The sequence below is a fragment of the Moorena sp. SIO3B2 genome (genome assembly GCF_010692525.1).
GTDB lineage: Bacteria > Cyanobacteriota > Cyanobacteriia > Cyanobacteriales > Coleofasciculaceae > Moorena > Moorena producens.
In genome coordinates this window covers 1-115,343 of sequence record NZ_JAAHHE010000002.1, presented here as the reverse complement: position 1 = coordinate 115,343, position 115,343 = coordinate 1, and the positions used below count along the sequence as shown (strand labels likewise).

Annotated in this window: 105 protein-coding genes and 2 tRNA genes (1 of these 107 running past the window's edge); 47 read left to right on the top strand and 60 right to left on the bottom strand. The window is 43.9% G+C overall.

Annotated elements, in window-relative coordinates; all coding sequences use genetic code 11:
* The 5 genes from F6K38_RS00740 to F6K38_RS00725 all read right to left on the bottom strand — a co-directional run.
* Nucleotides 1-20, bottom strand: the beginning of a protein-coding gene (locus F6K38_RS00740) for a hypothetical protein (protein WP_131826969.1). It extends 169 nt beyond the left edge of the window; the window shows 20 of its 189 coding nt (coding positions 1-20); its start codon is at nt 18-20; its stop codon lies off the left edge, out of view.
* 36 nt (nt 21-56) lie between these two features.
* A complete protein-coding gene (locus F6K38_RS00735) occupies nt 57-998 on the bottom strand; it encodes a polysaccharide pyruvyl transferase family protein (protein ID WP_008178472.1) in 942 nt (313 codons plus the stop codon).
* 52 nt (nt 999-1,050) lie between these two features.
* Nucleotides 1,051-1,443: a Uma2 family endonuclease gene (locus tag F6K38_RS43170; RefSeq protein WP_008178474.1), complete on the bottom strand. Its 393-nt coding sequence runs from the start codon at nt 1,441-1,443 to the stop codon at nt 1,051-1,053.
* Nucleotides 1,431-1,763, bottom strand: coding sequence for a Uma2 family endonuclease (locus tag F6K38_RS43165; RefSeq protein ID WP_008178476.1), 333 nt, complete (start codon nt 1,761-1,763; stop codon nt 1,431-1,433). Before F6K38_RS43165 ends, F6K38_RS43170 begins: the two co-directional genes overlap by 13 nt.
* Nucleotides 1,764-1,975: 212 nt before the next feature.
* Nucleotides 1,976-3,037, bottom strand: a complete 1,062-nt coding sequence (locus F6K38_RS00725; RefSeq protein WP_008178477.1) for a hypothetical protein — start codon at nt 3,035-3,037, stop codon at nt 1,976-1,978.
* Between the two features lie 476 nt (nt 3,038-3,513).
* Here F6K38_RS00725 and F6K38_RS00720 point away from each other — a divergent pair, with 476 nt between their 5' ends.
* The 3 genes from F6K38_RS00720 to F6K38_RS00710 all read left to right on the top strand — a co-directional run bounded on the left by F6K38_RS00720 (nt 3,514) and on the right by F6K38_RS00710 (nt 8,928).
* On the top strand, nt 3,514-5,028 hold the full coding sequence (locus F6K38_RS00720) for a hypothetical protein (RefSeq protein ID WP_202799137.1): 1,515 nt from the start codon (nt 3,514-3,516) through the stop codon (nt 5,026-5,028).
* Complete coding sequence (locus tag F6K38_RS00715; protein ID WP_008178479.1) at nt 5,021-6,355, top strand: DUF1822 family protein; 1,335 nt, start codon at nt 5,021-5,023, stop codon at nt 6,353-6,355. The genes F6K38_RS00720 and F6K38_RS00715 overlap by 8 nt, the downstream gene beginning before the upstream one ends.
* Before the next feature lie 95 nt (nt 6,356-6,450).
* Nucleotides 6,451-8,928, top strand: a complete 2,478-nt coding sequence (locus tag F6K38_RS00710; protein WP_008178480.1) for a CHASE2 domain-containing protein — start codon at nt 6,451-6,453, stop codon at nt 8,926-8,928.
* 401 nt (nt 8,929-9,329) lie between these two features.
* Here the strand turns inward: F6K38_RS00710 and F6K38_RS00705 are convergent, their stop codons facing one another.
* Nucleotides 9,330-9,461 (bottom strand): hypothetical protein, encoded by a 132-nt coding sequence (locus F6K38_RS00705; RefSeq protein ID WP_267871970.1) that lies wholly within the window; start codon nt 9,459-9,461, stop codon nt 9,330-9,332.
* 188 nt (nt 9,462-9,649) lie between these two features.
* Here F6K38_RS00705 and F6K38_RS00700 point away from each other — a divergent pair, with 188 nt between their 5' ends.
* Nucleotides 9,650-10,222, top strand: coding sequence for a helix-turn-helix transcriptional regulator (locus F6K38_RS00700; protein ID WP_008178483.1), 573 nt, complete (start codon nt 9,650-9,652; stop codon nt 10,220-10,222).
* Nucleotides 10,223-10,473: 251 nt separating this feature from the next.
* Here F6K38_RS00700 and hpsE read toward each other — a convergent pair whose 3' ends face one another.
* Both hpsE and F6K38_RS00690 read right to left on the bottom strand, forming a co-directional pair.
* The gene (gene hpsE / locus F6K38_RS00695; protein WP_008178484.1) at nt 10,474-11,421 is read right to left on the bottom strand and encodes a hormogonium polysaccharide biosynthesis glycosyltransferase HpsE; all 948 of its coding nucleotides are present in this window, start codon (nt 11,419-11,421) and stop codon (nt 10,474-10,476) included.
* A gap of 156 nt (nt 11,422-11,577) precedes the next feature.
* A complete protein-coding gene (locus tag F6K38_RS00690) occupies nt 11,578-14,892 on the bottom strand; it encodes a choice-of-anchor I family protein (protein WP_287355897.1) in 3,315 nt (1,104 codons plus the stop codon).
* A 1,898-nt stretch (nt 14,893-16,790) separates the two neighbouring features.
* Between F6K38_RS00690 and F6K38_RS00685 the strand changes: the two genes are divergently transcribed.
* Entirely contained in the window at nt 16,791-16,973 is a 183-nt protein-coding gene (locus F6K38_RS00685) for a hypothetical protein (protein ID WP_287355896.1), read from the top strand.
* Here the strand turns inward: F6K38_RS00685 and F6K38_RS00680 are convergent.
* Together F6K38_RS00680 and F6K38_RS00675 are read right to left on the bottom strand one after the other, a co-directional pair.
* Nucleotides 16,963-19,794, bottom strand: coding sequence for an esterase-like activity of phytase family protein (locus F6K38_RS00680; protein ID WP_287355895.1), 2,832 nt, complete (start codon nt 19,792-19,794; stop codon nt 16,963-16,965). The genes F6K38_RS00685 and F6K38_RS00680 overlap by 11 nt on opposite strands.
* 255 nt (nt 19,795-20,049) lie before the next feature.
* On the bottom strand, nt 20,050-22,974 hold the full coding sequence (locus F6K38_RS00675) for an esterase-like activity of phytase family protein (protein ID WP_287249301.1): 2,925 nt from the start codon (nt 22,972-22,974) through the stop codon (nt 20,050-20,052).
* Between the two features lie 843 nt (nt 22,975-23,817).
* Between F6K38_RS00675 and F6K38_RS00670 the strand changes: the two genes are divergently transcribed.
* Nucleotides 23,818-24,240, top strand: coding sequence for a helix-turn-helix domain-containing protein (locus tag F6K38_RS00670; protein WP_044492020.1), 423 nt, complete (start codon nt 23,818-23,820; stop codon nt 24,238-24,240).
* Nucleotides 24,241-24,364: 124 nt separating this feature from the next.
* Here the strand turns inward: F6K38_RS00670 and F6K38_RS00665 are convergent, their stop codons facing one another.
* Nucleotides 24,365-24,565, bottom strand: coding sequence for a hypothetical protein (locus F6K38_RS00665; RefSeq protein ID WP_287249303.1), 201 nt, complete (start codon nt 24,563-24,565; stop codon nt 24,365-24,367).
* Between the two features lie 167 nt (nt 24,566-24,732).
* Between F6K38_RS00665 and F6K38_RS00660 the strand changes: the two genes are divergently transcribed.
* Nucleotides 24,733-25,155: a hypothetical protein gene (locus F6K38_RS00660; protein ID WP_008178498.1), complete on the top strand. Its 423-nt coding sequence runs from the start codon at nt 24,733-24,735 to the stop codon at nt 25,153-25,155.
* 33 nt (nt 25,156-25,188) lie between these two features.
* Here F6K38_RS00660 and F6K38_RS00655 read toward each other — a convergent pair whose 3' ends face one another.
* From F6K38_RS00655 to F6K38_RS00600, 12 genes are all read right to left on the bottom strand, one after another.
* Nucleotides 25,189-25,536 carry a hypothetical protein gene (locus F6K38_RS00655; RefSeq protein WP_287355894.1) on the bottom strand — a complete coding sequence of 116 codons (348 nt, stop codon included), beginning with the start codon at nt 25,534-25,536 and terminating at the stop codon, nt 25,189-25,191.
* A 120-nt stretch (nt 25,537-25,656) separates the two neighbouring features.
* The gene (locus tag F6K38_RS00650) at nt 25,657-26,994 is read right to left on the bottom strand and encodes a calcium-binding protein (RefSeq protein WP_287294037.1); all 1,338 of its coding nucleotides are present in this window, start codon (nt 26,992-26,994) and stop codon (nt 25,657-25,659) included.
* A gap of 1,026 nt (nt 26,995-28,020) precedes the next feature.
* A complete protein-coding gene (locus F6K38_RS00645) occupies nt 28,021-29,172 on the bottom strand; it encodes an AZOBR_p60025 family cell surface glycopolymer formation protein (protein WP_287355893.1) in 1,152 nt (383 codons plus the stop codon).
* A 130-nt stretch (nt 29,173-29,302) separates the two neighbouring features.
* Nucleotides 29,303-30,253, bottom strand: coding sequence for a F0F1 ATP synthase subunit gamma (locus F6K38_RS00640; protein WP_008181110.1), 951 nt, complete (start codon nt 30,251-30,253; stop codon nt 29,303-29,305).
* Complete coding sequence (locus tag F6K38_RS00635; protein WP_131826958.1) at nt 30,241-30,498, bottom strand: hypothetical protein; 258 nt, start codon at nt 30,496-30,498, stop codon at nt 30,241-30,243. Before F6K38_RS00635 ends, F6K38_RS00640 begins: the two co-directional genes overlap by 13 nt.
* A 97-nt stretch (nt 30,499-30,595) precedes the next feature.
* Nucleotides 30,596-32,113, bottom strand: coding sequence for a F0F1 ATP synthase subunit alpha (atpA, locus tag F6K38_RS00630; protein ID WP_008181107.1), 1,518 nt, complete (start codon nt 32,111-32,113; stop codon nt 30,596-30,598).
* A gap of 170 nt (nt 32,114-32,283) precedes the next feature.
* The gene (atpH, locus tag F6K38_RS00625) at nt 32,284-32,838 is read right to left on the bottom strand and encodes an ATP synthase F1 subunit delta (protein ID WP_008181106.1); all 555 of its coding nucleotides are present in this window, start codon (nt 32,836-32,838) and stop codon (nt 32,284-32,286) included.
* On the bottom strand, nt 32,835-33,368 hold the full coding sequence (locus F6K38_RS00620; RefSeq protein ID WP_008181104.1) for a F0F1 ATP synthase subunit B: 534 nt from the start codon (nt 33,366-33,368) through the stop codon (nt 32,835-32,837). Before F6K38_RS00620 ends, atpH begins: the two co-directional genes overlap by 4 nt.
* Before the next feature lie 208 nt (nt 33,369-33,576).
* Nucleotides 33,577-34,008: a F0F1 ATP synthase subunit B' gene (locus F6K38_RS00615; protein WP_008181102.1), complete on the bottom strand. Its 432-nt coding sequence runs from the start codon at nt 34,006-34,008 to the stop codon at nt 33,577-33,579.
* Between the two features lie 101 nt (nt 34,009-34,109).
* Complete coding sequence (gene atpE, locus F6K38_RS00610) at nt 34,110-34,355, bottom strand: ATP synthase F0 subunit C (RefSeq protein ID WP_008181101.1); 246 nt, start codon at nt 34,353-34,355, stop codon at nt 34,110-34,112.
* Between the two features lie 132 nt (nt 34,356-34,487).
* On the bottom strand, nt 34,488-35,237 hold the full coding sequence (gene atpB / locus F6K38_RS00605; protein WP_008181099.1) for a F0F1 ATP synthase subunit A: 750 nt from the start codon (nt 35,235-35,237) through the stop codon (nt 34,488-34,490).
* 76 nt (nt 35,238-35,313) lie between these two features.
* The gene (locus F6K38_RS00600) at nt 35,314-35,718 is read right to left on the bottom strand and encodes an ATP synthase subunit I (protein ID WP_229414363.1); all 405 of its coding nucleotides are present in this window, start codon (nt 35,716-35,718) and stop codon (nt 35,314-35,316) included.
* An 892-nt stretch (nt 35,719-36,610) separates the two neighbouring features.
* On the opposite strand from F6K38_RS00600, the gene F6K38_RS00595 reads away from it, so the two are divergent.
* A complete protein-coding gene (locus F6K38_RS00595; RefSeq protein WP_287355892.1) occupies nt 36,611-37,963 on the top strand; it encodes an RNA-guided endonuclease InsQ/TnpB family protein in 1,353 nt (450 codons plus the stop codon).
* A gap of 22 nt (nt 37,964-37,985) precedes the next feature.
* Here the strand turns inward: F6K38_RS00595 and F6K38_RS00590 are convergent, their stop codons facing one another.
* The 3 genes from F6K38_RS00590 to F6K38_RS00580 all read right to left on the bottom strand — a co-directional run bounded on the left by F6K38_RS00590 (nt 37,986) and on the right by F6K38_RS00580 (nt 41,319).
* Complete coding sequence (locus F6K38_RS00590) at nt 37,986-38,669, bottom strand: hypothetical protein (RefSeq protein WP_048815185.1); 684 nt, start codon at nt 38,667-38,669, stop codon at nt 37,986-37,988.
* 60 nt (nt 38,670-38,729) lie between these two features.
* Nucleotides 38,730-38,933, bottom strand: coding sequence for a hypothetical protein (locus tag F6K38_RS00585; protein WP_008181088.1), 204 nt, complete (start codon nt 38,931-38,933; stop codon nt 38,730-38,732).
* Between the two features lie 265 nt (nt 38,934-39,198).
* Nucleotides 39,199-41,319: an NAD(P)/FAD-dependent oxidoreductase gene (locus F6K38_RS00580; RefSeq protein ID WP_008181086.1), complete on the bottom strand. Its 2,121-nt coding sequence runs from the start codon at nt 41,317-41,319 to the stop codon at nt 39,199-39,201.
* Nucleotides 41,320-41,478: 159 nt separating this feature from the next.
* Here F6K38_RS00580 and F6K38_RS00575 point away from each other — a divergent pair, with 159 nt between their 5' ends.
* Nucleotides 41,479-41,733 (top strand): hypothetical protein, encoded by a 255-nt coding sequence (locus tag F6K38_RS00575; RefSeq protein WP_008181083.1) that lies wholly within the window; start codon nt 41,479-41,481, stop codon nt 41,731-41,733.
* A 257-nt stretch (nt 41,734-41,990) separates the two neighbouring features.
* Here the strand turns inward: F6K38_RS00575 and F6K38_RS00570 are convergent, their stop codons facing one another.
* Nucleotides 41,991-43,691, bottom strand: a complete 1,701-nt coding sequence (locus F6K38_RS00570) for an MFS transporter (RefSeq protein ID WP_044492460.1) — start codon at nt 43,689-43,691, stop codon at nt 41,991-41,993.
* 219 nt (nt 43,692-43,910) lie between these two features.
* Between F6K38_RS00570 and F6K38_RS00565 the strand changes: the two genes are divergently transcribed.
* The 4 genes from F6K38_RS00565 (at nt 43,911) to F6K38_RS00550 (ending at nt 49,349) form a co-directional block, all read left to right on the top strand.
* Nucleotides 43,911-44,432 carry a phosphoribosyltransferase gene (locus tag F6K38_RS00565; RefSeq protein ID WP_008181079.1) on the top strand — a complete coding sequence of 174 codons (522 nt, stop codon included), beginning with the start codon at nt 43,911-43,913 and terminating at the stop codon, nt 44,430-44,432.
* Between the two features lie 490 nt (nt 44,433-44,922).
* Nucleotides 44,923-45,678: a hypothetical protein gene (locus tag F6K38_RS00560; protein WP_008181078.1), complete on the top strand. Its 756-nt coding sequence runs from the start codon at nt 44,923-44,925 to the stop codon at nt 45,676-45,678.
* A gap of 83 nt (nt 45,679-45,761) precedes the next feature.
* Nucleotides 45,762-47,567: a hypothetical protein gene (locus tag F6K38_RS00555; protein ID WP_008181077.1), complete on the top strand. Its 1,806-nt coding sequence runs from the start codon at nt 45,762-45,764 to the stop codon at nt 47,565-47,567.
* A gap of 258 nt (nt 47,568-47,825) precedes the next feature.
* A complete protein-coding gene (locus F6K38_RS00550) occupies nt 47,826-49,349 on the top strand; it encodes a DUF1802 family protein (protein ID WP_008181076.1) in 1,524 nt (507 codons plus the stop codon).
* A gap of 16 nt (nt 49,350-49,365) precedes the next feature.
* Here F6K38_RS00550 and F6K38_RS00545 read toward each other — a convergent pair whose 3' ends face one another.
* On the bottom strand, nt 49,366-49,641 hold the full coding sequence (locus F6K38_RS00545) for a hypothetical protein (protein ID WP_008181075.1): 276 nt from the start codon (nt 49,639-49,641) through the stop codon (nt 49,366-49,368).
* 158 nt (nt 49,642-49,799) lie between these two features.
* Between F6K38_RS00545 and F6K38_RS00540 the strand changes: the two genes are divergently transcribed.
* The 6 genes from F6K38_RS00540 (at nt 49,800) to F6K38_RS00515 (ending at nt 56,816) form a co-directional block, all read left to right on the top strand.
* On the top strand, nt 49,800-50,219 hold the full coding sequence (locus F6K38_RS00540) for an element excision factor XisH family protein (protein ID WP_008181074.1): 420 nt from the start codon (nt 49,800-49,802) through the stop codon (nt 50,217-50,219).
* Nucleotides 50,207-50,542 (top strand): XisI protein, encoded by a 336-nt coding sequence (locus F6K38_RS00535; RefSeq protein WP_008181072.1) that lies wholly within the window; start codon nt 50,207-50,209, stop codon nt 50,540-50,542. Before F6K38_RS00540 ends, F6K38_RS00535 begins: the two co-directional genes overlap by 13 nt.
* Before the next feature lie 924 nt (nt 50,543-51,466).
* Nucleotides 51,467-52,966, top strand: a complete 1,500-nt coding sequence (locus F6K38_RS00530) for an AAA family ATPase (RefSeq protein ID WP_008181064.1) — start codon at nt 51,467-51,469, stop codon at nt 52,964-52,966.
* A 281-nt stretch (nt 52,967-53,247) separates the two neighbouring features.
* The gene (gene psaC, locus F6K38_RS00525) at nt 53,248-53,493 is read left to right on the top strand and encodes a photosystem I iron-sulfur center protein PsaC (RefSeq protein ID WP_006616272.1); all 246 of its coding nucleotides are present in this window, start codon (nt 53,248-53,250) and stop codon (nt 53,491-53,493) included.
* A 140-nt stretch (nt 53,494-53,633) separates the two neighbouring features.
* Nucleotides 53,634-55,556 carry a glutamine--fructose-6-phosphate transaminase (isomerizing) gene (glmS, locus tag F6K38_RS00520; protein WP_008181061.1) on the top strand — a complete coding sequence of 641 codons (1,923 nt, stop codon included), beginning with the start codon at nt 53,634-53,636 and terminating at the stop codon, nt 55,554-55,556.
* A gap of 1,020 nt (nt 55,557-56,576) precedes the next feature.
* Nucleotides 56,577-56,816, top strand: coding sequence for a hypothetical protein (locus F6K38_RS00515; RefSeq protein ID WP_202799165.1), 240 nt, complete (start codon nt 56,577-56,579; stop codon nt 56,814-56,816).
* On the opposite strand, the gene F6K38_RS00510 is transcribed toward F6K38_RS00515, so the two are convergent.
* A complete protein-coding gene (locus F6K38_RS00510; RefSeq protein WP_008181057.1) occupies nt 56,787-57,422 on the bottom strand; it encodes a pentapeptide repeat-containing protein in 636 nt (211 codons plus the stop codon). The two genes, F6K38_RS00515 and F6K38_RS00510, sit on opposite strands and share 30 nt — an antisense overlap.
* Before the next feature lie 13 nt (nt 57,423-57,435).
* Between F6K38_RS00510 and F6K38_RS00505 the strand changes: the two genes are divergently transcribed.
* Nucleotides 57,436-57,783, top strand: a complete 348-nt coding sequence (locus tag F6K38_RS00505; RefSeq protein ID WP_287247955.1) for a hypothetical protein — start codon at nt 57,436-57,438, stop codon at nt 57,781-57,783.
* Here F6K38_RS00505 and F6K38_RS00500 read toward each other — a convergent pair.
* From F6K38_RS00500 to F6K38_RS00490, 3 genes are read right to left on the bottom strand one after another with little or no spacing between them, the layout of a single operon-like run.
* Complete coding sequence (locus tag F6K38_RS00500) at nt 57,711-59,063, bottom strand: DICT sensory domain-containing protein (RefSeq protein ID WP_008181053.1); 1,353 nt, start codon at nt 59,061-59,063, stop codon at nt 57,711-57,713. The genes F6K38_RS00505 and F6K38_RS00500 overlap by 73 nt on opposite strands.
* A gap of 57 nt (nt 59,064-59,120) precedes the next feature.
* Complete coding sequence (locus tag F6K38_RS00495) at nt 59,121-60,704, bottom strand: photosystem II high light acclimation radical SAM protein (protein WP_287355890.1); 1,584 nt, start codon at nt 60,702-60,704, stop codon at nt 59,121-59,123.
* Between the two features lie 32 nt (nt 60,705-60,736).
* Nucleotides 60,737-60,883 carry a hypothetical protein gene (locus F6K38_RS00490; RefSeq protein ID WP_154659707.1) on the bottom strand — a complete coding sequence of 49 codons (147 nt, stop codon included), beginning with the start codon at nt 60,881-60,883 and terminating at the stop codon, nt 60,737-60,739.
* A 459-nt stretch (nt 60,884-61,342) separates the two neighbouring features.
* Between F6K38_RS00490 and F6K38_RS00485 the strand changes: the two genes are divergently transcribed.
* On the top strand, nt 61,343-61,729 hold the full coding sequence (locus F6K38_RS00485; protein ID WP_044492458.1) for a DUF1830 domain-containing protein: 387 nt from the start codon (nt 61,343-61,345) through the stop codon (nt 61,727-61,729).
* Between the two features lie 339 nt (nt 61,730-62,068).
* Nucleotides 62,069-62,509, top strand: a complete 441-nt coding sequence (locus tag F6K38_RS00480; RefSeq protein ID WP_008181048.1) for a DUF4079 domain-containing protein — start codon at nt 62,069-62,071, stop codon at nt 62,507-62,509.
* A gap of 100 nt (nt 62,510-62,609) precedes the next feature.
* Here F6K38_RS00480 and gcvT read toward each other — a convergent pair whose 3' ends face one another.
* A complete protein-coding gene (gcvT, locus tag F6K38_RS00475; RefSeq protein ID WP_008181046.1) occupies nt 62,610-63,767 on the bottom strand; it encodes a glycine cleavage system aminomethyltransferase GcvT in 1,158 nt (385 codons plus the stop codon).
* A gap of 288 nt (nt 63,768-64,055) precedes the next feature.
* Here gcvT and F6K38_RS00470 point away from each other — a divergent pair, with 288 nt between their 5' ends.
* A complete protein-coding gene (locus F6K38_RS00470) occupies nt 64,056-64,286 on the top strand; it encodes a hypothetical protein (RefSeq protein WP_008181043.1) in 231 nt (76 codons plus the stop codon).
* A gap of 266 nt (nt 64,287-64,552) precedes the next feature.
* Here F6K38_RS00470 and F6K38_RS00465 read toward each other — a convergent pair whose 3' ends face one another.
* Together F6K38_RS00465 and F6K38_RS00460 are read right to left on the bottom strand one after the other, a co-directional pair.
* Nucleotides 64,553-65,320, bottom strand: coding sequence for an SDR family NAD(P)-dependent oxidoreductase (locus F6K38_RS00465; protein WP_008181041.1), 768 nt, complete (start codon nt 65,318-65,320; stop codon nt 64,553-64,555).
* 131 nt (nt 65,321-65,451) lie between these two features.
* A complete protein-coding gene (locus F6K38_RS00460) occupies nt 65,452-66,027 on the bottom strand; it encodes a Uma2 family endonuclease (RefSeq protein WP_008181039.1) in 576 nt (191 codons plus the stop codon).
* On the opposite strand from F6K38_RS00460, the gene F6K38_RS00455 reads away from it, so the two are divergent.
* Nucleotides 66,008-66,193 (top strand): hypothetical protein, encoded by a 186-nt coding sequence (locus F6K38_RS00455; protein WP_287355888.1) that lies wholly within the window; start codon nt 66,008-66,010, stop codon nt 66,191-66,193. The genes F6K38_RS00460 and F6K38_RS00455 overlap by 20 nt on opposite strands.
* 124 nt (nt 66,194-66,317) lie before the next feature.
* Here the strand turns inward: F6K38_RS00455 and F6K38_RS00450 are convergent, their stop codons facing one another.
* Entirely contained in the window at nt 66,318-66,932 is a 615-nt protein-coding gene (locus tag F6K38_RS00450) for a hypothetical protein (protein ID WP_008181038.1), read from the bottom strand.
* On the opposite strand from F6K38_RS00450, the gene F6K38_RS00445 reads away from it, so the two are divergent.
* Nucleotides 66,931-67,071, top strand: coding sequence for a hypothetical protein (locus F6K38_RS00445; RefSeq protein ID WP_154659706.1), 141 nt, complete (start codon nt 66,931-66,933; stop codon nt 67,069-67,071). The two genes, F6K38_RS00450 and F6K38_RS00445, sit on opposite strands and share 2 nt — an antisense overlap.
* 5 nt (nt 67,072-67,076) lie before the next feature.
* Here F6K38_RS00445 and F6K38_RS00440 read toward each other — a convergent pair whose 3' ends face one another.
* The 5 genes from F6K38_RS00440 to F6K38_RS00420 form a co-directional block, all read right to left on the bottom strand.
* A complete protein-coding gene (locus F6K38_RS00440; protein WP_008181036.1) occupies nt 67,077-67,835 on the bottom strand; it encodes a nucleotidyltransferase domain-containing protein in 759 nt (252 codons plus the stop codon).
* 6 nt (nt 67,836-67,841) lie between these two features.
* A complete protein-coding gene (locus F6K38_RS00435) occupies nt 67,842-68,759 on the bottom strand; it encodes a nucleotidyltransferase domain-containing protein (RefSeq protein WP_008181035.1) in 918 nt (305 codons plus the stop codon).
* A gap of 67 nt (nt 68,760-68,826) precedes the next feature.
* Nucleotides 68,827-69,294 carry a helix-turn-helix domain-containing protein gene (locus F6K38_RS00430; protein ID WP_008181033.1) on the bottom strand — a complete coding sequence of 156 codons (468 nt, stop codon included), beginning with the start codon at nt 69,292-69,294 and terminating at the stop codon, nt 68,827-68,829.
* Between the two features lie 91 nt (nt 69,295-69,385).
* Complete coding sequence (locus F6K38_RS00425; protein ID WP_287355887.1) at nt 69,386-69,535, bottom strand: hypothetical protein; 150 nt, start codon at nt 69,533-69,535, stop codon at nt 69,386-69,388.
* Between the two features lie 199 nt (nt 69,536-69,734).
* Nucleotides 69,735-70,268, bottom strand: coding sequence for a helix-turn-helix transcriptional regulator (locus tag F6K38_RS00420; RefSeq protein WP_008181031.1), 534 nt, complete (start codon nt 70,266-70,268; stop codon nt 69,735-69,737).
* 248 nt (nt 70,269-70,516) lie between these two features.
* Between F6K38_RS00420 and F6K38_RS00415 the strand changes: the two genes are divergently transcribed.
* On the top strand, nt 70,517-70,690 hold the full coding sequence (locus F6K38_RS00415) for a hypothetical protein (RefSeq protein ID WP_287251348.1): 174 nt from the start codon (nt 70,517-70,519) through the stop codon (nt 70,688-70,690).
* A gap of 551 nt (nt 70,691-71,241) precedes the next feature.
* On the top strand, nt 71,242-74,727 hold the full coding sequence (locus F6K38_RS00410; protein ID WP_502709560.1) for a WD40 domain-containing protein: 3,486 nt from the start codon (nt 71,242-71,244) through the stop codon (nt 74,725-74,727).
* Here the strand turns inward: F6K38_RS00410 and F6K38_RS00405 are convergent.
* The 3 genes from F6K38_RS00405 to F6K38_RS00395 form a co-directional block, all read right to left on the bottom strand.
* Nucleotides 74,693-74,854, bottom strand: a complete 162-nt coding sequence (locus F6K38_RS00405) for a hypothetical protein (protein ID WP_287311918.1) — start codon at nt 74,852-74,854, stop codon at nt 74,693-74,695. The genes F6K38_RS00410 and F6K38_RS00405 overlap by 35 nt on opposite strands.
* 240 nt (nt 74,855-75,094) lie before the next feature.
* Nucleotides 75,095-76,528, bottom strand: coding sequence for a hypothetical protein (locus tag F6K38_RS00400; protein WP_287355883.1), 1,434 nt, complete (start codon nt 76,526-76,528; stop codon nt 75,095-75,097).
* A gap of 251 nt (nt 76,529-76,779) precedes the next feature.
* The gene (locus F6K38_RS00395) at nt 76,780-77,235 is read right to left on the bottom strand and encodes a hypothetical protein (RefSeq protein WP_008181028.1); all 456 of its coding nucleotides are present in this window, start codon (nt 77,233-77,235) and stop codon (nt 76,780-76,782) included.
* A 115-nt stretch (nt 77,236-77,350) separates the two neighbouring features.
* Between F6K38_RS00395 and F6K38_RS00390 the strand changes: the two genes are divergently transcribed.
* On the top strand, nt 77,351-81,712 hold the full coding sequence (locus tag F6K38_RS00390) for an nSTAND1 domain-containing NTPase (protein ID WP_287355881.1): 4,362 nt from the start codon (nt 77,351-77,353) through the stop codon (nt 81,710-81,712).
* Here the strand turns inward: F6K38_RS00390 and F6K38_RS00385 are convergent.
* The 3 genes from F6K38_RS00385 to F6K38_RS00375 all read right to left on the bottom strand — a co-directional run bounded on the left by F6K38_RS00385 (nt 81,666) and on the right by F6K38_RS00375 (nt 82,443).
* Nucleotides 81,666-81,869, bottom strand: a complete 204-nt coding sequence (locus F6K38_RS00385; protein ID WP_154659704.1) for a hypothetical protein — start codon at nt 81,867-81,869, stop codon at nt 81,666-81,668. The two genes, F6K38_RS00390 and F6K38_RS00385, sit on opposite strands and share 47 nt — an antisense overlap.
* 74 nt (nt 81,870-81,943) lie before the next feature.
* Nucleotides 81,944-82,207, bottom strand: a complete 264-nt coding sequence (locus F6K38_RS00380; protein WP_008181023.1) for a hypothetical protein — start codon at nt 82,205-82,207, stop codon at nt 81,944-81,946.
* Nucleotides 82,204-82,443 (bottom strand): hypothetical protein, encoded by a 240-nt coding sequence (locus F6K38_RS00375; RefSeq protein WP_008181022.1) that lies wholly within the window; start codon nt 82,441-82,443, stop codon nt 82,204-82,206. Before F6K38_RS00375 ends, F6K38_RS00380 begins: the two co-directional genes overlap by 4 nt.
* 831 nt (nt 82,444-83,274) lie before the next feature.
* Between F6K38_RS00375 and F6K38_RS00370 the strand changes: the two genes are divergently transcribed.
* Together F6K38_RS00370 and F6K38_RS00365 are read left to right on the top strand one after the other, a co-directional pair.
* Nucleotides 83,275-83,583: a hypothetical protein gene (locus tag F6K38_RS00370; RefSeq protein WP_008181021.1), complete on the top strand. Its 309-nt coding sequence runs from the start codon at nt 83,275-83,277 to the stop codon at nt 83,581-83,583.
* Nucleotides 83,580-83,816: a hypothetical protein gene (locus F6K38_RS00365; RefSeq protein ID WP_131826953.1), complete on the top strand. Its 237-nt coding sequence runs from the start codon at nt 83,580-83,582 to the stop codon at nt 83,814-83,816. Before F6K38_RS00370 ends, F6K38_RS00365 begins: the two co-directional genes overlap by 4 nt.
* Before the next feature lie 40 nt (nt 83,817-83,856).
* On the opposite strand, the gene F6K38_RS00360 is transcribed toward F6K38_RS00365, so the two are convergent.
* The 3 genes from F6K38_RS00360 to ggt form a co-directional block, all read right to left on the bottom strand.
* Entirely contained in the window at nt 83,857-84,906 is a 1,050-nt protein-coding gene (locus F6K38_RS00360) for a pentapeptide repeat-containing protein (RefSeq protein ID WP_008181020.1), read from the bottom strand.
* On the bottom strand, nt 84,899-85,642 hold the full coding sequence (locus F6K38_RS00355; protein WP_131826952.1) for a hypothetical protein: 744 nt from the start codon (nt 85,640-85,642) through the stop codon (nt 84,899-84,901). Before F6K38_RS00355 ends, F6K38_RS00360 begins: the two co-directional genes overlap by 8 nt.
* A 211-nt stretch (nt 85,643-85,853) precedes the next feature.
* Entirely contained in the window at nt 85,854-87,596 is a 1,743-nt protein-coding gene (gene ggt / locus F6K38_RS00350) for a gamma-glutamyltransferase (RefSeq protein ID WP_008181017.1), read from the bottom strand.
* A gap of 32 nt (nt 87,597-87,628) precedes the next feature.
* Here ggt and F6K38_RS00345 point away from each other — a divergent pair, with 32 nt between their 5' ends.
* From F6K38_RS00345 to ctpB, 5 genes are all read left to right on the top strand, one after another.
* On the top strand, nt 87,629-87,811 hold the full coding sequence (locus tag F6K38_RS00345; RefSeq protein WP_131826951.1) for a hypothetical protein: 183 nt from the start codon (nt 87,629-87,631) through the stop codon (nt 87,809-87,811).
* A 409-nt stretch (nt 87,812-88,220) separates the two neighbouring features.
* Nucleotides 88,221-89,525, top strand: a complete 1,305-nt coding sequence (gene thrC / locus F6K38_RS00340; RefSeq protein ID WP_287355880.1) for a threonine synthase — start codon at nt 88,221-88,223, stop codon at nt 89,523-89,525.
* Nucleotides 89,504-89,644, top strand: a complete 141-nt coding sequence (locus F6K38_RS00335) for a hypothetical protein (RefSeq protein ID WP_154659702.1) — start codon at nt 89,504-89,506, stop codon at nt 89,642-89,644. The genes thrC and F6K38_RS00335 overlap by 22 nt, the downstream gene beginning before the upstream one ends.
* Before the next feature lie 150 nt (nt 89,645-89,794).
* Nucleotides 89,795-90,070: a MoaD/ThiS family protein gene (locus tag F6K38_RS00330; RefSeq protein WP_008181013.1), complete on the top strand. Its 276-nt coding sequence runs from the start codon at nt 89,795-89,797 to the stop codon at nt 90,068-90,070.
* 756 nt (nt 90,071-90,826) lie between these two features.
* Nucleotides 90,827-92,149: a carboxyl-terminal processing protease CtpB gene (ctpB, locus tag F6K38_RS00325; RefSeq protein WP_287250398.1), complete on the top strand. Its 1,323-nt coding sequence runs from the start codon at nt 90,827-90,829 to the stop codon at nt 92,147-92,149.
* Here ctpB and F6K38_RS00320 read toward each other — a convergent pair.
* Nucleotides 92,119-92,352 carry a hypothetical protein gene (locus tag F6K38_RS00320; RefSeq protein ID WP_287250400.1) on the bottom strand — a complete coding sequence of 78 codons (234 nt, stop codon included), beginning with the start codon at nt 92,350-92,352 and terminating at the stop codon, nt 92,119-92,121. The two genes, ctpB and F6K38_RS00320, sit on opposite strands and share 31 nt — an antisense overlap.
* A gap of 867 nt (nt 92,353-93,219) precedes the next feature.
* Nucleotides 93,220-93,474, bottom strand: coding sequence for a hypothetical protein (locus tag F6K38_RS00315; protein WP_008181007.1), 255 nt, complete (start codon nt 93,472-93,474; stop codon nt 93,220-93,222).
* Nucleotides 93,475-94,710: 1,236 nt separating this feature from the next.
* Here F6K38_RS00315 and fxsT point away from each other — a divergent pair.
* Complete coding sequence (fxsT, locus tag F6K38_RS00310; protein WP_502709559.1) at nt 94,711-97,209, top strand: FxSxx-COOH system tetratricopeptide repeat protein; 2,499 nt, start codon at nt 94,711-94,713, stop codon at nt 97,207-97,209.
* 110 nt (nt 97,210-97,319) lie between these two features.
* A complete protein-coding gene (locus tag F6K38_RS00305; protein WP_229414357.1) occupies nt 97,320-97,562 on the top strand; it encodes a DUF4351 domain-containing protein in 243 nt (80 codons plus the stop codon).
* Nucleotides 97,563-97,814: 252 nt separating this feature from the next.
* Here F6K38_RS00305 and F6K38_RS00300 read toward each other — a convergent pair whose 3' ends face one another.
* Both F6K38_RS00300 and F6K38_RS00295 read right to left on the bottom strand, forming a co-directional pair.
* Nucleotides 97,815-98,765: a LamG-like jellyroll fold domain-containing protein gene (locus F6K38_RS00300; RefSeq protein ID WP_287297380.1), complete on the bottom strand. Its 951-nt coding sequence runs from the start codon at nt 98,763-98,765 to the stop codon at nt 97,815-97,817.
* Nucleotides 98,766-99,081: 316 nt separating this feature from the next.
* Nucleotides 99,082-99,498, bottom strand: coding sequence for a hypothetical protein (locus F6K38_RS00295; protein WP_008180997.1), 417 nt, complete (start codon nt 99,496-99,498; stop codon nt 99,082-99,084).
* 130 nt (nt 99,499-99,628) lie between these two features.
* Here F6K38_RS00295 and F6K38_RS00290 point away from each other — a divergent pair, with 130 nt between their 5' ends.
* The 5 genes from F6K38_RS00290 (at nt 99,629) to F6K38_RS00270 (ending at nt 107,749) form a co-directional block, all read left to right on the top strand.
* A complete protein-coding gene (locus F6K38_RS00290) occupies nt 99,629-100,546 on the top strand; it encodes a histone deacetylase family protein (RefSeq protein ID WP_287355915.1) in 918 nt (305 codons plus the stop codon).
* Nucleotides 100,547-100,681: 135 nt separating this feature from the next.
* A complete protein-coding gene (gshA, locus tag F6K38_RS00285; RefSeq protein ID WP_008180992.1) occupies nt 100,682-101,833 on the top strand; it encodes a glutamate--cysteine ligase in 1,152 nt (383 codons plus the stop codon).
* 711 nt (nt 101,834-102,544) lie between these two features.
* The gene (trmL, locus tag F6K38_RS00280; protein WP_008180990.1) at nt 102,545-103,006 is read left to right on the top strand and encodes a tRNA (uridine(34)/cytosine(34)/5-carboxymethylaminomethyluridine(34)-2'-O)-methyltransferase TrmL; all 462 of its coding nucleotides are present in this window, start codon (nt 102,545-102,547) and stop codon (nt 103,004-103,006) included.
* Nucleotides 103,007-104,401: 1,395 nt separating this feature from the next.
* The gene (locus tag F6K38_RS00275; RefSeq protein WP_008180987.1) at nt 104,402-106,819 is read left to right on the top strand and encodes a peptidoglycan DD-metalloendopeptidase family protein; all 2,418 of its coding nucleotides are present in this window, start codon (nt 104,402-104,404) and stop codon (nt 106,817-106,819) included.
* A gap of 857 nt (nt 106,820-107,676) precedes the next feature.
* Nucleotides 107,677-107,749, top strand: a tRNA-Met gene (locus F6K38_RS00270).
* Between the two features lie 15 nt (nt 107,750-107,764).
* On the opposite strand, the gene pyrE is transcribed toward F6K38_RS00270, so the two are convergent.
* Both pyrE and F6K38_RS43965 read right to left on the bottom strand, forming a co-directional pair.
* Entirely contained in the window at nt 107,765-108,376 is a 612-nt protein-coding gene (gene pyrE, locus F6K38_RS00265; protein ID WP_008180983.1) for an orotate phosphoribosyltransferase, read from the bottom strand.
* Nucleotides 108,377-108,524: 148 nt separating this feature from the next.
* The gene (locus F6K38_RS43965; protein ID WP_287264703.1) at nt 108,525-108,707 is read right to left on the bottom strand and encodes a hypothetical protein; all 183 of its coding nucleotides are present in this window, start codon (nt 108,705-108,707) and stop codon (nt 108,525-108,527) included.
* Between the two features lie 79 nt (nt 108,708-108,786).
* Between F6K38_RS43965 and F6K38_RS00260 the strand changes: the two genes are divergently transcribed.
* Nucleotides 108,787-109,254, top strand: coding sequence for a hypothetical protein (locus F6K38_RS00260; RefSeq protein ID WP_131826948.1), 468 nt, complete (start codon nt 108,787-108,789; stop codon nt 109,252-109,254).
* 53 nt (nt 109,255-109,307) lie between these two features.
* On the opposite strand, the gene F6K38_RS00255 is transcribed toward F6K38_RS00260, so the two are convergent.
* Nucleotides 109,308-109,380, bottom strand: a tRNA-Ile gene (locus tag F6K38_RS00255).
* Between the two features lie 166 nt (nt 109,381-109,546).
* On the opposite strand from F6K38_RS00255, the gene F6K38_RS00250 reads away from it, so the two are divergent.
* From F6K38_RS00250 to F6K38_RS00235, 4 genes are all read left to right on the top strand, one after another.
* Nucleotides 109,547-110,269 carry a hypothetical protein gene (locus tag F6K38_RS00250; protein ID WP_044492411.1) on the top strand — a complete coding sequence of 241 codons (723 nt, stop codon included), beginning with the start codon at nt 109,547-109,549 and terminating at the stop codon, nt 110,267-110,269.
* Between the two features lie 319 nt (nt 110,270-110,588).
* Nucleotides 110,589-112,040, top strand: coding sequence for a hemolysin family protein (locus F6K38_RS00245; RefSeq protein WP_287264704.1), 1,452 nt, complete (start codon nt 110,589-110,591; stop codon nt 112,038-112,040).
* 52 nt (nt 112,041-112,092) lie between these two features.
* Nucleotides 112,093-112,779 carry a lecithin retinol acyltransferase family protein gene (locus tag F6K38_RS00240; RefSeq protein WP_008180972.1) on the top strand — a complete coding sequence of 229 codons (687 nt, stop codon included), beginning with the start codon at nt 112,093-112,095 and terminating at the stop codon, nt 112,777-112,779.
* A gap of 272 nt (nt 112,780-113,051) precedes the next feature.
* Nucleotides 113,052-113,471, top strand: coding sequence for a hypothetical protein (locus F6K38_RS00235; RefSeq protein WP_008180968.1), 420 nt, complete (start codon nt 113,052-113,054; stop codon nt 113,469-113,471).
* 103 nt (nt 113,472-113,574) lie between these two features.
* On the opposite strand, the gene trpD is transcribed toward F6K38_RS00235, so the two are convergent.
* The 3 genes from trpD to F6K38_RS00220 all read right to left on the bottom strand — a co-directional run.
* Nucleotides 113,575-114,615 carry an anthranilate phosphoribosyltransferase gene (trpD, locus tag F6K38_RS00230; protein ID WP_008180967.1) on the bottom strand — a complete coding sequence of 347 codons (1,041 nt, stop codon included), beginning with the start codon at nt 114,613-114,615 and terminating at the stop codon, nt 113,575-113,577.
* 66 nt (nt 114,616-114,681) lie between these two features.
* Complete coding sequence (gene ispF, locus F6K38_RS00225; RefSeq protein WP_008180966.1) at nt 114,682-115,161, bottom strand: 2-C-methyl-D-erythritol 2,4-cyclodiphosphate synthase; 480 nt, start codon at nt 115,159-115,161, stop codon at nt 114,682-114,684.
* Between the two features lie 67 nt (nt 115,162-115,228).
* The coding region (locus tag F6K38_RS00220; protein WP_353737155.1) for a transposase at nt 115,229-115,343 on the bottom strand (115 nt) is incomplete at its 5' end.

Sequence of the window (115,343 nt, the reverse complement as noted above, 5' to 3'; positions counted from 1 at the left end):
AGAAGGTTACTTGATATCATTACATTCCTTAGTTCAGCAACCCCAAAATTGATAATTCATTCTTGATAAGTCATCCTTGATTTCAATTTATCTAATTTTTCTTCCAATTGAGTGGTAAGTTGCTCGATCCGATGGTCATTACTTAAGTAGGGAGATGTAGTTTGAGCGATTCTGAATAGTTGAGTAGCGATTAATTGTTGTTTTTCACCCCAAAGTGTCTTGACTGAACGCAACTGATCTTGTTTGAGCCAATTAAACCAAAAGTGAGCATAACGGATTGAGGAACGAATTCCCCGTGCTGTTCTAGGATATAAATCCCAAAGAGGCATGATATATTGGGGTTGGTATTTCAAACCAACGGATAAGCACCAATCCTGCCATTTAAATGCCAATATAGTTGGATTAGTGCAGATGGGAATCCAAGGAATTCGTAGGGCATCGGCTACAATGGCTCCATGCATAGCTTCTGTTAGTAAGATGTTGGTTTTGCTGATGGCAGATAATACTTGCTCGACAGGCAAACTAGGGTCAATATACTTAAAGCCGATTTGTTCACAAATTTGATGCCAGGCTTGACCGCCATATCTGGCAGATTTAGCATGGGGCATAACGGCAAATTGATGGATTTTTTGACTGGTTGGATGGAAGAGTCGTCTGACTAGCACTGCTCCATCGGTAACGGCTAATTGAGGGGAAATGTCTAAGGCTTTGGCGGAGAGGGGTCCTCTTACACAGTAAATTGTCCAGGAATCTTGGAGTTTTGGTAACTTTTCATAACCGACTCCGCTACTAAAAATGATGATTCGGCTAGCATTGGGTAAACGCTTGGGGAGTAAATTATTTAGGAGGGTACCGATTCCAACAAAGGCGGTGCTTTCATCCTCATCTAGTAAGTTAGGGATTAACTGTTGCCATAGCCAAGGGTTTAGGTCATCGCCGAAGTTATTGAGACCACCAGGGAATCGTTTCGATGAATATTGGTAGTAGAATAGTTTCATTATTGTTATCCCCTAATATGTCGTATTTTACTTCGGTAGAGCCACTAAAGATTTATGTTCCGGCCTTGACCAGCTGGTCAACAGTTAGTTTTAGTTCTGGGAAAGTTGGTGATTCAATAGATTCACAGCCTGTAAAGGTTTTGCCTTCTTTATATTCATTATCAGCTAACTCGTATATCCAAACTGTAGGAATTTTAGGAGACCCAATGTATCGGGTTCCTCCCAGAGCTTTATAGTCAACAATCCAGTATTCTGGAATGCAAAATTTTTCATATTCAGCCAGTTTGGTTAGATAGTCATCTTGCCAGTTGGTACTAACGACTTCCACGATTAACTTAGCTGATTTACCGATTGAGATACTTGACCTGTCTTGATGCAGTCGCTCATGGGGGGGACCCCCAAGACCGCTTAGGTGCGCTTTCCGTAGGCGAATTAAATTCGCCACGGGTCGCACCTCTGCATCGCTTTTTTCCAGTATGGATCTTCCGCAACAGTTTGTTTATCCAATACAATGATATCTGGTAAATAGCCTTCTCCCTCTTGATAGGGTTTGACAAGACAAGTTCGAGGAATAAAGTAGGGTAGTGAAAGTCTCTCAATGTCAACATCTATCTTTCTGGCGATGAGAGCTGCTACTTGTTCGTGGAAACCGGTGGGACGCATAGCTACAATTCTACCATTCCGAAGTTCATAGTTTCCTCCATCCTCTGGGTACTGTTCTAAGAATTCATCAAAGGTTAATAGTTTTGATACTGCTTGAACCATAGTTGGGACTGGTTAATAAGTAGTATTGGGTTAGTATCTAGTTTAAGTATAGCGTTTTACAATGATAGGTTAAACTATTGGTTGCTAAAAAAGGGCTGCATCTATACTCCCTATTCCCTAAAAACCAGCGGTGTAAGTACATCAGCAAATTGATAAATGTTATATAATAAGGAGATAAAACCCATGTACCAAAATCCATTTGCCATCGACTTTTATATGGAATTGTTGCTAGCCAATAAAACTCTTGTTAGTTTATTTTTAACTCGATTTCCCTGAAAGCCAATATAACCCTGTCCCAAGGTAATCTGTTGAGACCAATGAGATTGATTGCACCAACGATAATAGGCAGGTAAGGCAATAGTTTCTAAGAAATAACGCCACTTCTTGGTAGTACTTGAAGGGGTAATCGCTTTGGCACGAATTCGACCATTATTAACCATAGCGCTACGTAAATTAGGCTCTTCTTTCAACCGCTTAAGGGCTGAAATTAACGCGCTAGGGGTAGCCACTTCCAGATAGTCTAGTGGGCTATAGCGTTCTACTTGATAAGCAGCTTCACATCCGAGAATAGCAGGAACCCCCGCTAGCCAAGCATTGTAGAGTTTGGTAGCTGGTTTGGTCAGGTAATTGCGGTGGAGGCAGCCTGTGTTGCCCTCAAAGCTACGCACAGCCACAATAGCATCAATCTGACTGTAGTCATGCCAGCGATTGTCTAGGTTGCTATAGTCATGCCAACGATTGCTATTGATTACTGGTTGCCAAGATAACCCTAGTGCTTGGAGTTGTTGTTGCCAGGAGGGATGCTTTAACTGTAGCGCGAGATTAAATTCATGACCAAAGAAGGCGATGGTTTTAAAGCGATCGCATCGTGCTGGATGGCGCTGAATTAACCCTGGCTGAGTCCAGTGGGGTAGGTAGTAACTATTGCGCAAATGCATTGTTTCCAGAGGATTTTGTACCACATGGAGTTGAGCATAGGGATAGGGTCTTTGTTCAGCTTTAATACAAATCAGCAATAACTTTGGTCCTGGCTTGAGCTGGTTTTTGTGAGCTCGTAAGCAATTGCGGTGGCTCAGGACAATCCCTTCTCTGGGCAATTCTGCTACTAGTTCGCAAGGGAAACCATCGGCTTTCAGGCGTAGATAGGTTTGTAAAGTCCAGGCATAGATACCAATCCCAAAGCCTTTCCAGTTCTCATCGGCACTTTTGGGCATGGTGTCCGGCCAGAAACCCTGAGGAATGTAGAAGTAAATTGGTGGTAATTTATCGGTCATGTGAGGTACTTTTATTCTTGGTTTTAGGAAACAGGGAGTCGGGAGTCGGGAGCGGTGCGACCCGTGGCGAATTTAATTCGCCTACGGAAAGCGCACCGAGGGAGTCGGGAGCGGTGCTACCCGTGGCGAATTTAATTACGGGTCAAGGGCACCGAGGGAGTATAAAAAAAAATTTTTTTGTGCCTCATTAGACTAGTAATCCTAGCAATAATGATTAGCCATTAGGGATTACCCTGACCCAAAAATCCAGGGACTATTTGATAAGTGATTAACGGAACTTGATCTCAACTTTGGCGTCAGCTATCAGCGTGTCGCGTATCAGCCCAAGGCCAATGGCTGACGGCTGACAGCTGACAGCTGAATGCTTACACTTTGTCTTTATCTTGTGGCCAAAAAAAGCGCAATTTTACCATATCATCTTTTGGAAAAAATTACCCGTTTGGGTACTGCGAACCTAAGGATCTGTATGAGACAATATGGCACAGCTAAGCAAAAGTGTAAGGATGGTGCCTCTATCGAGATATTGGGAAATTTTAAGACTTGATCCTGCTAGTGTTGGGTGTGGTTACAAAAAACTGTTACTACCGCTGGCATGGGAGTTTTTTCAACAGAAGTGTCTAGAATTAGATGCTCCAGAAACGCGAACGCATTTGTCGGTGGAGCAGCATCGGGACATTCAAACCTCCCTATACGCCTGGTTTCACCCTGAGGCGTCTGGGTCACCCATAAGTCGTGCTAGAGCAGGACTTTGTCTTCGTTGCTATGTCTCTTACCCAATCCTGAAAGCTTGCAAGAAACTCGCTAGTTTATATAGCGCTAGTCATCACTTCACCTATCGGGATTTGCTGCCATTTGTGCTTGATGATGATGGTAAAGTACTCATCATCTTAGATCAGGATGGTACAACTCAACTTATCCTGAATGGCGATAGGGAAACCAAAAAAACCGATTACCAATTTTTTACCGTTGAAGTATTACGAAAATATAATCTGAATTCCCCATCCAAGTCTAGGTTAGATGATTGGGTCTACTATCAAACCAAACAAAATCCCAAACTCAAAGACTTCTTATCGGAGCGGGGACTTTGTTTTCTCAGTGACTGGGCGCTGCTGAATCGAGCTAGACCGACACAATTTGAACAACTCTTGCCACGCGATCGCAATATCCTAGAAGCCTTTCATGGGGTGTACCGTAGGGACAGACGCCAACAGCCAACAAAAAAAGCTAGACGTTGTCCGGATCCCACTCAGTCTCAACTTGAAGAAATGAGACACCTCTTGCAGGAAAAATCGGTAATTGTCAACTCTCTAGTACAGCTGAGGGATGAACTCAAACATCTAGCCAGACTGCTACGGCAATATGACATATGGATTCGCAGCGGATTTCCGCCATCGGAACCCCTAGAGGTGTCGGATCCGGATACTGGACGGAACCGAGAGTTACCAGACCGAAATTTTACCAACCCTTTAGATGCGATCGCACGACAAGAATTACAGCAATTCTGTGGTCAGCAACTCATAGCCTGTTTGGATTTGGGGATAGAGCAAGGGCTAACGGACCACATTACCAAGCTACAGCGCAGTCGAAGTTATGCCCGTTTTGCATCAAAGGTTATATCAGGTCTTGAACTGATCTACTGTCGCGGTAAATCTCAAGCCGAGATTGCCTCTATTTTAGGAATGACCAATCAGTCCCAAGTGAGCCGGGTGCTAAATCCAAAGGATCTGCTCAATCGGGTGCGGTTTTGGACAATAGACAAACTTTTCCACATTATCTCCCATGCAGCACATCAGTTTAATCTAGCAAATATGTCTAGGGATCCAGACTATTTTAAAAACCTAATGGAACACCTAGAAGCTTTCGTGGATGCTGAAGTCTTCCAAGAAGCAGCTGCAGAAATCATGACAGGGAAAAACCGTTCTACTAATAGCCTATATACCCAGCGACTATGCCGCTACCTTGAGAAAGCGATCCAGGAAAATCATGACTAGTTATTCTGTTAATTCCACCGACCTCAGGCTTGTGCAACCAGAATGTATTTGGTTAGAGTCCGAACAGTTTGAGCAAGCAGTACAAATGAGCAATCAAGTCATCTCAGAAGCACGCCAATGGCAAACCTATCTGAATGGACTAGGATTACTTAGTTTTACACAATGGTTAGAGGAAAAGTTATCTAATATCCTGATATCTCATAATTGTTGTTCTTTACGACAACCTAAATACGCTAATGTGATTGAAGCGGTATGTAATCTTATCGTAGGCGAATTTAAGATTTGTTTACTTACCAGTGAGAGTTTAATTGATGAAGTAGTCACTGTACCGATAGCCGCCATTGATTTACCAGAATTTGCTGCTCATTTCTATGTTGTAATTGAAGTGCAAGAAGAGCTAGAAACTGCTATTATTCGAGGCTTTATCCGTTACGACGAACTGGTTAATTATCGACAAGTTTGTAATTTACATCCTGAAGTTGATTGGAACTATAGTTTACCTCTATCATTGTTTGATCCTGAGCCAAATCACCTACTCTTTTATTTACGTTTCTTGGATTCCGCTGCCATTGAGCTACCAGTAACTTCCCCTAATTCACTCCCTAGGCTATCTCTGAATCAACCTGACTTGGAAACATTAGAAACATTATTAGATCGCCTACAATATCCTGAGCAAACTCTTTGGCAAACCTTAACTTGGGAGCAAGGGCTGACTATACTCCAAAGTCCTGAATTACTGGATTTGTTATATCAGTGGCAACTAACTTCCCACAGAACAAAGTCCCTTTCGATTCGGATTACAGAAGTATTTACTATCCTAACTCAAAAGGCTATCAATACCCAGGAATGGTTGGAGGGTAAATTAGACGAATTGGCTCAAGGTTTAGGATTGTTTATCCCTGAAACCATTACTGCGAATTCATCGGTATTTCGGTCAATTGATAAATTCGATAATGTGATTAATGAGCTTAGATATCAAGGAATGGACATTCCTCCCGAACCAGGTCGATCCTATCAGGACATTGATTTAGGTGAAATTGCTTTACGACTATGTGCCGTCACCTGGCCGATTGACTCTCCAATTCCTCCCCCAAAATGGTCATTGCTGCTAATTTTAGGAACCCAGCTTGGTACTCCTTTACCTGATGGATTCAAGCTACAAGTTAGCAATCTAAGGTCTATTATACATGAGCCTGTATCAGCGCTTGATGATCCATTTTTGTTTGCCCGTGTGGAAGGACGCTCAGATGAAAAATTTGTTGTAACTATTATCCCACCGGATAGTTCAGCACAGACCTTATCTCCTTATGCATTCGATCCTAGTTAAACAGCATTTTCAGTTATTGATTAAAAATGAAACAGGGAACATCGAATCTGTCAACAGGGAAATTTCATAAAAATATCCGAGGATTATTTTGGGTAATGACTACAGTTTTTGAAATTAAAATTTGGGATAAAAAAGATGATAATTCTTGTTTCTTTTTGCTGCTATGGGATGACAGAAGAAGGCAGCTATCTGCCAGCCTGAACTATTGCCAGGAAATACAAAGATGTTATCAACGGTGGCGACAGCGCTACACTAGGTTTTACGAATTTACGTCAGTGAAACCTATAGGAGATAGTGGCAGAATTAATCCTGGTTCAGGTGACCCATGTTATGATTTGATGGAGGCAGAAAGAGAGTTCCTCAATGCTTTCCAGCGTTGGTTAGGAGAAGGCGAGGTTCGTAAGATTCAACAGCGGATTCGAGACGAATTCACTCGTGTTGCTCACTTGATATCGGAAGACGGCAAGGGGATTGGTACTCACCCCAGTGTTGATATTTTCGTAGCTTGTGACTCTATAGAAATGGAACGGTTACCATGGGAAACTTGGGAACTTGCTCCTGAAGGCACACCCCTGGGGAGGGTTCGCATTTTCAGAAGCGCTATGGATAATCCGGATCCCATTGCTTGTACTAAGCCCCTGACAGCTTGCAGTGCGACCCCGCGCTTTTTCAAAGCGCTAGGGAACGCGCACCTTAGAAAAACCCGCATTCTAGCTATCTTCGGAGATGATCCCAGACTACCGTTGCAGGATGATTGGAAAGCTGTGCGATCGCTTAAGTCTATTGCTGAGGTCGAGCGAGTAACCTGGCAACCCCATGAAAACCATGTCGATATCAAAACCAAAATTGCTAATGCTATCTGTGATCAACGAGGCTGGGATGTGCTGTTCTTTGCTGGACATAGCGATGAAACCACAACCACAGGAGGAAGACTTGCGATCGCTCCGAATATATCCCTGTCGATTAGTGAACTCGAAGAAAAATTAACTCAAGCTAGAGAACATAGATTGCAGCTGGCCATTTTCAACTCCTGCAGTGGTCTGAGCATTGCCAACTCTCTGATTAAACTTGGGTTACAGGTAATAGTGATGCGGGAACCCATTCGCAATGATGTGGCTCAGAGTTTTCTCCAGCAGTTCTGTAAGCCCCTAGCTGACCATAGAGATGTTTACGATGCACTACTCGAAGCCTGTCAACATCTCCAATCCGTAGAGAAATTTGCCTATCCCTCTGCCTATCTGCTGCCCTCTTTATTTAATCCTCCCGGTTTGATTCCCTATCGCATTGAGCGGTTTGATTGGAAGAAAATGCTGCTGCAGTGGTTACCGACAAGACCAGAAGCGATCGCATTGGGAACAGTTTTACTGCTGAGCGTCATCCCAGCTATTCAAGTAGAATTATTGTTCGATATCCGAGCGTTAGTTCAAGCTGTCTATCGTAATTTGACGAATCAAGTACCAAAGCATACCTTAGCGCCTGTTTTGTTAGTTGCCATCGATCAGGAATCTCTAGATCAAGCTGATGAAGCAATAGAAAGCACACAAGGTAAGTTGATTGATTCCGAATACTTAGCCAAGTTGGTAAGACACCTATACGCCTTGAATGCTCAAGTAATCGGCATTTACTACAGTCGGCATATCTACCAACCTAGATACGAAAACCTTGATCAAGCCATTCGCTCTGCTGTGGAAAAGCAGAATACTTGGTTTGTGCTAGCAACAGATAAACAAGATAAAGTCGCTAGTCGCAAATGGAGTTTAGAAGGGTACATAGACTTTGAGCCTTGGACTATTGAACAGCCTCTAGATCCCACCTGTATAGACGAGTCATGTCCGTTTGCCTATCAGCTAGCAGTAGCTCATCTGCTCAATCACCAGTCATCTTCAGATAGTTTACCCCAGCCAACATTAAACAGTACAGTAGATTTTCAGTCCCAAGTCAGTGATTATCTAAAGCCAGGAAAGACTCACAATCAAGGGCTGATTCCTTTCAATCAATCTGCTCCTCCTTTTGGACTAGCTTCCATTATTGACTTTTCTATTCCTCCTAGACAAGTTTACAAATCTATTACAGCTAAGGAACTTCTCAATTTTCCTGTGCCTAATCCAGAACTCCAACACCATGTGATGCAGCAAGTTGTTATCATCACCCATGGTGACTACAATGACACCGAAGATGACTTTTACTTTCCGTCAGTTGCTGGCTATTGGTGCCATTACTATCAACCTGTTGAACAGGATCTAAAGCAGTGCCTCGAAGTATTAACTAGAGGAGAAGTATTTGCTTATATGGTTCACCATATAATCCGGCAGCATCGGGTAGTTTTTATTCCTGATCATTGGGTTATTTTTCTAGGGGCATTCCTAGGAAAATGGACTACTATTATCCTGGTCAAAAAAACATTACTACAGCGACATGAACAGGTATTAACCTTGGGAAGTATAACAGGAATATACGGATTATTTGTATTGCAGGTTTATATCTCAGCATTAGTATTGATTCCGTGGTTTTTACCGTCAATACTAGTTTGGTTTTACTATAGTTTCGCTATCCAAAAATATTATTTAAGGTAGGAGTGATTTTGAATAAGATATATTCCATGACTAAGCTAAGATCAAAACTTACGAATACTAATACCCAAGTGCCAATGACTCAAACAGAAAAACATCCACGAAAAAGACAAAAAAGACCATGGTGGAAGAAGCCCTTAGATAATTCCATTTTTCAAAACATCGTTAACTCGACAGGGAATGAATTCGAACAGGAAGATAGCTTGACATTAAAGTTATTCATGATTTTAATTATCCTTATTAGTTTTTTTATACTCCCTTTTCTAACTCAGTTTCTAGATTTTCAATGAATAACACTAGTGCTGAGGTAAGCATTCAGCATTCAGCTATCAGCTATCAGCTATCAGCTATCAGCTATCAGCTATCAACTATCAGCTATCAGCTATCAGCTATCAGCTTATGGGTTAGGTCCGATGCGTCGAAGCCTGCCCCACAAGGCTGACCACTGACCGCTGACCACTGACCGCTGACCACTGACCGCTGACCACTGACCGCTGACCGCTGACTGCTGTTGGCGTAGCCTGCGCGTAGCGCATATGCTTACAACTCAACACTGACGCCCTCAAATGAACAAGTGATACCAGAACTGGATAGCTAACTGCATAAGCTCAAAGCCGCTACACCTATGGATTGTAGTAGGAACCTGTAGTAGGGACTTGTAGTAGGTACCTGTAGTAGGTACCTGCTCTGTTGCAGATTCGTAACGTTCACATAGGTCTAGAGGATGAATACTCAGGTAAGACAGTTTAACGGTGTTCTCTTACAAGGGGTAGTAGAAGGATTAATGGATGGTGTCTTGATTCTGAACGCTCAGGGAGAGTTAGTTCATAGCAATTGCTATGGTCGCTTTATTTGTGCTCAACTGGCAGTGGATAGGTCAAAATCTAACGTTGTTCCCAAAGAAATCAGGCGTGTTTGCCAAGCTGTGCTCGACAGCTGTGAGTTATATCCAAATCAGTCAATAATTATCGAGTCTGAAATTATTACTGAACCCTCAACATCTTTTCGGATTCGAGCCGTTAAGCTCACCTTAGACTCCTTTGAAAATCCCTGCATTTTAGTAACACTAGAAAATCACGATCAATATGCTGGGAGTTTTGCGATCGCAGAGGTGAATAAATATGACTTGACTCCTCGTGAGGCCGAAGTTTGGTTACTGCGTCGTGCTGATTACAGCTATCAGGAGATTGCTGATGAATTGCTCATTACTCTCAACACGGTTAAGAAGCACTTGAAAAATATTTATGCTAAAATTAAATTTTACCAATTTAAACAGCAATTTTTAGAAGCTAATTAAATTATTTAGTTATAGCAGCCTAGGGAGTCGGGAGTCGGGAGCGGTGCGACCCCGCACTTTTTTAAAGCTAAGCGTGAACGCGCATTCCCTGGGAGTCGGGGTCATAAAAATGTCTTTAACTATACCCAATTATCGAAAACTACTTCTTCGCTCTCCCCACACTAGCCACACTAACCCCTCTCCCCACACTCTCTTCCCTGTTCCCTATTCCCTTTTCCCTTTTCATACATGCCAGCATTTTGTCTTATTATTTATGACTGATTTCCAAAAATCCAATGATAAAATGGACTAAAGAAGCTATTCACAAAAAGTTCCAGTTCGCAAGCTGCTACTAAATCTGTCTTGAGGTGTTGGCGATATCTAATCAGGTGAAGGATAGTCTTGCCCAAATCATTGATTAGGTAAACTAGAATCATGAAAGGCTTTTGCCAATGTTGAAAGCGCAACATGCGAGTGGGATACCGACTTAAGCCCACACCTCGAAATAATTTCAATAAATAGTCTTTTTCCAAACGCCATTTGGGAATTTGATGCTCAATACACATTTGAGGGTTATGCCAAATTTCCCAACCGGCTTTTTGAATATAGGATAAGGTTTCTATATCTTCTCCTTTAGCAGATAGGGATGTCGCACACACCCCCTTGAGCCAAGGCTGTTCAGGAACATTATTTAACCAGGCTTGCTTACGAATCACTAACCCCGCACCCACAGGAAATACCCCTTGACGAGGCTGATAACAAAATGGCTCTTGACCTCGTTCTATGATAGCGATAAAACAAGCAATTCGGTTAAAGTTTTCCGGTGGTTTAACTTCATAGTCTCCATAAATTTGACTACCATAAGCACCAGCTTGGGGATGGGAATTACCAAAATTATAGGCAGCACTAACCCAATCAGGAGTAGGGAGATTATCATCATCTAAAAACCCGACATACTCACCTTTAGACTCCTGGATAGCACGGCGTCGAGCAAATGCTATCCCCTGTTTTGGTTCAAAGTAATATCGGATCGGATAAGCTTCTGGATGGGATTGATACTCCTGAACAATTTTGCTGGTATTATCAGTGCTGTTATTGTCAATAATTATAATTTCCCAAGCAAAATGGTCAGTTTTAATTTGAGACAGTAATCGTTTTAGAACCTTAGGTAGACGAGTTTCGCCGTTATAGGTACAGATAGCAACTGTGAAATCAATCATGGGTAGTCAACCATTAGAGTCCCTTTTGAATTAAGAATGTAGAATTAAGAATTAAGAATTAAGAATTCTGCATTCTGCATTCTACATTCTGCATTCTGACAGACAACCTACCCTACACCGAATCGCCTTGGGCGAACAACCTTCAACTGCTCTGCCTTAAGCAACCAATATAAAAGTCGTAGCAGCATTATCGATCAGGGTTTCAGCCTGCACCTGATTCAGGATTGCTAAGGTTTCATCACCGAAGCTAATCACAGCGTTGTTACTTTCTTGAGTAACCGATAACTGACCAAAGGTTAACCCATCTGCTAAACCGATGAAGTCTTCACTGACTTGGAAATCCCCAATCGTATCAGTTCCTTCACCAGCGGCCAAGATGAAGGTATCACTACCATCACCACCAGAGCCATTATCACCAAATAGGGTATCATTGCCAAGACCGCCTCGCAGTAGGTCATCCCCAGCATCACCCCAGATTTGGTCATCACCTTTCTGACCAAACAGGGAATCATTACCGGCTTTTCCACCAATGCGATCGCTTCCAGCACCCCCGTAAATTACATCATCCCCTCCAAGGGTATTGTCAGAGGAACGGCTGTTGAAGTCACCTCGTAATACATCATCTCCATTCCCCCCAAAGATAGTATCATTACCTAAAGCACCAGCAACTGTATCATTGCCAGCTCGGGCAATGATTGTCTCATCAGCTTCGGTGCCAACTAGTTCATCATCTAATGGGGTTCCCGGACCGGGGTTGACTGAAAAGATAGTAATGGTTTCACTGTCTTCTTGAGCCACTATCAGCAGGGGTTCACCATTGGGGCTGTCTTCCACAGGAATAAATGTTAGCCCCTCAGGCTCACGGTCTACTGGCTCATCTGGATTGCCACCATTATCATTGGGCAGATATTGGACAAATTCAGGAGCCGTGGGATTAGTGACATCGTAGACAATCACCCCGCCTATTCGTTCGAGGCCGATAAACGTGTAAGTGCGATCATTAATGACCCCGGTGACAATTCCTTCCGGTTCTGGTCCTTGATTGTCACTGCGATCGTCAAAGGTATCAGGAGTGCCGCTAGAATTAAATAGTTCAGGAACTTGCTGAGCTGTAATTCGTTCAAAATCATCACCACTATCAAACACTAGGTTGCCAAACTGATCCCAAATTGAGAAAGAGCGCCCACCGTAGGAGAATAGCTGGTCAAAATCACCATCATTATCCAAATCCCCATCAATGGTAGATATTCTCAAACGACCCAGTTGAGACTCTTGTTGCAAGGTTTCAGCATCGGGAAACGCATCTGGGTCAAGGGTCAAGTCTGCAATCCGTTCCTCTTCATCCCTGATATCCCCTTCATTGGCAGTGACGTAGTAGGTTTGACCGTTTGCCTCAAAAGATGCGATCGCATCTGGTTGGTATAGACCGAAAACCGGCCAATTTTGGATGTTGATGGCATCATCCTCATTACTAGCATCCAGGGCATTGTTCTCACCCAGGTCGATCAGACCTAAGACCACAGGAGTTGGATTGGGGTTCAGAGGAACCGAGCCATCCACCGGAATCTTCTGTTCGAGTACTCCAAAGTCATTGTCATTGAGTACAGCCAGTTTGCCATCATCCAGTAGCGCTAGACCTTCTGGTTTATCACCAGCGAGATACCCAATCGAAGGCAGGTTTGTCACTTTTATCTTATTGACCGCCTGAATCCCAAGAGCATCTAGGTCATCCGCACTCAACTGCTCTAGAGTAGAGTCAGTGGGTAGTGTGGGGGCATCCGGAGCAAGCAAATTAGTGGCTTTTGTCAGGTCTATTTGGAAGATAAACTTCTTTGCTTTATCACCAACTGCGGAATCTCGCTCAATGACAAATAATTTTCCATCCTCAGCGTATACCGCATCACCAATCTTATCTACTCGTCCTCCACTACGTAAAGCAGGGTCTTCGAGCAAGTAAACATACTCAGCAACGGCATTACCTGTGGTAGTATCAATTCCGAGAATCCGAATCACATCCGAGCTATTAGACGTAGCACGGTCTGGATTCTGTAAAGGAGTTTGAATAAAGGCGTAGAGGATATTATCGTCTGGATCCAGAGCTACGGCCTCAAAGCCACGGTTACGGCGGCGATTGGCGTACTCTTCAGGTAATGACTCAGTGCCAAAGGTTCCCACTGCTGCACCAGCCAAGGCAGCTGTTCCTTGGGCAACAAAGCGGTCAATCAGGACACCATCGGTATCAAAGTGGTAGATAGCTGGACGGTACTCATCCACCATCCAGAAGGTGCCATCCGCAGCGATTACTACCCCTTCCAGGTCAGCACCAAACTCATCTAAGGGCAGCAAATTGCCAGATAAGTCTACTGGTTCTTCATCCACCCCTGCAATATTGGGTAGTCCTGTGATTGGTGTGGTGCTATCTTGACGGGTCAAGAAAATGGTTTCGGTAATGGTGATCTCGCCAGAGCTGGGATTTAACTCAAAGCGGATCACGCGAGCTTGGTAATCCGGTAAGGCAAAGGGTCGTTCTTTACTCCCATCCCCATCCACATCAGTGGGTTCACCATTGGGTCCCCGGTCAGGAACCGTTACAAACTTCAAGTTGCCAGTTGCTGCATCCGTCCCTTCGTAGAATAAGCCAGACAGTCCGCCCAGTTTAATCTCCTGACCCCCTTCGGTAGTACCAAGTACAGGCAAGTCATTGAACTCAAATAGCTCTAGGGTGGGCTGACCTTGGCTGTGGTCTTTCACACCCAGAGGCAGGATATCCACCACTGTAGCGGACTCCAGGTCTAGCACCGCAAAGGCATTGTTTTCCTGGAGGTTGACAAAGGCTGTAGTACCATCGCTTGAGACAGCAATGAATTCTGGTTCCACATCCTCAGCAACAGTCTTGTCTGGGAAAATACGTACACCTTTTGCCCGGAATTCCGCTTCACGACCATTGAAGGCGCTGAAGTCTGCTGTAGCGACATTGTCTTGGGTTAGAGTTGCTAACCCACTCGACACATCAATGATACTGATCGATCCTTCAGGATCAATGCCATCATCCGCTACTCCTTCATTAGCAACCAGTATTTTGGTGCCATCAGGGGTAAACATGAGCATATCGGGTAGGGGCCCCGCTTGCACTACCTTCAGGGCATTGGGGTCAGCGGGATTTGTCCGAAACGCCGCAATATCTATAATTGCTACCTTCCCTGGATCAGTAGAGGTGCTAGCTTCTAAGGCTAGCGCCAGTAAACCATTGCTATAGGCTACGCTATTTGCTCCATCAACGTCAGGTATCAAAGAAGCAATATCAATTGGTGGTATTGCCTGAGTTGGATTGCTCGGATCACTGAGGTCTAGCACTTGCACCTCAGTTCCACCAGATACTACAAATAACTCTTGAGATATGGGGTCGTAGGCGGTAATTTCAGCGCCAATCTCACTAGAAAAGCTACCAATTTTCTCTAATATATCTGCCACAAATTTATCCTAGGTAGTAGACGGCGAGTACCTATATCAGCTATTAGCTATCAACTTATTGAAAGTTTTATAGCAAGAATTATGTACTCATTACCCTGTTCCAAAGGAACCGCTTCGCGAATATTAAAATGCCTAATATTTTCTTGATTATCAAGAATTAAACTAATTTATTAGGACTTAATTATTAGGGTTTTGTTGCTCGATTAAATAGGTAGGTTAGTAGCGTTAGCGCTAAGGTTTTATAGTGTTGACTGTCCTTCAGGTTAATTGTTGAGAATCAACAGTTAAACCTCAGCCTATTACGTTAATTTCCTACCTACTTAGTTAGGGGTTGCGTCTGAACTCTACAGCTAGTGTTAATAATTAACCTTTAACCTGGAGATAGTGTGGCGATGGCTGAATAACGCCAACACTGATAGCATCAATATAACATCAATATAACATCAATATAATAGCAAGCTATCTGTGCTTTATTGAACGTTATTGAATAAGCTATTTGCTCAATCTGATCTGCATTCGCGAACGGAACATCCCATTGAGTGTGAACTAATTCAAAAAGAACAGCCAATGGAATTACCCACTCATACTAGGCTTATGACTAGCATGATGCTACCATGATGATAGCTATCACCTTGACTCCCTTCGGGTATGAGGATTTAACTTGATAATCCAGCCACATCAAGACGGACTTTATTTATCTAGTTACCCATAACCTTGGTCTGGAGTTCAACGGAGTCTACCTAAGCTGATCTTCGATTCATTATCAAGTAGATTTTACCCTTTCCCTGATTTCATTGCAATCACTAGTTCAGCAACACCGACTTAAGGTTTTATTGAATTTTACTGTCTTGGATTTGATACTCTTCGATTAGCAAACTAAATCCAAATCATTGTAAGCATTCAGCCGTCAGCCGTGAGCTTTTAGCTCACGCTATTTGAGGTGCCGTCAGCTTTGTGGCACAGGCTTCTAACCTGTGACTTTCGTTACTATTAAACTAATGCTTACCTGTTTTATTCAAAAGCTGTTCGGTGTAGCGTTCCCATAGCCCATCAGCACATCAAGTAGCGTGCCCATAGCCCATAGCCCATCAGCTGATAGCTGATACGCGACACGCTGATAGCTTACAAATCATTTGTCTTTGATCTAAGCAACTGGGCTATAGATGCCCGCTGGCTAAGCACCGTCTTCAGAGATGACCAAAGGAATCTGGGTAGCTTTAACCTACCAGTAGATGCTATCGGTCAGACTAATTAAGCCATAGGTTACTTGACTTAATATATTTTTGGATTTACGTAAAACTATACTAGAAAAGAGTGTACTATAGTCAACTTTACATAATCTTACAGAATTTGCTCTTTTTGTTACATCAGCTTTACTTAAAATTTACACGAGTAGCTACAGGTTTGGGTTTGGATCCAAATTCGGGTGGGTGTAGGGTCTTACCCTCTTGTGCGAAGATCTTCACACTCACTTTTACGCTTCCTAAGCCTGAGATATTACTCCTTCAATTAAACCCTCTAAAATTTATGATTATAAAGTCATAGCAAAGGTATAGCAGAAGTCAGAAGTCAGAAGTCAGAAGTCAGAAGTAAAACTATTGCTATACTTAGCTTTGAGACTTTTGTCATGTCCTAACTGCCCTGGCGACTGCTATAACAGGGAGCAGGGAGTAGGGAGTAGGCAATATGGAGCAAAAATTATCATATCAAAATTACGACATTAATTGGTACATTATCGATTTATTATATTTTTTATAATTAAATTAATGTTATTAAAATCAAAATTAATAAATATAAAACCACAAAAAAATTAACTTCAACTTATTAAGTTAATCAGTTTTATAGCATTTATAAAATAGTTTAATTACACAATTTTTTGATTTTCGGGAACAGGGAACATGGGTAAAAGTGTGGGAAGTATGGGAAGTATGGGAAGTGTGGGAAGATGCGGAAATGGAACACATTTTTATAGTTTTTCCGATACTTACGAGGTACATTTAATTTTCTTACCCCCACTCCCGACTCCCGACTCCCGACTCCCTATTCCCCTACTTCCTAATTTGATAATTGCTATAAAATAACGAAATCCCTTTCAGCAAGGGTTGTTACTCCTAACACTACTGCTAGGGTTTCATCTCCAACATTGATAAGAGAATTATTACTATCGGAGGTGATAGAAACTTCACCAAAGCTCAAACCATTGCCTAAACCAATGAAGTCAGTGCCCAGCTCGAAGTCTGTAATCGTGTCAGTACCTTCCCCAATCTCTAGGACAAAGGTATCACTACCACTACCATTAGAGAAGTTATCTCCAGTCAGAGTATCATTACCCAGACCACCACTTAATAGGTCATCCCCAGCATCACCCCAGAGTTGATCATCTCCGAAGCCACCATAGAGGGAGTCATTACCAAATTTACCGCCAATGCGATCGCTTCCTGAACCACCATAGATAATATCATCCCCACCAGCCTTACCATCTGGGGACCTGCTATTGTTATCTCCGCGCAGGATATCATCACCATTGCCACCAAATAAAATATCATTACCTAGTGCCCCAGCAATGGTATCATTTCCACCAAAGCCATTGATCAGATCAGCATCAATAGTCCCAATCAACTGGTCAGCCCCTTGAGTACCGTTAATCTCAGAGGTGGCTTCTACTATTGCTGTCGGAGATTGAATATGATCGAGGTCTAGCCCAAATGCTAGGAATTGGGTAATCTGGCTGTCATTGAAATTGTTATCGCTAGCAACAATTAGGGATTGTCTGCCATCCGGTAAGGTTGGACCAAATGCGATCGCTTCACTATTGTCGAGACGAATACCTAAGTCATCGAAATCCAACAGTAACCGTTTCTCAGCTACTTGCTCAACCTCTAAGAGTCCACTATCTGGGTCAGTGGGGTTGCTCAATAGGTTATCAACATCACTGATATCTGTAGCGTCTTGGAGCCGGACTTCATATAGCCTGAGATTATTTCCGACACCAACTGCAAAGGATCGCTCTAGGGCTAGTAAGGTTCCGGTATTATCTAGCGCTAGTAATTCTACTAAACCATTGTCAGCAAAACTGCCAGGAGGGTCAGGCTGATTGGGAATGGTGTCAGTGATGTAGAGGAATTCTTTAGCAGGTTCCCCAGTTTGTAAATCATACTGTAAAATCCGAACAGGGCTTTCATCTTCTAGTGTCGAAGCCGGACCATCCTGAATCAGAGCATTCTCTACTGCAGTATAAAGGAAGCGCTCATCTGGGCTAATGGTCAGGCTTTCAAAGGCACGATTGTTACGAATGCCCCTGGTTCCATCTGAGGTAGGTAAGAACTTATCTGGTACCGTCAGCTGATTGAACTCTTGTCCTGCTAGAGAGAATTCATTGACGAAGGGATTAAGAAGATTGTTAGCATCCCCTTCAGAGGATATAAACAAGGTTCCAGCACTAGTCAAGGCAATCCCTTCTGGATCAACACCCCGTTCTGGGAAAGGCTCACCGCTAGCATTCCGTAGAGTAGTGACATCTGTAAACCCTACATCACCGTTGTCTAGACTACCATCACTTAAATCAATATCAATAGTATAGAAACGAGCGGGAGCATTTTGGCTGCGGTCATCAGATAGACCATAGTAGACACCATTAGCAGGATCGTAAGCTAAACCAGAGATACCGCCAACTTCTGTATTCTCAAACTGCAATCGAGTATTAAAGCTAACCTCTCCGAGGAAGTTAATACCAGTGACAACCTTGGAGTTAGTATCTACCACTGTCGGCTCTACCTCAACATCAACATATACTAGACGGTGGTCAGAACTAGGAAAGGGGAAATCACCCACTAGCTCAAAGGCAGGGTCATCACTTTTCGGCCAGAAAACCGTTGCGTCAGTGATAGTCAGATTTTGAGAAGGCAACACATAATCCACCCGTAGGTTGCCAGGACCACCAAAGTTTTCCTCACCAAAGTCAGCGGTGTCAAAGGCTGGATTACCTCCATGAGTCAGGTTATTCAATCCCTGGCGGTTGCTAGCATCCACCCCTCCCTCACTGGAGGGTGTAACAGAGGTGTTGACTAATGGGTTATCTAGAATTTGCAGGATGGCATTATCAGTACTATCCCCATCAAAGGGGTCAGCATTTTGGTCTCCCATGATCACAAAGCGATCGCTTGCCAACAGACCACCGAAGTTTCCTTGGTCATCATAAATGTAATCCCCAGCTCCGGGAGTGATATAGTCTGACCAGAACCGAATCTCATCGTGATTACGGGTACCGTTGCGGTCTTCTAGACCATCAAACACTGGAGGAGTAGGATGGCTAGCGAGAACATGAACCGTTTCACCGTTGATATTAATGGGAATATCCCAGTGACTCTTGGAAGAGAGGCGGAATACAGCTAATTCTTCCTCAGAGTACCAGGATTCCCCAGTTACTGGATCTACAGGAAGCAACGCATCTGGCATATCTTTCCAGAGGAAGTTTTGAAAGGTGCGTATATTCTCCGTATCAATCGGGTGTTTGGAGAATAGCACCATCCCAAACTGTCCTGGAAAGAACCCGAAGCCAAACGCATCATTACCCCCGCCAACTTCCCCGTTATTATCTAAGTCAAATCCAGAGGGAATCCCGGTGTTAGAAGGTGCGAGATAAACATAGGGAAAGTCAATCGCTGTCGCACCATTCTGACTAACCGAAAGATAGTTATCTTGGAAAAGTTTGGCCGCTTCTCCATTCTCATCGAAATCAAATTCATTGATTAGCAATACATCCGGATTAGCACGCTGAATAATTTCAGCCACTGCCTTGGCTTGGTTATTATCATAAGTAGATAAATATTGAATTAAATCCCCTTGATTGGAGCGATTCAAAGAAGCGTTAAAGCTAGAAAAGCGAACGTCAAGATTAGACATATTAATTTTTTTTATACCTAAAGTTCGAGCACCTCAGTCATCAACTTAGTTACCTCAATACTGCGTCGGTTTTGGAAGTTCAATTCCTGGAGATCCCCCCTAACCCCCCTTAGCAAGGGGGGAACAATAGCTATGGCTCCTCTGGCTTCCCCCTTATTAAGGGGGACGGGAGGGGGATCCTTAACCCACGCAGTATTGCGTATTACCAAATAATAAAAACCGGGTAATCCTTTAATTACCCGGTTTTACAACGGATTAGATGATCGTGAAATCAGCCTCTGTTAGAGGATTAGCGATCGCAAAAGTTGCTAATAGTTGATTCTCCAAACTAATGCGAGCATTTTGCGAATCTTGTTCAATGGATAACTGACCAAAGGTCAAACCATCGGCTAAACCAATTAAGTCAACTCCTGCCTGGAAATCGAGAATGAAATCTGTACCTTCCCCAGCAGCTAAGACAAAGGTATCACTACCGCTAATACCAGAAGAGTCATCACCAGTCAAGAAGTCATTACCTAATCCACCTCGGATTAAGTCATCACCTTCATTACCGAAGATAAAGTCATCTCCTGCACCACCGTAGAGTTTGTCATTGCCGAGATTGCCGTTAATCCGGTCATTGCCTAAGCCACCGAAGATAACGTCATCTCCGCCAATGGTGCTATCAGCAAAGTCTCCCTGCAATACATCATCTCCAGCTTCACCCTGAATCAGGTCATTGCCCAGACCGCCATCAACGGTATCATTGCCTTCAGCAGCAGTAATGAAATCGTTACCTAACTCGCCAACAATTTCATCACTATCTGGAGTACCTGAAATAAAGTTGGGGGCTGGAAGACCTAATAAAGGATCTACATCCAGGGGTTGATCTAATTCGATCAGAATAACTTCGTTATTATCAATATCCGGACCCCGTCCTACGGAGAAGGGATAGTTGTTGTCATTGGCAACTAAGATCGTATTCTGATCAATCACCAATACATCTTCGATCGTGACAAATGGGAAGGTAAAGGTGAGTTCACCATCCCCGTTCACATCATCTGGGTCAGGAATGTTGAGCAAGTCAACTACTTCCTCTTTGGCAACAAAGCCATTTTCATCAATCTCAGACAAGTCAATCTTAAAGATTTTCTTGAACTGAGCCTCCGCTCCTTGCTTACCATCCCGCTCTATGACTAAGAACTCGTTGTCATTGATGGGGGTAAAATCCCCAATCGGATGACCGGGAACATCGGTACGGTAAAATCCTACCAGACCTTGGTATTCACTGGAAGCAACATCAAACTCATAGATGCGTAGAGCATCCTCTGGGTCCCCATCTACTACACCTTCGAGTAGGGGATACAAGGTGGTGCGGTCAGGGCTAAATGCCATGCCCTCAAATCCGCGAGACCTAGATAGATTAGGCAGTATAGTTTCTTGGTCAACTACAATTCTTCCAGTTTCTGGGAAGTCTGTAAAGAAACCATCTACTCCAAGCTCAATCAATTGACGGAACTCATCCTCTGGGCTTTGAGGGGTACCATCAGGGTTGAGGGTCAGGAAGCGCTCTTCATTACGTAGGGTGTAGGGGTGAATCTGCATTCCTGCATCATGAGCCCAATCGATGAAAGGACGAACTTCACCAGTGAGCTGGGTAGTGATTTCAGCAATGCCATCACCATTGCCATCAACAGGAGTATCGATCGATTCCCGCAGCAAAAAGCTGTTTTTCCAAGGACCAACACCCTCAGCGTAGTTAGCGCCAATGTAGTCAAAGACTGTCTGAGTGGCTAAATCTTGGTAAGTGGTATCGGGAATACCATCACCAGTGACATCAGCACCAAAGTCGGGAACAATGTCAACTAAATCGCCGTAGGTAGCCCGAGCCTCTTCTGCGGTAAAGTCAGGTTTGCTGAAATTAGCAACAATATCGTAGGGAGCAGAAAAACCGCCACCACCAGCATTTAGGAATTGATCGTCTACATCTCCGTAGAGCTGTACTAGGGGTAGATTTTCCAATCCAGCCCCAGGTAGCAAGTTATTTTGTAAATCAATTAGGTTAGCTACTTCAAAGGATTGGATGAAAATCCGGCTGGGGTCGGTAAAACCAGTTTCTTGTAGGGTTGCGATTAAAGGCTCTTCTAGGGATAAGCCTTGGTCATCGAAGAATGTAGGATGCTTGGTTTCAGGATAGATACCGATTTTTTTACCAGTTTCCGCTTCTACCTGCTGGAGTAGTTCGATAACCTCTTTGAAAGTGGGAATTTCAAACTGACCATCGAACTCATCACTACGGAAGTCACGAGACTGAACAGCACGCAGTTGCTTGATTTCTGCTAAGGTAAAATCTTCAGCAAAGTAACCAGTAATTTCTTCACCATCCAGCAGTTTGGTGGACTTGCGGTCTTCACCAAATACATCAGCTACGTTAGTGGTGTCATCTAGCAACGGTTCGTGACGAGCAATCAAGACACCGTCTTTGGTGATTACTAGGTCAGGCTCAATGAAATCAGCCCCTTGTTCAATGGCAAGAGCGTAAGCTTCTAAGGTATGCTCTGGACGCTCACCGCTAGCACCCCGGTGTGCAATCACTAGAGGAGGATCACCATTGAGGCTATTGAATTGTAAATCTGGGTTTTGAGGCGATCGCACAAATTCCCCTGTGGTATTCCCGGGGATATTGGGAGTAGAAATAGGGGCTTCGAGCAGTTTACCAGTGCTATCGAAGTGAAGTATAAACGGACCGAATTCGTCACCAATCCAGATATCGCCCTTAGCATCAATCACAAAAGACTCGATATCAAAATCCGCCCCGGTCAGAAAGCGTCCGCTACTGTCTTCGTTGACAATCTTGAAAGGAATTTTGCCATCAGGGTCAGACAGTTGAACAAAGCCTTCAATCTCTACACTACCATCTCCATCCTCTGCACCCTTGAAATCAGGGTTAACTTGATAGAGTCTGAGTAGGTAATCCGCACTATTCTGTTGGGCTCCAAAACCGTTATCTGATAGAAACCAAAAAGAGCCACCCCCACTAGGAGCAAACTGAACACCACTAAAGCCTTGAACAGGTTGTCCATCAAACGGACCGGTGCGACCATTGGCAGAAATCGGTTCACCGTTGCCATTGTCTGCACCAGACTGGGGTCCCTCTGCAAAGGTATCAGCTGGTAAAGATGCAAATCCTTTTAATTTCATAAAATCCTGGAATCAACGAGACTAAAACTCTCGAATTTAGCGTTTTTATATCTAGAGACTTAGAAGCACAGAAACTAGCTAAATTGTGTCAGCATTTCAGCTTTCAGCTATCACCTAGTACGTAATTGTTGCCAACCTTAAATCGCCTTGGCCTAGGTTTACGTGATGATTGAAACTGGCTGACCTCCCTTAGTAAGGTTTTCATTTCCAGGTTAAATTTTGATTGTATTTATATAAACATAATTATAAGGTTTGGTTAAAGCTTGTTTTTGAAGTCGCTGTAAATTTTTAGTGTAATTTTATCTGAGTAGGGTATAAATATTTTGTAAAGTTAACCTAGATTTAATATTAACTTAATTTTTTTAGTTTTTTATTAACCTTGAGCCTAGAGATTTTTTATATAATCCCTGACTAAGTAAGGTTTCGGCCAAAAATTTTGTTATCAACGATTTTAACAATTAGTTTTTAGCAAAGGGAGTAGGAAATAGGAAACAGCGGATCTGGAAATAATTATTTTTGATTTTTTTTAAGTAAGTATTCAGCCGTTGGCCACGCAACTTGGTATTAGCATTTAATTGTGAAAATGCAATAGTTTTTGATAACACTTTTATCTCACTCCTCTCACTAATCCCACTAATCCCAGTTGCCCCTACTGCTTGATATTGTGACAATGCAATAGTTTTTCAGCACTCCCACACCTCCCACACTACCCAAACCTCCCAAACCTTCCAAACCTCCCACAAGCCCTGAAATAGCGATAATGCAATAGTTTTACTATATCCTTGCCTTTTCCGAAAAAGTGTGTTAAAGTAATAATATCGTTAAAGCAATGGTTTACGACCCATGATGATTTCCACCGCACAAGCCGCTGAATTACTTGGTGTTTCCGCCACTCGCGTCCGTTACCTTCTGGGCAAAGGCAGAGTTAAAGGGGCTTATAAGGTGGGTAGAACTTGGGTAATTCCTTTGTTTGATGGCATGCCGGTGGTCACTCCTGGCACTCGCGGACCAAAACGGAACTGGTCAAAGCGCACAGAGTACACTAAGGCTGTGATCCACGTTAATCAGAAAGTCATTCGCCAAAATCTCAAGACCGGGGAGCGTAATCCTGTAATTACGGTGAAGCGAGGCACTAAAAATGTTTACGCTCATACGGTGGAGGTCAATGGCCCGTGTCGGGTGATGTATCGTCCAGATGATCCCCTCAAGTGTGGAGCACGGGTGTGGATTGAGACGATTTCTGATTTTGAAGTGATTTCAGCTTGATGGGATGTGAATGCGTTCGCGTAGCGTGACCTACGGTCAATCGCGTAGGGTGGCAGTAGGCCAATCCCATTCACATCAAATTAATCACAAGGTGTCTTTTTGCGATCGCATTCACATCGATCAATCACAAAGTGTTCTTTTGCGATCGCATAAGCGCGGAAGCTTCGCTTGATCGCGTAGGGTGGCAGTAGGCCAATCCCGTAGCGTGACCTACTGCCAATCCCATCAAACCAGTCAATGTGGCGTAAGTCCCCTTTTGCCTTTTGCCTTTTGCCTTTTGCCTTTTGCCTCTTGCCTTTTGCCTTTTGTCTTTTTCTTCAACCAAAGAATTAACTTACCATAAACATTGAGTAGTGTAAAACACTGTTTTATACGAGTTTACCGCCATTTCATGAATTTTTGGAGATATTTCTTGGTTTCTTAGTAAAATATCCTGATTCAATTTAGAGCTAGCGAAGAGTATAGTAGTCAACCATTACTTTTCTCTTTGCCATGAAAGGAAAAATTTTAAATTACCTTGTTATTATTGGAGTAAGCATTATTCTCCTGCTCGGTATAGTTACAACAGCTGTTGGTCAGGATAATTACAAACCGAATTTTAATGATAAGGTTTGTTTACAATGCTTTTCACCATATGTCCCCCTACATGACATACAACCATCAAATGATGAAGATCCTACTCCGGTTATAGGTTACCTTCAATCATCTATTGAAGTAACTAAGATAAACGATTCCTTCACTAGTGGTGATATCATTTTTGAAAAAATAACACTAGATAATAATAATTATGAATTTGCGATTAATAAAGATTACTTAGAAGACTGCATAAATAAAACCCAAAATCAACCCAATCAACAAAAAAAGATACAGATTTGTAAAATTATTAAACCAAAATCAAGTAATATAAAAATTTAAGTGTTTATAGACCAATATCACTGATAAAATTTATTATTCAGGATTACACCGCCTTTTAAACTCCTGATCATTATAGTACGTATTAGTAGCTTTTTTGTTACCTTTATGAAATCCTTCAATTATATCATTACAATACACAGATTCTTTCTCTAAATAAGCCACACGCAGCAAAACAGAAATCACCACAATAGCGATAACTATAACAAGTTTTGAGAGGATTTTTATAGGTAAGCTAAGTATTATCAAACTATCTGCTTTTGAACTTTCTTTTATCCCCTCTGGGGTAACTAAAGGAGTATCTGAAACAGGGCTATAATCCCTTGGTGCTTTAGCAATCTGAATTTTAGAACCTTCCTGATCAGTATAGATTTTAGGAGTCATGACAGGAAGGGTTAACCCTGATCAAAAATGCGCCTGAGTTAACTCAGACGCACTATGCTAATCAAATCATGATTTTATGCTCCGGCAAGCTTTGCTTTACCAAAGCCTTGCAGAAAAACCCTAGACAAACACCTCAGAGAGATTATCAATGAGAGTAGTAGCTTGAGTGAAACGCACCACAGCCAAGAGGTCTCCCCCGCTCGAGATTTCGGCACCATTAGCACCATCAACGATGCTCAGCTGATCACTATCGCCAGCATCAAAGGTAGTCAGACCAAGCTGGAAGTTATTGATGGTATCAAAGCCATTGCCGCTTTCGAGGACAATTAGATCCTCACCACCCCCTAGCCACAGGGTGTCGTTACCACTGCCACTATTAATGAAATCATTGCCAGAGCCAGAATAGATGATGTCATCACCAGCATCACCAAAGATTTCATTATTACCCTCACTGGCGAAAATGGTATCGTTACCGCTACCACCACGAATCACATCCAGCTGTGAACCACCGTAGATCAGGTCATTACCATCACCCCCAAGAAGGGTATTAATTCCCTCACTACCAAAGATTGTGTCATTGCCAGCCAAACCCTCAATCTGATCGTTTTCGACAGTGCCGAACAGGGTATCATCGTTTGATGTTCCTGAAATCAGAGTGTCGTCAATATCTAAGTTGATGTTGAGATCAATCAAGCCTGTGGTGGAGGAAAAGCCATCAACAGCAATTTGGTAGGTTGTACCAGCGCTAACGGTAAATTGAACTGCGCTTTGGAAAGTCATGCTATCATCATCATTACTGGCAATCTCTGTTAAGCTGTTAACTGCTGAACCGGTGTAGACTGCTAGGGTAGTGTCGTAGTTACTCCCAAAAGTATCAATGGTCACGATACCATCAGCGGCAGCTGTCCAAGACCACCAACCAGAATTTAACGGGCTGCTAACTTCTGCATGATCCGGCTCACCTGGCTCCCCAGTGAAACCCAGACTATTGCCTGTGGTACTAACTGATGTACCGTTTAACGATATCCGGTCGGCAAAGTTATCATTAGAAACCATTGATGTTCCCTCATCTAAGTTGATGTTGAGATCAATCAAGCCTGTGTTGGAAAAAAAGCCATCAACAGCAATTTGGTAGGTTGTACCAGCGCTAACGGTAAATCGAACTGCGCTTTGCAAAGTCATGCCATTATCATCATTACTGGCAATTTCAGTTAAGCTGTTAACTGCTGAACCGGTATAGACTGCTAGGCTAGTGTCGTAGTTACTCCCAAAAGTATCAATGGTCACGATACCATCAGCGGCAGCTGTCCAAGACCACCAAGCAGAATTTAACGGGCTGCTAATGCCTGCATGATCCGGCTCACCTAGCTCCCCAGTGAAACTCACGTTAGTGCCTGTGGTATTAACTGATGTACCGTTTAACAATACCCGGTCGGCAAAGTTATCATTAGAAACCATTGATGTTTGCTCCGTAATTAATGAATTGTCAGTTGTTATGTAATGCACACCTGGGTAGTATCTGAGGTTGTATCTGAAAACTACAGTAGTTTTCAGCCTCTAATAGTTAAGTTAATCAAGTTAAATTTGACCTTTTTGTGAAAAAAGGTAAGCATTCAGCTCAGGCAAGGGCTGATATATAGTCAGCGTAGATGCGCCTAAGGCGTTAGCTGATAGCTGAATGTTTCAATTTATAGATTCAGAATAAGCGAAAAAATTGCTATTGATTATAAAATCAGCATAATTATACGTATCGATTAGTTAAAGATGTTGTGAAATAAATTTACTTCACTTAGATAATTTATAAAAAGCTTTAATTGGATGATCATTCATGTCCTTTAAAGCATTTACAGCGTTTTGCCATTCGGTCAGGTACAAATTATTGAGGTGCGACCCGTGGCGAATTAAATTCGCCAACGGAAAGCGCACCTAAGGTTTTAGGGAGCAGGGAGCAGGTAAGAGTTCAGAGGGGAAAAGGAAAAAATCCTGTGTACCTGAGGTGAGACCCGTGGCGAATTTAATTATTAATTCTTCGAGCACATCTGAGAGTTATTAAAAATGCTGTATCTATCCCTTTTGCCTCTTGCCTCTTGCCTTTTGCCTTGTCTTCACCCACGGTTTATGAGACTTATCCAATAGGTCTAATATATAATTACAGCGCGATGAAAGAAGCTATCTAAGTAATTTTTTTTTCTTTGTTGGAGTTTTATTTAAACAATTTACGTCAGCTGTCAGCCGTCAGCTTAACATAAATCTCTTTAGGGATAATTTAATGTTGAGAGATTAATGAAAATGTAAGCTAATGCGCTACTTGAGGTGCTACTTGATGTGCCATAAGCTGTCACTCCTCAGCCGACTTAACTCAGATTAAACTAATGCTTACCTCTTTTATTAAAAACCTATTCGCGTAGCGTGGGCGTAGCGCATTAGCTGATAGCACCTCAAGTAGCGTGGGCGTAGCGCATTAGCTGACGAATTTCCGGTTTTTCATGAATGGGCAAGTAAATAGGTGATGCTTGCCAAGCTGGCACCAGCCATGAGGATATTTTTTAAATAGTTTAAATAGCGTTTTGAGTTACTGCTGCTGAGTAATAGTAAGAAATAGATATCTAGGTATACACGAGAATAATCTAAATAATAACCTAAGATAGTCATGCTAGTCATGGAAAATAGCACAGCATAAATAATTGCACTGATTAGGATAACCTTGTTTTCCCGCAGGGACTGACTGGCTAGCAGTATAGTGACTACAAAAGCTGCTATTAATAAGGCAAATGAATAAGCTTCAAACAGGTTTTTTCCTCCTAGTCCTCCTGTGAGACTATTAATCAGCTTTTGACCTATGCCAAATAGGGGGTAGCCAAAATTTTCACTACCTTCTAGATTTTCTTGAGCCTCTAGACGATAGAAAACATAGATAGCCCACCCAGCTACTGGTATCCAAGCCCATAATAGATGTTGCAGCTGCCGACCTTTGCGCTCCCATATACTGGTTAATAAAATTGCCAACCACATTAATAGCATTGTCTCCCTTGTCAGACAAGCAGCTGTGATGGCTATTGCTGTGTAAATCGGTTTTTCATTGCGATAAAAATAGATAGCTGTTACCAGCAGCAAGCTACTAATTAAATCAGCTGTTGAAAGGGATAAAACCATCCAAACTCCTGGTATAGAAAGAACCAGGAGTGAGTGCCAAGTTCTAGCACTATATCGTTTGAAATATAAACTACTGACAAATACTATGAGAATAATAGCTAGACAGTTAATCCCAACCATTGCGTAGGGAATTAGCTGGGGATTCCCAAAACCTAATAGATAACCTAGCAGTGGATACAGAATTCTTCTGTAGCGATATTGCGGAGGAGTAATGGCTTCTATTGTCCCTGAGTTTTCTAACCATGGATCGAGGGCAATAGTCAGAAACTGTTGACCATCATATCCCTGCTCTCCCTGATAAATCAATACTTGATCACTATTGAGATAAGGAGAAATAGGAAATAATGACCCAATTCTGAAAAAGCCAGTAATATTCCCTTCAAATTTGACAAAATAAAAGAAACTTACTATAACTAATACTAAAATAGCAGCCAATATTGTGTGCCTAATCTCAACCGGCTGGCGATTCCATAATTGTTTCATGACTTAACCCGCTCTTCCCTCTCCTCCTGTAAGCATATGCTTACAATTCGCAAAAAGTAAAAATGCGCCTGGTTAATTCCAGACGCGGGTAATCTTTGCAGGTGACGATAATAAATGAAATAAAATGAAATTAACCGAGTGCTTCAGCACCACCCACAACTTCCAGAATTTCCTGGGTAATTGCGGCTTGCCGTGCCTTGTTGTAGGTTAGGGTTAGTTTACCAGTCAGTTCCGATGCATTATCACTGGCATTACTCATTGCTGTCATCCGACAAGCCAGTTCACTAGCTGCTGACTCTTGTAATGCCCGTAGTAACTGGTTGTTTAGATATAAAGGCAACAGGGCATCGAGGATTTGCACGGGGTCTTGTTCAAAAATCATGTCACGGGGGAAAGTCTCGGTAGTTCCCCTTGTGACTACCTCCCGCTCCACCTTGAACTCACCACCTTTAGTTGTCAGTCTGAAGATTTCATCATCCTGTGATTCTAGTCCCTTAGCTGTTAGGGGTAGCAGGGTTTGAACCGCAGGTCGAGAACTAATCAATGAGACGAATTTGGTGTATATCAACTCCACCCGGTCTACGGTTTCAGACAGAAACAGGGAGAGGAGTTGGTCAGCAATCATAGATGCTTCTGATGCTGTGGGAATCTGTTCTAAACCGGTGTACTTGGCATCAATTGGCTGATTGCGGCGCTCGAAGTACTGAATAGCTTTGCGTCCAACTAGCACGTATTTGTAGCCAACCCCTTTCTCCTGTAGTTCCTTTGCACGGTTTTCGGCACGCTTGATAACGTTAGTATTGTAACCGCCACATAGTCCTCGATCCCCTGAAACGACGAGCAAGCCTACATTCTTGATTTCCCGTTCTTTTAGTAGGGGCAGATTGGCATCTTCAAACTGCATCCGGTTTTGCAAACCGTAGAGAACTTGTGTTAAGCGGTCAGCAAAAGGACGGGTGGCAGTCACCTGTTGTTGAGCACGACGTACCTTAGCCGCAGCCACAAGGCGCATCGCTTCGGTGATTTTCCGGGTATTTTTGACTGACTTAATGCGATCGCGAATGTCTTTTAGATTAGGCATAATCTGTTCAAGGATGACGGTTGTCTCGGCTTGAAGGTTGTCTGGTTGAAGGTTGAAGGTTGTCTGGTTGAAGGTTGAAGGTTGTCTGGTTGAAGGTTGAAGGTTGTCTGGTTGAAGGTTGAAGGTTGTCTGGTTGAAGGTTGAAGGTTGTCTGGTTGTTGGCCTTTGGGGTTCGGTGTAGGGTAGGTTGACTGTTTTTTAGAGAACCTGCAACCTACTAACCTGCAACTGAAATTAACCTGCAACCTGCAACCTACTAACCTGCAACCTACTAACCTGCAACCTACTAACCGGTAACCTGCAACGGAAATTAACCTGCAACCGAAACTAATCTTTAACCTGTTAAGCAGAGACTAGGAAGGTCTGTTTGTATTCTGCGATCGCTTCCTTTAGAATGCTTTCGGCTTGATCAGTGAGCTTCTTCTCGTTTTTGATGATCTCAACGTACTCTGGCTTGCTGGTTTTCAAGTACTCCCGCAGTGCCTGAGTAAAAGTTGTCACCTTATCAGTAGGCACATCATCGAGATAGCCATTGAGTCCAGCGTAAACGATTGCCACTTGCTCAAACACAGCTAGGGGTGAATTCTGAGGTTGCTTCAACACTTCCCGTAAACGTTGACCCCGAGCCAACTGAGCTTGGGTTGCGGCATCCAAGTCGGAGGCAAACTGAGCAAAAGCTTGCAAGTCGTCAAACTGGGCTAGTTCTAGCTTCAACTTACCAGCCACTTTCTTCATGGCCTTGGTTTGGGCAGCAGAACCTACCCGTGACACTGAGATACCAGGGTTAATCGCTGGTCTGACACCAGAGTTGAATAGGTCAGAGGAGAGGAAGATTTGACCATCGGTAATAGAAATTACATTAGTCGGGATGTAAGCTGATACGTCACCAGCCTGAGTTTCAATAATAGGCAGTGCGGTCATACTACCACCACCCAGTTCATCATTCAGTTTAGCTGCCCGTTCCAACAACCGGGAGTGGACGTAGAACACATCTCCTGGATAAGCTTCCCGTCCTGGTGGACGGCGCAGCAGTAGGGACATCTGGCGATAGGCTTGAGCTTGCTTAGACAAGTCATCATAAATCACTAGGGTTGCCTTACCGTTGTACATAAAGTACTCGGCAATCGAGGCACCGGTGTAGGGAGCCAAGAACTGTAGAGTAGCTGGGTCATTGGCATTCGCTGCCACGATCACAGTGTAGTCTAATGCTCCTTTTTCCTGGAGGGTATTCACCACTTGGGCTACCGTAGATGCCTTCTGACCAATAGCAACATAGACACAAATTACATCTTCTTGTTTCTGGTTGATGATCGTATCTACAGCAATAGCAGTTTTCCCGGTTTGTCGGTCACCAATAATCAACTCTCGCTGACCCCGTCCAATGGGAATCATAGCGTCAATAGCGGTGATTCCAGTTTGCATGGGTTCACAAACTGAACGCCGCGCAATAATCCCTGGGGCAATGGATTCCACCAGACGGGATTCAGTGCTTTGAATATCCCCCTTACCATCAATGGGACGACCCAAGCCATCAACTACCCGACCAATCAGTGCCTCTCCGACGGGTACCTGAGCAATCTTACCAGTAGCAGTAACCGAGCTACCTTCCTGGATCTGTAAACCATCCCCCATCAGCACTGCACCCACATTGTCCTGTTCTAAGTTCAGGGCAATGCCAACGGTGCCATCTTCAAACTCCAGCAGTTCCCCAGCCATGCACTTTTCCAAGCCATAAATCCGGGCAATACCATCACCAACTTGCAAAACCGTTCCAACGTTGGAAACCGCAAAACCTTGGTTATACCCTTGAATTTGCTGCCGAATAATGCTGCTAATTTCGTCTGGTCTAATGCTAATCATGATGTGTTTTTATCGTTAACTAACTAATTGTTTACTGTTAACTATTAACTGTTGACTTTTGACTGTTGACTATTAACTGTTCAAGGTTATTTCCCAAGGGGTTAACTTTTAACTTACTAACCTACCCTAAAAGGGAAGCCTCAGGCTAACAACCACCAACGTGACGTACTTCAACTGGTCAGAGCCATACCGATGCGACGTAGTTGTCCTTTGAGACTGGCATCAAATATCTGAGACCCGACTTTAATGATCACACCACCGATTACATCCGGGTCAATTTTTGTCTGCAGTTCCACCTGGTTGGCTCCCGTGAGGGACTTAACTTTCTCACGAACTGATTCTTGCTGAGCTTCACTGAGTTCTATTGCTGAACTGACCTCAGCCAAAACAGTTTGATCTAACTCCCTGAGAAGTTCTTGGTACTTCAGGCAAATGCCTTCCAAAAACACAATGCGCCCACGGTCTACTAGAATTCTTAAAAAATTCATGGTGTAGGGGTGAAGTTGGTCCCCAGCAATTTGTTGCAACACCCCGATTTTATCCTCAGCTTTGACCACAGGAGAGCCTAAAAACTCCTGCAATTGTGGCGATTCTTTCAAAAGATTCAGCAGAGTATCTACATCCTCACTCAGTTTGCCTTTGAGTTCGTTATCGGACTTAGCCAAATCGAGGAAAGCTTCTGCATAAGGTTCGAGTACTTGGCCACTCAAAAAACCACCTTTCATGAGCCACCTCCCAACAGAGCGATGTTGCGGTCAATTAATTGTTGTTGAGCAGAGTCATCTAATGTCTCTCTTAGTTGGGAATCCACCTTAGCCATTGCCATAGTAGCAACTCGCTGACGTAGTTCGGCCATGGCTCGTTCCCTTTCCGAGTTCAAATCCTGAACTGCTGATTCTTTCATCCGTTCTATCTCTTGAGCCGAAGCGGCCAAAATTGCCTCTTTAGCTGCTTTAGCATTAACTTCTGCTGCAGCACGAATGTTTTCTGCCTCGACTTGGGCTTGAGCTAACTTCTGCTGTTGATCTGCTAAGGCTTCGGCTCCTTGTCTTTGACGAGCTTCTACTTCTTTAATAGTCTGTTCAATTTTTGAGCGTCGCTCACTCAAAACGTTTCCCACTAATTGGCGACCGAAGTAGTACAGTACCCCCAACAAAATACTCAGGTTGATTAGGTTGGTTTCAAGAATATTAAAGTTTAATCCGAAACCACCTTCTCCATGAGCTTCTGTTGCCAATAATACTAAATTCCCCATCATATCCGTTTACAATTGTTTTGAACGCATAATCTTGCTAAGCTATGACCTGTCCACCTACTCTCAAGATAATTATCTCAAGACAATTATCTCAAGACAATTATCTCAAGATAATTAATAGTTTGACATAGTTTGACAGTACTCCCACATCGCCAATCTCTTAGGAGTTGTAGTAAATATATGGGTCAGGCGGTCAAGGCCCAACCATTTATCTTACTAACGCTGGCCCTAACAATTTTTCTAGGATTTGGCTAGATAGATCATCGACTTGTTGTTCGAGGGAAGCCATTGCTTGCTGTTTTTGTTGATCAATTTCTTCTTGAGCTTTTGCTCGTTCAGCCTGAGCTTCTTGTTGGGCTTCAGCGATCGCTTGAGCTGCCATTTTTCTGGCATCTTCTTGGGCAGCAGCGATCACAGCTTGAGACTGCTTCCGGGCTTGACCCAACTGTTCTTCATACTCTTTAGCCATTTTTTCGGCTTTAGACAAGCGTTCTTTGGCATCAGATTCCTGATTCCGGATGTATTCGTCACGCTCATCGAGGGTTTTTGTCAGTGGCTTATAGAATATGGCATTTAATACAACTGTCAAAACCAGAAACTGCAATGCCATCAGAGGCAGAGTAGCATCAAAATCAAACATTTTTCACAGATTCCCAATCGGAATAAAACCGAACAATTGACCGTATCAGACCTACCATGTAGAGACGTTGCCTGCAACGTCTCTACATAAAGTATCAGGTTCTAAGAAAATGGGTTAGCAAACAGCAGTACCAGAGAAATTACCAGACCATAGATAGTCAGGGATTCCATGAATGCCAAGGTTAACAGCAGAGTACCGCGAATTTTTCCTTCAGCTTCCGGCTGACGAGCAATACCTTCTACAGCTTGACCAGCAGCGTTTCCTTGACCGATACCAGGGCCGATAGCAGCTAAACCGACAGCAAGAGCAGCAGCGACAACTGAAGCAGCAGCAACGATTGGATCCATGATGATTTTTCTTATCCGTGATTAAAGAACAAAATACAGAGCTACTAGTCAGAAGGATTCTCCGAAGGAGTCATCAATTCCAACTATTCCTAATTTAAGGCTACCGTGCCATTCCCATCATAAGGTTATCCCTTAATGTTCTTCGCCTTCGACTTCTATTGCCTCGTGAATGTAGGCAGCTGCCAAGGTAGCGAAGACCAGGGCTTGAATTGCACTGGTAAATAGACCTAGCGCCATAATTGGCAAGGGAATAAACAGAGGCACTAGCAGCACCAACACGGCTACTACCAGTTCATCTGCCAAAATATTGCCAAATAAACGGAAGCTTAGGGAGAGGGGCTTGGTGAAGTCTTCTAAAATCTTGATCGGCAAGAGGATTGGTATTGGCTGAATATAGCCAGCGAAGTAACCTAAACCCTTCTTGCTCAAACCAGCGTAAAAATACGCCAAGGATGTTAGTAAGGCTAAAGCAACGGTGGTATTGATGTCATTGGTAGGAGCCGCCAGCTCACCGGATGGTAGCTCGATAATACTCCAAGGAATTAGGGCTCCTGACCAGTTTGACACGAAGATAAACAAAAACAGTGTACCGATAAAAGGTACCCAAGGGCGATATTCTTTTTCCCCCAGCTGGTTTTTCGCTAAATCCCTCAAAAATTCTAGGGCGTACTCCATCACATTTTGGATACCGCCAGGAACCATTTGGACATTTCGAGTTGCCGCAAGGGAAGCTACTACCAGAATAGCAATCACTACCCAGGAGGTGAGAAAAACCTGACCGTGTAATGTTAAATTGCCAATCCGCCAATAAAAGTGTTCACCAACTTCTAAGGAAGCAAGGGGTAAAGAATTCAGAACGTTTAAAGCATTTATCATTTCCATTCTGGAGATTTACCCAGATTTCTGTCAAGGGTGAAACGTCTGTTTATCCTACCAATAAATCCGACTTAAATAAATCTTACTTAGAGGTAGGATTTACTAGGCTTTGCAGCACATAGACGATAATTGCGGCTTTGTACGTCAGAAACCCTAAAAATATAGGAAGTATTTGTAATTTTTGCCATTGACTGGCTACTACAATTATCCCAATAAAAACCGCAAACCGAGCCATGCTCGGACGTCTATTTTGTTGGCTTAGCCGCTCTACGTCTTTAGCCAACATTCTCAAGTAAACCATACCAGTACACGCCCCGATCAAATAATTTAAGGCAATGTTGAGGGAGTAAACCAGCCACACACAGATGAAAATAATCCCTGTCGCGACTAGGGTGACCAACAACAGAGTTTGTTTGAGTTGGTAATACTCCTGCATTGACGAACTCGTTGAAGGGGATAAGTAACTTGTTTGCGTGTTTTCCTCCATGGTCAATGGTTTCTCAAGAGGGTCATCTGACAAGTTCACCGGTAGCAGCAAATGCTAGTCCAGTGATCTGGCTTGTTTTCACAAACCAGACGTAATCATATCATGGGAAAGGTCACAATACTTAACAAATCTGGTATAAAAATAACTAATCCCTCCGAAGTGCGGTATAAATAAGGGTTTCGGCTGACAGGGTGATGGATAAATGGGGCAACGGATAAGTGCATGTAACGGATAGGTAGTGACTACACAAACTAAGGTTGCAGACTGAGGCTCACCACACCAATGATTTTCTTTAAGTCCTTGAGGTGCAGACGAAAGTTTCTATAGCTCCACCCTTGAGGGGGTGGCCGCGTCGTGATAGACCCTGATAACTGCCTGATTGACTGACTTGAGTGCAAAAACCCTGGATTTTATGTAGGCAGGGGTGGAGCGATAGCTAAACCCAACAAAACCATTGCCAAGGTTGGGTTTCACTATGTTCGACCCAACAGACAAAGCAATAAAAGTTACTCAACAGGGAAAGTCTATATCTTGTATTGCTATCCCGATGCGTTCGCGTAGCGTGGCCGTAGGCCAATCGCGTAGCGGCTTGTACCGAGCATCGCGTTATATATCATTTGGCATCCTTCTTAGGAAGAATCTCGCAACTCGCGAGAGGAGTAACTTAGTTGACGATTTGCGGTACAAAACGATACGATCAGTATGTCGTCAACAGTAGCTCGGTGAATAAGTACCTCCTGCCTCATAGTTGCTGCTGAGTGAGTCGGGGTCAATGTCAGAACGTGAGCTTGATGGGAAACGGCAGGGATAATCAAAGCCATTAAAACTCCATGACTGACAGCGCCGATCTGCTCGCTTAGTATCAAACCAAAATGAAGAATGACCCAGACTTATGCAACGAGGCTTCAAGACCCAGTTAAAACTTAATAATAGACAAAAAACCTTGATGGCTCAACACGCTGGGTATTCTAGGTGGCTTTGGAATTGGGCTTTAAATATGTGGAACGAATCCTATAAAGCCGGGCTAAAGCCTTCTGCTAACAAGCTGAAAAAGTTCTACACCAATCATGTTAAACCTCAATATCCTTGGCAGTCTACCTTAAGTTCTAGGGTTTATCAATTCGTATTCATGCACTTATCAGAAGCGTTTAACCGATTCTTTCAAGGGAGAGCTCAACACCCTAAGTTCAAGAAGAAAGGTAGAAATGATAGCTTCACCCTAGATAATTGTGGGAAGGTCATGGAGTTTTCAGGAACTCGGTTGAAACTCCCTTTTATTGGGTGGGTTAGCACTTATGAACCTTTACCTGAAATCCAGACGAAGCGGGTCACAATCAGTCGAGTAGCCGATTCTTGGTATATTTCTTTGGCCTACGAGTTGGAACCTGAACCCACTGTTAAATCTAGAGAATATCTAGGTGTTGATGTCGGGGTTAAAGTTCTAGCCACCTGTTCAGATGGGACGGTATTTCCTAATCCTAGAGCTTACAAACAAGCTCAGAAAAAGCTGGCTAGACTTCAACGAGAACTATCTAGAAGAACTATGGGTTCTGCCAATAGAAATAAGACCAAGCTGAAATTAGCTAAAGTCCATCAAAGTGTTGCTAACATCCGGAAAGATGCAATTCAAAAATTAACCTCTTGGCTTTGCAAAAACCACGCAGTCATTGGGTTAGAAGATCTAAATGTTTCCGGTCTGCTAAAAAACCAGAACTTAGCAGGTGCGATAGCCGATTCCGCTCTTTATGAAATTCGTCGTCAAGTCTCATACAAGTCTGAGTGGTACGGTTGCTCATTGGTATTTGTAGATAGATTCTACCCATCCACTAAAACTTGTTCTAGTTGTGGTCATGTTCAGGAAATGCCACTTAAAGAACGAGTTTTTGATTGTGAGGTTTGCGGTGAAGTCAAAGACCGTGACTATAACGCCAGCCTCAACGCGCGAACGTTTTGCCGAAGGCTATTCGGTCTAAGCCTGTGGAATAGGAAGTGCCGACACCCTATGAAAAACCAGGTAACTGGAAAGAAGCAGGAAGGGAACTTTAATACGGTTTGTACCGCATTATATCAGTTTCTCGTAGCAGGCAACAAAGGTACCACCCAACAAAAATATTGGTTAAATATTACTGAATTGAACTCAATAAATACGGACATGGTCAGAGGATATCTGAAAAGTTTTTTGATACTGAATTTTGCCCCCCTAGCCCCCCAATTCTGGGGGGAACAAGAATCAATTTGCTGGTAGAAGTCCCCCAAAATTGGGGGATTTAGGGGGCTTGGATGTAGCAAATGAGACTTTTCAGACAACCTCTCAGCAAAGCACTAGTATAGATGCCAATTTGTCGCTTCATGGCACTCAGAAATACTAGACTCATTACCAACACCATTGGCAACTTAGCTTTGATACCAATGAAATCAGGATTTGATAATGTAATTAACCCATCTAAGGAAGGAGCATTAACATGTCCGTCTGGATTTCTAGTGGCTGAAAATAGAATCGATTTAAAGAATCCTTCTGCATTCCATAAGATAAATGGTAGTGACGTTATCCCAGGGATAACAAGTATTAACAACAAAGCGATGAAGGTATCCTTTACAGGATTATCCTCTGATGATTGCCAAGCCCAAATCAGATAAAGTGGTACTAAAAATATAGCAATTTGTTTAATCCCTAAAGACAAGCTAAACATCAAGAAAGCTTTGGACTTGTGTTTCGGCAGTAACATCAGGGAAAGAATCATAAAAAATATGGCTAGGAAATCCAAGTTAGCGTCGATACTAACATAAAGCGTCCATCGGTTCAGTAACCATAATAAAGCAGCAAACCAGCCAAAAATAAATAATTTATGGTTATACAAATGATAGAAAATTAGACCAGCAATCCCGATATTAACCATTAAAAATATCGGTCGCCATAGGGAAATCCAGTCTGAGTAGTCTTGGAATCCCAATAATTGAGTTAATGCTGAAAGCCAATAAAAAATGGGTAAATACGTAGCATACTTCTGATTTTATCTCATATTTCCCGATAAGACTCTAGCGTAGGGATTTTGCCCCGATAAAATTCGCTTCCCTTCTACCCAGCTATAGTAAATATCATGTCCTTCAGTGTTATAGTTCCAAACTTGTAAAAGTTTGACATTAATGACAACACCGACAACAGCGATTAAAATTAGACAGATAATTACTAAAGTCTTTCTTTGAATCATCATCATTTTAGTTCTTGGGTAAGCATTCAGCTATCAGCCGTCAGCTGTCAGCTTATTTTATTCAAAAGCACCATTAGTAGCGTACGCTATGGGCATAAACTGTTCGGTGTAGCGTGGCCACAGACCTTTAGCTGTTCGGTGTAGCGTGCGCCTAGGGCATTAGCTGATAGCTGATAGCTGATAGCTGATAGCTGAATGCTTACCTTCTTGGTTAATAAAAAATTGTTAATTACTAATTAACAATTAACGAATAACCTTAAATGATAAGTATTCAATCGAACTTGAGCTCACGGTTTATTTTTTCAGGACGCCCCATCCCAGCTGTGATGGCATAACTTTGAGCCAACAACTGTAACCAAAGCCGTGGATAACGCTTTTCAAGCCAGGGCTGTAACCGTCGAACTAGACTGGGAAACCAACCTTTGAGCAACCCGCTGACAAAGGCATTGCTAGTAAAACTTAAGTAACTGCCTACCCAAAGCAAGAAATCCTTTGCACCAGCCATTTCCAAAATCCAGGGGATGAGGGCAGGGTTTCGGCGAGCTGCTTTGAGTGCCAGTCGATTAAAGGTTAACCAACTGAAACGGTCTTTAATAAACGTATCTGGTACCTCCGGTGGTTCATCTGCCAACAAACCAAAGAAGGTATTGAGCATGGAGTTAATCCGCTGGGGTGGTAGATGACGACCTGTTGGTACCATCATCCCCTGGGAAAAGAGCCAGGTCACAGCAATATTACTTTGATAGGCACGAATTTGATTTAAATCCTTAGCACTCAAAAGATTGTGCCGCAAGGCAGTTTCCAAGAGATCGGTTAAGCGATAGAGGTTACGCACTAAGGAACCGAAGCCAGTGAACACCAAGGGGGACTGAAGGGAGGCAGCATCACCAATGGCAACCAGTCGGTCGAAGGCCACAATGCGATCGCGACTTCCCACCGTAAAATGTCCGGGAATATACCCAAAGGTTGGCTTCTTCCACACCAATTTTTCCATATCACATCGGCGGTATTCCGGTAAGATAGTAAAGAAATCTTCATACATTTCTAATAAAGAGCCGGGATTCTCAGGATGTATCTGATGGTAATGGAACAAATAAATTGTCAATTCCTGACCTGCACCAGGGAACAACTCCCAAATCAGTTGACGTCCCCGGGAAATATCCCCATGACTATTGAGAACATCACCATAATCGGGATCCCACACCTGAGGCTCTAATCCCTCAATCACAGCCCCCACCGTGGGACAGACACTATTAAACGCCCTACCCCCATTGAGTTGCCAAGCAATTGGTGAAGCCGTTCCCATGGCATCTACTAACAGACGACCACTCGCTTGTCGGTGAGATTTAGTCGGTAAGTGTTGCAAATCCACCACAACTTCCTCTGGGGTGATAGTTGCTTGGATAAACTCTGTCTCATCCCAGATTTCTCCCCCAGCACTGGTGAGCTTTGTTCCACACAGTTGCAAAAACTTAGCAGAATCAATGGCGATATTGAGCACCGTTGGCGTGTGCAAGATGGCTGCTTTCAAGTGGGGTGGGTTGTTGCTATCAAAGAACTTATTAAATCCATCAAGGTATTCCCTAGCAATGATCCCTTCAAACTCAGTTGGGGTAAATAAACCCAAATCAATCAGGCTTTGAAACTCATCCCGTGAAATATTCCATTCCCGGTTCATCCGCCCAAAGGTTAACCGCTCAATCAGCAATACCCGATAACCCCGCTGCGCCATTGTTGCAGCATGGATCACTCCCAAAGCACCACCGATGTAGATTACGTCGTACTTAGGGGTTGAAGGTTGCAGGTTAGATGGTTGAAGGTTAGTCGGTTGAAGGTTAGATGGTTGTTCGCGTAGCGTGGCCTTCAACCCCTTAAACACTACCTGCTTGGGCTGCTCGGGGTTACGAACCCCCTCACGCCAGCGCTTTTCCCACCAATAAACTCGATTCAGGTCATATTCTCCTCTAGGCATTTTCCGGAAAAAGTGCACAGTCTGAGGATAATAGGGTGCTAATGCTTCAAAGATGGATTGCTCAGATAACTCTACATCCGGTGGTTCTGGATAGTGGTAGGGGAATTGCTCCCGAAGACTCTGGGTCAGCTGTCTTAGAATTAGCGTTTCGCCGCTCAGGGGCTTTTCGGACCAACGAAAAGCTTTGAGGTAGGTGGTTCGCTGCACAGACCACACAAAAATCGAGATTTCTGGAATCAAAGATAGGGCAACTGTAGTCTTGTGATTAGAATTCTCATCAGGAGTAGTCTCCCATTGCAGACGAATACCATCTGGCGTGATTATCTTATCCCCGAGCTTAGGCTGCCATTCCTGTTGCAACCATTGGCACACAGTCTTGGTGTCTGGTGTAGGGATTTCTACGTACAGAATCTCTTTCATAGGGGTTATGTGATCACAAATTTCATTAAGAGGAGAGACGGAGGTAATCAGTGATGAAAATACGCTAAGCTTCCAAGTATCGACTTGTTTAATATTCGTAAAAATACTTTACATTGATTTCAGTTTAGTTATAGTCAAGGGTGCCCTTGTTTGTTAGGTATGAATTATCCCATTCCAGCTAGTCCACAAGAAATAGTCGCCCTACGTCAACAACCAGTTGATGAAGAACTGGTGGTAATGGCGATTGCTGGTGTCATTCAAATTGCCCGTCAAGAAGGACAGTCTCTTGACGATTTAACTGCCGAAGTCTTAGCAGAAGACGATTGGCTTGATCACTCACAAAGAGTATTACTCAATGACCTGGTTGTCCAAGCCTGGGAGAGTCTGCCTGAATTAGAATGGCAGGCGTCTTAAGCGACGCCCAAGCTGCTTAGGTTAATTGCTACGACTCAAGCCATAACGCATCTACCTTTTTCATCATTGATTGATTGATTGATTGATTGGTATTAGACCTGCCAGACTTAGTAGTTTTCTGATCTTGTTTGCGTCAATTGTTGTTTATGCAAGCTTTTTGCCTGACAACTGCGGCGAAGTCTATTGATTGGCAAATTTCCCCCAGTTATAACATTACTCCTGAGTCAAACTAGATCTTTAACACAACCGATCAATTCCTATTCCCCTTGCCTAGTAGCTTGATCACGCTCTCTTAGCTGCAAGAGAATTTGGGCATGAAATTCCTTGGTGATGGGATAGAAGTAAGCAAGTACTACACCACCAATCAAGAATAGAGTTGGCAGTGGTCCCATAGCGATACGGATGGCTAGCAGTGCGGAATCGGGTTGGGTGGGGACTGGTTGCCCAGCAGTAGATGAGATGAATCCTGACCACTCTAGGACAATACCGACTAAAAACAACCCTAGGGCTAAACCAAGTTTTTGCAGCAAAACCATGAAGCCATAAAATATCCCTTCCCGACGCTGACCTGTGGTCAATTCATCAAGTTCAATCACATCCGGCACCATGGACCAGGGGATGAGATAAGCCACAGAAACCCCAAAACCAGCCATAACAGCTAAACAGTACATTAAGGCCACTTGACCAGGTTGTAGCAAAAATATACCAACTTGAGCGATAACCCAGAGACTAGTGCCCATAAAGTAAGCGGTTTTTTTGCCCAATCGCTCACTTACCATCTTCCAGAAAAACAGCATCAATAAGGCAGTACCTTGAATCGCAAGGGCGACTAAGGAAAAGCTAGACTCGGGCAATCCCATCCAATTGACTATGAAGTAAAGCAAGATAGAACCGATTAACTGGACAGCTAACCAGGAACACAGGTAGATGCCAATCACATAGAGAAAAGGCTGGTTACTGAATACAATCCGCAGTTGCTCAAAAAAGGATAAGGAGGCTGAAGTGTCAGCTTCAGAGCGCTCTGTGAAAGCAAAGCTATCTTTCAGGTGGGGTTCTGGGGTAGAAAATATCAGAGTTATACCAAAGACGGTAATTAGTAAACCAAGAAGACTCAGAAAGATACCAGTGATATCAGGGTTGCTAGTGGCACCCAATAATTTGGCAGTCACTGGGATAATCCGGGCAATGCCATAGAAAAATGATAGGGGTCCAATTAGGGTCAGCAGAGTTCCTAGAGTCTTTTTCTGCTGAGTTCCCAATATAGGCTGTGCACCTCGTTCTTGGATGCGCAGCACACACCACAATATCGGCACCACCGCCAGCAAGGTGCAGACTAACCCTAGCACTAGATATTGCTTCCCACTATCACCGGCATAGGCACTAAAAATTAATCCCCCTAGAACTAAGGTTAGGATGCTGCCACCGATGGAAAAGGTAAAGCGAAAGCTGTTGAGGCTAGTGCGTTCGTTGTAGTCTTGGGTGAGTTCTGGGGTGAGGGCGGTGTAGGGTAGGTTAACTGCAGTGTAGGCAATGTTGAACAGAATAGCAATCAGAAGGTAGTAGCTAAACAGTAACCAGTTATTAATGGTATTGTTATTGCTGAAGTGGGGGACAATCCACTGTAAGAAAAACAGAAAACCAAAGGGAATTGCCCCAAACAGCATCCAGGGAATGCGACGCCCCCAACTAGAACGAGTGCGATCGCTCATAATCCCAACCATGGGATCATTGATGGCATCGGAAACTTTGCCAATCATCAGAATACTCCCTGCCAAACCGGCTGGTAAACCAGCCACATTGGTTAAAAATGGCAGGAGGTAAAAGACTAAGAGATTGGCGGTCATGGCTGGACCCATATCTCCAGCACCATAAGCTAGTTTGGTGGTAAAGTTAAGCTTTTCGAGTCCACCGGAGACTTGGGGACGATTACTGGCATCAGAACTAGAAACATCAGTCATAACCGATCAGATAATTGAGCTAGGCAATGTGGTGATAGGAATTTTTTTAGCAAAACGAATCACTCATAAGCCATTTCTAACATTAGACTTCTTGTAGAAGTAGGGAAATTCCGAACTTGGGAAATTCGGAACAACCGCTGGTAATGGTCGAATAGTTTTCGACTTTTGCTAATGGTCGATTCCCTCACCAATACCTAACCAATATCAATTGCGCGAACTATGTCAGAACTTTACGTCTCCTGGTCAGAGTACTATGAAAAAATCGAACGGCTAGCTGTCAAAGTCTATCAAGCCGATTGGGATTTCAACCAGATTGTCTGTATTGCTAAGGGAGGATTACGGGTTGGTGATATCCTCTGCCGCATTTACAATCAGCCCTTAGGGATTATGTCTGCTGCTTCCTATACCGGACCAGACAATCGGATCCGAAGACCGATTACGTTTTCGAGCCACCTGGCGATGACGACGGCAAAATTAGGTACTCGGATCCTGTTGGTGGATGATTTAGTGGATTCTGGTATTAGTCTACGAGAGGGGATTAAATGGCTTTATAGTCATTATGGTACAGAAATTGAGGAGATTCGTACTGCTGTGATCTGGTATAAAGGCTGTTCTGGGATTGCTCCTGATTACTATGTGGATTATTTGCCAGATAATCCTTGGATTCATCAGCCTTTTGAACCGTATGAGTCCATGAGTCCAGCTGATTTGGCTCAAACCTATTTAATTAGAGAAGTGTGATCCTATCAGCACAGAGGGAGCAGAGGAACCAGAGGGGGCACAGAAATAATAGTTGAAAGTAACCTAGGACTGAACAGAAGTGATATAATATCGAGACTCGACTACCTTGCTCTACTCAAGCTAGCAGAATTGGAGATTTTCCCAGTAAATGCGATCGCTTTCTGGGGGGAAAGACTGGATAGTTTGGAAATTATGATCCTAGAGGCAAGAGAGTACGATTTCGCTTTTCGCAGCACCCCAAGGGGCAATCCCATGGGGAATTGTGATTGACTTAGCTATGACTCATAGCCCTCAAAATGCAATTTTAGGGCTATACAAAGGCAGACGCTTAATTTGGCTGGCCTGAGGCTAGGCTAGCCATAAAAATTTATGGCTTCTGACTCAATCGTGCCGAATTGGCATCATACTATTGGTTAGGCTATCACTGGATAGAGAGGTGACAAGCCATAATCTGATCTACGTAAATACTAGAACAAAATACCTAGAACAAATGGAAATGTCAACAGTAGAACAAACAGAACAAACGGAAATGTCAACAAACCCTGAACCCGAAAATAAGAAAGAAAATAAGAAAGGGTTACGAGGGACCCCAGCCCAAGCTACAACTCGCCTCCTGTTACACTTGTGGAATCTAGGAGGATCAAAGCAAGAAGTCAAAAGAAAAGACTTAAGTGATACAGTGAAACTGAATAATGAGAGGTCTGGTGATTATACTGACATCTTTAAAACATTGGAAACAGATGGGACGATCAAGAAAACAAAAAAAGCCCGAATCGAGTATGTGTTTTTGACAGAGCAAGGCTTGCACGTGCTAGACGCTGGCATCAAAAGCGCTGATTTTGAGTTTGACGGTAGTCTGGTCAGAGCCAAGGATGTCAAGGCTGTTCTAAATTGGATTCGAGAAAGAAGCTCAGTGGCTAAGGTCGTTGACCCAGGCGCTGATGCTGAGAAAACTGGGGAAAATGCGATCGCTTCTTATGAAACCTTTGAGTCGGTGGTCTTGGAGGTTTACGACAAGCTAAATCAGGACTATAACCTTGATGATCTCGTACCGATTTATCGGATTAGACGGGAAATTGGGGATAGTGTCAGTCGTTCCCAGTTTAATGAGTGGTTGTTGGAAATGCAGGCTAAGGATATTTTGCAACTCCAAGGCGGTAGCTTACCGGATAGCGATCCATCCCAAATCGAAGATTCCATCACCACAGAACTGAGTGGATTACGCTGCTATGCTAAGCGGCTATAATCCTAGGCTGGCCTGGTTATTGTAATAAATCTCTGTTGACTGTTTGTAGCGTTTCCTCACACTAACATGACTAACAGTTTATCATGACTAATAGTTCATCTCCCCTTGAACAACTCCAGAATGCCATCAAAAAACAAAACCCTTTTAACAGAGAGTTGGTTGTCAAGAAGCAAAATGTATGGAAAAAAGAATTCCCTCACGTTCCTTCTATAAATGCTCATGCCTCCGACGCGGTTTTTAAGGCAATTGAAGAAGTTCGTGGCGGGGAGCGTCACGTTATTGGCATTACCATCAAGGCTGAACCAGGGTTAGGCAAAACTCATTTGCTCAGTAGGGTTCGCCATCAACTTCAATCTGATGGCGGTGCTTGGTTTGTCTATATGACTGATTACAATGACCTTAACCGGATCAAGCCGGAATTTTTTAAGACCCTGGCATTAAGTCTCAAGGAGGTTGGTAGCCAGGGGGTGAGTCAGTGGCAAGATTTAGGGACTGCTTTAGCCAATGAGGCGATGAAAAGAAGTTACACATCTCAGCAGTTAGTCAATGTATTTCCCAATGCCTTGGCTAAAAATCCCAAGCTAATTGATCAACTGACTGATAAAGTTCTTGAAATCAAGACAGACATCGACAATCCGGATCTGATCAGAGCGATTTTATGGACATTATCAAAGCAGCATGCCCCTTATGCTATTAAATGGCTGTCTGGCCAAAGTTTAGCCCAGAAAAAAGCTGACGAGATGGAGTTACCCAACAATTCGGAAGATGACAAAGACGCTTTCGATATAACTTGTCAGATTTTAGACCTAATTAGTGATTACAATCCCTTGGTGGTGTGTTTTGATCAATTAGATAGTACAGAATGTGATGATGGAGGGTTTACCAGAGCACAAGTTATTGCCAGCTTAGCAACAGATTTATACAATAGCATTAAACGGGGTGTGCTGCTGACCGCTATGTATCCTGACACTTGGACACATCAAATCAGAGCATTAGATTTAAATGAGGCAGTTGTTGACAGAATAGGCGAGCGAGAAGTTGAGTTAAATCCTCTAAATTCTGAGCAGATAATTGATCTAGTGTCCCTACGGTTAAAAGCGTTTTATAATCAGAATAAACTAACTCCTCCTCAGCGGGTTTATCCCTTTACCGAAGAAAAACTGAAAGAATTTGGGAAACAACGACCAACAGCAAGAGATGTTCTTAAATGGTGTCAAACTAACTGGGGATTACCTAATGGTCAGCAAGTTTCATCCCATAGACCTGCTATAAATCCGGTTAGTTCTGCTTATAATAACGAGATCAAAAATATTGACAATGAAGAGTATATGGAGGATGACCCTCAGCTCACTAACGCTATCAAGTTTGGCCTCAACCAACTCATAGGACAGATAGTGTCAGGAGTCACAATCGAAAAAATTGAAGCTCCAGTTAAACCTAAAAATAAATACTTAGGGCTCAAGATAGTTGGTAAAGAAGACGGGAATACGGTCAAAATCGGACTAGCGGTGATCCAAGCCTCTGTTGGAAATACTGTAACGGCTGGGTTATCTCATCTTGGGAATTATAAAAAATATGATCTGACCCGTGGTTGTTTAGTCCGCTCTAAACCCATAAGTCAAAGTGCTAAGAAGGCTCAAGAGTGTTTGAATAACCTGAAGGCTCAAGAAGGAAAATGGGTAGTGTTGAAAACAGAGGAGGTTAAACCCTTAATTGCGATTCGCTCTGTTTATGAGAGTCGTGAAGACTATGAGTTGAGTGAAGAGCAGATTAAGGATTTTATCTCTAACACAAAGCTAGCCATAGATAACCGATTACTGCGAAAAATTTTGAGTGCTCCATCGGGACAAATTCCTGAAGAGGCAGTGGATGAAGAGTCGGAAAGTTAAAGGATGAGTAAGTCAATGAATCTATAGCATTTTCCTTTGATTTGTGAACATACTCCCTTAAGGAAAGGCAAGAGGCAAGAGGCAAGAGGCAAGAGTTAAGAAAATATATAGGGATTTTTGGTAATATCAAAAAAGTAACTTTCTTTGGTATAATTGATTTATAAATGCTAGAGTTGACAGGAGTTACATAGTTGACGCTAGGGATGAGATTGATTGATAGTAAGTGATCTAGATATCTACTAATGAGTCAGCAAGATAATGAGTCAGCAAGATTTAATTTCAATAGCCCTACTTTTACCGGCACCAGATATCGAAGCCTTAATTCAAGGGCGAATGATTGCTGCTATACCTCAGCTATTTATCAATCCAGGGCGAAAATTTGTCCTATATCCGTCTAAGATATTAACTAATAAGATATCAAGGAATAATCCATCAAGTCATTGCCTGTATCCTGAGCAATATTATCGCTCTAGTTTTAGAGAAATAGCCCAAAAAAGTCTAACGGCACTGAATTCTGAGACAGTTTTGATTAAGGCTTGGGCTAGGTGTGAACTTTGCCAACACCTGAAGAAAACTGAATCCTTGGAGAAGTTATCACTGTTAACGGTATGGACAGCAGCCGGATTACAAGCAAGACTTGAGAAACAGCAGGGTATTTTCCTGGCTTACTTGCGGGTTTATCAGTTGCCTAAAGTTCTTGAAGTACCTAGACATGATAGTATTAGTAATATTAGAAATACTACTAGTCAGCCCCTTGGAAAGTTTGTTAGTTTAGGTGATAATATTAGGGTTACTGACGATTGGCCAGTATTAAGCGATCGCATTTTCAGCCAACGGCGACACCAGCTAGAAAATCGACTCCCGCCACTGTATCCGGAATTGGAAGAATTACAGAGTCAAATCGCTAACCTGGCAATTACTAACCCAGCTGCTAAAGCCCTTGACGAAGAGATCAAAAAATTTATAGGCTGGAGTAGCAACAAGCAGTTAACCTCATCTAATCCAGATTTAGCTTGGATAAATACCATCGCAGCATTGGGAAATCGCAGCAAAGAGTTGGATCAAGGTAAAACTAATTATCAAGCTGGTACAGATTTTGAAAATATTGTTCGTGATAGCCTTAAGTTTCTAGGATTTACCATCGACCATGCTCACAAAGGTGGTGCTGGTGGCTTAGATTTATTCTGCTCAAAACCTTATCCCTTGGTGGGTGAGTGCAAGGCTGGGAAAAAAATTCCTAACGATACGGCAGTACAACTGTTGAATTTAGGAACATTACGTTTAAACAATCAAGAACTACTTAATAAAACGGCTAAGTTAATCATTGGCCCTGGTGAGCCGACTAAACAACTTATGGATGCAGCTATTGTACATGGTATGGCAATTATTAATCCTGAAACTCTTCAGAAGCTGGTGAAACTTCAAAGCCAGTATCCCAATTCCGTTGATTTAATTATACTAAAGGATTACTTGATACCTGGTCAAGCTGATCAGGAAGTTGAGAAATATATTAATCATGTTTCTGAAAAACTGAAATTGCGATCGCATATTGTCCAGCTGGTGAAAAAGCTGATTGACGATAGAGATAATCACACCGTGGGAGTAGAGATGATCTATGGAGCCTATAACTTCTCCAATCCACCCCAGTCCTTGACTCAGGCAGAACTACACGAAATATTGATTGAGCTTTCTTCTCCCTTAACTGGCTACTTGGGGAGAATCAAGGAAACGGATAGTAAAAGTGATTGCTTTTACTTCCTGCGGGACTTGCCCATGGATTAATTAGCACTTGTTCAGTCTAGTATTTTTCAATTTGGTGAGGTACTTTTTTTGAGGGAGCAGGGAGCAGGGAGCAGGGAGCAGGGAACAGGGAGCAGGGAGCAGGGAGCAGGGAGCAGGGAATAGGCAAGAGGCAAGAGGAACCCACCCCTAACCCCTCCCAGGAGGGGAAGGCAAGAGGCAAGAGGCAAGAGGCAAGAGGCAAGAGGAACCCACCCCTAACCCCTCCCAGGAGGGGAAGGCAAGAGGCAAGAGGCAAGAGGCAAGAGGCAAGAGGCAAGAGGTAAACAATCATGTGTACCTCATTAGGATATAAAGCGCTATAGTCAAAATCTGCCGGTTTGTGTAACGTTTTATTTCAAGATTCCAAATTTATGCTTGTGACCAATACCTAAAGCGTGATCAAGCTACCATGGAGATAGCCTTGAGCATCCCAAGAATGAGCTACTTTTAATGGCAAAGGATATCTACCACGAAACCGTGAAAACGGCTCTGATCAAAGACGGATGGATGATTACTAACGATCCCCTAGCATTAGCTGTTGGAGAGCGAACCGTTTACGTAGATATGGGCTCCGAGAAACTTTTTGCAGCAGAAAAAGATTGGCGACGTATTGCAGTTGAGGTAAAAAGTTTTATTCGTCCTTCTCCTGTACAAGACCTAGAAAATGCCCTTGGTCAATATGTGCTTTATAGAAGTTTGTTAAAAGAATCGATTATCCATCGAGAACGAACATTATATCTAGCGATTCGCAATGCAGTTTACTTAGATTTTTTTCAAGATAAAATTGCTCGAATTGCTATTGAGAGCAATCAGTTAAATTTGCTAATTTTTGAGGCCAACGGCGAGGAAATAGTGCAATGGATAGATTAGATGAGTATTCCAGATTAATTCGAGAAATTCTAGAGCGTTACGCTCGGATTAGTTACAGTCACGGAGATATCCAAAGTTATGCGATTGCCGATACTCTAAACAATCATTTTATGCTCATGGTTGTTGGCTGGGATGGCAAACGTCGAGTCCACGGCTGCATTACCCATGTTCAAATTATTGATGGAAAAATCTGGATTCAACGGGATGGTATCGAAGATGGCATCACCGAAGAACTAGTAGCTGCAGGGGTTCCCAAATCAGATATTGTGCTAGGGTTTCACCCACCAGAAGTTCGTCCCCATACTGGTTATGCGATCGCGTAGCGTGACCAAAGGTCAATCCCTTAACTCGCAACAGCTATATTGCTTTTTAAGCCAAGGCGTTCGCTTAGCGTGGCCATAGGCCAATCGCTTTTTTCACTGGTTATCAGCCAGGGGGTATTTCCAACTCTCATATCAATCCCGCTTCGTCTTATTTCAAGCCAAACTTTGCCCTCCCTGTAACCCATTGCCCTATCCTTAAAACAGATGAAGGGATTGAAATTTTACGTAAGGATTCAGCGGTCAGCCGTCAGCTGACGTAACAGAAATTAAACCAATGCTTACCTGTTTTATTCAAAAGCACCTCAAGTAGCACCATCTGTAGCGCATGAGCTGAGAGCTGAGAGCTGAGAGCACCTCAAGTAGCACCATCTGTAGCGCATAAGCTGAGAGCTGATAGCTGAGAGCTGATAGCTGAATGCTTACAATTTTACTAGTTGACAATTTAATAAAAAAAATGGTATAATCAAGGAAAATTAAATACATTTAATATCTATATAATTGCCAAATAGCTAATGAAAAATACTGCTAATTTTTCATAGCTAAACGCTATATAGTAATCAGATTTATGAAAAACTGAAATGGCGATTGGTCTACGGCCACGCTACGGTAACGCATTAGCTCATTGCTCAATGATAGTACATTTGTATTAAAATGTTGCTCCCTAGCTCCTGTTTTCTAATCACCATCCATTTTTGGTCTCAAAATTTTTAGCCAGTCAATTTTTAGGCATTACTCTTGGGTTAGTAAGTTGTAAGGTAATGTCAACCATCTGCGCCCAAACTTAAGTCAATACCAAGCCATCGGCAATTTCGAGAGTCTGCATCTTGACCCAAAGTTGCCCCTCAAGACTAAAATCATCTTGAGCGATTGACTTTTTGGCTCCTTGCCCCAATGGTGAAATTGTGAACCCCTTGATGAAGAGCAATGAGTGAATCTGAAAACCCCAATAACCTTCCCCTTCCTGAGTCTACTACCGAAATGGATAACCAGGATACTAAGAAGCAAGATCAGCAGCAGACCGACCATAACCCAAAAATGCTCAGCTTCGCACCAGTACCTGATGATTTCACGATAGTATCTGATGATATAGATAATCTTATTGAACAGTCAATACTAGAACAGACTATAGAATCACTCCTTACCACCATGGCATCATCAGTTACAGAAACGGATACTGATGGCACTGATGATACTGATACCACTGATATTGACACTGAGATAGCTGATGTTTCTGAGGAACAGTTAGCCAAGGATGGTGAATGGTTTGCCTTAGCCCAAAAACTGAGCTTGGACAATCATCGCTTAAAGCAGCAAGTGACTCAGCTGCAGCAAGCACTCCAGGAAAAACAGCAGGAGTTAAACGGACAAGCTAAGCAATTGCGAGAGTACGACAAACTCCTGTCCACAAAAGATCTGGAACTCAATACAGTTCAAGACCAATTAACCCGTTTGTTCCACACTCTAGAATCATCCCATCAATCCGGTCAACGCCAGCAAATTTTGGTCGAAACCTTATCAGAACAGTTACAAAGCTCTCAGGATCAAGTTGCCAGACTCGAACAGGACTATTCCCAAACCCAGCAGCGCTACAACGAACAATCTCATCAGCTGGTGCAATTGAAAGATACCTGTCGAGAACTTAGAACCCGTCTATACCGACAACAACAGCAAACCTTGCAATTTAAGGTAGCCTTAGAAAAGTGTCTGGAAATGCCTGCCTCTGAGAGTTCTGTGGTACAACAGCAAGAGAGTCGGAGCATCATTGCTCAGCAATCTCTGCTACAAAAAGCCCAGCCCATTAGACCCTGGTCTGCTGACCCAGAGTTATTTGCAGAAGAATTTATTTTCAGCAGTACTGGTAATTCTCCTGCCCAGTCTGAATCTACCACAGAAGCATTATCGGTTGACAGCAGCCAACCTAACCAAACTGATCCTATATCCCCAGCAGATGCCTTAGGTCCAGGGCAAACTCAGGTAATCTCCCCTGAAAATGTGACAGCCAAAGAGTTAGAAGTAGCACAACAGTTAATTGAACAAATGTCTGCCCTGGCAGAGGAATTTGGGTTGTCCGAGTTGCCATCAGAGTGGGCTGATACCAAAGTCGATGGCACATCAGAACTAGAAACCACACTAGAAACCGCTAACTTAGATGAATCTGACCAAACCGTTGAATTGACTAGTGACCTTGAGGAAACCAGTAGGTCAGAGCATACTCAGACCTTGGAGCCTGAAGCCAATCCACCGAGTGAGGAATTGCCAGAAGATATCATAGAGGCTGAGTCAAAGTCAAATCAAACCAATGACGTATTTCCGTCTCACGGTAAGTCGCCATCACCAGTACTCTATCCCCTACGTCCCTCCAAAGGGCGCAAATCCTTAGCGTCTATTGAATTACCAAGGTTTCCCCGTTATCGTTCTTCCTGAGGTTGACCCATAGATTAGGTTCGATGACACAATAGTTTCACATACTGATATATTAAAGAATTTAAAGTTCTGTAACCTCTGGCGCAAGACTATCAAAACCCTGCGGTAAACTAGCCCTTGATCCTTAAAATTCCCTGTCGTTTGCCTCAAACGCCGACAATACGAACCTAGGCAAAGATAATCCTGGTGGAATCATCGGGAATATCCCCAATTTTCCCAAGGAGACAGGTAAGCGGTTTTTCCGCAATGTCCGATAAAAAAATGTAGGAGTTCTTAAATCAATGTCTCATAGCGTTAAAATTTACGATACCTGTATTGGTTGCACCCAATGTGTTCGGGCTTGCCCTCTAGATGTATTGGAGATGGTTCCCTGGGATGGCTGTAAAGCTGGTCAGATTGCCTCTTCTCCTCGTACAGAAGACTGTATTGGTTGCAAGCGGTGCGAAACTGCTTGTCCTACTGACTTCTTGAGCGTCCGGGTTTACCTGGGAGCTGAAACAACTCGCAGCATGGGCTTGGCTTACTAAGCATTAACAAGCGCAATCTATCCGATGTTGACGGTTGACTGTTGATGGTCAACCGTTGACGGTCAACCGTCAACACAGGACACTCCACTCATAGCATGGCTATAGTTTGAGTATTATGCTTACTTACTAAACTCAACACTATGTGTGGAATAGTCGGCTATATCGGTCCGCAAATCGCTACAGAAATTTTAATGGCAGGATTAGAGAAACTCGAATATCGGGGTTATGATTCTGCTGGGATTGCTACAGTTTCGGAAGGGGATGTTCATTGTGTCCGTGCTAAGGGAAAATTGCACAATTTGCGCGAAAAACTGGTACAAATCGAAAACCAGGCGCGGATTGGCATTGGACACACGCGCTGGGCAACCCATGGTAAACCGGAAGAGTATAATGCTCACCCCCACATGGACATGGCAATGCGGGTGGCAGTGGTACAAAATGGCATTGTTGAAAACTACCGGGAATTGCGGGAGGAATTGATCCAGCGGGGACATGAATTCCGCTCCGATACCGATACAGAAGTTATTCCCCATCTAATTGCTGAGTGTTTACAGCAAAATTCTGCTTCTTCCTCTTCGTTCTTTTCTCCTTTCCTAGAAGCAGTGCGGCAAACAGTGAATCGATTAGAGGGAGCTTTTGCCCTAGCTATCCTTTGTGCTGACTATCCTGATGAATTGATTGGAGTGCGGCAACAGGCTCCTTTGATTATTGGGTTTGGTCAAGGGGAATTTTTCTTTGGCTCAGATACCCCAGCATTGTTACCCCATACCAGGGCAGTATTGAACTTAGACAATGGGGAAATCGCACGGTTAACTCCCCTAGGGGCAGAAGTTTACGACTTTGAGGGTCGTCGCTTGAATAAGTTCCCCCGTACCCTCAGTTGGAATCCCTTTCAAGTGGAAAAGCAAGGATTCCGACACTTTATGCTTAAGGAAATTTATGAGCAACCAGGGGTAGTGCGCAACTGTTTCGAGCGGTATCTCAATAGTCATTGGCATGCTAATCCTACAGAGGCAGAGGCAGAGGCAGACCTGGCTAATTCCCCAGTTCAGTTAGGCATACCAGAGTCACTGTACGGGGATGTAGAACAGATTCAGATTCTGGCGTGTGGGACCAGTTGGCACGCTAGTTTGGTGGGTAAATATTTGTTGGAGCAGTTGGCAGGAATTCCCACCATGGTGCAGTATGCATCTGAGTTTCGTTATGCACCAGGTCCGTTAACTAAGAATACCCTAACCATTGGGGTAACTCAGTCTGGGGAAACTGCTGATACCTTAGCAGCACTGGAGATGGAAAAACACCGTCGCAGTGGATTAGACCCTCTCTATCAGCCCCGACTCCTGGGAATTACGAATCGACCAGAAAGTTCTTTGGCTCAGTTGGTGCCTGATGTGATTGATACCCAGGCAGGTATTGAAATTGGGGTGGCGGCCACTAAAACCTTTGTGACCCAGTTAGTGGCCTTTTATTGTCTAGCGCTAGAGTTAGCTTACCGACGTAATACTCTCGCCCCTGAAAAAATTCAAGCAATTATGGCAGACTTACGGCAATTGCCTACTCAGATTGAGCAAGTGCTGGAAAGTCAAGAAAAGTATATTGAAGAATTAGCCCATGAGTTTGCGGAAACCCAAGACTTTATCTTTGTAGGACGCGGGATTAATTTTCCGATTGCTTTAGAAGGGGCGCTGAAACTTAAGGAAATTAGCTATATTCATGCTGAAGGCTACCCAGCTGGGGAAATGAAGCATGGTCCGATTGCTCTGCTGGATGCTAAGGTGCCTGTGGTTGCGATCGCAATGCCTGGTGCTGTCTATGAGAAGGTAATTTCTAATGCTCAGGAAGCTAAGGCTCGGGATGCTCGGTTGATTGGGGTGACACCGAGCAATGGCAAAGAGGCGATGGATATCTTTGATGATTTGTTACCTGTACCAGAAGTCGAGGAGTTGCTTTCACCAATTCTGGCAGTGATTCCGTTGCAGTTGTTAGCCTATCACATTGCGGCAAGGCGAGGGTTGGATGTGGATCAGCCCAGGAATTTGGCGAAGTCGGTGACTGTGGAATAGATTTTTTGTTGACTGCTGAAGGGTGTTCGCCTAGCCTGGCCTTTTGGCCAAGGTTATTTAGGGCTGGCTGCATGAATGCAGAAGGCATACCCGACAAGGCTTTCAAGCCTTTTTTCCCAAAACAAGTGCAAGGAATAGGCATCTTGTCGCTCAAAAACCTGGTACTTTTGTCGGAAATCCCTGGGTTTTCTTGGGAAACCAAGGGGTGAAACTCAGATTTCTCAAGCTGTGTAGCCTCTAAAGTCGCTTTGTAGACTTATTCAGCAAGCCCTATTTAGTTGAAGGTTATTTGGTTGAAGATTGAAGGTTGAATGTGAACGCGTGGCCAAAGGCCAAGGTTATAGGGTTGAACGCGCACCCGTGGCCTTTTGGCTAAGGTTACAGGACTTACGCAGTAACACTACCTTTAGGGTGCATTACCTCTAGTGGCGTGGCACAGCTAAAATAGTGCAATAGTTTTTTCTGCTAAACCCTTGTTAAAAGTAGATTATGGTATTTTTCTAAAGCAACATTTAAGGTATGCCACGCCACTAGGGTGAATTAATAACGTACCCTACTAAACTAATTTGTTCTAGGATTAAACTTACCGACTGGTTAGCATTGGTAAAGTTGAGCAAAAACCATGACCGTTACCAAAATTATTGGGTTTAAAGCCCCGTCCTTATAGGACGGCTTTTCTTTTAGACTTCGTATTGAAAGTTTACACTAGATGTGCTATTCTAAAATTATAAGCAATAGACTTTTGTACCAGCTAGATACTATCTAAACATAAGTAGGCAACGTAAAAAATATGTAGAGCGTACATATTGCGTAATTGGGTCTAACGACTTAAATGTCTATGAAGAATTTAGATAAAAAAGTATCTAGTTAAATAGATAAACATAAAGGTACGGTGGGGCACACCGAAACCTAGGTCAAAGACCAAATACGCTTGTGGAGAGGAGACCTCTATTTTTCCTGGCTCCGGCCTGGTTAAACAAGTCACCCCGTGGAAGCAAGAATCCCCGTCCTTCCAGGGCGGTGAGTGTCAATATACCCATCAAAGCTATCCAACTCACACCCGGTAGTGTCATTACTATAGATAACCTTAAATGGCAAGACTTTGAAACAATTCTTGAGGAAATTGGGGAAAAGCGACAAGTGCGGCTGACCTACTATCAAGGAAATTTAGAAATCATGTCCCCCCTTGCCATTCACGAAAGACCCCAATCGATTACCCACTATTGCCAATTATTTCTCAGGCACACAGGTTCCCACTAAACAAGCTCGATCCAAATTAACACCACTCAAAGAAGCCCCATCCATCTCAGCACAAAGCAAATTCGCCCCACTGAGATTACTACCAGATAGATTAGCTCCACGGAGATCGGCCTCTTCCAGATTTGCTTCACTTAAGGTTGCCCCTTGTAAATCTGCCTGAGACAAATCGGCTCCCTTCAAATTGGCACTATTAAGATTAGCTCCTCGCAAATCTGCCCCTCGCAAATCTACCCCTTGCAAATTCACCCCCATCAAATTGGCACCACTTAAAAAAGCACCGGTAAAGGAAGCCTGACTCAACTTAGCCCCCATCAAATTAGCGCCTCGGAGATTACCACCCCGCAAGTCCGCACCACTCAAATCCGCCTGCATCAAATTAGCTCCTAGCAAATTCCCCCGCAAGTCAGCAGATTCGAGTTTGGCACCAATTAAGTTAGCACCATCGAGACGAGCACCATTCAAATTAGAGCCAGAGAAATTTACCCCCACAAGTGTTGCACCAGCAAGATTAATTTTTTCCAATTGGCTACCGGAAAGATCCTCATCTTCCAAATCTGCTCCTGGCAGTTGCTTTACTTTCCCCGCCCGAATTGCTTCAATTTCCATCAACCAGATAACCTTGGCCAAAAGGCCACGCTACGCGTTCAACTGTTCATCCTTCACCCTACCCTACACCGGACCCCTGGGCAAGAACAACCTTGGCCAAAAGGCCACGCTACGCGAACAACCCAATAACCTTCAACCCAATAACCTTCAACCCTCAACCTTGGCCAAAAGGCCACGCTACGCGAACAACCTTCAACCTTCAACCTTCAACCTTCAACCTTGGCCAAAAGGCCACGCTACGCGAACAACCTTCAACCTTCAACCATATAACCTTCAACTTTTCTTCCTTCATCCTTCAACCGTTACTCTTTCCTCAGATAAGGAATCAAGCAACCACATTCCTGAAGCAATTTTAGGCTGATTAGCCTGCAAACTCATACCCTGCTGCATTCCCATCACTATCAGTCCCAGGGTTTCCACCAGTTTAGGGTCAAACGCTTCCCCTGACAATGCCTGACAGCTTCTTAGGGCAATAGACAGAGCATCCTCCTCAGATTCATGGGTATTGAGTTGCTGCTGAAAATAGGCCATCAGCCTCAAAATCCTCGATTCCAAGGGAATATTATCGTAAGCTAAGCCATCCGGTTGTCCTGAACCATCCCAGGATTCGGTTTGATGGGTAATAATGTTAGCGACAGCCTGTAATCGAGGCATAATCCGTAACACCGATCCCCTCGGAAGAGATTCCTGCTTCTCGATTACGTCTTTCTGAGCAGCTGACTTAGGGGGTAGTTCTATGTTAACCCCCTGCAAGGGGGATAGACGGTGCAAGAGTGCTGCCAGACTTAAACGTTTCAGTTGCCATGCTGGTAAATCCAGCAACTGCCCGATAGTCTCACACAAGGTTTTTACCTCAGCGCCAGCATTGGGATTGACAGCATCCGCTTGGTCAATTAGCTGGGCCATACGCAAGAAAGCCTGCATTTCATTAGAAACCAGGTTATCGTCTAACACCTGAACATGGCTAGGGGAGGTATGGGAAGGTAACTCTTGTTGACCCTTCTGAAGATAGTTCACGACCCGATTCACCACTGCCCCAATATAGTCTCGTGGCTTGGTGCTTTCGATAATCTGTTGAAGTTGTGCAGTTAAGCTGGCTTGCAAGTCTGGCTTATATTTACCAATGTGAGCGATCGCAAACTCCACTGTCTCCCTGACCAAGTCTGGCTCAAATGTCCAGAATCCGTAGAATTTGCGCTCTCGGTCTTGCTCTGGCAGTCCTTGAGTGCCATAATCCGACTCAGATAATTCTTGACATAACACCATTGCTGTGTATGTCTCGGAAATAATAATCAAGTGCCACTCTTGAGCTACAGGATCGGAGGAATCTAAACTAACTAGGGCAACATTCGACCGCTGGCTGGTGGGATGTTCAGCAAAGCCAGTATCTGGTGCTGCTAGGATTACCACCTGAGATGATTTTACCGCTATATCGCCGTAGCGTTCAGCTTCCTCAAGATACCATTGGCCCCGCTGGAAGGCCGTAATCATTAGTGGAGCACTGTCGGACTCTAGGATAAAGTCTTCTAGGGCATGGCACAGCGATACTAAGGTATTTTTGTAATAAACTCCAAAGCTTAAAGGTTTTTTGGTGCCGCGATGGGCTTGTTCTAGTTTTTGTAATATCGAACCTGAGCGCATGGTTACTAAAAAATTGTTAATTAAATTTTGTTAATTAAATTTTGCCATTTCACCTTTCTATTTACTTAAACTGACCAGTTGTTTTTCTTGGCGTTTATTTGCTACTATTGGGGCAGTGAGGGCTGCTTCTAATGGAGCGACTCCTAGTCTTTCTTCAAGGATTTTCATCACTTCACGGCCAAAATCATTGGAATTTTGCCGCCAAGCTTCCAGACAAACTTCACCAAAGAAAGACCCTAGGGGTTCGGGATTCCATAGGAGTTTCTTAGCTGTCCAGGGCATCAGACTCATGGGATCATAGTCCCGATTGAGGATAGTTTTGTCAAAGGCGTACTGTTCTAAATGGGTATGGGGTTGTAGACCAATGAAGAAGATAGCTGGTTCAACTTTATCCCTACCAAATATTTGCTCTAGTTCCCGGTGATAGGCAATAGTCTGACGAATGGTATCAAAGGTTTCATCGATCACATTGAAAGAATAGTTGACGGAAACTAGGTCATTGAAGCCAGCTGCTTTTAAATCACGACAGTTTTGTAGTACGGTGCGTAGGTTATAGCCCATGCGCATTTTCCGCACCAGTTCCTGAGAACCACTGGTAATCCCGATTTCAAAGTAATTCATCCCGGTTTTTACCATCAGGTCGCATAATTCTGGGGTAAGATTGTCTGCCCGAATGTATGCTGCCCAGTTAATGTCGCTCATTCCAGCATCAAGGATTTTCTGCAACAGTTCAACCGCATCACCAATGAATTTTTTGGCAGGAATGAACTGAGCATCAGTGAACCAGAACTTGCGGATGCCTCGGTCATAGAGTTGGCGCATTTCTGCGACCACTTCATCTGCCGGGTTAATCCGTACCTGTTTGCCTTCTACAACCGTATAGATACAGTAGCAGCAGTTATGGGGACACCCACGCTTGGTTTGAACTCCAATGTAAAAGTCGTTCTGTTGGAAGTAATAATCAAAGCTGGGCCAGATGCTTTGAATATAGTCGTAGTTGCAAGCAATTTTTTCAATGGGAGTGGGAGATTCATGGATCATGCGATCGCGTGGCTTAGCTTGCCCTACCACATAACAGCGCTGATCATCGAAGTCCTGACCCCGGAGAATTTTCGTGAGTAAGGTTTCCCCTTCTCCAACGGAAACGATGCTTCCAGTTGGCAGTTTATTTTCCAACTGCTCATAGAATACACTAACTGCTCCACCCCCCACAATCAAGCGAGCGTCTGGGTTATATCGTTTAGCCCGTTTGAGTCCTTGTTTGATTAACCCCAAGTTACCCCACAGTTCCCCATAGTAAGACGCCGCTAAACGCAGACCCCCCAGCGCTCCCCGTAATTTCACCAAGGGATTGCCAGCATAGTAAAACTCGAAGGCATTTTGGAGCGGGTTACCACCCCTACCACCCACTGGAGCATAAATTTGAATGTCGCGCCAGGAAAATACCAACAGGGTTGGTTTAAATTGGTCTATCTCAGTATCCAAGGCGCTGCCAAAGTCTAGGGGAGGTACAGTTCCCAAGTCAAAAATGCGCTGTTCTACACCCGGGAACTGTTTATGAACATGGTCAGCTAAATAAACCACCCCGATCGGAAAGATTGGATTACACGGAAGGCGAACATATAGTATTTTCTGTTCCATTGGTAACTGTTTATAGTAATGTTTTTTTGTTATTATAAGTTTTTTTTATCAGTAAGGTTAGTTTGGGTTATTCTTGACCAATTCCGATCGCCTTTGGCGCGGGCAAAGCCCATCGCGTAGCGTGGCCGTTCGCGTAGCGTGGCCGTTCGCGTAGCGTGGCCGAAAGGCCAAAAGGCCAATTAAGCTCAAGATTTCAAGCCAGATCTATACCCAGAGTTATAGACAGATTTATCTACCGCCATTTTCTCTACTTTGAGACTACGGCGGGCAGAAGCTACCAAGGGTGGGCAACAATTATGAAATTGGTTTTTACATATCTTAACTTTACCAAAATTAGGGATTTACCTCAACCTTATGGTAGTTTTGTCTATAGGGATCAAAAATCAGCATCAAGTCATCTAATAGAGTAAAGTACTATAATAGGCTTTATAGAATGAGCATTAGACCTGATTTATACTGAATATCGCTAAAAAAAGCAAATAATCCTAAATAATACCAATAATTAGCATACTGACGCGGTTTTGTCGGTGATAGGCTGAGGTAGACTTCAATAATTAGTAGCCATGTTTACAGCTCGCCGGGATCATAAATGCTACCTTGGTGTTTGTAATAAATTAACCTTTAGAGAATTAATAGATATGACACAAATTTTTGATCCTATTCCTTCAGATAGCCAAGATTCCGTTCTGTGCTGCTATGTGAACGCCACTAGCCAGATCCAGATTGCTAGAATAACGAATATACCTAACTGGTACTTTGAAAGAGTTGTTTTCCCAGGGCAGCGCTTAGTTTTTGAAGCACCGCCACAGGCTCTTCTAGAAATACATACAGGGATGATGGCAAGTGCCATTCTCTCAGATACTATCCCTTGTGACCGCTTATTGGTTAGCCAAAGTGGTAATGCTTATGGCTATCCTGTTTCCGCCGAATCAGCCCAACCTGCCGATATCAAGCCACATCCAGAAACAGTTGATAGTCAAAGAGTGTTCACTGAAAAATTGCCTACCCTGGTTAGCGCGGTCTAGTTACTATCTCTATACGTTGGGGTTGCTTACAACAGGAGCAACCCCTTTTTCATTGGTTGAAGGTTGTTTGGTTGAAGGTTGTTTGGTTGAAGGTTGAAGGTTGTTTGGTTGAAGGTTGAAGGTTGTTTGGTTGAAGGTTGAAGGTTGAAGGTTGTTCTTGCCCAGGCGTCCCTTGTCAGGTAGGTTGAGAGTTCAAGCTAAATAGGCTATAGTGCTAGACTTGTAACTTGTCACTTGGTCTGTAACCATAGCAAGGGTAATTCAAAAGTGAACAAGAACAGATCTTGAGATTCTGTTCCATCACCCCATCACCCCATCACCCCATCACTCCATCACCCTGTGAATCTGCCTTCTTTTCTCTGGCTCTGGAAAATTGCTGCTTGGTCTATGGGTTTATCCCTCTTTGCCTATGTACTCCTGGCAATCACCGGCAGCATTGTGTTTTCTCAACGTCACTCTGGACGTCCACGACCGACTTGGTTACGCCCTCTGCACTACATCATTGGTTGGATCATGGTCGCTCTAGTCTTGGTTCTGCTGGGGATTGGTTTAGTAGGTACCATCGGCCATTACGGTCATCTAGGCCATTCAGCCCACTTAATAGCTGGATGGTCTGTGGTAGCACTGGTATTACTCTCAGCCTTTAGTGCTACCCAAATTAGCCCTCAAGAACCCTTAGCAAGGGCTGTTCACGTTGCTACTAACATTGCTTTGCTAGTGGGATTTACCTGGGTTTCCCTTACTGGTTGGGAAGTTGTGCAGAAATATATTAGGCATTAGTCATTTGTTAATTGTTAGTTTCGATTTTAAATTTATCGAAAGTTTAAAGTTTAAACTTTTAACTTTAAACTTTAAAGTTATCTGTCAGGGATGGATAGCTTTACTTTGCCGATGGACGATTTTGAGAGCGATAAAAAGGCTTTTTGACCACAACGGCGGGATAGGATTTACCCCGGATTTCTACTTCCAGCTGCTGTCCAACTTTGCCCAACTTTCTGGGAACATAGGCTAGTGCGATCGCATTTCCTAAGGTTGGTGCTAATGTACCACTAGTAACAACTCCTACCACCTCACCATCAGCTAGGACTGGGTAACCATGGCGAGCAATCTGCCTTCCTTGCATCTGGATCCCAACTAGCTTGCGCTCGATCCCCGTTGCTTTTTGTTGCTCTAGCACCGAGCGTCCGATGAAGTCTCCTTTGCTATCAAGATGCACTAGCCAACCTAACCCAGCTTCTAAGGGTGTCGTGGTATCATCAATATCTTGTCCGTAGAGTGCCATAGCCGCTTCTAGGCGCAAGGTATCTCTGGCACCTAAACCACAGGGAGTGACACCAGACTCTAAAAGTTTGTGCCACAGCTCTATGCCGACATCTGGGTCTAGCATCAGCTCAAATCCGTCTTCCCCTGTGTAACCGGTTCTAGCAATAAATGCCGGTTTCCCCAACACCGTTGCCTCTAGATGTCCAAATGCTTTGACTGGTGCTAAGGCTTCTTTGACAAATGGCTGAAGATGTGATATTGCCAATGGTCCCTGTACTGCAATCAAGACTTTTGATGTTGAGAGGTCTTGTAAGGTAACTGAGTCAGCATCCAGGTGAGCTAACAACCAGTCTTTGTCTTTGGTGCAGGTTGCTCCATTAACAATCATCATCCCCCGCTGCTCCCCAGACTCCTCCTCACCTTGGTAGTAGAAGATAATGTCATCAATGATTCCACCATTCGGATTTAACAACACCGTGTATTGAGCTTGACCCGGTTGCAAGCGGGTTAAATCCGAAGGCACTAGAGACTGCAATTGCTCCCGTAGTTGCTTACCATTAAAAGCAAACTTACCCATATGGGAGATGTCGAAAATTCCGACAGCAGTTCGTACTGCAGCATGTTCTTTTTTCAATCCGCTAAATTGTACTGGCATTTCCCAACCGGCAAAAGCTGTCAAGCGGGCATTTTGTGCTACCACCTGGTCAAAGAGGGGAGTGCGAGCCAGTTTAGGGGTTTCGGATTGGGACTCTGGAGATCCTGGGGAATTGGCCACGGGTTTTAATAATGGTGTTCAGTTATCAGGTTAGTGTACCATCTATCTGCTATTATCAGATGCGTTCCCGTAGCGTGTGCGTAGCACAATGTGGAATGGGCATCTTGCCCGTTTAGCACAATGTAGAATGGGCATCTTGGCCGTGTAGCACAATGTGGAATGGGCATCTTGCCCGTTACAATTTCGCGTTTTTTTAACAACAGTTGCTAAACAGTTAGTAAATACGCCCCTTTTAAATTTATCACTGTTAAGGTACTATATTATCTTGGTAAAGACTATCCCACTAATATGAACAAGAAAGTAATTTGGTATATCAAATCTCAAGTTGGAGTTCTGCTTTTTCCCTTAGGTTTATGCTTATTTGGAGAAGCCGTTTCTAAAAGAATTGAAGGAGAGCCTTGGTTTTGGTTAGGAACCTTAAGCTTAGTTGTGATTAATGCCGGGATTGGTTTGATGATTGAAAGCGGATTGATATCCGGTTTTCCCAGAGATAAGGTGGCCAAAGACGACTCAAACTAGTCAGTTATCAAGACTGAATTAAGTTTTTATGTAAGCATATGCGCTACTTGAGGTGCGGTCAGCGGTCAGCGGTCAGCGGTCAGTGGTCAGTGGTCAGCTTAAAATCAACCTTTTTCCTCAGATTAAACTAATCCTTACCTGTTTTATTCAAAAGACTTTCGTGACTATTAAACTAATCCTTACCTGTTTTATTCAAAAGCTGATAACTGATAGCTCATAGCTGATAGCTCATAGCTGATAGCTCATAGCTGATAGCTTACAGTAGTTTACCAAGGTAACTCGCTTCCATCCCAGGAGAAAAACTGTCCACTATCCCCTTTATCCAGCTTTTCGATCACCGCCAGTAGTTGAGTAACAGTACGCTCTACTGGGAATAACTTATCAGCAGGTACATTTTTTTGAAAGGGTTTAGAAAGGCGCGTATTGGTTGTACCAGGATGCAAGGTAACAACGATAGTTTGAGGACTTTTTCTACTGTATTCAATTGCCACTGTTCGCATAAACATATTTAAGGCTGCTTTCGATGCTCGATAGCCATACCATCCTCCCAGTTGGTTATCACCAATACTGCCAATTTTGGCAGAAATGCTAGCAAAAATACTGCGATCGCTATGACGGAATAATGGTAATAAATGTTTAGCCAGCAGCACTGCTCCAATACTGTTCACCTGGAAGTAACGGATCAAGTGTTCTGAATTAATCTGTTTCAGGCTTTTTTCTGGTTGTAAGCTGCCGTCATGAAGCAATCCAACACAATTAATCACTAAGTGGAGTTTGTCTATCTCTACACTGATTTGTTTGACAGCTTCAGATACTTGCAACTCGTCGGTAATATCCATCGATAGACAAACTAATCGATTAGGATAGTTGTTTTCAAGCCCAATTAATTCCGAACTAGAATCACGGTTACGATAACTGCCATAAATCTTGGTAAACGTTTCATCTTGCAGCAATTGTTTGACAAAAGCCAGACCAATACCTCCGCTGGAACCGATAATTAAGGCATTGGCATTGTTAATTCCATCTATAGACATTTATTAGGGCTCCGCGCAGGGAGTAGACAGTAGGGAGTAGGAGAAGTTTGGGAAGTTTAGGGACATAGGAGAGATTTTTATTAAGGGTAATTATCCGGAGATAATTTTAAGGTTTATCTTAACAAACAACATTAGCTCAAAATTTGTGATAAATCTAGCACGAATCCAGACAACACATCCTCTCCTGACAAGCTGCTCGGGGATTCCAAAACCTCCCTATCCTGCCCAGGGCGATAAATTGCTACCTGTTGATTTTGAGGGTCAATTAACCAACCTAGACGTACACCACAGTCCATGTACTCTTGCATCTTTTCCCGCAACGTCTTCAGGTTGTCATTAACAGAGCGGAGTTCCGCCACAAAATCAGGAGCCATTGGTAATAATTTATCAGGATCCCGATTAAGTGCTTCTAATCTTTCTACCCTTACCCAGGAGGCATCAGGAGAACGATTGGCACCATTAGAAAGCGTAAAGCCCGTTGAAGAATCAAACACTAATCCGGTTCCATCACTATCAGCCCAATTACCCAAACGTTGCGTCAGTCGGCTATTCCGGTTTCCGCTTTTCCATCCCGTTGGTGCCATGATAATTAGTTCTCCCTTGCTGGTACTCTCAAGACGTAAATCTTTATTGTCCTGACAGAGTTGGAAGAACTGTTCATCTGTTAGTTTAATCGTGGGAGCTAAGTTGAGAATAAGAGCAGTCATAATTGATAATTATAGCAATTTCGGGGAGATAGGGAATCGGGAATCGGGAATCGGGAATCGGGAATCGGGAATCGGGAATCGGGAATCGGGAATCGGGAATCGGGAATCGGGAATCGGGAATCGTAGTAAAGAGCTGGGAGTATTTTTTGAAATTATACTAAATTAGCGTAAGCTATCAGCTATCAGCTATCAGCTATCAGCTATCAGCTATCAGCTATCAGCTATCAGCTATCAGCCAAAGGCCAACGGCTGACCACTGACCACTGAACACTGACCGCTGACCGCTTACCTTAGGGTTTAAAAGTACCCACTGAAATATCAACACTAACTGGGTCTTCATTATCCACTAAACCATCGCCATTATCATCCCAAACAGAGGTCGCGAAAAAACCGCATATAATATCGATTTCCTGCTCAGAAACTCTCAAAAATAGAGACCCCTGTTTAGTCGCGCATTTAAATTCTGCTTTCTGGACTAGCTCTGGAGCCTTTGTTCGTAATTGAGGCAATACTTTCTGGCACTGTTGGTCAGAAGTAGAGCAAACTAATGGCTTCACAAACGTAGAATCATTGGCTACTAAGGGCAAAACCCCTAACCATGTACCAGTGCGACTGCCATTTCCTATAGGTTTATCCCAACAAAAAAAGCTGACTCGCTGGGGTTGTCCTTGATTCTGAAAAACCTTTAAACTTAAATGTTTGCTATCACTACACTCCCTTTCCCATTCAGCTATTTGTTCAGGAAAACTATCGCCAAGGTCAGCTAAAACTTCCTGACATTGGCGTTCGCTACAATCCCCTGCTACGTTCCGAGGCTGGGTTTTATCTGCTGGGCTTTCACTAGCACAACCAAGCACAAGCAGAGCAACCATAACACTAGGAATTGCTAATCCTTTTAATCTCATGTCACAATTGCGAATAGTTATTATAGAGTTTCCTATAAATTTTATTCCCTGCTCCCTACTCCCTACTCCCTACTCCCTGTTCCCTGTTCCCTGTTCCCTGTTTCCTGTTCCCAGATCCGATGTTCCCTTTGCTATATAGCAATTTCAATTTAAATTTGCCATCCTCAATCTACAGAGCAAATCATTCAAAGCATCCTTAGCTGATGGTGCTTTTGGTAACCAACTAGACTCAGAAGCTTCCTCTAATTGACTCTGTAGACGACTATATTCTCCCTCATGAAATTCAATATTTGTATCTTCCAATACAGACTTTTCTGCTCCTGCTAGCTTTCGAGCAATTAAATCTGGAATATAAGGTAACTGGAACACCTGATTGAGCTTAACCAAGTTAGCTTCTATTTCGCCAGTTTTCATTAAATGGATACCAGTCAACAGCGCCCGATAGACATAAAGCAAAGGTTTGACCCGACATGGACTCATCTTTTGAAACAGTTTCCATTGAGTTCGGGAAAATCCTAGATAGTGATGGGCATGGTAGCAAGTAATGCATTGTTTTGCGATCGCTTTTAATTCCTCATGCTCCGGTGTAGTATGAATCACTAGGGGTGAGTACAGCTGCTCTAAGACATAACCATTCTTTTTCAGCAGCATCTCAAAGAACTTTTTGATATCGTGAGTGACTAGATCCAGTTCTATGGAATCCCGAATTTCCGAAACTTCAATCGTTTCCGGTCCCGGCTCTAGTCCTATAACTTTCTGTACTGGCAGAATGTGACTACCACGCAAATCATAATCAGAATCTGGTGAAGGGAAACCATACAAATGCGCTCCACTGAGGGTAGCGAATAACAGTGGATGGGGTTGAGTATAAATTACAGATAGTAGTTTTTGGTTTAAATTCATATATAACTAAACCATACTTTGACGTGCTTTAATCAAAAACCCATTAGCTGCTTCATAATCCGGACGTTCTGGCAAATTGGTGTTAGCAAAAGCAGCATCAAACTCTTGATGTAAACTCAATCGCCAAGCCGTAACCTCCTCCCATGGCATTTCATCCCGACGGATGGCTAGGAGTTGTTGCCGATACTCCTCAACTTTCACTGGTACAAACCCCTCTTTCAAGACTGTGATCCCTGAGAGCAATAAACGGATTAAGTGCATAGCATGTTTTAATCGAACTGCTCCTTTAGTCCGAAAATCTTGCTCCATTTTTTTAAATTGGGACATCACATACCCATTATAGGTTTGGTAAACCAACTTAGACAGAAAAATATCTCGAATAGCTAGCAATTCCTCTGCTATAGGAGTGGCTGTTTCCACTAGTGGTGTGTAGAGACATTCCAACACATTTGGATTAGCCTTCAGTGCCAAAATGATAAACTTTTGAAGCTCCCAGTAGCACTCCTGAGTCTCGTGCTTTTCTAACTGTTCCGGAATCCCATACAGTGACCAGTGAACCACAGCTGGTGGCAGGTAAATACCCCGTCTGTCTATATCAGAGTTTTCATCATCGAGACCAAATGCTCTCGACCCTACTACACAGCGGTAGATAACATGATCATATAAATTTAACTCTGTGAGTAAGTCTTCCGAGAGCTGTAACCCTTCTTTTTGGAAGTGTTTACGAATACTAAATTCATGGCGACGTAGGGTAACTTCCCTATCATCAGGCAAACGCACCCGATAGGCATGGGAATCATCTGTTGGTGCCTTGACTATTACACCGACTGCTCCTTGTACACATAATGTTTCACCCGCAGAGTTTTTAGCAGCCACACGAGTTACCACTTGGGTACCGACTGGCAAGATTAAGTGAGGATTCATTTGTTATAAGTTTTTTGTATAAACCCTAATATTAAAATATTATAGCATTCTTAAGTAAGATGTAAAACTAGGCTTGATTGTAAATACGATTCAGTATTTTATCCAATAAATCTGGATCTTTATAAGGATTATTTTTTTTTGATTCTTCCCAACTCATCCTGGCTTCAGAAAGTAATTTATAATAGCTAGTTGGGGATTTAAAAACTACATTATATTCTTCAATTAAATAACCCTCTAATTGCTCAAAGTTACATCTATATCGTTTTTTTATCCAAGTGATAACTTCTTTTTTTTCTTGTTTATTTAAATAGCCTTTACCCCCTTTGTAAGATAATTTTAATCCTTCTACACCCGCTGAATTAAATTTTTTTTTCCACTTACTAATGAAGCTCTTTGATACATTTAATGATTCGGATATTGCTTGATATTTCCAGCCTTGTATGGCAAATTTTACAGCTAGCGCTCTTTTTAATTCTCTTGAATCTGGATTACTATTAATCCACTTATCCAACTTTCGGTTTTCTTGATTTGACATAGAGTTTTTATCCCATATTTTTTAAATTATTAATTTTTTTAAGTAAACTTATAGCAATTATCATAGCTATGAGGTACAAAATTTCGGGATTTTAGGGAACAGGGAACAGGGAACAGGGAACAGGGAACAGGGAACAGGGAACAGGGAACAGGGAACAGGGAACAGGGAACAGGGAACAGGGAACAGGGAACAGGGAACAGGGAAGAGAGAACAGGGAATAGGGAATAGGAATGCGCTGCATCAAAACAGGGAATCAACGTCAAAAAAGACTGTACCTCATAACTGCAATCAACGCTATATAGTCATAACTTTATTCGTTGAATTATAAATTAAAAACCTGAACAAATTTAAATTTATTTTCTACCAATACCTACTCCATAAAACCAATTAATAAAGTCCATCAAACAAGTATTGCTATATAATAATGGTGATGCCTATCATTATTTTTGTTTAGCGTAAATATTTTTTAGGTGCTTCTTAACCGTATTGATGCTGATAAATAGCTGCTGGGCAATTTCTCGGTAAGTAAAGTTGGCTTTTTTAAGTGACCATATTTGCTCTTCCCGGGGCGTTAAGCCATATTTTAGAGCATCAGTGCTAGCGGAAATTTGATAAGATTGATTTTGATCTTCTAGGGTTACTAAGAGGTAAGGTTCTGGAGATAACTCTAACGTTAACCATCTAACCCTAACCCGAAAGTTAACTGACTTATCCACTTGAATTTCAGCTTCGATAATTAGTTTGCGATCGCAAAACCACTCACGACTATCAATTAATGATTCGCAAACTCGCCAAATTGGGTCAGGGATAGAATTTATCTGTGACCTACCTTGAGTGATTTTAGAACACATTCGACGTCCACACTCATTGGCATGAAACCAATCTTGGTTAGTAGTTAGAATCAGCACCCCATCCACAAACCCCTCAAGGATTGCTTGGATCAGTAATGGGGGTTCTGACCTTGTTTGTGCCATGACTACTTAAACCTGAATTACACATTATCCAGAATTCCGGATTTGCCCAGGCTGTGCTAGACACAGTTTTGGATCAGGTTTGGATCACCTCGTGATCACAACAGATGATCCAAAATTGGCACTTGACAATTTGTATAATAAAGTATAATAATTTTGAGCTCTCAGCTGGCTCTAATTTGAATTATTAAAACATCAAGTAGCAAAGCATTGTGAACAGGATTGTGAAGAGGTTTCCTGAGGTGCGACCAGTGGCGAATTTAATTCTTAATGGGTCTTGCGCACCTAAGTGTTGGTGGGATATTGTGACTGACTTTGGCAGTATGTCTACTGACAGAGGCTCCGATTGCACAAGCGCGGAAGCTGAGGCCGTAGGCCACGCGGAAGCGAACGCTTCATCGCCTAGGGTGCCCGTAGCGCATTAAGATTCTCTGGGTCGCGAGGATGTTTGAGAAGTACCAAATGTTGGTAATAAGCCATCATAATCCCAAATCTTAGGGACTTTGTACTAACTTACCCCCTTGCTTTGGGGGGTTAGGGGGGCCTTTCGAGTCGGATCCAACATCTTTAAAATACCCTCTTAGACCTGGAATATGCCTAAGGGTGTTTGCCAGAGTTGACCTGCGATTCCCTTGAGCTTAGGTTTTGCTTCGATTTGAATATAGCATTTTTATTTGAGATGTAAACAGCGGACCCGTCGAAACAGGTAACTTCGGCTCAGGGAACAGGGAACAGTAGGAAAGAGCTCCAAAGAGTTTTTGATGTTATGAGAAATCATCAAGATTGTTCATGACCTATTTGTAAATCCTATAGCTGAGGTGAGATTTTGCCATCTTTACAAGCGTCTCGACAGGGAAGACTAACAATTAAACAGTATCGAAACCGAAAGGGATGGACGATAGAGGATCACAGATGGCTGGTCGAGGCGAGTAAGATCTTAAATCCAGATATCGACTGGGCATCCTCCGAGTATGGGTTGCAAGAAATCTATGCTCCTGGTGTCTCCCTAGCTACTTGGAAACGCTTCTTGCAAGGAAAGCCGATTAATGCCCAAGTTTTCCAGGTATTTTGCCAAGTTTTAGGACTTAACTGGGAATATGTGATTGAGAACAGCCTCCCTAAGTCCTCAATCCAGAAGACAACCACTAAAATCCCCTCAAATCGAGTAGATTGGTCAGCAGCGCCGGATGTGCCAGTTTTCTTTGGACGTACCGAAGAATTGGCTACCTTAGTGCAATGGATTCTCCAGGATCGTTGCCGAGTGGTGGCAATTTTAGGAATGGGTGGAATTGGCAAAACTGGACTCTCTTTGAAGCTAGGTAAGGGTGGAATTGGCAAAACTGATCAGTCCCTCAAGCTAGATCATGGCATTCAGGATGAGTTTGAGTACGTCATTTGGCGTACGCTACTTAATGCTCCTCCCATTATAAAAATTCTCGAAGAGCTGATCAAATTTCTCTCCAACCAGGTAGAAAGCAATTTACCAGACACCATAGATGCTCAACTATCACGACTACTTCACTATTTGCGTGAGCATCGCTGTTTGCTAATCCTGGATAATGTAGAGTCAATTATACAAGGTGGTGACAAGGCTGGGCAATATCGAGAAGGATATGAGGAGTATGAGCAACTGTTCCGAAAAATTGGAGAAGTCTCCCATCAAAGCTGCTTGTTGATCACCAGCCGAGAGAAGCCCCACGCCATTGCCAGACTTGAAGGCAAAACACGACCGGTTCGTTGCCTGGAATTAAGCGGTTTTGAAGTTTCAGATGGCAAGAAAATCTTTAATTCCATTGCCTCGTTCTCTGGTTCAGATCAGCAATGGCAAGAACTGATTGAATTTTACAACGGTAATCCTTTATCCCTAGAAATTGTTGCCAAGCATATTGATGAAGTATTTTTGGGTAATATTGGCGACTTTTTAACAGAAGGAAAACCAGTCTTCGATGACTTTCGTGAAGTGTTAACCTGGCACTTTGAGCACTTGTCAGACTACGAACAGGAAATTCTGTACTGGTTGGCAATTAATCGGGAAGCTGTTTCCCTTGCCCAACTCCGAGAGGATATCCTCTCACCAGTGGCTAAACAACATTTACCAGTAACACTGCAATCCCTGCAAAGACGTTTACCTTTGGAAAAAAGTTCAGCAGGCTTTACCCTGCAACCTGTGCTGATCGAGTACATGACTGAGAAAGTCATTGACAAGGTTAGTCAGGAAATACTCACCGATAAAATAGCTCTGTTTAATTCTCATTGTTTGCTGAAGGCTTTGGCAAAACAGTACATTCGGGAAAGTCAATCCCGTCTGCTCCTCAAACCATTAATCGATCAGCTAATCGCTAGTTTGAGTAGTCAAAGTTGTCTTGAGGAAACTCTAAATAATAGTCTTTCGAAAATAAGAGAAAACTTGGGGCCAAGGGTAGGCTATGCAGCCGGTAATATCCTTAATCTGCTCTGCCAACTTAAAACTGATTTAAGGGGTTATGATTTTTCTAATCTCACTATTTTGCAAGCTTACCTTCAGGGGGTAGAGTTGCTAGATGTAAACTTCGCTAATGCTACCATCGCTAAATCAGTTTTTACTCAACCTTTTGGTAGTATTTTGTCAGTATCATTTAGCCCTGATGGCAAGCTTTTCGCTGCAGGTGATAGCATGGGCAAGATTCATTTGTGGCAAATTGCTGATAGTCAATACCGTTTAACCTTGAAGGGACACACCAGTTGGGTATGGTCTTTGGCCTTTACTAGGCTAGATGATGGTAACAGTGAAGATACTCAGATTTTGGCTAGTAGCTCTGAAGATCAAACCGTCAGGCTCTGGGATATTGCTACCAGTCAATGCCTCCACACCTTGCGAGGACATAGGAGTAGAATATGGTCAGTTGCTGTCAGTGGAGATGGCACAATTGTTGCTAGTGGCAGTGGCGATAAAACCGTTAGAATCTGGGATGTTAGTACTGGTGAATGCTTGAACATCTTGTCAGAGCACTCCCAAACCGTAAGAGCCGTAGCTTGTAGTCCCGATGGTGCCATTCTCGCCAGTGGCTGTGAAGATAAAACTATCAAACTCTGGGACTCTGATACAGGTGAATGCCTCAGCACCTTACAAGGACACTCTCAGCAGGTCAGGTCAGTGGCTTTCAGCCCCGATGGCACCACCCTCGCCAGTAGTAGTGATGACAAAACCGTAAGGCTATGGAATCTTAGCACCAGTGAATGCATTAAGATGCTGCGGGGACATACAAAAAGCATACGGTCAATTGGCTTTAGTAAAGATGGAACCACTCTCGCCAGTAGTAGTGATGACAAAACCGTAAGGCTATGGAATCTTAGCACCGGTGAATGCCTGAATAAGTTGTACGGACATACCAATGGCGTATGGTCTATTGCTTTTAGTCCAGATGGGGTAACCTTAGCAAGTGGTAGTGATGACCAAACCGTAAGGCTATGGAATATTAACACTGGTCAATGCCTCAACACGTTTCGAGGATATACCAATGGCGTATGGTCTATTGCTTTTAGTCCAGATGGGACAACCCTCGCCAGTGGCAGTGAAGACCAAACCGTAAGACTTTGGGATGTTGGTACCGGTGAATGCCTCGATACCTTACGAGGACATACCAATTTGATATTTTCTGTTGCCTTCAGTCGAGATGGTGCAATATTAGTCAGTGGCTCTAAAGACCAAACCCTCAGACTCTGGGATATTAGCACTGGTGAATGTCTCAACACCTTCCACGGACCCAAGTGGGTACTTTCAGTCGCCTTTAGTCCCAATGGAGAAATCTTAGCCAGTGGTCATAATGACGATAAGGTAAGACTCTGGGATATTAGCACCGGTGAGTGTTTCCAGACCTTATTAGGACACACGAGTTTGATCTGGTCAGTGGCTTTCAGTCCAGATGGCACAATGGTTGCTAGTGGCTGTGAAGACCAAACCGTTAAACTCTGGGATATTAGCACCGGTGACTGTTTGAGTACTTTGCAGGGACACCGGAATATCATCAAGTCCGTTGTCTTTAGTGGAGATGGCAGAATTCTCGCTAGTGGCTGTGAAGACCACACTGTTAGGCTCTGGGATGTTGGCACTGGTGAATGTCTCAACACTTTGCGTGGACACACCCATCGATTACGCTCAGTGGCGTTCAACCCTAATGGTAAACTGATCGCTAGTGGTAGTTATGATAAAACCTGTAAGCTCTGGGATGTTCAGACAGGTGAATGTTTAAAAACTCTCCATGGACATACTAATGTGGTATGGTCTGTTGCTTTCAGTCGAGATGGTTTAATGCTAGCCAGTAGCAGCAACGATGGCACAATTAAGTTTTGGGATATCGAGAAGGGTCAATGTATCAAAACCCTGAGAGTGCCTAGACCCTATGAGGGGATGAATATCGCCGGTGTTACTGGTTTAACAAAAGCAACTATTACCTCCCTGAAAGCCTTGGGAGCAGTTGATTAGACTTGTTGCAGAAGTCGGGAGTTGGGAGTCGGGAGTCGGGAATCGGGAGTCGGGGGCGTTGCTTAATAATGGAGTCGGGAACAGTAGGGAACAGATGTAGGGTGGGCAGTGCATCCGTTAGATTCACTGACTAGCCATAGCATTGCTAAGCACTGCCCACCAAAAGTCGGGAATTCATGTAGGGTGGGCAGTGCATCCGTTAGATTCACTGACTAGCCATAGCATTGGGTTTGCACTGCCCACCAAAAGTCGGGAACTGCCATCTGGCTTCTGGCTTCTGCCATCTGGCTTCTGCCTTCTGCCATCTGGCTTCTGGCTTCTGCCATCTGGCTTCTGCCTTCTGCCTTCTGCCTTCCAAGAGCTCAGTTCAACCCAACCTACTACCTGATAAGATTTTTTTGAAGCACAAGGCAATTACTCCAAATATCAGGATTAGCCCAACTGGTACTATCACACTATTGATCCAAGGGTTGTCACAGCTCTTTTTGAAGGGTGGGATCAGCGTGGATAAAGTATCACACTGCTTAGCGTCAAAATCCATTAAAGCCGTGACAGCTGTCCCCGCACCAACTACCGTTACTAGAGTCTGAAAAGTGCGATCGCGTTCTGCTTTTTCCAGCTCAATTTGACTACGGATGGCATTGAGCCTGGTCTCTAGCAGCCGTAATGCCATCTCCATTATATCATAGTCTTTAGTAACCTGCAATAGGTAATTTTCCTTTACCTCTTTACTAAACGTTTCTAAAAACTCTAGGTTATTATCGGCACCTAATTTTTGGCATTTTTGGTTGATGATTTCTAAACGGGTTTGATAATTGAATAAATTAATCTCGATAATTTGGTTTTGAAAATTTAGTTTAGGCAAATCCAGGGTATAATTCCCTAAATAATTTTGAATGTCATCGAGTTTTGCGGCGATGGTTTGGTCTCTAAAACTAGAAGCGTTTTCGTCACTGATAAGTCTCTGATTGGCTTCAACCTGCTTATAGTAAGCTACCAAGGTTTTTTTGATTAAGCGACTTTGGCTGTAAGCCCATAAAATTTTGTTTCTATAACTAAACAGACCCATCCAATCCGTATACAACTCCGCTGCTTTTTCCATACTTTCTTGGTCAGAAAAGAGCATAATGATTACATGGCAGTTGACCTGATTCAGGGGTTGATATCGCCACAGCTCAAAAACTTCACCACCAAATAAGCTGCCTTTTCCATGTAAATCTTGTGACCAATTCCCTGCTTTATCGAAAACCTGAGCACCAGATTTGGCAATGTCTTTTTCCTGTTTGGTCGAACTTTCGGGTGTTGATACTCCTTGTAAATCTTGTGACCAATTCGCCGCTGTCTGGAAAACATGATAACAGGATTTAGCAATATATTCGTAGCTTTTGCTCGACGTTTTCGGTAACCATCCAGAAAGCATCCAAGTTTGCCCTAGGGTCGCCCTTTCCCCTTGTAATCTCCATTCAATTTCTGCTCGCAGTCTGGCAAAACAGTCAGGGGTTTGGGGGTCGGTTTGATTGTTAATGGAACAATCAATTTGCAAGCCATAGGTATCATTTAAGCGGACAGGATAGTAGTACCCTTCTAGGGTATCGTTTGCTGTGGTAAAGTCATAATACTTTTGTTTAGGGAGTAGTTCTAAATATTTGGTTTCTAGATCAGGATCGAAGAATTTACTATCTGCTGGGAGTTTAGCTCGAAACTTAGCTTGCTTTTCTTGCTTCTCAGCTTCAGTGAGGTTGAGAGCATCTCGTAAGTCATATAAAAATAAATCGAGAGTTGGAAAGATTATATCGCTCACTATAGCATTTTTATTTTAGTTGTGAACATACTACCTTATGGAAAGGCAACAGGCAACAGGCAACAGGCAACAGGCAAGAGTTAATCAACTCTATAAGGATTTAAGGATTTTTGGTAGCGACTTCATCGCTTTTGCAATTAGGCAAAAATTATCATAAAATTCCCACAGTTATCTTTTTTTTTACAAATATCAGATGCACCCTTCAATTTTATTACCCCGACTCCCGACTCCCGACTCCCGAATTGGGTAATTTACTTTTTAGAAGCCCCTAAAAACCCTTTAAGTTTTTCCAAGGGTAATTTTTGGACAACTTCTTGTGGCTGTTCTGAACGACTGACGACAATCACAATATTATTAATTTGTTGGTCATAGCCTGTAGGTGATGACTTAGGTTTATGTCCTCTCATGATCGAGGTACGGCTAGGTGTATTGACTGGCTGGATTTCGGCTTCTGTGGGGAGATAGTCTGGAGGAATATCGACCGTAGTGTCAAGTTGGTTGTAATAGGTTTGGTAACGTTGATTTAACTCAGGATTGGCGGCAATCATCTCTAGCAGCTTGGGTTTGGTATACTTCTCCCAGGCCAGAGGTTGGGCATCAAGTTGATCGCCAATTTCTTTGATGCTCTTATTCTCAGGTTGACTCAAGGGTGTGTCTAAATCGGTCAGAGCAAGTAAAAAAGCTAATAGGGTTTTGTTGGTATTCATCAGCCACTGTCACTACTTCGATCACTATCTACTATCTTTATACATGAAGGATCAGCCGAGTGCTCGAAATTGCGATATTATGTTATGCTAATAAAAATTTCACAACCTCGCTCCAATGACACCGGAATGGGAAGCCCTAATCGTTGGGATTAACCGTTATCCAGAATACACCAACTTTAACGACCTGACCGTTGCTGTTAAAGACGGGGAAAATGTCGCTCAACGATTACAACAGTATGGCTATGAACCGTTCCGGATTCAGGACTTACCCCTTGGGTTGACCCAAAAAGGACCAGGGGGACTATCGAGCACAGGACTAGTAAAATTAGAGGAATTAAGGGAAGCAGTTGCTAATCTGTTTAATCCTCCTGCTCCTAACCAAGCTCCAGAAACCGCCCTATTCTTCTTTTCAGGCCATGGCTGTAGACAAGAGGTGGATGGCATTGAAGAGGTTTTCTTAGTGACTAGTGATGCCTTTCCGGATGTGGGAATTTATGGCTATCCTCTGCAGGAATTGGGTCAGCAAATCGCAACTAGCCCAGTGAAACAGGTAGTGATTTGGTTAGATTGTTGCTACAGTGGCGAGTTACTGAAATTTATCCCAACTGATAAAGCTTACTGCTTGATTACTGCTACTCGTTCCTACGAGCCGGGAGTAGAGATTAGCCATGAACAAGGAGTATTTACCAAGGAGTTACTGGCAGGATTGAATCCGGAAAATTACCCGGATGGTATTGTTAATAGTCATAATTTGGCCTTGTTTATTGAGCAGCGGATGTCAATGACTCAGCAACGTCCTTTAATCGCTAACTCACAACAAGCCATTATACTGACTACTCAGTTTCCGAAACTGAGCTTTCAGGATAAGTGCCCCTACCGGTCTCTGTCTTATTTTACCGCATTACCAGAAGATGCTCTGGTGTTTCACGGTCGTTCTCAGTTGACCGAGCAGTTAATTGAGCGAGTGAAAAATCAAGACCGTCTGCTGGTAGTGTTAGGGGCTTCCGGCAGTGGCAAGTCTTCCTTACTCAGAGCAGGATTATTGTATCAGCTGAAGTTAGGTCAGGCAATTGTTGGAAGCGATCGCTGGCATTATCTAGAACCTTTCACTCCAGGTGTTGCACCAAAGCAAAGGTTACAGGAGGTCCTGGAAAAGGGGGAGCTTTTAGAGAAGCAGGGAGAGGGTGTGGCTGATTCTGGGGAACAAAACTTTCAAAGTCCCCCAAAGTTGGGGGATTTAGGGGGCATTCCCATCAGCAACGCCCAGCCAGAGAATTTTAGTAAAACTCCGATGGTCATGATTATTGACCAGTTTGAAGAGTGCTTCACTATGATTCAACCTGACCAACGCCAGGAATTCTTTAACGGTTTAATTGAATTAATCGAGAATACAGACAATTTAATTGTTTTAATTGCCATGCGCTCTGACTTTCGGGGGCGGTTGCGAGAGTATCCTAAATTAGTAGAGAAGATTAATAGACCATTAATTAATGTTGACCACTTGAACCATGAGGAAATTGAAGAAGCGATCGCACTACCGGCGGAATTAGTAGGATTAGGGATTGAGGGGAGATTAAAACAGCAACTGATTAACGATGTCGAAGATTATCCAGGTAGCCTTCCCCTGCTCCAATATACTCTGACGGAATTATGGAAACAGTCAAGACAGCAGCAGGAAACGTTTTTACGGTTAGAAACCTATCAACAGTTAGGGGGAATTGAGGGAACTCTGGAAAAGAAGGCAAATCAGGTATTTGATAGTCTCTCCCAGGTAGAACAAACTGTGGCTAGGCGTTTGTTGTTGGAATTAACTCAAGTGGGAGAGACTCTCGATACCCGTAGACGAGTACGCCTGGGGGAGTTAGTCAATTCTCATCACAGTTTAGAACTGCTCGATGCTGTTAGCCAGACCTTAGCCAGTTCAGACAACCGCTTGATTACTAGAAGTCATCAAGAAAATTCCCAGGATGTGGTTTTGGATGTGGTACATGAAGCCTTGATTCGCCACTGGGGAAGGTTGCTGGAGTGGAAGCAGACTTACACAGAAGCGATGGTGATCGAAAGCAAGCTGGAAGCGGCGGCGCTTGAATGGCAAGAGAAGGGAAAGAAGCGTGATGATGCCGGTTTACTGTTGCTTGGGGGGAGGTTAATAGAAGCCCAGGAGTATTTAAGAAAGTATGGTGAATTGGGGATGTTGAATGGGCTGGCGGAGGAGTATATTGAGGTCAGCCGTCACAAGCACAAGCAAATGACCCGTAACCGCTGGTTAGGGGTGGCAGGGTTTATTGCTGTGTTGGTATTGGGGACAGTTGTTTCAACGGTTTTTGGATTGGAGTCTAGTAAACAGGCGAGAAAGGCAGAAGAAAGTGAAATTAAAGCCCTGAGTCAATCTTCAGAACTCTTGTTTAGCTCAAAGCAACCCTTTGATGCTCTAAAAGAGAGTTTAAGGCCAGTAGGAAAACTCCAAAAGACAAAAAGGGTAAAAGGTGATACTAGAATACAAGTGATCGCTAAGTTGCAGCAATCTCTCTATGGCGTCAACCAGTATAATAGCCTGGATAAACATACTGATACTGTCACTAGCGTGGCCTTTAGCCGAGATGGCATGACTATCGCTTCTGCTAGTTGGGACAACACCGTGAAACTATGGAATCTACAAGGCAAACACCTGCACACCCTCACTGGACATAGCGAACCTGTCAATAGCCTCGTCTTTAGCCCAGATGGCATGACTATCGCTTCTGCTAGTTTGGACAAGACGGTGAAACTATGGAATCTACAAGGCAAACACCTGCATACCCTCACTGGACATAGCGAACCTGTCACTAGCCTCGTCTTTAGCCCAGATGGCATGACTATCGCTTCTGCTAGTTTTGACAACACCGTGAAACTGTGGAATCTCAAAGGCAAACCCCTGCACACCCTGACTGGACATAGCGAACCTGTCACTAGCGTGGCCTTTAGCCCAGATGGCATGACTATCGCTACTGCTAGTTGGGACAAGACTGTGAAACTGTGGAATCTCAAAGGCAAACCCCTGCACACCCTCACTGGACATAGCGAACCTGTCACTAGCGTGGCCTTTAGCCCAGACGGCCAAACTATCGCTTCTGCTAGTTGGGACAACACCGTGAAACTGTGGAATCGAGAAGGCAAAGACCTGCATACCCTCACTGGACATAGCGCAGATGTCACTAGTCTCGCCTTTAGCCCAGATGGCATGACTATCGCTACTGCTAGTTTGGACAACACCGTGAAACTGTGGAATCTGCAAGGCAAAGTACTGCAAACCCTCACCGGACATAGCCAATATCTCATAACCGTCGCCTTTAGCCCAGACGGCCAAACTATCGCTTCTGCTAGTTGGGACAACACCGTGAAACTGTGGAATCTCAAAGGCAAACCCCTGCACACCCTGACTGGACATAGCGAACCTGTCACTAGCGTGGCCTTTAGCCGAGATGGCATGACTATCGCTTCTGCTAGTTTGGACAACACCGTGAAACTGTGGAATCTCAAAGGCAAAGACCTGCACATCCTCACTGGACATAGCGCAGATGTCACTAGCGTGGCCTTTAGCCGAGATGACCAGACTATTGCTACTGCTAGTTGGGACAAGACGGTGAAACTATGGAATCACCAAGGCAAACACCTGCACACCCTCACCGGACATAGCGATTGGGTGAATAGCGTCGTCTTTAGCCCAGATGGCATGACTATCGCTACTGCTAGTGATGACAACACGGTGAAACTGTGGAATCGAGAAGGCAAACCCCTGCAAACCCTCACCGGACATAGCAATTGGGTGAATAGCGTCGTCTTTAGCCCAGATGGCATGACTATCGCTACTGCTAGTGATGACAACACGGTGAAACTGTGGAATCTCAAAGGCAAACACCTGCACACCCTCACTGGACATAGCGAACCTGTCAATAGCGTCGCCTTTAGCCGAGATGGCATGACTATCGCTTCTGCTAGTTGGGACAACACCGTGAAACTGTGGAATCTCAAAGGCAAACACCTGCACACCCTCACCGAACACAACGCAAATGTCACTAGCGTGGCCTTTAGCCCAGATGGCATGACTATCGCTACTGCTAGTTGGGACAAGACGGTGAAACTATGGAATCACCAAGGCAAACACCTGCACACCCTCACCGGACATAGCGATTGGGTCAATAACGTGGTCTTTAGCCGAGATGGCCAGACTCTTGCTTCTGCTAGTTGGGACAAGACGGTGAAACTATGGAATCACCAAGGCAAAGACCTGCACACCCTCACCGGACATAGCGATTGGGTCAATAGCGTGGTCTTTAGCCCAGATGGCCAGACTCTTGCTTCTGCTAGTGCAGACAATACTGTAATTTTATGGAATTTAGATCTAGAGGATTTAGTGGAACAGAGTTGTGATTGGCTCCATGATTACCTTGTCACTCATCAAGACGAAGAAGAATTAAGGGAAATTTGTGGTATGTAGGGGAGTCGGGAGTCGGGAGTCGGGAGTCGGGAATCGGGAAATAGGGAGCAGGGAGCAGGAAGTAGGGAGATAGGGAGATAGGGAAATGGGTATAATTATTTAGATAAATATTATATTGTAGCTTATTTTTATAGCTTATTTTAATAAATCTTTTCAAGAGTTTTTAAGTCTCCCCACACTTCCCACACTTCCCACACTTCCCACACTTCCCCCTCTCCCCACACTCCCCCTCTAGTCGTGATTCAACACTTCGGGTAATTTCCAAGACCGCCCTTGACAGTAAACATAACCATTATTAATGTATATCCCGGAAAGTGCCCTAGCTAATACCAAGAATTCCTGCTGTTCTTCCGCAGTCATATAATTTTCATTGTGTAGACTCCCTGAGGCTCGGTTTGGATCTCCTCCGGAGTCCAGATATCGCTGACGGGCCAGAGTGGAGAGTTCTACCATTCGTTGATATTGCTGTTGTTGTAATTCACTTAAGGGCTTCATAATTCGGCTAGAGGTGTAATCGGGGTAATTTCACCATTTGGTAAAAGCATAGCAAAGGGCAGAAGAAGGCTGGCAGTGCTGATGTACCAAATGCCATTGTCTTGGTCATAAACAGTATTTTCTAGTAATCCTAAGGTATCCAAAGCATTGAGAATTAGATATTGTGCTTCTGTTGGTTCCATCGCACCCGACCGAACTAATAGGGATGTTGGTGATTTTACTCCCAAAGTAAGCATTCAGCAGTCAGCTGTCAGCCATCAGCCATCAGCTATAGCGCTACGCTTAGCGTCAGAAGTTAGAAGTCAGAAGTCAAAGGTGCGCTTTCCGTAGGCGAATTAAATTCGCCACGGGTCGCACCTAAAAGTAAGCGATTACTTACGTTTCGGAGTTTAGGAATGTCCTAATCTAAATGCGTAGTGCTATATAAGTGATTAGTGATTAGTGATTAGTGATCAGCTTTTGAATAAAAGAGGTAAGCATTAGTTTAATCTGAGTCAAGTGAGAGCGTCGTTCGCACAGCGTGGCCATTCGCGTAGCGTGGCCGAAAGGCCAAGGCCAAAGCCTGTGCTAGGAACGAGGTTTATTTTAAACTGACTGCTGACTGCTGACTGCTGACTGCTGACTGCTTACCTTTCAGGTTTTGAATAAAACAAGTAAGCATTCGTTTAATAGGGAGATGGGAACTGTGGGAAGTATGGGAAGTGTGGGAAGTGTGGGAAGTGTGGGTAGATCGGGAGATCGGGAGATCGGGAAATTTTTATTAGAGTAATTATACAGACATCCTATAATCCCTGCTTAGTAAGCTAGGTAAAAGTAGTTTTCCATGGTTAAGAGTATATTTAACTACATTTTTGCTCATTTTCATACTATGTCCTGATCTGTTGACAATAACCATAGCTGGTAGAATTTTATGGCTGGATTAAACACATTTTGGTAAAATAGTCAACAGTTAAGATGATCAGTGGGAATGAAATGTTAATAAACATAAACTCCCGTTACCACAGCGGTAAATTGGGGCTACTATAGTAACTTAAGTAATCATATAAACATAATCCCGGAAGGTAAACATGATACAAGCTGCTGTCAAAATGCTAATTCCTTTCGAGTCTATTATCGAAGCAATCACTACTCTGGAAATAGAAGACAAAATTAAGCTGAATCAAATCCTCGAAGAAGATATTGCTGAAGTCAAACCGCAAATTGTATTAGAAAAATTGTTACAGGAACCAGTGTCCGAAATGCACTTTGAGCAATTTGAGGAACCTTTCCAAGCACCCGAGCCTGCCAAGACTGAAACCTCAAACGTGTCTCTGATTCCCCTGTGTCCCCTGCTGCCTCTAATTCCCTTAGGTACCTCAGGGGATAACGTTGCTTGAAAAAATGCGATCGCTATCATCTCGGTGCGTTAGCTTTGCCTAACGCACCCTACTCGCTACTGCATCAAGACGAATTGCTAAAACCTTTATATAAAAAGTTTTTTCATAACTTTTTACCGATTCCCGATTCCCGATTCCTGATTCCCGTTCCCCTCCTGGGAGGGGTTAGGGGTGGGTTCCGATTCCCGATTCCCGATTCCCGATTCCCTGCCCCCAGCGCTAGAATCTCCTGAAAGATACTCCCTAACTTAACGAGGAATAATCACCCTAGAGCTATTCATCTTCAAAAATTGCCCCTAACCGCATCAAAACCCCTCTCATCTGATTAGAAATACCTCTATTTTTAGCGAACCTAGCCCCTTTCACTCTTGCCCCCCTAATGTCAGCATGACTAAAATCAGCTCCTCTGAGATTGGCACCATCTAACTCAGTAAGATTCATCTTCGCACTTCTGAGATTAGCACTCCTAAGGTCAGCATTTTCAAGGATAGCCAAACTCAAGTCAGCTCCCTGAAGATCAACTCTCCTGAGATCACTATTACTTAAGTCGCTACGAATCAGCTCGGCTTTGCGTAGGTTGGCACGAATCAGATGGACATAATTCAAATTAGCACGAATCAGGCAGACTTGGGTCATGTCTGCTAAACTTAAATCAGCACCTTTAAGATTACTTCTCCTCAGTTTCGCACCTTTGAGATTAGCTTCACTAAGCTGAGCACGGCTCAAGTTAGCATCAGATAAATCAACACACCTCAAGTCAGCCCCCCCCAGGTGGGCACGGATGAGGTTAGTGCCCTGAAGGTTAGCTCTGCTCAAAATCGCACTACCCAGATTAGCCCCCCTGAGTTTAGCCCCCTGGAGGTAAGCACCTCCCAATTTAGCCTCGCTAAGATTAACACCAGTGAGGTCAGTTTTCCTGACGTCAGCTCCCCTCAAGTCAGCACCACTGAGGTCACCATCCCTGACATTAGCACCATCTAATCGTATCCCCCTCAAGTCAGCACCACCAAGGCTTACCCCCTGGAGATTAGCATTCCTGAAGTGGCTCATGCTTAGATTCGCACGACTGAAATCAGCCCCCCTCAAGTCAGCATTACATAAGTTGGCACCTTGGAGGTTAGCCCCCCGGAAATCCGTTCCTCTGAAATCCGCTTCCATCAACCTAGCTTGGCTGAGGTCAGTGTAACTTAAGTCAGCTGCAGTGAAGTCCTCAGCCAGATTCAGCCCAACCATTGCGGTCAACTGCTCAAGATTGTCTGTTTCTGCCACTAAAACCCGCTTGATCAGGCTTAGCAGAATCGGTTGAGATTTTTCCTCACCCATATTGCAATTCCATGAGAGACAGATAGGGCTTAAGTCTAGTTACCAACAAATGTTCCACAATCAGTCTGTTTAGCACAACGGTTTTATTGCGGGTAAGGTTTGAGGACCACAACCCCTCAACTTCAGTTAGACAAATATCTCGCTGGGATACTTCAAAGATTGCTTGGATACGACAGGGTAAAGCAGTGACATTGACAGTTGCTAGCTTTACCCGATTCAGGGAACCAAATAAAACACCATTCCCCTTCTGTTCTTCAAAAATCCAGGCAGGATTTTCTGCCGAAACTTGATTGGTAATGTGGCACCAGGAAACTTGGTCAGTCTCGTGGGATGTCTTGCAGGATTCTGGTTGATATTCTAGTTGGGATGTCTCGTGGGATTGCGATTGGGTAGCTTCTGGAGTAACATTACCTCCCCCTCTTTCCCTGTTGCCATTAGGGTCTGTTGGACGGTGGTTTAGATCACAACTAGGCCCTTGTTGCTGTTGATTACCTACTGTTGCCAGTTGAATATAACCACCAAGCTCACGGAATTCATAGGGGATATTACCATGTTGGAGATGAAGACGCAGTACTCCACCTTTGAGTCCAAATTTAACACGACCTTCGAGCAACTCTTCCCACTGCTGGTTAAATTGGATGGTTAGGTATAAATTAATCTGCGGCATTTTAGAGGGTTTTTGCCAAAACTTACGTTTTTGTTTGTTTGGCGGAATCAGCATTCCTTCCAATTTCATCCCTAAGCAATCTAGGCATTTATTCTTAGGCTCAGGTGGAGGCATGTAATAGCAAAGGGAGTAGGGAGTAGGGAGTAGGGAGTAGGGAGTAGGGAGTAGGGAGCGGTGCGACCCCGCGCTTTTTAAAAGCTAAGGGTGAACGCGCACCGTAGGGAACTTACGATCAAAAACTCCCACAATTCCTACACGGATTGCTAAAGTAAATGCTATGTTAATAACCTAAGGTTAAGGCACCAGGTTTGCGAGGATCAGATGCACCTTCAAATGAATTGTTAATGTACATGATACTCTGGGTACTCCCCATAGCATTACGCACCGAAATCTTATATCCTTTATACTTCAATAACTGGATTGTATCACCATTTAAATCCTGTTCTACAAAAAGTTGATCCGGTAACCATTGATGATGTACCCGAATGGCATTAGTAGCTGTAGCAATATTGAGCTGGTGATCAATTACATTCATAATCAATTGCAAAACGGTGGTAATAATCCTACTCCCCCCTGGACTGCCAGTGACCAGATACGACTTACCATCTTTGAGCACAATTGTTGGAGTCATAGAACTCAGCATCCTTTTTTCCGGTGCTATTGCATTGAATTCTGCTCCAGTTAATCCATAAGCATTGGGTACCCCTGGCTTAGCTGAAAAATCATCCATTTCATTGTTGAGGAGAATACCCGTTCCCGGTACTGTAATTTTACTGCCATAGCTAAAGTTTAAAGTATAGGTATTAGCAACAGCATTGCCATACTTATCCATCACTGAATAATGGGTGGTATCATTGCTTTCTACCCGTTGAGTAGGATTACCAGGGGCAATTTCTGAACTGGGGGTTGCTCGATAGGGATTAATCCGTTGACGGATTCGTTCAGCATAGGTTTTAGAGGTTAATTCAGCAACGGGAACGGGAACAAAGTCAGGATCTCCTAAAAATTTAGAACGGTCAGCATAGGCTAACTTCATACTTTCCGCCATTAAATGAATGGTTTGGGCAGTATTATGTCCCAGTTTCCGAATCGGAAAGGCTTCTAAAGTATTCAACATCTGCACCAGATGGATACCCCCAGAGCTTGGAGGTGGCATAGAATAAATCTCATAGCCCCGATAAGTGCCTCGAATCGGCTCTCGAATCACGGGCTTGTAGGTAGCTAAATCCTCTTTGGTAATCAGACCACCATTGGCTTCCATGTCTGCTACGATAGCCGATGCGATCGCACCTTCATAAAAGGCTTTAGCCCCATGTTTAGCAATTAGCTTTAAACTACGGGCTAAATCGTTTTGTACTAAGATTTCCCCTACCTGATAAAGGACACCTCCTGGCTTATAAAAAATAGCCATACTCGCCTCATAAGACTGCATTCGTTTCTTAACGTCTCTCAGAGAGCGGAACAAATCTTCAGAAACTGGGAACCCTTTTTCTGCTAATTCTATAGCTGGTTGTAATGCCCGTTCTAAGGAAATAGTGCCGTATTTTTCCAGTGCCATGGTTAACCCAGCTACGGTACCAGGAACACCAACAGATAAATAACTGTATCGAGACTTTTCTGGGTCAACCTCACCATTATTGTCCAGAAACATATCACGAGTAGCAGCTAGTGGTGCTTTCTCCCGATAATCAATAGCAATGGTTTGGTTATCCTTGGCCAGATGTAAGAGCATAAAGCCACCGCCACCGAGATTCCCAGCTCGCGGTAAGGTTACCGCTAGGGTAAACCCAATGGTTACCGCAGCATCAACAGCATTGCCACCTTCTTTTAAAACCGCTAAACCAGCTTGTGAGGCATAGCGTTCTTGAGAGGAAACCATACCGTTGTTAGCAATAACGGGATGAAAGATATCTTTTCTGCTAAAGATAACTGTGTCTTGAGCAGAGGCACTGCCAGCACTAATGAAAATTAGAGTAGTGAGGCAAATGATGATGAATTTATATTTTCTGGCGATCTTGCCCATAGGATAGTTGATCGAATAGTGAGAGATTGGAAATGATTTTCCGCTTTCGGAAAGATACTATAACGGTTTCCACCAGCGCTACTAGGGAGTTGGAAGTCGAGAGTCGGGAGTCGGGAATCGGGAATCGGGAATCGGGAATCGGGAATCGGGAGTCGGGGGGATTACTATTGCCTCTTGCCTATTGCCTATTGCCTTCCCCTCCTGGGAGGGGTTAGGGGTGGGTGCCTATTGCCTCTTGCCTTCCCCTCCTGGGAGGGGTTAGGGGTGGGTTCCTCTTGCCTATTGCCTCCCCCTCCTGGGAGGGGTTAGGGGTGGGTTCCTCTTGCCTCTTGCCTTCCCCTCCTGGGAGGGGTTAGGGGTGGGTTCCTCTTGCCTCTTGCCTTCCCCTCCTGGGAGGGGTTAGGGGTGGGTTCCTCTTGCCTACACACAGCCGTGTATCACTAATCGAACCAAACGTTTGTATCTCAATTGACAGTAATTTTGACTGGTTAATGGTTAATCTTTAACCCCTGCAATTAATCCCGACTAAAAAAGTCGGGTATGTTTGACGGACATTTTGAGGTATGTTACTTTTAATCAAGTCTTGACTGAACGTAATTAGAGAGCGTAATTAGAGATATACCCATGAGCCAAGCCACAATTACTCCCAAAACCCAGGCATCTACCGCATTTACCAAGTTGAAGTGTAAAGAGTGTGGTGCGGAGTATGAGCCCAAGGCAATGCACGTTTGTGAGGAATGCTTTGGTCCGTTGGAAGTAAAATATGACTACGGTACCCTCAGACGCCATGTAACCAGGCAAAGCATTGAGGCAGGTCCGAAATCCATCTGGCGCTATCGTTCTTTCTTACCCCTTGCCACTGATAACTATATTGATGTGGGTACAGGAATGACTCCCTTAGTGAAATCGACTCGCTTGGCTAGACGCTTAGGGTTAAAAAATCTCTACATTAAAAATGATGCGGTCAACATGCCCACCCTCAGCTTCAAAGACCGGGTGGTATCAGTAGCTCTAAGTAGAGCACGGGAGTTAGGCTTCTCAACGGTATCCTGTGCTAGTACTGGAAACTTAGCGAATTCTACTGCTGCGATCGCAGCTCATGCTGGACTCGACTGCTGCGTGTTTATCCCTGCTGACCTGGAAGCGGGTAAAGTGATGGGCACTCTGATTTACAACCCCACATTAATGGCAGTCAAAGGCAACTACGACCAAGTCAACCGCCTCTGTTGTGAAGTAGCCAACAGCCACGGTTGGGGATTTGTGAACATTAACCTACGTCCCTACTATTCAGAAGGTTCTAAAACTCTGGGCTTTGAAGTGGCTGAACAACTAGGTTGGCAACTACCGGACCATGTTGTTGCTCCCTTGGCATCAGGTTCCCTATACACCAAAATCTACAAAGGCTTCCAAGAATTCGTCAAAGTCGGTCTAGTGGATGATAAATCAGTGCGCTTCAGTGGTGCTCAAGCAGAAGGTTGCTCCCCAATCGCTCAAGCTTTCAAAGAAGGACGGGACTTTATTACTCCAGTCAAGCCCAACACCATTGCTAAATCCATTGCGATTGGAAACCCAGCCGACGGCATCTATGCTCTAGAAATAGCTCATAAAACTAACGGAAACATTGAATCCGTCACTGATGCAGAAGTTATCGAAGGGATGAAGTTGCTGGCAGAAACTGAAGGAATTTTCACCGAAACCGCAGGAGGTACTACAATTGCTGTACTCAAGAAGCTGGTAGAAGCTGGTAAAATTGACCCCGATGAAACTACAGTAGCCTACATCACTGGTAATGGCTTGAAGACCCAAGAAGCAGTTCAAGGCTATGTGGGTGAACCTTTGGTAATTGAACCAAAACTAGACAATTTTGAGCAAGCATTAGAGCGGGCTAACACCCTAGACCGTCTGGAATGGCAACAAGTTTTAGTTTAAGCAGTCAGCAGTCAGCAGTCAGCAGTCAGCAGTCAGCGGTCAGTGGTCAGCCTATTTTACTCAAAAGCACCGATCTAGTAGCGTGGTGGCACAGGCTTCTAGCCTGTGATAACCCATAAGCTGATAACTGATACGCGACACGCTGAATGCTGATAGCTGAATGCTGATAACTGATACGCGACACGCTGATAACTGATACGCGACACGCTGATAGCTGATGGTTTACCATTAAACCTTGAAAATTGAGAATTCAAAGCAAGATATTGATTATGGCTGTAAAAGTTTTAATTCCTACTCCTCTGCAAAAATATACCCAAGAGCAAGCAACAGTAGAATGTCAGGGAACGAATGTTTCTGAACTGATCGAATCTCTGGAAAGTAATTGTCCTGGAATTAAACAACGGCTGTGCGATGAGCAGGGTAAACCCCGTCGATTCTTGAATCTCTACGTGAACGGGGAAGATATCCGGTTGTTGGAAAATACAGAAACAAAACTCAACGATGGGGATGAAGTGAGTATTGTCACAGCTGTTGCTGGTGGTTAGACAGATACTCAGCAGTCAGCAGTCAGCGATCAGTAGTTGACCATTCGCCTTGGCCTTTTGGTTACGCTACGGGAATGGCTGATAGCTGACTGCTTACAAGATAGAGCAATTCTCAGCAACCTTTGAGCAATATTGCTTATCCTTTTAAGGCAATAGGCATGCTAGCAATAGGCAATAGCGATGCAGTCGCTCATGGGAGTAACCCCCTTAGGTTTGCGCTGCATCCCGATTCCCGATTCCCGATTCCCGACTCCCGACTCCCGATCGGGTAACCTGAGCTGGCAGATAAATTAGTGATTATTTTGCGATCGCTAGGTCAGTCTGTGTACCCAGAACAGTTCAGTTTTGGAACTGGCACAACGGCAGTATGCCATAGTTGCTGAATTTCAGTATATTATAATTAGACTATTCAATCGTATATTAAAAACTTTAGCCTCTCTTGTAACTTAGTGACTAAAACTTAGTGACTAAAACTTGGTGACTAAAACTTAGTGACTAAAACTTAGTGACTGGAACTTGGTGACTAAGTTTGCGGCATCAGCCGACATTAGGAATATCTTTTTAGTATATCAGATCAGAAACTAAAACTAGAAAATAATTTTTTTTCGTTATTATCATCAGTAGGATTGGTAGTCACACCTAAGTAGTATCAGTAGCTCATAGCCATGGGCAATCCTAGAGTTGGCCAACAAAAACATCAATAATTATAAAAAACTAAATAAATTAAGTAATTAAGTAATTTGCCGCCTTATATCCATGAGACAATCCCTGACAAACTTCCCCCGACTCAAACGTGTTCTCTTCACTGGAGCGATCGCAACCACAGCAGTTTGGTCTTGGGCGACACCGATTAATGGTAGCTCTGTGGTTGTAGCATTTCAGGATAGCCCTAAAACGATTGTTGATGAAGTTTGGCAAACTGTCAATCGGGAATATGTCGATAACACCTTTAACCAAGTTGACTGGCAAGCGACTAGACATGAACTCCTGAGCAGAAACTACGCTTCAAAAGAAGAAGCCTACAAAGCGATTAGGAAAGCCCTAGAAACCTTAGAAGACCCCTACACCCGCTTTTTAGTGCCAGAACAGTTCCAAGCCTTGACAAACCAAACCGTTGGTGAACTGTCTGGTGTGGGTATTCGCATGGAAATAGAAAAGCAGACGGAGACCCCGTTAATCATTGAACCGATTGAAAATTCCCCAGCGTTTAAGGCAGGTATTAAAGCTGGGGATAGGATTTTAGCGGTAGATAGCAAATCGACGAAAGGGTTAAGTCTCGAAGATGCCTCCGAACTAATCCGGGGTAAAGTGGGGTCATCAGTGACTCTGCGGATTGCCCGACCAGGACAGGGCATCTTTGAAATAGAACTAACTCGAGCTCAGATAGAAATCCCCTCTGTTCGTTACAGCGTCAAGCAGGAAGGGAATCTGCGAGTGGGTTATATCAGTTTAAATGAATTTAGTTCCCATGCAGCTGAACAAATGCAACGGGCAATTAGGAACCTCAATCAGCAGAAGGTGAATGCTTATGTCCTAGATCTGCGGGGGAATCCAGGCGGATTGCTTTTTTCCAGTATTGAAATTGCCCGGATGTGGATGCAAGAGGGGGAAATTGTTAGCACTATAGACCGGATCGGTGGCAAACAGGCATACACGGCTAATCGAACGGCCTTGACCAATCTGCCCTTAGCAATTCTAGTGGATGGTAACTCCGCTAGTGCTAGTGAGATTCTAACTGGTGCTCTGAAAGATAACAAACGCGCTACTGTTATCGGTTCTCGCACCTTTGGTAAAGCCGCTGTCCAGTCTGTCCATGCCTTATCCGATGGTTCAGGTTTAACGGTGACCGTCTCTCGTTACTACCTACCCAGTGGTGAAGATATTAGTTTGAAAGGAATTGTGCCCGATATTCGCCAAGAGTTGACCCTTGAGCAACGGCAACTGCTATCTAGTCAACCGGGATGGCGTGGCACTAGTAAGGATCCTCAATACGGAAGAGCGATCGCAGTTTTAAAATCCACTACTGCCTCTGGGCCTGGAACCCTCAGTCAACCTATAAACTCAGGTAGGGTTTGGTAAGCTGCGCTGGGAATCGGGAATCGGGAATCGGGAATCGGGAATCGGGAATCGGGAATCGGAAGGAGATGTAGGGTGGGCAGTGCCACAGAAAGATTAATTTGCTTGGGTACACCTAGGTATGCACTGCCCACCAACGGATGAATCACAATAGAACAGATGTAGGGTGGGCAGTGCCACAGAAAGATTAATTTGCTTGGGTACACCTAGGTATGCACTGCCCAGCAACGGATGAATCACAATAGAACAGATGTAGGGTGGGCAGTGAAGATGTAGGGTGGGCAGTGCCACAGAAAGATTAATTTGCTTGGGTACACCTAGGTATGCACTGCCCACCAACGGATGAATCACAATAGAACAGATGTAGGGTGGGCAGTGCCACAGAAAGATTAATTTGTTTGGGTACACCCAGGTATGCACTGCCCACCAAGGATCAATCACGAATCCTGGGCAAATCGTGAAATGGGAAAATCGGGAAATAGCGCAGATTTTTATTAACGCTAATCTTCGGATAATAACCTTAAACCTTCTAACCTTAAACCTTCTAACCTTAAACCTTCTAACCTTAAACCTTGGCCAATAGGCCACGCTACGCGAACAACCTTCAACCTTTTAACCTTAAACCTGATAACCTTCTAACCTTAGGGTGCATCTCCTAAAAGCTGTTTGACACGGTGGTGCGTTACGGGGCGGGCTATCCAAAGCCTGGCTACGAGGCGGAAAATGAGGCCCCCCCTAACGCACCCTACGCAACTAACCTTCTAACCTTCAACCTTCTAACCTTCAACTTTCTAACCTTAAACCTTCTAACCTTCTAACTTTCTAACCTTCTAACCTTAAACCTTCTAACCTTCAACCTTTTAACCTTCTAACCTTGGCCTTTGGCCACGCTACGCGAACAACCTCAAAAAAAAATAGCCGCAGAAATACCTTCCACGGCTAGGAATTTTTAGCTATGCCTCAACTTTCGAAACCAATCCAGAAATGATCCCATAGGATTGACCAAAGGTCACGCTACGCGAACAAACCTGATACTTTGGCCAGGGGGGTTCCCCCCCCTATAACTTAATAGTTTAACCCAAATTTAAATACTTGGTCATCATCGTGATGAATTCGCCAGGAATTCCAGTCGGCTGAAGGGGGCTCCACTCCGATATTTCGGCGTAACCCCGTGCATAAAGGGTATGCATAGTGTTGTTTATTGCCCGGCGGGACCCCTTCAGAATGTGCTTAATGGGGTATTTTTTTTGGGAACGTTCCTGAGGAGTATTACTAGGAGTGATATCCTCAGGATTGTTTTGTGGATCTGGGCGAAAGTTGTCAGACATAGTTCAAAATTACTTTTGAATTTAACATTTATAATCATAACGATTATAAAATTAGTTGTCAAGGGTTTTTATAATTTTTTTTGGAGGGGTAATGGAAGAAAATTAAGAATTAAGAATGTAAAATTAAGAATTTAGAATTAAGAATGTAGAATTAAGAATTTAGTGCGTAGGGTGCGTTAGGGGCGGGATAGCCCTAATTTTCTACTTCGTAGCCAGTATTGGGATAGCCCGCCCCGTAACGCACCACCAAGTAGAAGTTAGAAGTTAGAAGTTAAAAGTTAGAAGTTAGAATCGCAAACAGGGCACATAGTAAAAATGTTAGCGTTTGTTTTTTTTTGATTTAATTTACTGATAGCCTTGGAAACAGAAAAAAAATAAACTATATCCGATAAGTTATTATAGGTATATAAAATAAATTGTGATAACTTTTTCCATTACTACCTAATCCCTGCTCCCTACTCCCTGCTCCCTACTCCCTGGATTTTTTTGTATTAGAATAAATAAAAATAGGATTTTCTGCATCTACTGGTTAAGGCTATAGATTTAACTGGAGGCTAATTGGTGAGCGATTCGAGGGGATTGATCAAAATCTCAGGGTGGGAGGGCTCAGAAGCCAGTATGGATGTGGTGTTTGTTCACGGACTTGGAGGTGATCCCAGAGGCACGTGGCATCACCAGCATGCAATAAATGATGATAATTTTTGGCCAGTTTGGTTAGGAAAAGAGCAGCTATGCCTTAACATCTGGTCTTTTGGGTATGACGCGAAAGCAACAAAGTGGCAAAGCAATGGCAGTATGCCCCTTTTCGATCAAGCCAGTAATTTATTAGATTGGTTAAACAGCTGCGATCTCGGCAAGCGTCCATTAGTATTTATTACTCATAGTATGGGCGGGCTTTTAGTCAAAAAGATGCTTAGTAGTGCTAATAATTTTGATAACTATAAAGGGATTATTGAGCAGACTAAAGGCATAGTATTTCTGGCTACTCCCCACACTGGTGCTCATCTAGCTAATTTAATTGATAATATTGGTGTTTTCGCACGAACCACCGTAAGTGTGGAGGAACTAAAAGCTCATGACTCTCAGTTACGGGAATTAAATGAGTGGTATAGAGAAAACGTTCGGAGTCTAGAAATTGCCACCAAAGTCTATTATGAAACCCAGCCTGTAAAAGGGATTTTAGTTGTAGACGAAGATAGTGCCAACCCAGGCATTGAAGGAGTGAAGCCGGTTGCCATACCAAAGCACCATATTGACCTATGTAAACCAGATTCTCAAAACAGTTTGGTCTATCTTGGTGTCAAGAAATTTATTGAGGAATGCCTCAAAAAAAAACAAATAACCTTAAATTCCCCGACTAACATTAGTATCAATAGTGGCACTCCCTACTTTGTCGGTAGAGACACTCAACTTGAGCAGCTCCATGAGGAACTTCAAAAGACCGATAGATTAGCCATTTGCGCCATTGCCGGAATGGGCGGTATTGGCAAAACCGAGTTAGCTTTACAATATGCTCTGAGATATCAGGATAACTACCCTGGTGGTAGGTGCTGGTTTCCAGTGCGCGGGCTAGATCTGGGGATTCAAGTTGTTAGTTTTGGGCGTACGGAATTAGGATTAACCATTCCAGATGAACTAGATTTCAACGAGCAGGTAAGATACTGCTGGAGAAATTGGCCAGAGGGAACAGCATTGATCGTGCTGGATGATGTGGCTTCTTTCAGCAATGACTACAAACAAAGAATTAAACCCTATTTACCTCCAGCTGAATCCCGCTTCAAAGTACTGGTCACCAGTCGTCAGCGTCCAGGGGCTTCTTACCGACGAATTGACTTGGATGTACTATCCCCAGAGGCAGCATTAGAATTATTAGGTAAGCTTGTTGGAAAAGAGCGCATTGAGAAAGAACTAACCGAAGCAGAAGCCTTATGTGAATGGTTGGGTTATTTGCCTTTGGGTTTAGAGTTAGTGGGACGATATTTAGATCTACATCCGACCTTAACTATTGCTAAAGTTCAGAAACGTTTAGAGAAAAAGAAATTAGCAGCTAAGGCATTACTTGACCCCACAGAAGAAGGGGAAATGACAGCCCAGTTGGGAGTAGCAGCAGCCTTTGAGTTATCCTGGGAAGATTTGAAAGATTGTCCAGAAGTCCAGCAGTTGGGATGTCGTCTGAGTCTGTTTGCTCCTGCTCCTTTTGAGTGGTCCCTGGTAGAGAAGTGTGTTATCGAAACTGAAGATGACCGGGAAGAAGAACAAGAAGAGTTGGAGGAATTACGCGATCGCGTAGCGTGGCCTACGGCCAATCGCAGTTTACTGAAACTGAACCTGTTGCAACTGACTGAACAGCAAACCTATCAACTCCATCCACTAATTCGAGAATTTTTCCTGACCAAGCTGGCTCAATTACCAGAGGCCGATAGCTACAAGCAAAGCTTTTGTAAGACAATGGTGGCTGTTGCCAAAACAATTCCCCAGACACCAACTCAAGATCAGATTGCAGTAGTTACCCCCGCCATCCCTCATTTAGACGAAGTTGCCACAGTCCTAACTGACTGGCTCAGGGATGAAGATTTAATATTGCCTTTTGTTGGCTTAGGAATATTCTATCAAGGTCGAGGTACCTATGACCAGGCTGAACCTTGGTATGAGAAATGTTTAGACATCACCAAAAGCCGCATGGGAGAAGACCATCCCGATGTAGCAACTAGTCGAGGCTACCTGGCATTACTCTACCAAGTTCAGGGGCGTTACCATGAAGCGGAACCCCTGTTTGTCCAGGCTTTGGACATGACAAAGCAGCTGCTGGGTGAGAAGCATCCCCATGTAGCCAGTAGTCTTAACAACCTGGCATTACTCTACCAAGTTCAGGGGCGTTACCATGAAGCGGAACCCCTGTTTGTCCAGGCTTTGGACATGACAAAGCAGCTGCTGGGTGAGAAGCATCCCCATGTAGCCAGTAGTCTTAACAACCTGGCATTACTCTACCAAGTTCAGGGGCGTTACCATGAAGCAGAACCCCTGTTTGTCCAGGCTTTGGACATGACAAAGCAGCTGCTGGGTCATGACCATCCCGATGTCGTCAGTAGTCTCAACAACCTGGCAGATCTCTACAAAGCTCAGGGGCGTTACCATGAAGCAGAACCCCTGTTTGTCCAGGCTTTGGACATGACAAAGCAGCTGCTGGGTCATGACCATCCCCATGTAGCCAGTATTCTCAACAATCTGGCAGATCTCTACCAAGCTCAGGGGCGTTACCATGAAGCAGAACCCCTGTATGTCCAGGCTTTGGACATGAGAAAGCAGCTGCTGGGTCAAGAACATCCCGATGTAGCCAGTAGTCTCAACAACCTGGCATTACTCTACCAAGTTCAGGGGCGTTACGATGAAGCGGAACCCCTGTATGTCCAGGCTTTGGACATGAGAAAGCAGCTGCTGGGTCAAGAACATCCCGATGTAGCCAGTAGTCTCAACAACCTGGGATTACTCTACTATGCTCAGGGGCGTTACCATGAAGCGGAACCCCTGTATGTCCAGGCTTTGGATATTGCAGAACGGAAGTTAGGATCAAATCATCCTAATACTGTTACCTACCGTAATAATCTAGAAAGATTGCGGGATGATTTGTCACAGCGATCAGTATATATAGCACTTATAGGACTTGTGAGGTACAAATTTCTGGGTTTTAGGAAGCAGCGAAGACGGAAGAGGCAAGACGGAAGAGGGAAAAAATAATGTGTACCTCATGAGTCCTAGAAACGCTATACTTCGGTTGCTATAAATTATTAATTCTAAATTATTAATTCTAAATTATTAATTTAATTCAAGCTTATTTTCGGGAGGATATGATGCAAGAGTCAGTAGTTTATCAACGAATTATTCGCCAAGGATTAGAACAAGGAAAGCGCAATGAGGTTAAGTTAATTATCCGTCTACTAAACCGTCGATTAGGTCAGATAAATCCCCAATTACAAAATCAAATTGAGGAATTATCCTTTGACCAGTTGGAGGATTTAGGAGAAGCGTTGTTAGATTTTGAAACTGAGGTGGATTTGACCAATTGGTTGCACCAGTTTAGGGATAAGTAAAATTCCGTTAGGGGTGGCACTCAAAAGCAATGCCATGGGGAGCTGCTAGAGTGTGTAATGCAAAATTTAGAATGTAGAATTTAGAATGTAGAATTTAGAATTGGGAATTGGGAATTGGGAATTCAAAATAATTTAGAATGGGCAAAGGTATAATTTTTAATTCTTAATTCTTCATTCTTCATTCTTCATTCCTCATTCTTAATTCTTCATTCTTCATTCTTCATTCTAAATTCTACATTCTTCTGACCCCAATTAAGTAGACTTCAACAGCCATAGACTAAGTAAGCCCAGTCTGAAGATTTCTTTCCCTAATGGTGCTTGATCTGAACAGATGTCATGCCTGTAGTCAGCTTGAATCTGTTCCTGAGTCAAAGCCCGACTGTAAATTCGTACACCAGCCAAAAGTCCGGAGTACTGATAGTCAAGATTGCCTTGAATATCACGGAATTGCCCCAGCCGTAGGGGTCTACCAGGGGAAGGCGCTATCGGGTTGTCAGTCTGATTGGGAATCCGACGGATGTTGCCGTTAAAGTCTCGAACTTCTTCGATGTGGCTTTGGATGCCATTAATGTAGGTCTGCATGATAAACCTACCGGGAGCCACTTCACCAAAGGTTGCAGCCATATGGGTCCATTGACCACCATGGACGATATCCTCACTGACTACACCACCACTGCCGCTAGTTTCGTCTGCTTCCTTCGGTAATCCTTGGGTGACATTGTTAGGGATGATAGTCAGAATCAGATTGCGATCGGTTTGTAGAGTACTCAGGAAAAGATACCAGGAAAATGCTTTGCATATGGGCTGTGGGCAGGCTCCAAAACCAACTTCTCCATCAGGGTAAGTACCCTGGGGAGGATCGGTAAAGGCTGGGTTTGCTTTGATGTAATCAACCTTAACCCAAGTTTCCACGGTCAGGTTAGCCAGATCTGGGAAATTGGGAACCTCAACGTATTGTGCAAAGGACATTTGCGGGGATTCGCCGCTATCTGATAAGCGTCTGAGAACGTTATAGTTCAGGGATGCTGAACCAACAAACCCTGGCGGGACATCCGCTGAGGGAGCCAGAGGATGGGCATCGGGATCGTGCTGGATCATACCGTCAAAGGTTCCAGGATTAGCTGTGTTCCTGATCACTCCGTTTTCAGTTGGAGTTTCAAATAAATACTCAGCTACCAAATCTGTGGGATCGGGGGTAAACATTTCTGTTTTTCTTCTGCTTAGACTTTGGAGAAAATTTGATGTTTTCCCTTTTGTTTCTACTCAAAACAATGGGCTAACAAATCTATTGTCTCGGCTCCCTTAGATAGTGACAGTACCCTTTGAGGGTACTATTTTGTCAAAAGTCCAATATTAGTAGCAGAATTAGCGATTGTTTCTAAAAAAACCTGAGACTATAGTGCAGGCAAGATTTCCCCACTGCAATAATTTTCGGAATTATAGTGGATTGCTATAGTATTCGTTGATGCTTTTGATGCGTTACCGTAGCAGCTCTTTGGTTAGCATCGCGTTTTTAATCCTAATAACGCCAGTAAGGACGACCTTTCCAAAATACCCCTAGGATTACTCCAATCAAAGAATTCATGGAAAACCCAACTAGCCCAGGAGGGATTGGAAGTTGGGACTTGAGCAATAGACCGACGATAAGGCACAACACTAAAGCCCAGAGACTAGAGGTATTCAGGAGTAGCTGGGACTGCCAACGTTCACAAATATAAACTCCTAACACCCCAACTCCTATAGTCGCAGCGAAAAACCAGATTATTACTAGGGGTCGAGAAAATAGTAGCACCGAGACGGGACGGAAAATTTCTGATTGAGTCAAGACCCATATCAACAGGTTCTCTAGAGCAACTACCAGCACAGTGGTGAAGGCAGCTACTTTCGACAGAGCTAGCCAAGGCTGTTGCTTAAAATTATGCCAAGGGTTATTCATGTTATGCTTCCTTTGACTTGGTTGAGGATTTTAAAAAAAGCGATGCAGCGCGGTCTTGGGGGTTTCCCCCATGAGCGACTGCATCAAGAAGTGTAGCGAGCTGGAAAACCTTGTCTGGGATTGTCTGATCATGAACTTGCCAATCGTCTATCACCAGCACTATGTCGCACCTCTGCCAGACGGGCATCGCTTTCCCATGCCTAAATTTGGGAAACTCTACCAACTACTGCTACAAGAAGACATTGCCACTCCTAAACAATTCCACACTCCAGACCTTCCCCCACTAGAGTGGCTCCACCTGGTTCACACTCCCGACTATGTTCAAGCTTACTGTGAAGGTACCCTTGAGCCGAAAGCTGTGCGACGCATTGGCTTACCCTGGAGTCCAGCTTTAGTCAAGCGTACCTGTACTGCCGTAGGTGGCACCATTCTTACGGCTAAACTAGCCCTAAGTCAAGGGTTAGCCTGCAATACTGCTGGTGGTACCCATCATGCTTTTCCCAGTTATGGCTCAGGGTTTTGTATCTTTAATGATTTAGCGATCGCATCCCGTGTTCTCCAACAACTGGGACTAGTTCAGAAAATTTTAATTGTTGACCTAGATGTCCACCAAGGAGACGGTACCGCCTTTATCTTCCAAAACGAGCACAGTGTCTTCACCTTTTCCATGCACTGTGAAGTCAATTTCCCTAGCAAGAAACAAAAAAGCGACTTAGACATTCCCCTACCAGAGGGGATGGATGATGATGCCTATCTACAAACCCTAGCCAAGTATCTTCCGGACTTACTCTCAGGATTCAAACCCAATTTAGTGCTCTACGATGCTGGAGTTGACCCCCATGTAGAAGACCACTTGGGGAAATTAGCCCTGACCGACACAGGAATCTACCGTCGGGATATGCAAGTGTTGAGTACCTGTGTAGCAGCTGGCATCCCAGTGGCTAGTGTGATTGGTGGTGGCTACGGTAATGATTTCGATGCCCTGATCTATCGCCACTCTTTACTCCACCGTGCTGCTCTTCAGGTCTATCGCCAGTGTAAGCTTTGATGGCAAACTAAAGAAGGAGGAATTATTTGGTCGTTATTGATAGGATTGATAGCTAGATAAGGTAGATACATTCCCTAGAGCTACGACCAACGCTACACCCCACTCCCAATTTACCATTCCCCATTAGAAAAAACTGTGCTGCTATCCAAAGGCTTTGAAGTAGAAATGTATACCGGCACTCCCAAAGGGGATATTGTCGGTTTTTCCGATCAGATTGTTGCATCCCTCGACGGATTTGTCCGAGAGCCAGATCAGCGCAATGTAGAATACACCACTGCTCCTTTATGTTGCTATGACCGTCTCTTATGTGCTTTAGTGCGTCCCCGACAACAGCTGCGACAGTATTTAAAAAGCTTGGGTAACTATACACTAATTCCCGGCAGTACCCTGTCCTTAGGTAAAAGCGATCGCTTTTACCGTTCTGACCCCAATAATCCTTACCATTCCTACATTGAGACCACCTACGGCACTAAGGTTGTTACTGCCAGCATCCATATCAATGTGGGCATCTCTGACCCAGAAATCCTGATGCGAGCTTGTCGTCTGGTGCGAATGGAAGCTCCACTATACCTAGCCCTGAGTGCATCTTCCCCCTTTCTGGACGGTAAAACCACTGGCTATCACTCCACCCGCTGGGGAATGTTTCCCAAAACTCCCTCTGATGTTCCTTTATTTGAAAGCCATCGTCACTTTATCCAGTGGAATGAAGAGCAACTCGTTGCTGGTACCATGTTTAATGTCCGTCATCTGTGGACCTCTGTGCGCCCCAATGGCAACCGACGGCCCTATGATCTCAACCGCCTAGAGCTGAGAATCTGTGATTTAATGGTCGATCCCATTGCCCTGTTAGCGGTTATGGCACTATTGGAAGCACGCCTGATACAACTGATTCATGATCCCAGTCTTGACCCCCTGGAGATCAGTAAAATACCTGCCAACAACCGTTCAGCTGACTTGATTGGCCTCACCGATGCCAATGAAATCGCTGCGGCTGAATCCAGTTTGGATGCGCAACTGAGGCATTGGGAGGATGGCAGACTAATTCTGGCCAGAGATTGGATTGAGGAACTTTATCAAGAGGTTTGGCCGGTAGCGAAAAAACACGGTTTTAGTTGCTTCCTCTCACCGATTAAGAAAATTCTACGGGAAGGAAACACCGCTGGCCAGTGGTTACAACTTCATTCAGTGGGTGTTGATCCTCGCCAAGTGATGATTCAAGCCATTCAATCCATGGCTGAGCAAGAGTCGCAACTAGAAGATCAATTGTGTCAGTCCCTGGTAGCCTAACTGACTAACAGCTTTGTTATTCAACTACAATTAAATAGCTAAAGTTGTCATCGCAATTTTAGGTTAGGGGGAATCCGGATTCCCCCTAACCTCGCGATGGCATTTTTTATGAATTTTTTTGAATTTTTTAGAGTTTTTGTAAAGACAACCGCCTCAATTGAATAATTTTTTTGCCAAGTGAAATGCTGTGAAATATAAGAATATCTAATATATGCTTCAACGAAAACTAATATAAGAAAAACATATATGATCTATATCACTAGGTAGAGGTTATCTGAAATACAGACAAAAATATTGACCTTAGGTATGCCTATAGTACTATGACCTAAGATATATATCCAATGCTCCTCGAACCTGAATCCCTTGAACTCATTCAAATAAATCTTTTAGGTGCCCTTGACACCCGTTCGCCCACACCCGTTCGCCCACACCCCAAACCCAGTATAGCTTTAAAGCTACTTGTTACCACTTCAAATACCAATAGGCGATCGCCCATTTGTTTTCTAATCAGGGGTTTTAGACCCAGATTTGGTATGAATATAGATTAGGGTCAGACGTGTTATATCATGTCAGGATAATTACCCTTAATAAAAATCTCCCTATCTCCCGTTTATCCCTATCTCCCCATCTCCCCACACCGACCTTTCTCCCCACCCTCCCCACCCTCTCTTTAATTATGGGTATTAAACCAGACTTGATATTAAGGGTTTCATGGTAAAAGTTGTCTTAATCAACCCGCAAATTCCACCGAATACCGGCAATATTGCCCGAACTTGCGCCGCCACCACTACTCAATTGCACTTAGTGGGTCCGTTGGGTTTTGAAATTAGCGATCGCTACTTGAAACGAGCAGGACTAGATTATTGGCCCTATGTAGATCTTAAATATCATGATTCCTTTGATGCATTTGTCAGCTATCACCAGAAGCAAGAGGGGCGATGGATTGGCTTTACCAAGAGAGGAACATACAACTATATTAAGTTTCAGTTTCAGCCCAAGGACTGGTTATTGTTTGGCTGCGAAACCACAGGTTTGCCTCCCCATGTGTTAGAGGCTTGTCAGGCTAAAGTCTTTATCCCCATGACCCAGCCAGGAGTGCGCAGCTTAAATCTCTCCGTCAGTGCTGCCCTTGGCTTATTTGAGGCCAGGCGTCAGTTGGGTTACTTGGAATAGGTGTTTTCTGTGTTAATAATTAGGACTTACTAAGTTGACTTGGTTTCGGTATTGTATAATTTGTATAAATTTTTGATATAGATTTCTTTTGTATAGATTTACTTGTATAGATTTTTCTTATAGATTTAGTTGTATCGATTTAGTTGTATCGATTTAGGTTTAAGCCTTAACCGTTTGAGTTTTAATTTGACCTTAAACCTAGATTATATCACTAATAAAATCAGCTGTCAATAGAAATATCGAAAGCGACTTTAGTCGCTGTTTGCCTTCTCCTACTCTTGCCGGACTACGATAGAAAAATTACATGGGGAGCAGCTGATCACCCCACTCAAAAAATACTTATCCCCCTTCAGGGGTTTAAACACTATAGCTAGAGTTCAAATACCTAATTTACCCTCTACTGATGGTGTAAATAGGAAATGTCTGTAGAAATGTGTAATTTTTGTGAAAAACAATCCCTCTGCTGGGAATTCCCTAGGTGATCAATCAATAACTAGATTTTTAGATTTGGTTAAACTGTGTAAAAACGTTTTGTCGCACAAGTCGGTTTTAATCAGGGAAAGACGTCAAAACAAGCATCTTTGGGTAGAATCAAGGACTGTCAGCCTACAGCTGACCGGACGCACCTTGGTTGAATGAGTTAGTGTGTGTAGAATTACTCACCAAAAATTCAGCTATCTAGAAGACTGAAATTACTTAAGACATATAAGAAATTTCTATCATAAACAGTAGGATTACCGAGAAATCACCGATAGATTTTGCTGATATCAAATGGGGAGTGTTCAGTATACCAAACCAACTATCAGTAGATAAAAGGAGGATTTGAAGGATTTTGTGAGCACACCATCAACTAGCAACCCACCAGGATTAAGATCCGGGTTGATACAGGATTATACGGTTGTTGTCTTACCCAAAATTCGCGTAGAGTTCAGCTGTAACCAGTCAGTTGCTTCGAGATTACCATCGCTGTTTTTATGGCGCTCAAACAGAATAATCAGCAAATATGCTCGATTTTATTGGGTTACTGAGGGTGGTTTCCCGGAGAAGGCCTGATTAGCCAGTTACTTTATATGCATATATATGCAGCATATGCAGCAATCCTTAACGGCAGCCGTGGTCAATCCCGACAAGATCTCTGCTATGGGATGTTGTCCACCTAGTTGTCTAAGGATAATTACTTATCAATGGCTTCAAGGTGTATCTAGCTATTGCCGTCAAGGAATAAATTTTTTAGTAGTCATGTGAGCTTGTCTAAATCAAAGAAGCACGGTAATCTTTGCTAAGTCTGCCAAATAGATGTGATTTGGATCACACTTTAGAAGTGAGTCACATCATTGACTGGTAAAAAATAAATCAGGAACTGTTAAGCGCTCGTCAAACACCAGGAGGACGTTTTTGAAAGGAACACTTACTGATAAGGTCAATCATGTTCCGACCTGTGCAGCAGAGTCATCGGATTCGTCATCGAAACTACCTGCAAGTAATCATGCGGTCGGTGCAGTAATTCCCCTTGAGGTGAACCGTAAGGCTCGTACCTCAGCAGCCATGATTGGATTGGCGATTTCCATGGGGGCATCTGGGTTACTATTACCTCAACAGGGTGATGAAGCAATGGCATTCGAGCCAGTTGCTCCTGACCCAAGTGGGACGAATCTACCAGCAGCCGAATTTAAGGTTACCGCTGTTTCAAGCCCCTCATTGCTAAACCCGGCTAAGGAGGGACAAGGGGGTGTGGCATCAAAGCCAGCCTCACCCCCAGAACTTGCGATTCGGCAAAGCCGTTCGCGTTCGCGCAGCGTCGCCTACGGCGAAAGCGTGGCCTACGGCCTCCGCTACGGGAACGGGAATTTTAACAAGCTCAAAACCGATGACACTCTCCCAGTAGCCAGGAAGTCTACCATTGGTGAGGTTAAGGGTACTGATGTCAAAGCCTCATCTAAGTCTGAGGGTGTAGAGCCAAAACAGTTGCTAGCATCTGCACCAGTATCAAAATCGGGTAACCTGTCAACGGATGCATCACAAGCTGTTTCCGACAAGACCAATAATCTTTTAAAAGCTAGACAAGACCTAGCCCTCAAGCGCCTCCAAAAACATCGAAACCGTCTGAGCAAAAGTCTGGTTCAGTTGAGGTCCGAGGAGTTTAACAAGTCTTATGAACTGGCATCAGCGACCCTTGGTTCTAGCCCACACACTTTACCCCCTGCAGTGCTAAAACCTGAGGGTTCAGTAACACAAACATCGCAGCCCATTGTTACGGTACCTACAGCTCCGGCGACGCTCCCACAGCCAAGGCCGAAAGTTGCTGTATCACCAGCCTTAACCCAATCAACTAGATCTGAGCCACTACCGGTGGTCATTCCAGTACCGACTCCAGAAACAACTGTCATATCGGCAGTCAAACCATCAGTTTTCAAGGTCAGTACTCCAAGAATTGCATCGGCTACAACCAAGGTAACTACAGAGCAACTAAATGTACCACAGCCAGTGGTGGTGGGAACTAGGCTGTCATCTACTGGTAACTCTTTTCACCAGGTCAAAGCTGGTGAAACCCTAGATTCTATTGCCCGTAGTTATGGTTTATCCCGCTCAGAGCTAGTCTTAGCCAATCAGCTAGATAATCCTCACCTAATTGAAATTAATCAACAGCTGAAAATTCCTCAAGTTGGGACATTCGATCAGCAACAGTCGTCAGTAACTTTGCTATCTAGCAACAGCCCGAAATCTGAACCTTGGAAGCCAGCAATAGGGCGACCATTGGATTTAGAAACAACTATCTCTGTTAAGACTTCTACTAGTCGAGATCAAGTCACATCCGTATCTATAGAGGAAAAACCTAAAGTAAAACCGGTAACTGAGACCATTCTGGCTCAATCGACCTCAGACAGTGGTCTGCTAGCTCAAGCTACTTCCTCGATTGAAAATCAGCCTCTAGAGTCTATTAACTCTCAGCGCAACTCCTATGTTGAAAAATTAAGGGCTGATATTCTCAAGATGCGAGAAGAAATCCGGGACAATAAAACCAGCCCAGAGGAAAGCAAACCAATCAACCTAGGAACTCCTACTAACGAGCCAGTTGCTGATCCCTCAGACAAGGAGTCTAAATCTGTCGAGATCACTCCCCAGTGGAATCCTGAGAATAATCAAGCAACCGGTGCGAAAGAGTCGGAATTATTATTACCGCAGCCACCGACAGCTCCACAGGTTCCTATTGCTATTCCAAGACCTCAGCCACCCCGGAAAACTCGACGCAGTTCTATTGCCATTCCTGTGCCTCCACCTGAGGTATCACAACCGAGAAGGATAGCTGTAGCTCCTGCCCCACCGGAACGATTTAACCCAATGATCCGCATACCGGTAGGAAAACCTGTTTCACCAGGAGTGCCACCTCTGTCTACACCAGATATGTACTTGCCAGATAGCCCTAACCGCTTTAACGGATATATCTGGCCAAGTAATGGTGTGATTACCTCAGGTTATGGTCGGCGTTGGGGACGGATGCACAAGGGTATTGATATTGCAGCTCCGATTGGGACACCAATTATGGCAGCAGCCCCTGGTGTTGTAGTCAGTGCTGGTTGGAATTCAGGTGGCTACGGTAAATTGGTGGAAATCAAGCATCCTGATGGTAGTCTGACCCTTTATGCCCACAACAGCCGAATTTTTGTGCGTCGTGGACAACAGGTTGGCCAAGGTCAACGAATTGCCGCTATGGGTAGCACAGGTTATAGCACTGGTCCTCACTTACACTTTGAGGTACATCCCAGAGGTCGGGGAGCTGCAAATCCGATCGCCTATTTGCCTACAAGACGGTAATAGAGTGATTTCAAGGGAAGTATCCCAATCAGGCAAAATTACTAGGTTGAAGGAGGAGACAGAGGAAAAGGGTAAGGTAAGCAACAGGGAAGTTTCCTACTCTTCCTCAACTTCTCTGACAATATTTATGAGAAATCCCAACACTGAAAACTCCGCCACAAAGCGAGCCCAGATCAAAGTGACTAGCGCGCTTTTAGCCTAAAAAAACACAAGAGCAAAAAGTTGACACTTATCTAGCGCTATAGTATAGTTTAAGTATAGGGTACAGGCTGAAAAACTGAACGCGCCCCGCGTGGCCTTTGGCCTTGGCGCAACCGGAAGAGAGATCCGCCACTGCATGACCTAAAAGTAGTAATGCCCAGAGGGCTTGAAGTTACCGTAAGTAGAGGGTCGCCTTTATAGTCGGTAGGTTATGCAGCATAGGGAAAAGGTTTTGTAGTAAGGCGACCCTCTACTAAGGTTTCGTCTCTGGGAAAGTCCTCTTTAAAAACCCAATCGTCAATTAGACGTTGGCGTGTGAACCCAGGAAAATCACAACTTGAGAAAAAATACGGTACGGTGGGGCACACCGAAACCAGGTGAAAAGGAAGGAAACGGACTTTTATCGGCACTTCCTGACAAGTAGCCAAACGCGATCGCGAGAATTGCCCGCTGGGTCTACTGTGAACTAAACTAAATTCTTGGTCTTGACGGGTTTTTGGTTTAGGTACTGCCTACTTTTTGGCGGCGTCAAAGATTAGGACACAGTGGTTTAAGGCAGCTCATTGATCTGGGAATCGCCGTTCTTTCAAGACGGCGAGTGTCAATAAAGAAATTATTGGCATTGATATGTTATAGTAGATAAGGATTGAAGAAAAGGCTCAGTAGCTCAGTGGTTAGAGCAAGGGACTCATAAGCCCGAGGTCGCAGGTTCAAATCCCGCCTGAGCCATAACTAATTAATTAGTCAACTGGATTGATCAAGAGAACCCTGGTAGTGTTCTCGGATTTCATTAATCGAAAACAAAGCTTGAAACATTAGGCCAGCGGACTTATAAAGCTCGGCTCCGCCTTGGAGCCGGTCAACCAGGGCTATTACCAGCTCTACCTGGTAACCGGCTTCCTTAAGGCGATCCACGGCTTTCATGGCTGATTGCCCAGTAGTCACCACATCTTCTAATACCACTACTTTGGCTCCTGTGGGCAAACTAGGACCTTCAATGTATGCCCTGGTTCCATGACCTTTTGGCTGTTTGCGGATAATTAGACCAGGGATAGGGCAGTTTTCTAAGGCAGAAACAATGCTAACCGCACTCACGATGGGATCTGCACCCAGAGTTAAGCCAGCAACAGCTTGAGTATCAGCAGGTAGCATTGAGAATAGCAAACGTCCTATTGCCAATGCTCCTTGAGGATGAAGGGTGACCTGTTTACCATTGATGTAATAAGAGCTACGCTGCCCCGACGAAAGCACAAAATCACCCTCTTGGTAAGCCAGTTTACAAAACAAATCCAGCAGAAAAGGTCGCAGGAGAGGTAAATCCTTTGGGGTAGACAGGGCTTGGAATTGGTTGTTCATGAAACTTACTACTACTAGTGGCGGTTGATTTGGATTATGCGGTATTCTTTCACAGTCAGCCGTCAGCCGTCAGCCGTCAGCTAAAAGCTCACGCTACTTGAGGTGCCGTCAGCTTATTTTATTCAAAAGCTGTTCGGTGTAGCGTGGGCTATGGGCATAAACTGTTCGGTGTACAGTGGCACAGGCTTCGAGGCTGGGACCCATAAGCTGATAGCTGATAGCTCATAGCTGATAGCTGATAGCTGATAGCTGATAGCTGATAGCTCATAGCTGATAGCTCATAGCTGATAGCTGATAGCTGATAGCTGATAGCTGATAGCTCATAGCTCATAGCTGACAGCTAAATGCTTACTTTTCACCGACTGGGGTACTTTACCCTTAATATCGGATACTATTGAGGAAAACTACGGGTGATTGCGATGCAAATGCGTTGGGAAAAGCTGTTTAGCGTTTTAGTTATAGCAGCCACTGCTAGTCTAGGAGCAGGTGGTGCCATAGCAGAAACTAATTCGGAGGACTTGGAGCTAATTCCTCTATTAACATTACCTGAGGCTTTTGAAAACGCTTTTTTTGATGACTCTGGGAACTTTTTTGAAAACAGGAGCATCAAGAGTCAAATCGATACAATTTTCGGCTCTGGATGGCCACCTGCGTTTCCAGAACTGGCACTTGAGCGCGATGCTCAGCGTGTGAGTAATCTTTATCGGGATTTACTAAAGCAGCAGGTAGAGAGTGGCCCTGTTATTCGTACTCTGGATTTACCAAACCCCTACAATACTTCCCTACGGTTGCTAGAGCAATCGAGTGATATACCAATCCAAGTGGAAAACCAAGAATTTTTCTTGGCACCGCAGCCCATACTACAGCTGCGCAGATGAGTATGGGGCAGATCAGTATGGGGTGATAGTAGTAGCTGACCGCAAGTGTTAAATCCAGGGTGCAGGAGTTGAACCTGCCTAGGGCAAATTATGAGTTTGCTGCCTCAACCGCTCGGCCAACCCTGGGTTATCCTTTTCTATTATGGTAGCCTGAATCGGGTTATTGCAACACCACTAACTAGAAATTCCCGATTTATCCGATAATTCACAGAACATAAGATAATCTAGCTGTATAGCAGGACTATAATACAGCACGGAACCAGCGGTAATTCGGAATAACGTTAATCACGCTATGAAATTCAACACAACTGTAGCGCTAACCATAGTTCTACTGACAATGATGTTAGGTGCAGGTGTCGTGAGTGCCTTTTGGGGATTCTCTATCGGTCACGAAGCCCTCAAAGGAGTTACTCAACCGGATACTAACCCTAAGAAAAAGTTGACAGGGAATAAGGGGTCTTCTTCTGGGAAAGAAGGGGTCTTGATTGTGAGCGAGAAGGATATCTTGGTTAACGTTCACGCCCACATACACAATAAGGGTAAAAATCCTCCGGCTAAGAAAAACAGCCAGAAAACTAAGCAAATTAGTTGGTCTAAGCCAGCTCAGAAGGAGTCATCGTCTGGTGTATTGACTAAAGAGGCATCCTTCACTCGGAAAAACCCTAAGCTAAATTTGCCGGTTAAAAGTCAGGATAAGGGAGTCACCCTAGCGGTAAATTCTGCCAGTGTGCAGGAGGGTTCTTTAATGTTGGATGTCAGCTTGAAGAATCAGAGTTCTAATCCAGTCAGGTTTCTGTACAGCTTTTTGAATGTTACCGATGATCGCGGTCGTGCCTTAAGCGCAATTACGGAAGGCTTACCAGGAGAATTACCGGCTAATGGCAAGGAATTTTCTGGAACAGTGAGCATACCGACAGCTTTACTAGAGAACTCCGAAAAGCTTTCCCTGACACTGACCGATTATCCCGATCAAAAACTACAGTTGAAAATGTCTCAGATTCCTGTAGTTAGATAACGAAGCAAGTCGAGGGAATGGTTGTTAAGGATAAAACGTTGACGCTATGCTAAAAGCCTATGTTGAGAGCAAGCAACTAAGCCAGTTTCGCCAGCCAGTATCAGAAATTCCCTTGACTGGCACTCTTGAACTAGCTCAAGGAAATGCTAGTCATACAACTGAAAACCCCATAATACAACTGATAAGTTTTTGATGGTAAGCGATAAATCGATACCAAGCTGCCCTAGGTCTAGGAAGATACATCAGAAGGCAACCGTAACCAGCAAAAAATGAAAATTATTTGCTTTTACCTTTCACCTTTTCTATGGTTGCCAACCTAATGGTTTTTCTAACAGTGGATGCTTCTATTAGCCTCTCTGAGGGAGAGGTTTTGCTGGGATTGTTATCAGTGCTACTACTGATAGCGATCAATGCTTTTTTTGTTACGGCTGAGTTTTCCATGGTGGCCGTGCGGCGATCGCGGATTAGCCAATTAGTAGATGCGGGTGACGTGCAAGCAAAGACCGTTCAGGCTTTGCAACAGAGCATTGACCGATTACTATCTACAACTCAGTTAGGGATTACCCTCTCGAGCCTTGCTCTGGGATGGATTGGGGAGACTACCATGGCAACCTTGGTAGCAGCTGGGATAGCCAAGCTACCAATAACGCCAGCTCTAACTCCAGTTATTACCCATTCCCTAGCAATCCTGGTGGCATTTTTCCTGATTGCGTATCTACAAATTGTTTTGGGGGAACTTTGCCCCAAATCCCTGGCTTTACTTTACTCAGAACAACTAGCACGGTTTCTTGGACCACCCAGTCTGGTAATTGCCAGGTTTTTTAATCCTTTTATCCAGATTTTGAACCAATCTACCCGCTGGCTCCTGAGGCTGGTGGGTGTTCAATATTCTGGTCAAGGTTGGTATAGCCGTGTAACACCGGAAGAGTTGCAGCTGATTATTACCACTGAACGGGAGTCTATCGGACTGGAAGCAGAAGAGAGAAAACTACTGAAAAATGTGTTTGAGTTTGGGGAGGTAACAGCCGCAGAGGTAATGGTTCCCCGCACCAGTCTTGTGGCTATTTCCCATGCAGCAACCTTCGATATTTTGTTAGAGGAAGTTGCTAAGACTAGTCACTCTCGCTATCCTGTGATTGGGGCATCCCTAGATGACATTCGTGGCATTATCGACTTCAAAAAAATGGCTAAACCTTTATCTAAAGGGAAGCTAGGACTTCAGACACCGATTAAATCCTGGATTTGTCCAGCTAAGTTTGTCCCAGAAACTACCCCATTGAGTGAATTACTGCCGATGATGCAGCGATCGCATTTGGCAATGGTGATGGTGGTGGATGAGTTTGGAGGTACGGCTGGATTAGTCACCCTCAAGGATTTAATTGCTGAAATTATTGGTGATGGACCTGAATCTGACATAAGCGAGGACTTGACTGTACAAATTCTCGACGAGTATACCTTCCTGGTGCAAGCTCAGATGAATATGGAAGAAGTCAACGAACTTTTGGATTTAAACCTACCAGTAATTGATGACTATCATACTTTGGGAGGTTTTTTGCTGGACAAGTTTCAGAAAATTCCTGTACCCGGTGAAACCTTAAATTATGACAATCTAGAATTGACCGTTGTGTCTGCTTCTGGAGCGCGCCTAAACCAAATTCGCATAAGCCGCCAGCAGCCACAAGGTAAGAATTCAGTAGATGTTTCCGATTCTGAACAAATGCCGATAATTCCCAGAAAGGATGATGTCTCCTTTGACAATGGAGGGCTTTGATAGTTTTGGTGAATTTTATTTGATTAGCTCTGGAGAAAACCAATAGAAAAGAATGGCGCGAGGAGATCAAATTTACGTATTCCAAAAGTTTCTTAACCTTGAGGGGGTTTACCAACATCATGGTATTGACTGTGGAGATGGTAGTGTTATCCACTACCGCAAAAATACTGAAACAATTGAGCGTACTTCTCTGGCTACCTTTGCTCTAGGTGAAACAAAAATTTATGTCAGGCAGTACTCAGTTTGTTTAATTCCAGATGTTGTGATTCGTCGAGCAGAAAGTCGATTAGGGGAAAGACAATATAATCTAATTTTTAATAACTGTGAACACTTTGCTAATTGGTGCAAGACTGGCAAAAGTGAGAGCCAGCAAGTCAAGGATTTTATTCCGGTAATTAGTAATATGAAAATCGAGGGTTTGTACGAAGCTATAAAACAAGCACTTCAGGGAGCAAAGCAAGACGATACAACCCAGTTACTTAACCAAGCATTATCTGATCTCAGGGTGGTTTGGGATGAGATTCAACCTAAGTATAAACAGGAACTTAAAGAAATCAATGTCTGGCAGCAAGTGGCAATTCAAGCTCTTAAAAACAATAGAGAAGACTTAGCCCGTGCGGCTTTGATGCGGAAGCGGAACTATGAGAAAAGCGCGACGGACAAGAAAGCTAAATTAGACCAGTTAGCGAAGATGACAGAAACATTGATTCGCAACCGTATGAACTGGCAACAAACCTAGTGGGTTGGTTAAGTAATCAGAAAGCTACTTTGAGCGGTCAGCTATCAGCTATCAGCTATCAGCTAATAGCTATCAGCTATCAGCTCTCAGTAATCAGCTTTTGAATAAAATAAACTCACGGCTGACGGCTGACGGCTGACCACTGACGGCTGACGGCTGACGGCTGACGGCTGACGGCTGAATGCTTACGTATAGATGATGGGAGGATAGGCAGATATAACTATATATTTGCTTATATACTTACTTTTAGTTGTAAAGATCCAAAAAACTGAATGGAACGTGGTTTACTATGGTTACCTCTGCTAGCAGCATTTTGCTGGCTTGCCTGGTCAGGCTGGAATGAATACCAAAAGATTGAAGCTTATCGCCGCTGGGCTGAACAGTTTGAACGGGCAAAGTATGATATATATGCGGTGCTTGGTCAAAACGGCAGTGACCTGACTTGGGGTAAACCCACTAGAAATAAACCAGTAAATCTAGAAACCTTTTCCCTCAAAGACGTTAAATCAATCAACTTGCTAGTTGATAATCAAGTGGTTGACTTAGAGCAACCACCGGATAAAGGTCGTGCGATCGCATTAGAATTTCAATTCCTCAAACCCATAGATCCAGTCAAAATTCCCTTTACAGAAATTCCTTTGGCAGTGGAGTGGGGAAAATATCTCCAGTCATTCACGCTTAGCGCTGGGTGAAGGCAATAGAGAATAGGCAACTTCGGCTGCTGGACATTGGGTAGCACCCTCCGCCATTGATCCCAGGTTACCCTTACAGGTTAGACCTGGGGATTCTCGTCAGTCAAGCTAAAAACTGCACCAACTGCTCTAACTTCAACCAAGGGGCACCGCTAGCCATAACATCCTTTGCCAGAGCAATCCCTGCTGTGTAGTCTTCGAGAGGTATAACACCAGCGACTTGAAGGGCTAATGAGGCATTTAACGCCACCACATCCTGCTGGGCTGGTGTTCCTTTACCTTGCAAAACGTTCCGTAAAATTGCCCCATTTTCCGCTACATCACCGCCTCGTAGGGACTCAGTAGGGGCAGGAGTTAGACCAAGATGTTCCGGATTTAGACTCAAAAGTCGCACCTCACCCCCCGATAGCAGTGCCAAGTCAGTTTGATCTGCCAATCCCGCCTCATCTAATTTTTCCCTACCATGGAGAACTATTGCGTTGGGAGTACCCATCAAACACAACGATCGCGCTACAGTCTCTACAAAGTTGGGAGCATAAACACCGATTACCTGACCGGTGGGACGCAGGGGATTTACCAATGGTCCTAACAAGTTAAACACTGTCCGTACTTTTAGGGTTTGCCGTAACGGTGCCACTGCTTTCATGGCTGGATGCCAACCCCGAGCAAACAGAAAGGTTACCCCTACCTCATCCAGGGCTGCCTGAATCTTGTCCGGTGCTGCTGCTAAATTTACTCCTAGGGCTTCGAGCACATCAGCCGAACCCACCTTACTAGAAGCAGAACGATTACCATGCTTAGCCACCAGCACTCCAGCCGCCGCCACTACAAAGGCTACTGCGGTAGAGATATTAAAGGTAGACGCGCCATCCCCACCGGTACCACAGGTATCAATGACGGGTTGGTTGTGTTTAATGGTTGTCTTCTGCAACGACTGGGATTGTAGCACCTGAGCCATCCCTGCCAATTCGGTAGCCGACACCCCTTTAGCCTGGATAGCTGCCAAAAGTGCGCCAGATAACACAGTGGGAATTTCTTCATTCAACCATCCCTGCATCAGTTGTGATGCCTGGTCACTGGATAACGATTGCCCATCCAACAACTGTTGCAACAAACTGGGCCAGTTAGAAGAGGTTTGAACCATTATTATAGAAGTAGAGTATTTTATCTGGAAATGCGATCGCATTAACTATTCAATCACTATTTCCGATCAATCTCTAACTAACAAGGTTACAGCATAAGCAGCAATTCCCTCTTCACGTCCCACCGGACCCAACTTTTCATTAGTGGTTGCCTTAATGCCAATTTGGTCAGGCTTCAGGTCTAGGACTACACTTAAGCGATCGCGCATGGTCTTAATATGAGGCTTAAGCTTAGGACGCTCCGCCACCACCACCGAATCAATATTGCCAATCCGCCAGCCATGGGATTGGATCAACTGATTCACCTGACTCAACAATACCAAACTATCCGCACCCGCCCATTTTTCGTCAGTTGGGGGGAAATAATGACCAATATCGCCCAAACTCAAGGCTCCCAGCATGGCGTCCATGATGGCGTGAGTCAGGACATCGGCATCACTATGACCGACTAATCCCAATTCATGAGGAATGTCTACACCTCCGATAATCAGACGGCGACCTTTGCCCAATTGATGGATATCGTAACCGTTGCCAATCCGAATAGTCATTTTTTCCACTGAATCCCACGTTAACAGAGCAAGCGATCGAATTTTACCTGCTATCTAGGGCGTGTCATCAATTAAGCCAGATAACGGTAGCAGCCAGATAAATTGCGGATAGAAAGTTTATTGCCCCTTTATCATAGCGTGTGGCAATCGCTCGATATTGCTTGAGTTGGGCAAAGAAGTTT

What these genes read in the sequence shown, in the direction of transcription:
- F6K38_RS00655 (WP_287355894.1), bottom strand. Translation starts at nt 25,536, where the DNA reads ATGACTCCTAAAATCTATACTGATCAGGAAGGTTCTAAAATTCAGATT.
- F6K38_RS00305 (WP_229414357.1), top strand. Translation starts at nt 97,320, where the DNA reads ATGATGCAAGAGTCAGTAGTTTATCAACGAATTATTCGCCAAGGATTA.
- F6K38_RS00240 (WP_008180972.1), top strand. Translation starts at nt 112,093, where the DNA reads ATGGCGCGAGGAGATCAAATTTACGTATTCCAAAAGTTTCTTAACCTT.
- F6K38_RS00295 (WP_008180997.1), bottom strand. Translation starts at nt 99,498, where the DNA reads ATGAATAACCCTTGGCATAATTTTAAGCAACAGCCTTGGCTAGCTCTG.
- psaC (WP_006616272.1), top strand. Translation starts at nt 53,248, where the DNA reads ATGTCTCATAGCGTTAAAATTTACGATACCTGTATTGGTTGCACCCAA.
- F6K38_RS00705 (WP_267871970.1), bottom strand. Translation starts at nt 9,461, where the DNA reads ATGCGCTACGCGCAGGCTACGCCAACAGCAGTCAGCGGTCAGCGGTCA.
- F6K38_RS43165 (WP_008178476.1), bottom strand. Translation starts at nt 1,763, where the DNA reads ATGGTTCAAGCAGTATCAAAACTATTAACCTTTGATGAATTCTTAGAA.
- F6K38_RS00660 (WP_008178498.1), top strand. Translation starts at nt 24,733, where the DNA reads ATGAAAGGAAAAATTTTAAATTACCTTGTTATTATTGGAGTAAGCATT.
- F6K38_RS00355 (WP_131826952.1), bottom strand. Translation starts at nt 85,642, where the DNA reads ATGAAATTGGAAGGAATGCTGATTCCGCCAAACAAACAAAAACGTAAG.
- F6K38_RS00495 (WP_287355890.1), bottom strand. Translation starts at nt 60,704, where the DNA reads ATGGAACAGAAAATACTATATGTTCGCCTTCCGTGTAATCCAATCTTT.
- F6K38_RS00300 (WP_287297380.1), bottom strand. Translation starts at nt 98,765, where the DNA reads ATGTTTACCCCCGATCCCACAGATTTGGTAGCTGAGTATTTATTTGAA.
- hpsE (WP_008178484.1), bottom strand. Translation starts at nt 11,421, where the DNA reads ATGATTGATTTCACAGTTGCTATCTGTACCTATAACGGCGAAACTCGT.
- F6K38_RS00345 (WP_131826951.1), top strand. Translation starts at nt 87,629, where the DNA reads ATGATTTTCCGCTTTCGGAAAGATACTATAACGGTTTCCACCAGCGCT.
- F6K38_RS00450 (WP_008181038.1), bottom strand. Translation starts at nt 66,932, where the DNA reads ATGAGATTAAAAGGATTAGCAATTCCTAGTGTTATGGTTGCTCTGCTT.
- F6K38_RS00430 (WP_008181033.1), bottom strand. Translation starts at nt 69,294, where the DNA reads ATGTCAAATCAAGAAAACCGAAAGTTGGATAAGTGGATTAATAGTAAT.
- F6K38_RS00535 (WP_008181072.1), top strand. Translation starts at nt 50,207, where the DNA reads ATGGATAGATTAGATGAGTATTCCAGATTAATTCGAGAAATTCTAGAG.
- F6K38_RS00540 (WP_008181074.1), top strand. Translation starts at nt 49,800, where the DNA reads ATGGCAAAGGATATCTACCACGAAACCGTGAAAACGGCTCTGATCAAA.
- F6K38_RS00710 (WP_008178480.1), top strand. Translation starts at nt 6,451, where the DNA reads ATGACTACAGTTTTTGAAATTAAAATTTGGGATAAAAAAGATGATAAT.
- F6K38_RS00500 (WP_008181053.1), bottom strand. Translation starts at nt 59,063, where the DNA reads ATGCGCTCAGGTTCGATATTACAAAAACTAGAACAAGCCCATCGCGGC.
- atpB (WP_008181099.1), bottom strand. Translation starts at nt 35,237, where the DNA reads ATGGAAATGATAAATGCTTTAAACGTTCTGAATTCTTTACCCCTTGCT.
- F6K38_RS00485 (WP_044492458.1), top strand. Translation starts at nt 61,343, where the DNA reads ATGACACAAATTTTTGATCCTATTCCTTCAGATAGCCAAGATTCCGTT.
- F6K38_RS00580 (WP_008181086.1), bottom strand. Translation starts at nt 41,319, where the DNA reads ATGAAAGAGATTCTGTACGTAGAAATCCCTACACCAGACACCAAGACT.
- F6K38_RS00420 (WP_008181031.1), bottom strand. Translation starts at nt 70,268, where the DNA reads ATGGCACAAACAAGGTCAGAACCCCCATTACTGATCCAAGCAATCCTT.
- thrC (WP_287355880.1), top strand. Translation starts at nt 88,221, where the DNA reads ATGAGCCAAGCCACAATTACTCCCAAAACCCAGGCATCTACCGCATTT.
- F6K38_RS00360 (WP_008181020.1), bottom strand. Translation starts at nt 84,906, where the DNA reads ATGGGTGAGGAAAAATCTCAACCGATTCTGCTAAGCCTGATCAAGCGG.
- pyrE (WP_008180983.1), bottom strand. Translation starts at nt 108,376, where the DNA reads ATGAACAACCAATTCCAAGCCCTGTCTACCCCAAAGGATTTACCTCTC.
- trpD (WP_008180967.1), bottom strand. Translation starts at nt 114,615, where the DNA reads ATGGTTCAAACCTCTTCTAACTGGCCCAGTTTGTTGCAACAGTTGTTG.
- F6K38_RS00330 (WP_008181013.1), top strand. Translation starts at nt 89,795, where the DNA reads ATGGCTGTAAAAGTTTTAATTCCTACTCCTCTGCAAAAATATACCCAA.
- F6K38_RS00245 (WP_287264704.1), top strand. Translation starts at nt 110,589, where the DNA reads ATGGTTTTTCTAACAGTGGATGCTTCTATTAGCCTCTCTGAGGGAGAG.
- F6K38_RS00620 (WP_008181104.1), bottom strand. Translation starts at nt 33,368, where the DNA reads ATGGGGAATTTAGTATTATTGGCAACAGAAGCTCATGGAGAAGGTGGT.
- F6K38_RS00335 (WP_154659702.1), top strand. Translation starts at nt 89,504, where the DNA reads ATGGCAACAAGTTTTAGTTTAAGCAGTCAGCAGTCAGCAGTCAGCAGT.
- F6K38_RS00560 (WP_008181078.1), top strand. Translation starts at nt 44,923, where the DNA reads ATGGAAATGTCAACAGTAGAACAAACAGAACAAACGGAAATGTCAACA.
- F6K38_RS00595 (WP_287355892.1), top strand. Translation starts at nt 36,611, where the DNA reads ATGCAACGAGGCTTCAAGACCCAGTTAAAACTTAATAATAGACAAAAA.
- F6K38_RS00470 (WP_008181043.1), top strand. Translation starts at nt 64,056, where the DNA reads ATGAACAAGAAAGTAATTTGGTATATCAAATCTCAAGTTGGAGTTCTG.
- F6K38_RS00235 (WP_008180968.1), top strand. Translation starts at nt 113,052, where the DNA reads ATGGAACGTGGTTTACTATGGTTACCTCTGCTAGCAGCATTTTGCTGG.
- F6K38_RS00585 (WP_008181088.1), bottom strand. Translation starts at nt 38,933, where the DNA reads ATGATGATGATTCAAAGAAAGACTTTAGTAATTATCTGTCTAATTTTA.
- F6K38_RS00440 (WP_008181036.1), bottom strand. Translation starts at nt 67,835, where the DNA reads ATGAATTTAAACCAAAAACTACTATCTGTAATTTATACTCAACCCCAT.
- ggt (WP_008181017.1), bottom strand. Translation starts at nt 87,596, where the DNA reads ATGGGCAAGATCGCCAGAAAATATAAATTCATCATCATTTGCCTCACT.
- F6K38_RS00445 (WP_154659706.1), top strand. Translation starts at nt 66,931, where the DNA reads ATGTCACAATTGCGAATAGTTATTATAGAGTTTCCTATAAATTTTATT.
- F6K38_RS00700 (WP_008178483.1), top strand. Translation starts at nt 9,650, where the DNA reads ATGAATACTCAGGTAAGACAGTTTAACGGTGTTCTCTTACAAGGGGTA.
- F6K38_RS00530 (WP_008181064.1), top strand. Translation starts at nt 51,467, where the DNA reads ATGAGTGAATCTGAAAACCCCAATAACCTTCCCCTTCCTGAGTCTACT.
- F6K38_RS00675 (WP_287249301.1), bottom strand. Translation starts at nt 22,974, where the DNA reads ATGAAATTAAAAGGATTTGCATCTTTACCAGCTGATACCTTTGCAGAG.
- F6K38_RS00570 (WP_044492460.1), bottom strand. Translation starts at nt 43,691, where the DNA reads ATGACTGATGTTTCTAGTTCTGATGCCAGTAATCGTCCCCAAGTCTCC.
- F6K38_RS00425 (WP_287355887.1), bottom strand. Translation starts at nt 69,535, where the DNA reads ATGCAGCGCATTCCTATTCCCTATTCCCTGTTCTCTCTTCCCTGTTCC.
- F6K38_RS00395 (WP_008181028.1), bottom strand. Translation starts at nt 77,235, where the DNA reads ATGAATACCAACAAAACCCTATTAGCTTTTTTACTTGCTCTGACCGAT.
- atpA (WP_008181107.1), bottom strand. Translation starts at nt 32,113, where the DNA reads ATGATTAGCATTAGACCAGACGAAATTAGCAGCATTATTCGGCAGCAA.
- F6K38_RS00725 (WP_008178477.1), bottom strand. Translation starts at nt 3,037, where the DNA reads ATGACCGATAAATTACCACCAATTTACTTCTACATTCCTCAGGGTTTC.
- F6K38_RS00680 (WP_287355895.1), bottom strand. Translation starts at nt 19,794, where the DNA reads ATGTCTAATCTTGACGTTCGCTTTTCTAGCTTTAACGCTTCTTTGAAT.
- F6K38_RS00720 (WP_202799137.1), top strand. Translation starts at nt 3,514, where the DNA reads ATGGCACAGCTAAGCAAAAGTGTAAGGATGGTGCCTCTATCGAGATAT.
- F6K38_RS00715 (WP_008178479.1), top strand. Translation starts at nt 5,021, where the DNA reads ATGACTAGTTATTCTGTTAATTCCACCGACCTCAGGCTTGTGCAACCA.
- F6K38_RS00380 (WP_008181023.1), bottom strand. Translation starts at nt 82,207, where the DNA reads ATGAAGCCCTTAAGTGAATTACAACAACAGCAATATCAACGAATGGTA.
- trmL (WP_008180990.1), top strand. Translation starts at nt 102,545, where the DNA reads ATGGTAAAAGTTGTCTTAATCAACCCGCAAATTCCACCGAATACCGGC.
- F6K38_RS00550 (WP_008181076.1), top strand. Translation starts at nt 47,826, where the DNA reads ATGAGTCAGCAAGATTTAATTTCAATAGCCCTACTTTTACCGGCACCA.
- atpE (WP_008181101.1), bottom strand. Translation starts at nt 34,355, where the DNA reads ATGGATCCAATCGTTGCTGCTGCTTCAGTTGTCGCTGCTGCTCTTGCT.
- F6K38_RS00250 (WP_044492411.1), top strand. Translation starts at nt 109,547, where the DNA reads ATGAAATTCAACACAACTGTAGCGCTAACCATAGTTCTACTGACAATG.
- glmS (WP_008181061.1), top strand. Translation starts at nt 53,634, where the DNA reads ATGTGTGGAATAGTCGGCTATATCGGTCCGCAAATCGCTACAGAAATT.
- F6K38_RS00565 (WP_008181079.1), top strand. Translation starts at nt 43,911, where the DNA reads ATGTCAGAACTTTACGTCTCCTGGTCAGAGTACTATGAAAAAATCGAA.
- F6K38_RS00685 (WP_287355896.1), top strand. Translation starts at nt 16,791, where the DNA reads ATGGGTAAAAGTGTGGGAAGTATGGGAAGTATGGGAAGTGTGGGAAGA.
- F6K38_RS00640 (WP_008181110.1), bottom strand. Translation starts at nt 30,253, where the DNA reads ATGCCTAATCTAAAAGACATTCGCGATCGCATTAAGTCAGTCAAAAAT.
- F6K38_RS43965 (WP_287264703.1), bottom strand. Translation starts at nt 108,707, where the DNA reads ATGAGCTATGAGCTATCAGCTATCAGCTATCAGCTATCAGCTATCAGC.
- F6K38_RS00435 (WP_008181035.1), bottom strand. Translation starts at nt 68,759, where the DNA reads ATGAATCCTCACTTAATCTTGCCAGTCGGTACCCAAGTGGTAACTCGT.
- F6K38_RS00650 (WP_287294037.1), bottom strand. Translation starts at nt 26,994, where the DNA reads ATGGTTTCTAATGATAACTTTGCCGACCGGGTATTGTTAAACGGTACA.
- F6K38_RS00575 (WP_008181083.1), top strand. Translation starts at nt 41,479, where the DNA reads ATGAATTATCCCATTCCAGCTAGTCCACAAGAAATAGTCGCCCTACGT.
- F6K38_RS00465 (WP_008181041.1), bottom strand. Translation starts at nt 65,320, where the DNA reads ATGTCTATAGATGGAATTAACAATGCCAATGCCTTAATTATCGGTTCC.
- F6K38_RS00370 (WP_008181021.1), top strand. Translation starts at nt 83,275, where the DNA reads ATGATACAAGCTGCTGTCAAAATGCTAATTCCTTTCGAGTCTATTATC.
- F6K38_RS00670 (WP_044492020.1), top strand. Translation starts at nt 23,818, where the DNA reads ATGATGATTTCCACCGCACAAGCCGCTGAATTACTTGGTGTTTCCGCC.
- F6K38_RS00645 (WP_287355893.1), bottom strand. Translation starts at nt 29,172, where the DNA reads ATGAAACAATTATGGAATCGCCAGCCGGTTGAGATTAGGCACACAATA.
- atpH (WP_008181106.1), bottom strand. Translation starts at nt 32,838, where the DNA reads ATGAAAGGTGGTTTTTTGAGTGGCCAAGTACTCGAACCTTATGCAGAA.
- F6K38_RS00615 (WP_008181102.1), bottom strand. Translation starts at nt 34,008, where the DNA reads ATGTTTGATTTTGATGCTACTCTGCCTCTGATGGCATTGCAGTTTCTG.
- F6K38_RS00315 (WP_008181007.1), bottom strand. Translation starts at nt 93,474, where the DNA reads ATGTCTGACAACTTTCGCCCAGATCCACAAAACAATCCTGAGGATATC.
- F6K38_RS00460 (WP_008181039.1), bottom strand. Translation starts at nt 66,027, where the DNA reads ATGACTGCTCTTATTCTCAACTTAGCTCCCACGATTAAACTAACAGAT.
- ctpB (WP_287250398.1), top strand. Translation starts at nt 90,827, where the DNA reads ATGAGACAATCCCTGACAAACTTCCCCCGACTCAAACGTGTTCTCTTC.
- F6K38_RS00735 (WP_008178472.1), bottom strand. Translation starts at nt 998, where the DNA reads ATGAAACTATTCTACTACCAATATTCATCGAAACGATTCCCTGGTGGT.
- ispF (WP_008180966.1), bottom strand. Translation starts at nt 115,161, where the DNA reads ATGACTATTCGGATTGGCAACGGTTACGATATCCATCAATTGGGCAAA.
- F6K38_RS00375 (WP_008181022.1), bottom strand. Translation starts at nt 82,443, where the DNA reads ATGCTTACTTTGGGAGTAAAATCACCAACATCCCTATTAGTTCGGTCG.
- F6K38_RS00390 (WP_287355881.1), top strand. Translation starts at nt 77,351, where the DNA reads ATGACACCGGAATGGGAAGCCCTAATCGTTGGGATTAACCGTTATCCA.
- F6K38_RS00290 (WP_287355915.1), top strand. Translation starts at nt 99,629, where the DNA reads ATGAACTTGCCAATCGTCTATCACCAGCACTATGTCGCACCTCTGCCA.
- F6K38_RS00545 (WP_008181075.1), bottom strand. Translation starts at nt 49,641, where the DNA reads ATGATTGTTTACCTCTTGCCTCTTGCCTCTTGCCTCTTGCCTCTTGCC.
- F6K38_RS00600 (WP_229414363.1), bottom strand. Translation starts at nt 35,718, where the DNA reads ATGGAGGAAAACACGCAAACAAGTTACTTATCCCCTTCAACGAGTTCG.
- F6K38_RS00555 (WP_008181077.1), top strand. Translation starts at nt 45,762, where the DNA reads ATGACTAATAGTTCATCTCCCCTTGAACAACTCCAGAATGCCATCAAA.
- F6K38_RS00510 (WP_008181057.1), bottom strand. Translation starts at nt 57,422, where the DNA reads ATGGAAATTGAAGCAATTCGGGCGGGGAAAGTAAAGCAACTGCCAGGA.